The organism is Paenibacillus sp. J22P143 (assembly GCF_059692035.1).
Genome location: NZ_JCAUAQ010000022.1, coordinates 1 through 95,001 on the forward strand (window position 1 = coordinate 1; position 95,001 = coordinate 95,001).

Annotated in this window: 58 protein-coding genes and 3 pseudogenes; 3 read left to right on the forward strand and 58 right to left on the reverse strand. The window is 43.4% G+C overall.

Going from position 1 to position 95,001, the window contains the following annotated elements:
* Positions 1-101 precede the first annotated feature (101 nt).
* From AC58PQ_RS22800 to AC58PQ_RS22865, 14 genes are all read right to left on the reverse strand, one after another.
* The gene (locus AC58PQ_RS22800; RefSeq protein ID WP_497245642.1) at positions 102-1,085 is read right to left on the reverse strand and encodes a carbohydrate ABC transporter permease; all 984 of its coding nucleotides are present in this window, start codon (positions 1,083-1,085) and stop codon (positions 102-104) included.
* 72 nt (positions 1,086-1,157) lie between these two features.
* A complete protein-coding gene (locus tag AC58PQ_RS22805; RefSeq protein ID WP_497245644.1) occupies positions 1,158-2,483 on the reverse strand; it encodes an ABC transporter substrate-binding protein in 1,326 nt (441 codons plus the stop codon).
* 258 nt (positions 2,484-2,741) lie between these two features.
* Positions 2,742-3,200, reverse strand: coding sequence for a hypothetical protein (locus AC58PQ_RS22810; protein WP_497245646.1), 459 nt, complete (start codon positions 3,198-3,200; stop codon positions 2,742-2,744).
* An 18-nt stretch (positions 3,201-3,218) separates the two neighbouring features.
* A complete protein-coding gene (locus tag AC58PQ_RS22815) occupies positions 3,219-4,073 on the reverse strand; it encodes an ABC transporter substrate-binding protein (protein ID WP_497245648.1) in 855 nt (284 codons plus the stop codon).
* 2 nt (positions 4,074-4,075) lie between these two features.
* Positions 4,076-5,767, reverse strand: a complete 1,692-nt coding sequence (locus AC58PQ_RS22820; protein ID WP_497245650.1) for a sensor histidine kinase — start codon at positions 5,765-5,767, stop codon at positions 4,076-4,078.
* Positions 5,768-5,904: 137 nt separating this feature from the next.
* Entirely contained in the window at positions 5,905-6,678 is a 774-nt protein-coding gene (locus AC58PQ_RS22825; protein WP_497245652.1) for a response regulator transcription factor, read from the reverse strand.
* Between the two features lie 122 nt (positions 6,679-6,800).
* Positions 6,801-9,566: an immunoglobulin-like domain-containing protein gene (locus AC58PQ_RS22830; protein ID WP_497245654.1), complete on the reverse strand. Its 2,766-nt coding sequence runs from the start codon at positions 9,564-9,566 to the stop codon at positions 6,801-6,803.
* A 66-nt stretch (positions 9,567-9,632) separates the two neighbouring features.
* Positions 9,633-13,394, reverse strand: a complete 3,762-nt coding sequence (locus tag AC58PQ_RS22835; RefSeq protein WP_497245656.1) for a GH92 family glycosyl hydrolase — start codon at positions 13,392-13,394, stop codon at positions 9,633-9,635.
* Positions 13,395-13,764: 370 nt separating this feature from the next.
* The gene (locus tag AC58PQ_RS22840) at positions 13,765-14,208 is read right to left on the reverse strand and encodes a helix-turn-helix domain-containing protein (protein WP_497245658.1); all 444 of its coding nucleotides are present in this window, start codon (positions 14,206-14,208) and stop codon (positions 13,765-13,767) included.
* A 14-nt stretch (positions 14,209-14,222) separates the two neighbouring features.
* Positions 14,223-14,549 (reverse strand): response regulator, encoded by a 327-nt coding sequence (locus AC58PQ_RS22845; protein WP_497245660.1) that lies wholly within the window; start codon positions 14,547-14,549, stop codon positions 14,223-14,225.
* Between the two features lie 611 nt (positions 14,550-15,160).
* A complete protein-coding gene (locus AC58PQ_RS22850) occupies positions 15,161-15,724 on the reverse strand; it encodes a methyl-accepting chemotaxis protein (RefSeq protein ID WP_497245662.1) in 564 nt (187 codons plus the stop codon).
* A 195-nt stretch (positions 15,725-15,919) separates the two neighbouring features.
* Positions 15,920-16,936 (reverse strand): S-layer homology domain-containing protein, encoded by a 1,017-nt coding sequence (locus AC58PQ_RS22855; protein WP_497245664.1) that lies wholly within the window; start codon positions 16,934-16,936, stop codon positions 15,920-15,922.
* Positions 16,937-17,184: 248 nt separating this feature from the next.
* Positions 17,185-17,559: a hypothetical protein gene (locus AC58PQ_RS22860; protein ID WP_497245666.1), complete on the reverse strand. Its 375-nt coding sequence runs from the start codon at positions 17,557-17,559 to the stop codon at positions 17,185-17,187.
* A 177-nt stretch (positions 17,560-17,736) separates the two neighbouring features.
* On the reverse strand, positions 17,737-19,296 hold the full coding sequence (locus AC58PQ_RS22865) for an ABC transporter substrate-binding protein (protein ID WP_497245668.1): 1,560 nt from the start codon (positions 19,294-19,296) through the stop codon (positions 17,737-17,739).
* 226 nt (positions 19,297-19,522) lie between these two features.
* Here AC58PQ_RS22865 and AC58PQ_RS22870 point away from each other — a divergent pair, with 226 nt between their 5' ends.
* Positions 19,523-21,877, forward strand: a complete 2,355-nt coding sequence (locus tag AC58PQ_RS22870) for a helix-turn-helix domain-containing protein (protein ID WP_497245670.1) — start codon at positions 19,523-19,525, stop codon at positions 21,875-21,877.
* A gap of 73 nt (positions 21,878-21,950) precedes the next feature.
* On the opposite strand, the gene AC58PQ_RS22875 is transcribed toward AC58PQ_RS22870, so the two are convergent.
* From AC58PQ_RS22875 to AC58PQ_RS22910, 8 genes and pseudogenes are all read right to left on the reverse strand, one after another.
* A complete protein-coding gene (locus AC58PQ_RS22875) occupies positions 21,951-22,127 on the reverse strand; it encodes a Ger(x)C family spore germination C-terminal domain-containing protein (protein WP_497245672.1) in 177 nt (58 codons plus the stop codon).
* Positions 22,063-22,632 (reverse strand): Ger(x)C family spore germination protein, encoded by a 570-nt coding sequence (locus AC58PQ_RS22880; RefSeq protein ID WP_497245674.1) that lies wholly within the window; start codon positions 22,630-22,632, stop codon positions 22,063-22,065. The genes AC58PQ_RS22875 and AC58PQ_RS22880 overlap by 65 nt, the downstream gene beginning before the upstream one ends.
* Positions 22,619-24,751: pseudogene (locus AC58PQ_RS22885) on the reverse strand (GerAB/ArcD/ProY family transporter). The gene AC58PQ_RS22880 and the pseudogene AC58PQ_RS22885 overlap by 14 nt, the downstream one beginning before the upstream one ends.
* A gap of 147 nt (positions 24,752-24,898) precedes the next feature.
* Entirely contained in the window at positions 24,899-26,536 is a 1,638-nt protein-coding gene (locus tag AC58PQ_RS22890; RefSeq protein ID WP_497245676.1) for a GMC oxidoreductase, read from the reverse strand.
* A 112-nt stretch (positions 26,537-26,648) separates the two neighbouring features.
* Entirely contained in the window at positions 26,649-27,749 is a 1,101-nt protein-coding gene (locus tag AC58PQ_RS22895; RefSeq protein ID WP_497245678.1) for a GerAB/ArcD/ProY family transporter, read from the reverse strand.
* A 28-nt stretch (positions 27,750-27,777) separates the two neighbouring features.
* Complete coding sequence (locus tag AC58PQ_RS22900) at positions 27,778-28,020, reverse strand: hypothetical protein (RefSeq protein WP_497245680.1); 243 nt, start codon at positions 28,018-28,020, stop codon at positions 27,778-27,780.
* 31 nt (positions 28,021-28,051) lie between these two features.
* Positions 28,052-29,218 (reverse strand): Ger(x)C family spore germination protein, encoded by a 1,167-nt coding sequence (locus AC58PQ_RS22905; protein ID WP_497245682.1) that lies wholly within the window; start codon positions 29,216-29,218, stop codon positions 28,052-28,054.
* Positions 29,215-30,705, reverse strand: coding sequence for a spore germination protein (locus AC58PQ_RS22910; protein WP_497245684.1), 1,491 nt, complete (start codon positions 30,703-30,705; stop codon positions 29,215-29,217). Before AC58PQ_RS22910 ends, AC58PQ_RS22905 begins: the two co-directional genes overlap by 4 nt.
* Before the next feature lie 275 nt (positions 30,706-30,980).
* On the opposite strand from AC58PQ_RS22910, the pseudogene AC58PQ_RS22915 reads away from it, so the two are divergent.
* Positions 30,981-31,712: pseudogene (locus tag AC58PQ_RS22915) on the forward strand (ThuA domain-containing protein).
* Positions 31,713-31,755: 43 nt separating this feature from the next.
* Here the strand turns inward: AC58PQ_RS22915 and AC58PQ_RS22920 are convergent.
* The 20 genes from AC58PQ_RS22920 to AC58PQ_RS23015 all read right to left on the reverse strand — a co-directional run bounded on the left by AC58PQ_RS22920 (position 31,756) and on the right by AC58PQ_RS23015 (position 55,247).
* Positions 31,756-32,445, reverse strand: a complete 690-nt coding sequence (locus AC58PQ_RS22920; RefSeq protein ID WP_497245686.1) for a GMC family oxidoreductase — start codon at positions 32,443-32,445, stop codon at positions 31,756-31,758.
* Between the two features lie 55 nt (positions 32,446-32,500).
* Complete coding sequence (locus AC58PQ_RS22925; RefSeq protein ID WP_497245688.1) at positions 32,501-32,908, reverse strand: GMC family oxidoreductase; 408 nt, start codon at positions 32,906-32,908, stop codon at positions 32,501-32,503.
* The gene (locus AC58PQ_RS22930) at positions 32,830-33,015 is read right to left on the reverse strand and encodes a hypothetical protein (RefSeq protein ID WP_497245756.1); all 186 of its coding nucleotides are present in this window, start codon (positions 33,013-33,015) and stop codon (positions 32,830-32,832) included. Before AC58PQ_RS22930 ends, AC58PQ_RS22925 begins: the two co-directional genes overlap by 79 nt.
* A gap of 69 nt (positions 33,016-33,084) precedes the next feature.
* Entirely contained in the window at positions 33,085-33,261 is a 177-nt protein-coding gene (locus AC58PQ_RS22935; RefSeq protein WP_497245690.1) for a hypothetical protein, read from the reverse strand.
* Entirely contained in the window at positions 33,258-33,425 is a 168-nt protein-coding gene (locus AC58PQ_RS22940; RefSeq protein ID WP_497245692.1) for a hypothetical protein, read from the reverse strand. The genes AC58PQ_RS22935 and AC58PQ_RS22940 overlap by 4 nt, the downstream gene beginning before the upstream one ends.
* Before the next feature lie 47 nt (positions 33,426-33,472).
* Complete coding sequence (locus AC58PQ_RS22945) at positions 33,473-33,913, reverse strand: hypothetical protein (protein ID WP_497245694.1); 441 nt, start codon at positions 33,911-33,913, stop codon at positions 33,473-33,475.
* Positions 33,897-35,534 carry a GMC oxidoreductase gene (locus AC58PQ_RS22950; protein WP_497245696.1) on the reverse strand — a complete coding sequence of 546 codons (1,638 nt, stop codon included), beginning with the start codon at positions 35,532-35,534 and terminating at the stop codon, positions 33,897-33,899. The genes AC58PQ_RS22945 and AC58PQ_RS22950 overlap by 17 nt, the downstream gene beginning before the upstream one ends.
* Positions 35,535-35,553: 19 nt before the next feature.
* Complete coding sequence (locus AC58PQ_RS22955) at positions 35,554-36,018, reverse strand: response regulator transcription factor (protein ID WP_497245698.1); 465 nt, start codon at positions 36,016-36,018, stop codon at positions 35,554-35,556.
* Between the two features lie 66 nt (positions 36,019-36,084).
* Positions 36,085-37,194, reverse strand: a complete 1,110-nt coding sequence (locus AC58PQ_RS22960) for a GerAB/ArcD/ProY family transporter (RefSeq protein WP_497245700.1) — start codon at positions 37,192-37,194, stop codon at positions 36,085-36,087.
* 28 nt (positions 37,195-37,222) lie between these two features.
* A complete protein-coding gene (locus AC58PQ_RS22965; RefSeq protein ID WP_497245702.1) occupies positions 37,223-37,459 on the reverse strand; it encodes a hypothetical protein in 237 nt (78 codons plus the stop codon).
* Between the two features lie 35 nt (positions 37,460-37,494).
* On the reverse strand, positions 37,495-38,661 hold the full coding sequence (locus AC58PQ_RS22970) for a Ger(x)C family spore germination protein (RefSeq protein ID WP_497245704.1): 1,167 nt from the start codon (positions 38,659-38,661) through the stop codon (positions 37,495-37,497).
* Positions 38,658-40,148: a spore germination protein gene (locus tag AC58PQ_RS22975; RefSeq protein WP_497245706.1), complete on the reverse strand. Its 1,491-nt coding sequence runs from the start codon at positions 40,146-40,148 to the stop codon at positions 38,658-38,660. Before AC58PQ_RS22975 ends, AC58PQ_RS22970 begins: the two co-directional genes overlap by 4 nt.
* 49 nt (positions 40,149-40,197) lie before the next feature.
* Entirely contained in the window at positions 40,198-40,719 is a 522-nt protein-coding gene (locus AC58PQ_RS22980) for a helix-turn-helix domain-containing protein (protein ID WP_497245708.1), read from the reverse strand.
* 249 nt (positions 40,720-40,968) lie between these two features.
* Positions 40,969-42,072, reverse strand: coding sequence for an ATP-binding protein (locus AC58PQ_RS22985; protein ID WP_497245710.1), 1,104 nt, complete (start codon positions 42,070-42,072; stop codon positions 40,969-40,971).
* 238 nt (positions 42,073-42,310) lie between these two features.
* On the reverse strand, positions 42,311-47,470 hold the full coding sequence (locus AC58PQ_RS22990) for a discoidin domain-containing protein (protein ID WP_497245712.1): 5,160 nt from the start codon (positions 47,468-47,470) through the stop codon (positions 42,311-42,313).
* A gap of 57 nt (positions 47,471-47,527) precedes the next feature.
* Positions 47,528-48,376 (reverse strand): carbohydrate ABC transporter permease, encoded by an 849-nt coding sequence (locus AC58PQ_RS22995; RefSeq protein WP_497245714.1) that lies wholly within the window; start codon positions 48,374-48,376, stop codon positions 47,528-47,530.
* 15 nt (positions 48,377-48,391) lie between these two features.
* On the reverse strand, positions 48,392-49,345 hold the full coding sequence (locus AC58PQ_RS23000) for a carbohydrate ABC transporter permease (protein ID WP_497245716.1): 954 nt from the start codon (positions 49,343-49,345) through the stop codon (positions 48,392-48,394).
* Positions 49,346-49,427: 82 nt separating this feature from the next.
* Positions 49,428-50,801: an ABC transporter substrate-binding protein gene (locus AC58PQ_RS23005; RefSeq protein WP_497245718.1), complete on the reverse strand. Its 1,374-nt coding sequence runs from the start codon at positions 50,799-50,801 to the stop codon at positions 49,428-49,430.
* A gap of 207 nt (positions 50,802-51,008) precedes the next feature.
* The gene (locus AC58PQ_RS23010; RefSeq protein ID WP_497245720.1) at positions 51,009-52,340 is read right to left on the reverse strand and encodes a cohesin domain-containing protein; all 1,332 of its coding nucleotides are present in this window, start codon (positions 52,338-52,340) and stop codon (positions 51,009-51,011) included.
* Positions 52,341-52,397: 57 nt separating this feature from the next.
* Positions 52,398-55,247 (reverse strand): cohesin domain-containing protein, encoded by a 2,850-nt coding sequence (locus AC58PQ_RS23015; RefSeq protein WP_497245722.1) that lies wholly within the window; start codon positions 55,245-55,247, stop codon positions 52,398-52,400.
* 594 nt (positions 55,248-55,841) lie between these two features.
* Here AC58PQ_RS23015 and AC58PQ_RS23020 point away from each other — a divergent pair.
* Positions 55,842-55,979 (forward strand): annotated as a pseudogene (locus tag AC58PQ_RS23020) (transposase); the annotation flags it as partial.
* Positions 55,980-56,288: 309 nt separating this feature from the next.
* Here the strand turns inward: AC58PQ_RS23020 and AC58PQ_RS23025 are convergent.
* The 16 genes from AC58PQ_RS23025 to AC58PQ_RS23100 all read right to left on the reverse strand — a co-directional run.
* Positions 56,289-60,776 (reverse strand): discoidin domain-containing protein, encoded by a 4,488-nt coding sequence (locus tag AC58PQ_RS23025; protein ID WP_497245724.1) that lies wholly within the window; start codon positions 60,774-60,776, stop codon positions 56,289-56,291.
* Between the two features lie 302 nt (positions 60,777-61,078).
* Complete coding sequence (locus tag AC58PQ_RS23030) at positions 61,079-66,535, reverse strand: endo-alpha-N-acetylgalactosaminidase family protein (protein ID WP_497245726.1); 5,457 nt, start codon at positions 66,533-66,535, stop codon at positions 61,079-61,081.
* 154 nt (positions 66,536-66,689) lie between these two features.
* Positions 66,690-67,052: a helix-turn-helix transcriptional regulator gene (locus tag AC58PQ_RS23035; protein WP_497245728.1), complete on the reverse strand. Its 363-nt coding sequence runs from the start codon at positions 67,050-67,052 to the stop codon at positions 66,690-66,692.
* A gap of 378 nt (positions 67,053-67,430) precedes the next feature.
* A complete protein-coding gene (locus tag AC58PQ_RS23040; RefSeq protein WP_497245752.1) occupies positions 67,431-72,746 on the reverse strand; it encodes an endo-alpha-N-acetylgalactosaminidase family protein in 5,316 nt (1,771 codons plus the stop codon).
* A gap of 205 nt (positions 72,747-72,951) precedes the next feature.
* Positions 72,952-74,523 (reverse strand): extracellular solute-binding protein, encoded by a 1,572-nt coding sequence (locus AC58PQ_RS23045; protein WP_497245730.1) that lies wholly within the window; start codon positions 74,521-74,523, stop codon positions 72,952-72,954.
* Positions 74,524-74,636: 113 nt separating this feature from the next.
* Positions 74,637-75,491, reverse strand: coding sequence for a carbohydrate ABC transporter permease (locus AC58PQ_RS23050; RefSeq protein WP_497245732.1), 855 nt, complete (start codon positions 75,489-75,491; stop codon positions 74,637-74,639).
* A gap of 1 nt (position 75,492) precedes the next feature.
* Positions 75,493-76,410, reverse strand: coding sequence for an ABC transporter permease (locus tag AC58PQ_RS23055; protein WP_497245734.1), 918 nt, complete (start codon positions 76,408-76,410; stop codon positions 75,493-75,495).
* Between the two features lie 341 nt (positions 76,411-76,751).
* A complete protein-coding gene (locus AC58PQ_RS23060) occupies positions 76,752-79,049 on the reverse strand; it encodes an AraC family transcriptional regulator (RefSeq protein ID WP_497245754.1) in 2,298 nt (765 codons plus the stop codon).
* Positions 79,050-80,336: 1,287 nt separating this feature from the next.
* A complete protein-coding gene (locus AC58PQ_RS23065) occupies positions 80,337-85,025 on the reverse strand; it encodes a discoidin domain-containing protein (RefSeq protein ID WP_497245736.1) in 4,689 nt (1,562 codons plus the stop codon).
* 438 nt (positions 85,026-85,463) lie between these two features.
* Complete coding sequence (locus AC58PQ_RS23070) at positions 85,464-86,738, reverse strand: ABC transporter substrate-binding protein (RefSeq protein WP_497245738.1); 1,275 nt, start codon at positions 86,736-86,738, stop codon at positions 85,464-85,466.
* A gap of 27 nt (positions 86,739-86,765) precedes the next feature.
* The gene (locus AC58PQ_RS23075) at positions 86,766-87,752 is read right to left on the reverse strand and encodes a substrate-binding domain-containing protein (protein WP_497245740.1); all 987 of its coding nucleotides are present in this window, start codon (positions 87,750-87,752) and stop codon (positions 86,766-86,768) included.
* Positions 87,742-89,538: a cache domain-containing sensor histidine kinase gene (locus AC58PQ_RS23080; protein WP_497245742.1), complete on the reverse strand. Its 1,797-nt coding sequence runs from the start codon at positions 89,536-89,538 to the stop codon at positions 87,742-87,744. The genes AC58PQ_RS23075 and AC58PQ_RS23080 overlap by 11 nt, the downstream gene beginning before the upstream one ends.
* A complete protein-coding gene (locus tag AC58PQ_RS23085; protein ID WP_497245744.1) occupies positions 89,535-91,163 on the reverse strand; it encodes a response regulator in 1,629 nt (542 codons plus the stop codon). The genes AC58PQ_RS23080 and AC58PQ_RS23085 overlap by 4 nt, the downstream gene beginning before the upstream one ends.
* A gap of 259 nt (positions 91,164-91,422) precedes the next feature.
* Positions 91,423-92,598 (reverse strand): S-layer homology domain-containing protein, encoded by a 1,176-nt coding sequence (locus AC58PQ_RS23090; RefSeq protein ID WP_497245746.1) that lies wholly within the window; start codon positions 92,596-92,598, stop codon positions 91,423-91,425.
* Positions 92,599-92,882: 284 nt separating this feature from the next.
* Positions 92,883-93,263, reverse strand: a complete 381-nt coding sequence (locus AC58PQ_RS23095; RefSeq protein WP_497245748.1) for a hypothetical protein — start codon at positions 93,261-93,263, stop codon at positions 92,883-92,885.
* Between the two features lie 267 nt (positions 93,264-93,530).
* Positions 93,531-95,001: cohesin domain-containing protein (locus tag AC58PQ_RS23100; RefSeq protein WP_497245750.1), on the reverse strand; the 1,471-nt coding region annotated here is incomplete at its 5' end.

Below are 95,001 nucleotides of genomic sequence, written 5' to 3' on the forward strand. Positions count from 1 at the left end.
ACGATTAGCACATAGATCGGAGCTAGATACATAATTGCCGTTGCAATTAAAGCGCAATATAGGAGCGTACGCATGATTCTGGAGGATGATGTGCCTGCCATCTACGACTCCTCCTTTCTGGATTGTGAAACTAAGTAGGGAACAATTAGCAGAGATACCATGATCAGCATAATCATCGCAATCGCTGCCCCTTGGGCGTAATGATTGCCTCTGAATGTCGTCTCAAACATATATACACCGGGCATATCCGTTACAAACATGGCACCGGGACCTGTCATTGCATAGATCAAATCAAATATTTTCAGAGAGACGTGACCCAAAATAATCGTCATACTGATAGTCACGGGTTTCAACATCGGTAATATGATTTGAAAAAAGACTTGACGTTCCGTTGCACCGTCAACCCGAGCCGCTTCTCGCAGCTCCTCCGGGATTGCACGTAATCCGGCCAGATACATGGCCATTGAAAAACCAGACTGCTGCCATACCGCAGCAAAAACGACGGCAATAATTGCAAGCGGAAGTCCGAATTCAATTTGTCCCCATGAGAAATGAGGAAGCACGTCTGTACTGATATACCACTCAGGCCCTTCCTTGATGCCAAGACCTTTAAGTAGTAAATTGACGCCAGTTGTAGGGTTAAGAATCCATTGCCAGACAACACCAGTGACAACAAAGGAAAGTGCTAACGGGAACATGAAAATATTGCGAAACAATGCTTCTGCACGAATCTTTTGATCAATAAGCATTGCCAAAAAGATACCTATAAACATACTGAACCCAATAAACAGTACGGTAAACATCAATGTATTTCGAAGGTCCGACTGAAAACGGAAGTCGCTAAATAAAAACTTAAAATTAGCGAGTCCAGCGAACGAAAGGTCTTGTTTAAGCGTATTCCAGTTACTGAGTGAAACGTAACCAGTCCAACTAATAAAACCGTATACGAAAATGGCTATCGCGATCAGGGAAGGCGCTAGCATTAAAATCGGAGAAAGGCTCTCCATTTTCCAAGTTCTTTTTTTCTCTCTATGATGAACTTTTGATGCAATATCAGTAGGATTTATTTGTCTGACTGAGTTCATGTCCTCTCCATCCTCTCCGAATATAAGGAAGAAGGCTGAAAAATCAGCCCCCAACCTCAATTCAGTTTTATCTTATTTGGAAATGCCGTTTGACGAAGCAGCTTGCTTGAAAGCTGCAGCCGCTTGATTCACATCACCCTTCGTTACAAAGACTGTGATGGCTTGATTCACTTGCGTCGAGAAGCCTTCGGATGCCGCAGAGCCGTGTGCGAGGCTAGGCGCCAGCTTCGCTTTCTTAAAGTCCTCAATGGTTTGTTTGCCGTAAACGTCGTACTTAGACACATCCGCATCCACGCGTGCAGGGATGGAGCCTTTCAATGGATTAAAAGCGTCTTGACCTTGAACGGAGCCGAGTACCTTCAAGAATTCTTTGACCGTATTCGGATCTTTCACGTCTTTAGGCAATGCAAACGTATCCGTAACGACCATAAAGCTGCCTTCGGAATTCGGAGTTGGTGTCCAACCGAATTCTTCGTTCGGCTTTAATTTCAGGTCAGTCGTGAAGTAACCTTTCTCCCAGTCGCCCATGACATTCATGGCAGCCTCGCCTTTGGCGACCAGTTGCGCAGCGTCCTGCCAGTTTCTTGCCGCATGATCTTTGTTCGCGTAGGTTAGCATCTTTTTGAAAATCTCCAGTGATTCTTTAACTTTCTGATCGTCAAAGCTCACTTTGCCTGTGAATAAGTCCTTGTAGCCATCAGCTCCCATATGGCCAAGCAGCACGTTCTCAAACAGCATCGTAGCCGCCCATGGCTCTTTGTCACCAAGTGCTAACGGCGTAATACCTTTGGCTTTAAGCACGTCCGCAACTTTGAAAAATTCGTCAAACGTTTTTGGCGGCTGCAAACCATTCGATTCGAATACTTTTTTGTTATAGAACGTTACATTACCGCGATGGATATTAACAGGTACGGAATAAATTTTGTCACCGTTGCTGACTAACTCAATCAAATCCTTCGGAAACTTGTCTTTCCAACCCTCTTGCTCATACAGATCATTCAGCGGTTGAACTTTATCAGCTGCCACCCAACCGGAATTCAATTCTGCGCCTCCATGTACCTGGAATGTACCTGGTGGATCTCCACCCTGCATACGGCTGGCCAGAACAGCCTTGGCATTCGTTCCCGCGCCGCCTGCAACCGCAGCATTGATTACCTCTATATCCGGATTCTTCATCTTGAACAGCCTTACCAGTTCTTTTAGCCCCGCCTCTTCGCCTGCACCAGTCCACCAGCTAAAGATTTCGACTTCCTTTTTTGCAGGCTGCTGTGTTGCAACAGGCGTATTATCTGTGTTTGGCTGTTTGGAAGCTTCTGGAGTTTTCGTCGTGCTGCAAGCCGTAAGCAGAAGTCCCGCAGCTGTCAAGACAGAGAAAGTTACTTTGAGATTGTGTTTCATTGTTAATCCCCTTCCCATTTCTATAAAGTTTGTAAACGCTTTTACAATTCTTATTTTAAATAATTTTGATCAGAAAGATAACGTATGAAATCTATCATTTATTCCATTATGAAGCACAAGTACAGCTTAACAATCTATTAAAAGTTTCTAACACAAAAAATAAACCTGTAATCGACAGTTCCAACTGGGACTACAGGTCAAGTGTATAATCATTCATGAAAGCGGCCACATGCATGGCCGTATTCCTCTGGTTTACACTCAGTTTCTTACCTTCTCAACCAGATTCCGAAGTTTACTGGCAGCATCAAGCAGTATGCTTCTCGGGTCTTCGTGCAAGGTCAGTATTTTGGCTAACGCATCATTCTCAATTTCGACCATAGCCGGATAATAGGTCAGGGAAGGCTCAGGTTTTGCGGTCTTCATGCTTTCCAGAATCAGAGCGAAATCAGGCCTCTTACTGGAAAATGAAGGGTCGGATAAAATGGACCGCCTTGCAGGAACTCCGCCAAATTGGGCGTATATGCTCCCGCCACGCTTTCCTGTGGCAAACTTGATAAATTCCCACGCATCAACTGGATGCTTCGCGTTCGCCGTCAACGCCAGCATCCAACCGTGCTGAAACGGCGTTCGATAGATGCCTCCGAATTGATCGTGGATTCCCGGAATCAAGGCGATCTTAATTTCGTTTTTGTAAAGAGAATCACTCTGATGAATCATATCGATTGCTGAATTCCATTACGGTGCGGCCATTGCGATTTCACCCGAAAGAAGCGCATCTCTCGTTCTGGAAAAATCCCATGTAATCATATCTGAGGGAACTATGCGCTCTTGAACAAGACGATTCAAAAATGAACCAGCTGAAATTGAACTTGCCTGGTCAAAAAGCACTTGTCCCGTATTCTCCTCAATCACATCTCCTCCATAAGTCCAAAGTAATGAGGAGAATATTTTAGATCGTTCCTCAGGTACGACGGCAGGCATGGCAAGCCCCCAGCGAGTTGGCGAGTCTTCATTACCCTGCTTCGTAAATTTTGCCGCGACGGCGTAAAGCTCATCCCATGTTTCCGGCGGTTTCGGAATTAAATCCGATCGATAATAAAGAAAATGTGTACTGATATCCGTCGGAAGCGCGAAAGTAACTCCTTTATACGGATAAGTCGAAAGAAAATCATTGACATCAAACAATTGACGATCCGTATACCGAGAATCATTAATAAAAGGATCTAGCGGTTGCAGCGCTTTCGTGTCGGCAAACTGCGCGATCGAGGTATTCGGCAAAAAAACAACGTCAAACGCATTCGTTCCGGCAAAGAGCTGCGTTCCTACCGATGTAAAGTAAACATCGCGACCCAGCTCTATGAATTCCACCTGGATGCCGGATTCCTTCTCAAACACTTTAGCGATTTGGCGCAAGCCTGCTGATTCGGAACCGGTTCGGATAAGTACTTTAACCGTTCGTTTCGCGCTGATCGCCTCAGACGGTTCAATATCTACCCGATTCATTAACACGACTCCGCTTACTGCCCAGACGATCAGAAGCATGAAAGAAACGAAAGAAACATAAACGATTCGGTTCAGCCTAAATTTCATGGTCAGACCTCCATCGGTTTTGCTGCGAACAGATCTTGGTGAGGCAAAGTAACGATAACAACGGTTCCATCTATAGAATTGACAGAAAACTGCAATCCGTAATCTTTGCCAAACGCAAGTTGAATGCGTTGCTGAACATTACGCAAGCCAACATGTTCACTGGCGTGATCGGATTTTAATATTTGCTTGACATGTTCCATATCCAGTCGCCCTCCTGTGTTCGCAATAGAGATGCACACCTTTTCGCCGATCTTATTCGCTACGATCGAAATCGTCCCCTTCTCGCTCGACTTCGAAATTCCGTGTTCAATGGCGTTTTCAACCAACGGCTGCAAAATTAGCGGCATGATCCTATTATTACGAATCGCTTCCTCTATCGAAAGTTGATAGCTGAATTTATCCTGGTATCGATACGATTGAATGATCAAATAATTTTGAATATGTTCCATTTCCTGTTGAAGCGATATCCATTCTCTGTCTGAGTTCAAGGTGAATCTGAAAAACCTTCCAAGCGCCGTAACCAGCTTACTGACAGTCTCTGCTTTATATTTGACAGACATCCAATACATGGTATCCAATGTGTTATACAAAAAATGAGGATGAATTTGCATTTGCAAAGCTTTTAACAAAGCCTCCCGCTTCTCTCGCTCTTGAACTTCATTTTGCTTGATAAGCTCGCGAGTGCGTAAGATTAATTGATTAAAATTCCTATTTAGAATACGTATTTCCCATATGGGACTGTGTTCTTCTACCAAATGGTGCAATGAAGCCGAGGACATATGACGGGCCAGCTGTATGACCGGTTTAGAGATCGAAGTCGCTAACAAAAAAGAAATAATAATGGAGACGCATGCACCCATTAAAGTCATCAAAAGCAAATAGCTTAATATCTGTTGATTCGTTCCAATCAATTCATTCATGGGAACGATAGCTGTCATTTTCCAGCCGCTAACTTCGGAGCTATTGAAGGCTAACAGCCATTCGTTGTCGACAATCTGATATCCATGCTCTTTATTGGTTACGGAGATTATGGCATCAGTAAGCTTGATGTTGTCCATCAATTGCCTTTCTTGCTGGTAAACTCGATCACCAGAACGATCGGACACAAAGATAGCCCCGATCTGAACACTTTGCAAATTCTCCTGTATAAACCTGTCGTTAAATTGTATAAATAAATACCCTTTCACTTTACCTGAATTACTGTCAATTAAACGGCGAGCCGCTGATACCGATTCCTTGATTGGCGTGTCAAAACTTTCCTTCGGATGAAAGACTTCCCTTGATTTACTAAACCAATGAAGCTGAAGCGGTTCTTTGTCAATTAGGTTGACGATATATTGAAAATTTACAAGATCTAACTGACTCTTTGATCTGAAAGTGTTATCTGTTGAAAGGATGTTCATCTCTGGAGTAATAAAATGAACAGCCTGAATATACTCCAGCCTGCCTCTAAACAAATCGGTGTAAAATTTTTCTTTAAAATGTTGACCTGCCTCAAATATTTGATAGGCGGAACCGAAAGAGCCGTTAAGAAAATCCAGGTCTGACGATTGGTCATAAAGTAAAGACCATGTCAAGCGGTCAATTTCCGCTAAGTTGGCATCCATTGCGCGCTGCGCCTGTTCAACGGTTTGAAGAAGAAAATGGCTTGTTTGCTTCTGAATAATTTGATTTTCCTTATGATAAGTAATCAAAGCAATAACCAAAAAAAGGAATCAGCATCAGTGTAAGAAAAGCGCCCAGTAATAGTGTACGAATAGAAACGGAATGGATTGGTTTTATGATGGCGTTCACTTTGCTTTCTGCGTTGGTTTAAAATCGTAACGAACGCCTATGAATAACGTCGGCGATAGTCACCCGGGGAGATTCCTTTCAGCTTTTGAAATTTATCATTAAAATGCCGTGCTGTTGAAAATCCGCTTTGCTCTCCAACTTCATATATCTTAAGCACGCTGGTTGTAAGCAATTTGCAAGCATGATCGATTCGCATGCTACCGATGTAATCCTGAAAGGGCATTCCCATTTCCTTGCGAAAAAGCCGGCTTAAGTAATTAGGCGAGATGAACAGAGCATCTGCTACATCCGTTAGTTGCAATTCTTCCGTAAATCGTTCGTGGATGATATCCAAGGCATTAATAATCTGAACCGACTTGGGCATTTCGTTATTGTCATTCGTCAGCGCAGGCTGATTGTGACGGTTGGTTTCAACCCAGTGATCCCATTCGCTTTTCCCCTTTTGTAGCACCCTTGTCAGTTCCTCGACTCCTACTGGTTTCATTAAGTAATCGATAGCGCCAAGTCGTATGGCCTCCTGGGCGTATTTAAAATCGTCGTAGCCGCTTACAAAAATGACTTTAACGGGATAGGGCCGGGGAAGGGCGGTCAGCTTAGTTGCCAGCTCTAATCCGGACATTTGGGGCATACGGATATCTGAAATGATGGTTTGAACATCATGCTTTTCTATATACGCCCATGCATCCAATCCGTTCTCAAATACACCAACCAATTGAACATTCAAAGATGACCAATCCAAGTTATTTTGAATGCCTTCGCGAATCCAAACTTCATCATCGACAACTATCGCTCGGCAAATATCCAGATTCATCGAAATCCCCCTTGTTTCAACATCCTATAAAAGAAGCCCCTCTGAAGGTCATAAATAGTAGCTTTCTCGTTGAAGGCGTATTGTTAAAAGAGGATGGCTATTAAGCCATCCTCCATAAAGGGTTAATTCAGAATCATTCTAGCTATTGCCGCAAGGTCGACAATGTCAATCTTTCCATCGTTATTGATATCCGCGAGTTTATACTGTTCCCAGTTCAGGTCGCCTACCTTTTTACTGTACAAGGAAGCAACGATGGCCAGATCGCCGATGCTGACTCCGCCCTCTCCGTTCAGATCACCTGGAGCCCGGTTGATGATCGACGATATAAAGGCTTGCATAGCTGCATTCAATTCGACCGTCGCTTGCTCTACTTGTTGCAGGTTAGCTGCCGCATTGTCCGCTACCACTTTGGCTTTGTCAATCGCTGCCTGAAGGGCAGCTTTCGACCCAATCGGGTACTGTCCTACTTTCGTTCCTTCTACTGCCGCTTCATGCTTGGATTGAGCATCGGCAATCAATGCATGCAAGGCTGCTTTATCGATAACGATGATTTGTACATTGTGAGAAGTTCCTTCCACGTCCGTCTCTGGGCCATCAGCTCCTGCAACAACGAGGTTGAACAGCGTTATCGTTCCAGTAGTCGGCTGTATGATATCTTTAGCCTTAAAGAACAGCTTCAGCAAATCCCCATCCGCCTTAACTTCCTGTCCGGATCCTAAACTTGCCATAAGAATCCGAAGCTCTCCCGGCGTTTTCTCCTTCGTTTCCACGACAGCAATCCCGGTCTTAAGCGAATCTGCGGAAACAAATTCAAACTGCGCCGGATTGTAGGTTACAGTCAAATCCTGAGCATAGACGGCTTGAGTAACATTACGCAGGCCATAGGTCATGTCGAACGACTGGCCGGTGGCGACAATGCTTGCACCGGATAAGGCGGCTTTCAGGTTTCTCGGAACCGATGTCAGAAGGAAGTTAATCTTGTAGGTTCGTTTTGCGATGCCGTCAACCGCTGTAACCTCAATCGTTGTCGTACCCGGAAGACGATCCGCAGCGCTTATTTCAACGGTTGCGTTCGGATCCGTTGTCGCTGCGGTAACCGTCGGTACGACCTTTGTAGCCTCAGACAGTTGAACATCGTAAACGAGCTTATCCATACTGAAATCAGCCAGTGGCGTGGCACCAATCCCGATACTGCTTAGCGTAGCATCGCTGCTTAAAACTGGGTTCGTCGGGTCATCCAAACTGCGCGCTTTCACAATAATATCGAACGTTTTGGTGCGGCTTGCCGTTCCTTTGCTTACGGTTGCAGTCAATATGACCGCAGCATCCGGTTGATTTACCGCCGGCCGGATCACTTTCCCGTTCTCGCCAACGACGTTTGGCTGCGAACTATTCCAAGCAATCGTTACGCCATGCAAACCTGTTTTTGGCAGCGCCAAATCTTTTTTTACAGTCTGAGGATCGACACTCAGTTGTAGCAACCCTATCGCTTCGTCCACCAGCTTCTGATCGGTGGATTCTACGGTCTCGGCTTTCACCGTTACGTATAACAATTTAATGTCCGATGCATTGCCTTTTCTTACTTCTGCAGTCAACACGACGGTTACATCCGAGTCTCCAACACATGGACGAAATACTTGACCCATATAATTGAGGATCTGCGGATCCGAACTATTCCACGAAATGGACGTTCCTTGCGAGCTGAGTGTTGGCAATGTCAAATCCCCTGTAACCGCGCTTGTATTACCGAGATCAATCGCTGCGACAGCCGATTGAACCGCAATTTCATCCGCAGTAATCGCCTTCACCGTCACGGTAAACGCCTTTTCGTCGTTAAGGGCTCCCCTGCTGAGCTTGGCAGTCAAAGTCAACGTAACGTCAGGCTGTCCGATCCCCGGTTTCTTGATAATATGACCACTATTGTCCATGAACTCGGGATTGGAACTTATCCAAGTTATTTCAGTATCCCTTATGGACGTAATAGGCAAGATCAAATCCCGAGTTACCGTGCTTGTGTCTCCCAGTTTAAGGGCCGCTTTAGCCTCCGCCAAAGCCTCGGCTTCAGTTAATACTTTAACCGTTGCGGTAAATGGTTTCGTCATACTGAATGTGCCTCTGGAGGCTTTCGCCGTCAGAATGACATTTGCGTCTCCCTGCCCCGGATTCGGGCGCGTTACGTGTCCGCTTGTATCAACGATGGCTTTATTCGAACTCTCCCATTCAATTTTAGTCATTTCAACTCCAGTTGTTGGTAAGTTCAAATCGCTTACTACGGAGCTGACATCCCCGAGACTAAGCGCATTCATCGTTTGCGTTACTACGGCTTGATCATCGAGAGCAGTAAACAACTCAATTTCAGCAAGCTGTATCATGGAATCCCCGCTATTAGCGGTGACATTCAATTTGTAATATTCGTATGCGGTATCGTTATTAAACTGATACAACTTTGTTAGAAAGCGTGAAGGGAATGTTTCATTCGTTCTGGCATCCACCTGTGTCCACGAGTTTCCGTCATTAGAACCCAACAATTCCCAATTTTTCGGATCTCTTGACGCAGCGTCATTTGCCGATGTCAGGGTATATGCCCTTACTGCGTACTTAGCATGATCCTTTAATTGCATGCTAACCCAGCCGGTTGTTTGCTTTGTAAGCCATTTCGTTTTCGTATCGCTATCGAACAATTTCTCAACGGTTTCGTTTGGGGGGTTATTCCCGCTTGCAGTCACGATGATACCGTTATCGGTCAAATCCGGCCATAGCCTAGGCGGCATATTCCCCGCTGCATGAGCCGTTTGTAACCCTAATGGGGCAACGTACAACATTAGCCCCATTAGCAGCATCATACAAGTAACAAAAGTGGATGGTTTCCTGAAATCGCTTCTTTTCATATTATACCTCCGTAAGATTCCTTAAATTACAGGCTCCGTATGTCATAGTCGGTCGTTACCTTGAGATCAATTTGCGATTTCAACTAACTTCCATAATTGAGCATTACTGCCATTCCAATCGTATATTTGAACTTTGGTCCCATCCGCAGTTCCAGAACTGGCTACATCTATCGCTTTACCGCTATTCGTGTTTATCAATTGATAAATATCGCCGTTGCCGAGATTCGACACCTTCCAGTTCTGAGAGACTGAAGTGCTGTTTGTCGCGATGACTAAGCCTGTAGAGTTATTCACTCCTCCGTTTAATGTATCGAGCGCCTTGCCCGTGGCCGGATTAATCAGCTTATACATCCCATCGTTATTCGTGGTTATTGTCCATTTTTGATTATCCGTGCCTAGGTCAGTCCCGATTTGCACATTTCCGGTAGCTGCATCTATTTGCAGCGCCTTATTGCTGTTTATATTAATCAGCTTGTACGTGATGTTCGCTTTAACAGATTTGGTGAACTTCCATTTCTGCGAATCACCACCGTCATCCGTCTGCATGATGGTTGTATTGCCTGCAACAGCCGCCAAAACTTTACCGTTCTTCTTATTCTTTATTTTATAGTAGCCGAATTCGACAGGTAGAATATCCCAAGTCTGCTCGATGCTGCCGTCAATCGAATTGATAATCGAATCGTTGCTTGAAGCATCCATATCCAGCGCCTTGTTGCTCCCTTCTTGAACGATCGCAACCGACGAGCAGGACGGTCCTTTCAGCACCCATTTCTGACTTGAACTTTCCACATTCGTACCGACTTGTGTTTTGGTTCCATTCTCCGAGGCTGAAGCGGGAGTTTCCAACACTTGATTAGTTGCCTTATTGGTTAATTGATACGTCGCGCCAGGAGTCAATTGCGTACCTAGCTCTTGGTAAGACGGCGGTGCATCATCAGGTGATGTTCCCCAATTTACATTAGGCTGATCACTCAACCAGAATTCCAACGTTCCGCCATTGGCCACCTGCTCATAAGGCACCCAGGTGTTTGTCGTTTCCACACCGTTCAATTTCATTTTTTGAATGTACTTGGCAGCGTCAGATGCGCCATGTCCTATAATTTTGATCGAGTTGCAGTTAGGCAAGTTGATCGTAATTTCCGGGAACAACGGAGCATTCACGGTAAAGCCCCCTACGCCCGGGATAAAAGGATAAATGCCCATTGCGGCAAAAACATACCATGATGAAGTGGCGCCGGCATCATCGTTTCCAACAATTCCACCCGGACCGTTATAGAAGAGCGTGTGCATCACTCTACGTACAACATCCTGTGTCTTATAAGGAGCACCGGCAAAATTATAAGTCCAAGGGCCGCCAAAACCCGGTTCATTTCCCATAAAGGCATGCGGCGAATTAGAGCCTGCATTGAGTTCTTGGAAAAAGAAATCGAGTCGCTTAATGGCTTCTTCATTGCCTCCCATTCTTGTAATTAGCTCTTTGATGTTGTGAGGAATCATCCATGTGTATTGAGCCGAGTTTCCTTCATGAAAGCCTCTACCGCTAGTAGGATTAAATGAGGTCTCAAAATTGCCGTTGCTTAATTTCGGTTGAATATATCCGGTTTGCGGGTTAAAAAGACGAGTCCAGCTTTGTGAACGGTTCAAGTACGTATTGTATTTGTCCATGTCGCCCAGGGATTTGGCGAACTGGGCAATCGCAAAGTCAGATGAATTAAATTCCATCGTAATGCTCGCGGCTTGTCCGCTTCTCTCGATAGGAATATATCCATAAGACAGGTAATCCATCAGACGTTCACGTGGATTGAGAGGCGATGGAACCGTTCCTGTCTTATCCAAAACCGCTAATGCATCCTTCGTATTGAAATTCCTCGCTCCGAAAGCATAAAGGCTCGGTATCATGGCCGAAACAGGGTCTCCGGACATGACGTAGGTTTCCGTATTGGCTATTTGCCATAACGGCACATAACCATCGCGTTGAATCGCGTTATTCACGAGCGATTGCGCCATATCCCCCGCTTCAGTTGGAGCCAGCAAGGCAAGAAGCTGCATCTGAGAACGATAAGTATCCCATCCTGAAAACAATGAATAGTGCGTATAGCCTTCCGCCCGGTGTACCTGTTGGTCGGTGCCCAAATAGTCTCCGTTCACGTCACTGAACGTACTTGGATGCAGCATGGAGTGATACAAAGCAGAATAAAAGACTTTTTTCTGTTCCTCCGTGCCTCCTTGTACTTGAATGGTGTTTAATTTTTGCTCCCATTTGGATTTCGCTTCATGCTTGATGGTGTCAAAATTCCATCCTGAATTTTCGGTTTTCAAGTTTAATTTTGCGTTTTCCACACTGGTATAGGAAATACCAATCTTGACAAGCACTTCTTTTTTGTTAGTTGTATCGAATTGCACAAATGCCCCGGCATTCGTTGTATTTTTACGCTGCTTTACGGATGTTGAAACGTCTGATCCTGCCCAAGTGCCTGAATTTGCAAACGGCTGGCTAAATTCCGCAGCAAAATAAACATTATACTTTTTATTTTCCGCCAAGTTTGGGCCGTAACCAATTTCGCAAAATCCGCCCGTTCTGGTATATCCGGTCACAACGTTATTGCCTTCAATATTGACTTCTCCGCCATAGACGTCGCCGCCGGCTACTCCGGTATTGATCAATACCATTGCGTTATTCGTTGCCGGGTAAGTGAGTCTGCCAAAGCCCGTTCGTAACGTAGACGTCAGTTCGGTTTGAATAGCGGAACCATCCAGACGCACGCTGTAATATCCAGGGCTTGCCTGCTCGTTAGCATGGTTGAAAGTGGAAGCGTAATCCCCGAAATTTGTTCCTGGCGACCTGCCAATTTGTCCTACAACAGGCATGATCGGCAAGGCTTGTCCGATCCTGCATCCAGGTCCGTCAACATGAGTCATACTAAATCCTTGTATCACATTTTTGTTATAATCGTACCCGCCGCCACTAGGTGCATTACCGCTATAACCGTTATCCGGACTCCATTGAACCATTCCGAAAGGCAGGGTAGCACCCGGGAACGTATTCCCGATGTTTCCGCCAAATCCGTCGTCAAAGCCAGTATCAACTTCCTTCGTACCGACAAAAGGATTGACATATTCCGTTAAACTACGATCAGCGCCTCTGAGTTGAATATTATCGAGGAACCCCCGAAATGTGCCTGGAGAATCCGATTGTTTGTATGAAATCAGAATACGCTTGATCGTTTTGCCGGCAGCAACGGAACCGATGTCGGACATGATAAAGTTCCACGAATCCAGTGCCAGTTTCCCGCCTGCCCCTTGATATTGCGGATCCAGCTTAATGCCGTACTGATCTACAGATCCGGCGTCGTGCAAGTAAGAGCCATCATCGAACGCAAGATCCACGGCGACATAAGTGCTGTTCTTCCCATTGTCTACTACATTCCCATTCATACTTGATTTTCCTTGCGGATAAATCCAATACGATAAGGAAGTGTCAGACTCTACAGGAATATTGACATCGAACACTTTATTGTAGGCGAAAGACTTGCCTGTACCTGCGCTTTTACCAGAATATACAAGTGCCTTTTGACCAGATTGGTGAATCTCGCCAGAAGTGTCCGTCTCCATCCCGTTTAGTTGACAACATATTCCTTCAACATTCAGACTGCTTTCCGATTCATTTCTCCATGTCGGTTGAATATCTTGATCTTCGAGACCGGAATGGAAATTTGCGGCTTTCGCTTCGGCTTTTGGAACGGGGGCAAACGGCAAGTTTAGAACCCCTGACAATAGAACAAAACAAAACATGAAATGAAACCATCTTCGTATGGTCCTTTTCTTCATCTAATGAATCCTCCTCGGTTTTTCTGTTCCTACTTCTTATTGTTGTTCGATAACGTGTTTGCTGTCGCCCATTCAAGATCGACTTAAACACTGCATAATCCAACCATCCTCCCGCAACATTTGCGATGACGGATATAAAAGCGAGTAAATGAATCATGATCTAGCACAGCAATGCGCTTCAACTGCGGTTCTTAGCGGCACATTAAGCTTGCTGACGACGAAATACCAGTGCTCTTTTTATTCCCCATTGAATCCCCCCTGATGAAGTTATGAAAGCGTTTTACATTCTTTATCTTAAGGGTATAAAACAATGGATAAAACGTAGCGAATCTATCATTTATTCCGATTTACATCCAATATCGAAAACGATTTAAGTATGTTTTCTGCGATATTCAACCGGAGACATACCTGTATTTTTCTGAAACCACTCTCTGAAACAACGAGGGTTAGTATAAGCAAGCATATCTCCAATTTGGTAAATTTTCATGTTGCTTTCCACAATCAAGTTGCAAACTCTATTTATACGAATCTGTGAGATGTAATCGCTGAAGGACTGTCCAGTTTCCTGACGGAATAATCTACTCAGATAGTTAGGCGTAATTAATAGATCATTAGCAATATCTACCAATAAAACCTCTTCGGCACAATGATCGTGAATATAATTCAGCGCCTTTTTAATTAGATAGGAACTCGGCTCTTCAGATGGCTCTGAACGATTTAATTGTTTAAATGGTCGGACTCCGTCCGAAGTACAGAGAGTCTTAGCCATTAATAGCGCATTTTCAATCTCTACCAATTCCGAGGGCTTAAGCAAATAATCGACTGCCCCTAAGCGCAGGGCTTCCTGAGCGAATTTGAAACACTGTAACCGCTTAAAAATATAACCTTAATGCGGGACAAATCGTCCGCCGCATTCTCGCTTGCGCTATCGCGAAGCTTGGCCAGCATTTCAAGCCCTGTCATATTGGGCATACGGATATCGGAAAGAATAATATCCACCGGATCTTCTTTCAGATAGGCAAACGCATCGGCCCCATCATGAAAAACTTTAACGAGAGCGATCCCGAGCTTCTTCCATTCGATATTTTCGCTTAGCCCTTCCCGAATCCAGGCTTCGTCGTCTATAATTACCGCTCTACACTCCGCATTAGTCATTATGCATACCTCACATTCAGCTTGTAGTCAGTTGAAAGATGTTCCGCGATTCGACGAAATCTTACTTAATTTCCTTGCTTTCTACACATCGATATAACCCTATTTTAGTTTCCCGTCCTAACACAAAGAACAACAAATAATACAGTTTTCTCTAAAAAAAGAATAAGTCCCCCGATTTTTTATAGAGGCGACTTAACAAGTGATACCACAAATAAAGGATTCGTTTTCGCATATAGTCCCCCTAACGGATGGTTTCTTCCGGAATATAAATGAAACGCTTTCACAATATCTCTTCAGGTGCTTTCTTGGCGATTGGCAAAGTGAAAGCATGAATTTCAATGTTGAATTGCACTAAAACATACTTTAACCCCAGCATAAAGGTTGCTTTTATGTCGGGGTTAAAGTTTATGTTCGTAAAAATTTACGATTTACATGTTATTTATTGATTTAATATTAAATTTTCAGTTTTGCATTGAATATCCTAAAAATACGTACAATTATCACTAATATTGAACTTTTACGATATATACAATATTTTCAAAAATTCAAACCACCAAATTTGAATGAGAGTGCCCCAAAAGTGATTTTCATCAATTTGGGGCACCCTCATCCTACAAGATATTTTGATTTATCATCCTAAACTTTTGCACCGAACCTTGTAGTTCAGCAGCCATCACTGACAGTTTGCGAATTGCGTCTGTAATTGCCTGAATGGAAGCACTCTGCTCCTGTGCTGCCGCAGCGACCTCCTCATAACCTGCAGATTGCTCCTCGGTGATCCGTGAGATTTTCTGCATCGCATTCGAAATGAGTTCAAACGAGTTGACAGCTCGCTCAAGTGTATACATTAGGCGATCTGTCCGATCAGAAAACAAGGATATTCCATTGAAAATCACTTTAAATTTTTCATAAGTATCATGAATCCATGTTTGTCCTTGCTCCACTGCTTGCTTTCCTTGTGCAATACTAGCCATCATGATAAGGCTTTCATTCTGTGTGCTAGATACAAGTTCCGTAATTGAGCTTGCAGCTTTTGCTAATGAAGTAGGTAACGCCGCAAACATACCTAGTATGCCGGGAATGGAGGCCATCGGTAAAATATTAGTCAAAAAATATTTGCTATGATACGGATGAGCATGCAGCAGCTTTAACACCTCTGAACTCACTTCATCCATGGGAACGCTATCCCTGGGTATTGAGCTTTTTCGTATTAGATTATTGTAAAAGCTCCCAAACCTATTCTTCTCGCCGTAAATTGGTTTTCTCCACTTTTCACAAAATAAAAATAAGGGATTGTCCCTTCCCCATAAACCATGGATTTAGGTCAATCCCATTACTTTTGCACACTTATAATTCGACAAATCCATTATTTATTTTTTAATGGCCGCTAGAATTAATGTAACAGCTTCCGCTCTCGTGGATTGCTCAAGTGGAGCGAATTGATTACCGTCTCTTCCTTGAATAAAGCCTGCCTTGTACGCCGCCGCAACGTAGGTGGCAGCCCAATCCGGAATTTGGGAAACATCGGAGAATGTGGAAGCAGTAGTTGAATTCACGTCTAATTTCAATGCTCGAACTACCAAAGTCGTCATCTCAGCACGGTTAATTCGGTTATCCGCGCGGAAGGTATTGTCTTCATATCCGTTCACAATGCCTGCCGACACGGCTGCCGATATGCCCGGCCTTGCCCATTGCGGGATGCTTTCGTCATCTGCAAAGTCCGTCACTGCATCCTCAAGGCCAGGGAGTTGAAGCGCTCGAGTCAGCATAGCCGTAAATTCCGCGCGGGTAACAAGTCCTTGAGGGCGGAACGTATGGTCTTCAAATCCGTTCACGAAACCTATTTTTACCGCTTGCTCAATCGCTTCTTTCGCCCAATGATCGGCAATATCCGTGAATGTTTCAACCGTGTCGCCCTGGATCTTGGTTGTGATTCGAGCGTCGCCCTTTTGTGTAACTGAAGCCAATTGACTGTTTACCAACATCACCTCGTTCAGTTCTACTGTAGTCTCGCCATTGCCAATTGCATCAAATGCAAATGTACCTATGAGCACATCTCCATTCTTCCCGGCTTTATCTCCGATCATGGTGTTAGCAAATTGAATACTGCCGTTCTTCACGATTGGCGTTATGGACATGCCAGGAATGTCACTCTTGGCCTTCTTGAAACGTAATCGTTCGGGATCATACCCCAAGTTGACCTCATAAGCGTATAAGTCCTTAAGATCATGCCCTTTTACGCTGACTATGACCTCTTGGCCAGCTTCCGGTCTTTCGTTTGATATCGTTAAAGTAAATGAGGCGCTGTCTGCCGCAAAAGCTGCAAATGGAATCAGGAAGCTGATCAGCAACAGGGTCAGGCTAGTCGAAAGAAGTTTTCTTTTCATTTCATTTATCCTCTCTAATTTTTGATCAAAACGCTAGGATGATTAGTTAAGTTTCAGGAGTCCACCTCCTCCTTTGAATAGGATTGAAATGATACCTATGCTAATATTGCCTCTGACTAATCATCTAGTTGCCCTCTCAGATTATCGTATTACTATCATAAGCAAAGTGAGCATATATGCTGAACAACAAAAATACATGAATTCTTCAAGTTTTGAAGAAAATGCGTCTACTTCTTTTAAACATTTCTCTAACTTCTGCGGCTGGCAGGAGGATATAAACTTTCAATAATTCTTCTGTTACTATCATCCAATTGAATAATACCTGCCATTGGACTAGGCCATCGTGGGATGACTAAAAATGGACTTAACGTGGTTCTATTCTCGTAAATCGCATAGTACATTAGCCTACCCTTATCAACTTTGGTCTCATAGCTGCTAATGAATCCTCTTTCAACGATTATCCCTTTTTTAATTAAATATAAGTAATACAAAACACCACCGTTTTCAATGTCTTGTCTCAAAATGTCACAACTTGGTGCGCTGCTATTAAAAACATATCCATCTTCTCGATCTGGAAAGTATTCATTGTTTTTTCCACGACTTCTAAACAAGTATGTTTTCATAAAGTTCCCTTCATGTTTGTGATACATAGTTATCTTATAAAAATGCCTTCGGTGAAACTATCCTAAAAAACGATACAACTATCCGAAATAATGAACACACTCTAAGTACGGACAGTCCAAGCGACCTCCAGAAAATGAAAAAGTCTCCAAAACCCAAATGGGCTTGAAGACTTTTTGCTATTTCCCGTTAGCTTTACGCCATTCGTCCAGCTGCTTCTGTTTCTCGGCGATAACCTTATCGACACCCGATTTCTTTAGCTTGCCAATAAATTCCGGCTGAAGTTTGTCAGGATCGCCGGTTCCTGTCGTCAGTACAGATAAATATTGATCGATTATGGCCTGGCACTGGGCAATTTCAGATTTGACAGCTTCCGTATCAAAAGTAAAACCGAGGATAGGTGATAGATCGGAATTTTCATTCAATTGATTCCATATTTCAGATGTTTCAGATGTATCGTTCTCCGTTTTCCATAGGATCAAATTATTCCCGAATACCCATGGAAAGTTCGGATCATATCCGCTATCCTTGATCCGCTCTATACGAGTATCGGATATCTTTTTATATTGTTTGCCCTCAATACCAAAGTTTAATAAATTGGCAACTTGCGGATCGCTGTTCATCAGTTCAAGAAACATCATAGCCCGCTCCGGGTTCTTGGACGTTCTGGAGATAGCTGTGATTGTTGCCGCCGCACGGTCAGTCGTTATGATTGGCTTGGTAAAACGCTTTCTGTACCATTCCACACCTGTTATTGACTTCAACACCCCGCCAATGAAAGGATCTTCAGTCGAATCCAGCGTTTGGTATGCTGGTATCGCCATTGCATATCTCGCAGCTTTTCGGTCAGCTGCTATCTCTTTCGTTGTGGCAGCATCTTTTCGAAAATACCCTTTTTCGTACCACTTTCTGGATTGCGCAATGAGTTTCTTAAACTCTGGAGTGTCGTATTGGTCAATTACTTTCAAGTCTCGATCGTTCAACCGAACCCAGCCGGGCATTTTTTGATCGCCGATAATATCGAAACCATAGAAGGGGGCGGCACCTACAAAAATGTCTCCAGTCGTCGAATATTCCAGCGGAATCTTGTTAGTCTCCCCTTTTTTCACAGCATTCAGAATAGGTTCTAAATCTTCAAAGGTTTTTGCATGCTTCCAATCAAAGTGATATTTATCAGCGAGTTCTTTCTGTACATCGAATCCATAGCTGGTAGCCATAACCTGGTAGTTGATCACACCGTACAACTTGCCATTCACTTTGGCAGCGTTCCATATATTAGCGGGTACACCTGCTTTTGTTTGGGGGCCATACTTATCAAGCAATTCGTCAATCGCTATAAATGCTCCTTTGGATGCATTTTGAAAGTAATTGTTGATCCACGTCGATGTAAACGCCAGATCAAATGGTTCACCTGAAGAGATCATCAAGTTCATCTTCTGGTCATAATTCCCAAGGTCAATCATATTTAACTTAACTGTGGCATTTATTTTGGGTTTAATTAATCTGTTCAACTCTTCATTAATAGCTTGCAAATCCTTTTGCGGTGGAGAAGGGAAATAATAAACCAATTCTACCTGCTGCAGATCTTTCTGACTTGGACGATCAATCGCCAGGGCTTGCTCAGTTGTTCCAGGCCTATCTTTGGCTGGTTCTTTGGAATCACATCCTGAAATCAATGATGCCGTCGCAAACAGGATTGCCAAAATAAATTTAGAACGCTTAGACAGCCTTCGTCTCATCAAGTTTTTTCCTCCAATGGAAATAGTAAGGATCTATGTGCCAGTATTCTACATTTTTTAGTCCAAGTACGCAAGACATAAAACTGTCTAGAACATTCACCAAAAAATGCATTTTTCTACAAATTGTATTGTTTTTCACATATCCAGAAAACTCCTTGAAGGATAAAAGTACTGTCTTGGAGAAGTGAGAAGTATAAAAAACTATCTTAAGGAGGTTAACTCCCTCATGGCTTTCCAGCTAAAATCTCCTCGCAAGACCTTATTTGCAAAAATATTGTTTACTCTTACGGTAACGGTTACTTTATTGATTATAGGACTATCCTCGCTGCTCTATCGAAATTTTTTTACTTCTTCTTTGGATAATATTAATCGAATGAATACTTCTATCCTGTCTCAAACCAGTTACAGTATGAAGTACATGGATACTTTGGTTAGCAAATTTACAAATACCGTTATGTTGAGTCCCTATACATCCGTTCTGCTGCATAATCAGGAAAACGATATGGTTATGCTCGGAGAAGCATTGCGCAACCTAAATAACCTTTCACTTCCGCACGATTATGTGCACTCGGTATATACGATCAATCTAACTTTGAATCGTATCATATCCACAGAGACGGGCAGTTTTTATACAAAAGAAAATTTCTACGATCAAGACATTTTATCATTGCTGCAAACGGTGAACAAAGATTCTCTTGCCGAAATGCCTTTTTCCAGAAAAGTTCCAATGCCCCAAGCCGCAACAGATTCTGAACTTGCTAATGTGTACACCTATATCATGCTCGACAGCCTGGGAACGAATCCAACCTCGAGCATTGCGACTGTCATCAATATCAAAGCAAGTGTGCTTCGCGATCTGATCGCTTCATTGAATGCCAAAATAGCAGGATCAGGCAACGAAATTATCGTGATCGATTCAAAAGGAACCATTGTGAATCATACCTCAGAAAGCATGTTTCTGCATAGCGCGAAACAAGAGTCGTATATCCAAACTTTACTTGCATCTGATCAAGAATCGGGAAGCTTTAAGACGAACCTAAACGGTCAAGATTATCAAGTTACCTTTGTTTCTTCAGATAAACCAAAATGGAAATTTATTAGTTTGACTTCATACGCAACATTTATCGGCGCAGCTGATTCATTCAAAACCTCAACACTTTGGATATGTCTAACGATACTGGGTCTTGGTTTATTCTTCTCGTTCATCCTGTCAAGATCGCTTTATATTCCTGTCGGCCGACTTGTAGAAACTGTTAAAGGACATGTTAAAAGCACTCATCATAAGGATCATCCGACAAATGACATCTATTTTCTGCAAAACGTATTCAAAGAAATGATTACGAAAAATAATGAATGGGAACACAAACAAAGAGAACAACTCGCTCCCCTAAAAAACAAATGGCTGCAAGATATACTGTTTGGGACCAGATATGTTGATCAAGAAGAGTTGCGAGTTTCTCAAAAAGAATTTGGCATACATTTGAATCTAAATGGCCCACTAAGGCTGTTAATACTACGTCTAGACAACTATCGCGATTTCCTCGACAAATACGATGAGAAAGACCGTTGGCTCTTAAAATTCGGCATTGCAAACATCGTTAATGAGATCCTATCAGAGGAATATAAACTGGAGACCATTTACCTGGAAAACGATCAGCTCCTGTTGTTGTTGGAAATCAGCCCATCCGAAAATGTTGAAACTGCAGAAAGTACCTTAAAGGGGCTTATTGAATTAGCGAATACCGCTGTAAATCAGTACTTAAAGCTCTCTTTTTCCGCAACCCTAAGCAGCCCAGTCTATTCCTACTTGCAGCTCAATGAGTCTTATTCCGACACATTGGCACTATCTTCCTATCGGATCATCGAAGGTCACGGCAGCTTCCTAACTCCAACTTTTCGAAGCTCGATCAAGGAAACACCAATTTCCTTTCCCGAGAGTAAAGCCAAATTGTTGCTGGACTCCTTGAAATTGGGGCATTTGGACAAAACCATGGAAGCATACGCCGACTTTATTAGCCAACTCTCCGGAACGACTTATGAAAACTTGCTTTCGTCCTTTATGCAGCTCAGCTTCATGTTGAAGACAACTTTTAATATTATTTTGGAAAATAATGAGTTCAAAAGGCCGGAATTATTTCAGCTTGTTTCCAGGAACATTGAGCAATTTGAAACCATTGACGAAATTCATGAAACCTTTTCATCCCTATTTTCTGAAATCATTCGGGCCATGGAACAAAATAAACATAATAAACACAATACGATTATTTCAAGAATTATGCAGGTAATTGAGGAGCAATACCGTGATAATAATTTAAATCTACGTCTCATTTCCGACGAATTTCAAATGTCTAATGTTTATTTAGGGAAATTATTTAAAGACGCTACAGGTAAATCCGTTTCAGAGTATATTACTGAAGTGCGTATGAATCATGTCAAACAACTGCTGGATAACAGCAATCTTTCAACCAAGCAAATCTTAGATCGATGCGGATTAGAAGAGACAAACTATTTTTATACCATTTTCAAAAAACGCTTCGGCGTATCGTTGTCTCAATACAAGATTGAGAAAAACAAAACATGAGCTTTGCCTACTCCAGAGGACAATATCCTAACTAACAAAAAGGTATACTCCTCGAAACATGAGGAAGTATACCTTACTTTTTCTCACGTCTTATGCCATAGTCGTTTATTTTCAGTTTCACGCGGTACGTAACAGGGATCTTGCTGAACTCATTATCCCAATCTTGTTTCACATTTTGCCACACTTTAGGATAATGGATTCTTAGCTGCGTGCCAAACCCGGCAACATCCACGCAATACTTGTTTTGCATGGATTTCCGAACCTTCTGACTCCAGCGTATCTTTCGCAAATCCCCTGGCGACGAGCACAAGACTGCTTTCTCTAGTCCTGTTATCTCGAGATCGCTGATCGAGCAGCGTCTGCAAATCCATGCTGCGCACTAGTTTTTCTCCAAATACAAACATTTTTTGATGTTGGTTAAATATAGGTTTGGACTCAAGCGAAAATTCAAGCGAAACTTGGTGAATCATATCCCCTGTAAGGGATTTATTTTTGTAAGGTTTCTGGTCCGATCTGCTCCTAGACGCGGCAATCTTGGGAATGATGATCTGCCAGGTGATCGTAATCAAGTCTTGTTTATGATATCCTCTGCCTTTTTCTTGTATTTTCTTCTCCACCGGTGACGGATCGCCTTGATCGATGGCTTCGCCTATCACAATCGAATATTCCGTTATGCTTTTGCTGTCCCAGCAACCAGTCAAAAAAAGTAGCGACAGCATGAGTAGATTGGCTGAGATTATTTTAATTTTGCACATGGGAAATCTTCCTTAACAAAGTAATAACAAGAAGGATTGGCGCTATTAGACCAACGATTCCCAAAAAGACAATACCGATAAAGTCTCCGAGTGCTTTAACTTGGTTCATGCTTTTCGGATACATGGCTATGATGAAAATCACTGGAAGTACGGCATACACATAGCGAGAATACTCTTTCTTACATGTATGCGAAAATCCCAGAGAAACGATGTAATGGTAAATGACAAATCCAGTAAATACTTGTACGACTCGAACCACGATGAGCAAAGATTCGTACCGTTCGAGGAAGAAGCCGGTAAGTTCATAAGAACGGACGATGGAAATCGAGGGCCATGTCAAAGTAGACACTTGTTCGAACGGAATGCTCCCCAATACGACGATGACGGTTACCAAATAAATGCACACGGAAATCCCGATACCTGTCAGAAGCGCTTTGTCTGCTTTTTCAGGTCTGCTCATAAAAGCTGTAATGAATAACATCGTTTCAATTCCTATAAAAGATCTCCAGGTTTCAGGAAGTCCTCTGAATACAGGACCAATCCCCAGCCCTAGCACCGGTCGCAAATTTCCAAGTTCGAAAAGCTTAAAGCTTAACAAATAGCTAATGAAAATTAAGATGATGGTGATGGGTAAAGTTATTTCGAGCAGACGAGCGATGGAGTTGATCCCTCCCGCTGTCAGATATACGCCTACGCACATGAAGACGAGGATGATAAACTCTTTCGGTGTTCTTTCAAGAAAGTGAAAGTTAATCAACTCTGACATGTCGCGGATTTCAAATCCGGCATAGAGAGCATAATAAACGATCAGAACAAGGTTTAGCGCCTTCCCGAACCATTTGCCTGTAATGATTTGACTGTATTCAAAAAATGTTTTTCCCGGAAACCGCTGACTGAGTTTGACCACAATCAACCCGAAACCAAATGCGATGATACCCCCGACGATCACCGTAATCCATCCGTCAGGGGTCTTCATCGTGGCCGGTCCGAGTAATGCGACGAACGCTGCGAAAAAACGCAATAATCGCACTAGAGAGGATGGGATCCAGTGAACATAATAATCTTCCGGTGATTGCAACAGCATGCTGAACGTCACGGGAACGATGGACACAAAGGAAGATCCATCTGTCAGAATGGCTACTCTGCCTTCCAACAGCTAACCTATGACACGATCCGGGCGTTCTGTACTTTGTACTTGAGGGAATGGAGACATGAAGTTATCATCAATTAGCTGTTCAATATATCCTGATTCAAGCGGGTCATCGATCTTGATTTTCTCAATTCTTCGCTTCACCTCATCCACCAATTTCGGATCGGCGATTCCATCTACATAGGAGATGACTAAGTTTTTCTTGTTTCTCTCCCCCACCTGGTAATTCAGCATTCGCAAATTGGGATCGGATGCCCTTGAACGCAGCAGAGAAATATTCTCATCCACTGAATTGGCAAACCCAATCCTGGGACCCCGCACTAGCGATTCCGAAGATGGTTCTTCAAAATTTTGTTGCACAGAGGATCCCGTTCCGAGGATCAAACTGCCTGATATACCGTCGATAATCAAAGCTGTTGACCCTGTTAACACTTTTTCAATAACTTGAAATACATGCTCTGCTTCGTCTATTTTGGTAATCGGCAGTACGTCCTCTTTAATAAAAGCTTTGAAATCTTCGTTGTCATACAGTTCTATCACATTCGTTTTCGAAAGATCCATCATTAATGGTTTCAAAACATACTCTTGAATAATCGTAGAATCTGTTATTTGGTTTATATTGACGATAGCCGCGCGAATATGGGTCCCTCCGATATTAAATTCGCGTATGCCAAAGTCCGAGTTGTCACCTAAACACTCGGATAACATGTATAAATTCGCTTGTAAATTAGTAGTCAGCTTGTCGGCAGGCGGCCAATCCTTCCACTGCTTTCGTGGCGAATTATTTGCAGTTGGAAGGGCATCCCCTGAATCTATTGGCTTGTTCTCTTCGTTCCATCCTCGATTGACCCGTTCCTTATGATGAAACCACCGAAATAATCTAGTGGTAATGTATGGGATAAGAAAAGTGAGAGATGCCCATATGAGCATTTTCCAATCGGGGAGAACATCTGCTATCGTGCGCCACATTTATAACACCTCCGGTTATAGCATGGTTAATTAACATAATTTTCATGTGTTGGATTTGAAATCCCATAAAACAAAAAAATACCGTGATTTACGCGGTATTTACTAAGATATTGGTATACAACTTAATCACGAATTATGTTATTCTCATTAACGTAATTGTTCAATTATATGATCCGCTGAACGAATAGCCAGTGCAATCGTAGAAAGCGTCGGATTCGCGGCGCCCATGGATGGAAAAACGCTATTGTCCGCAATATACAGATTAGGTACGCCATGAATTTGACAATACCGATTGGTCGCAGATAGGGCGGGATCATCTCCCATACGGCATGTTCCCGCGTCATGAGCGGATCCAGGAGGTTTAAGACAAACCGCAGGTTGGCCGTCTAACCCCGCCAAACGAATGCCAGTAACGTGTGCGATCTGTTTAACAGCCGCACTCATTTGCCCTATGACGGCTTGATCCCTCCCGCTTCGAGTAAAGTGAATGTTTATTTCCGGCACACCGTAGTCGTCCCGCCGATTCAGATCCAGTGTCACTCTGTTTTCAAACCTGGGTTCGACTATACCCAGACAAAGAAATGCGATCACCCAGTCTCCATTAATTAGCTTATGCTTGTAGTTTAGCCCTACCAAATCATTCGGTCCGTGGATCTCAATCTGATAAGGTTTCCCCTTCGTCTGGGCAAGCAAAATACTGATTGTGCCTAGAGCATCCGAAATATTGCCGCCATTCATGATTCCAGTAGCAGTCACCAAAGAATGATCCATTAAATAATGGCCGATAGCTTCGCCTTGAATCTCTGAATTAAGCAAGATACGCGGCGTTTCTAGCGTACTTGCAGACAGAACGATCGTTTTCGCTTTTAAATAATGGGACTTTTTATCGGGAGACATCACTTCCACGCCGACTGCTCTCCCTTTCTCAGTGAGCACGCGTACAGCGCGTGCATTCGCGGCCAAATCAAATGGACGCTGATTTAAGGAATTTCCCAGCATTACGATCGAGCTAAAAAACACGTTGGAATGAATTTCTCCATCCGTAGACATTTTCAGATCGGCCGCCAGAGGCAGTACGGTAGCTTCAGGATATCCGTAAGCGTGCAGCCGCTGCAGCATCGCATGGGTAACTGAGGTCCTATACGTGTAGTCTTGGGTAACGCTCATCATTTTTTCAGCAATGCCGTAATAGTAGGCCATTTCCTGCTGTGTTATCGGCCATTTTGCAATTTCAGAAGGCGTCATCCGTGGACACTCAGTGGCCCAGAACAAAGTCCTCCCCCCTAGAGCAAACACTTGTTCCGAACCGAGGAATTGAGGATAAACACCTCGTCTTGATATTTTGGGATTATAGAAATATTGATCGAACCGGTCATAATCCAATGTGGAAATGTTACGAGCATGGGTCGGGACGAGCAGATCCCCCCGCTCAACCATGCCGATCCGTTTACCGCTTCTCCTCCACTGTTCGCATAACCTCCACAGAACGGCTCCTCCGCCCGCACCGCTTCCGATAATGAGGACGTCGTAATCCGTTTGTGCCATTTGCTCTATAGGGACTAACGGAATCCAATTATCGATAAAGCGAGTCGGGATAGTGGGGGCACAACTCGGAAGCTCAGTGTCTGAATCAACCGGCTCTGGAATATGTACGTGCACACCGTCAATATCTCGAACGGAATCGATAATATGTGGATTGTGGGCAATCATCGTTTCCAACAAGATGTGGAACTTGATCGCAATCATCCCGAGTGTTTCTCCGCTCCCCGCGACATAAATCTTCAATATCGTCCCCGCCCTTCTAAAGCTCTACCAATTAACAAAATGGACGCCGAACGGTTATTCCCCTCTTTTCATCCTATGAACTTTTAATAAAGCTTATGAAGAAAAAAATCCTTTATCCTGATTTCGATATTACTTTTAGCAATGTCACACCTGTTAGAATCATGATTGGCAACCCGCCCCCTAAGAAAACGATTAACGGCCAGACCATCATCACCATATCCAAGAATTCCATTTCATCGTTGAATAAGGTTAAGGTTAGAAGGAAACAAATCATAGTTAGAGGAAAAAACAGAATTCTGTCATCCTTCAATTTCAGCAGCTGTGACAAGCTGAGATTAAGAACGAACAGAGCGATAGTGGTTTTCATATAGGAACCAACGATAAGAGCTAAACTAATAACAGATTCAATCCTTTCGATAAAATCCTGCACGTTGACCATTCGGGCAATTACATAAACAGAAAATTTCAATTCGCCGGAAAGCGGTCCCAGAGCCATTATCGAACATAAAGTAACGAGAAATATGCAGAGGCCATTTACGAGAAGTGCAATTATCATGTTTTTCGCCAATGCAGCTTCTTTTTCTTGCCGAACAAACGGTAAAAGCATAGCCATGATAACCAATTCTCCATAAGGAAACCCATATAGGAAAAATGCACTGTGTAAAATCGGTTTTATTCCGCTCGGCATTACCGGAAGCAAATATTCCAGGTGGAATCTCGGACTTGCGAAAAGTAAGACCGTGAATGTTGATCCAAACATAACATAAAGCAGAAAAGGAAACATCCGAGCCATTACCTCAATCCCAGCACGCGCAGTGAGGGTAGCAGTAAGCAGGATGAGTACATAAAAGACAAATGACGGGGTTTCTCTAAACATGGTTGTGGTAAAAAATCCGCCAATATCGATGACGATAAAAGCTACTAACAATGTTGCAAAAATTAAGAACGGGATGGCAATGGTTATCGTAAGCCCATTTCCAATTGCTTTCCGACTGTAATCGATAAAGGTTAGACCCGGATACTGCTTGTTTAAATAAAGCACGCAAACAAGAAGCAAGAAACCAGCCGAGATGGATATAAAAATAGATATCCAGGCTCCATTTTTCGCAAGCCCCAAAATGGGGGAGGGAATATTAATAATGGCTGAGCCAGTCATGAAAGCCAGAAATAATATAGCCATCTGTTGTGAACTAATCGTTTCCATCTTCTTCATCGCGTGTCCCTCCCCTCCACAATCATGCCTAGGATCCCACATGCAGCAAATCAAAGATGCTCTTCGCCGGATTTTCTAACAGTGCATTGACCAAGTTAGACAAGTTCGGCCAATCCATCCCTAACACATAATCAAGTCCCAGATATATCGAGACAAGCATACATAAACCGTATGAAATACGCTCAGAAAGGTTATTTCTTTTCATTTTCGGAACATCATATACCAGTATCGCCGTGTATAATATCAACACTACAACTATTTTTTCCATCATATACAGTCCACTCCTGCCAATTGGGCGGAACTTACGGCGATTTTAAGGAAGGTTGCTTGCCAATGGTCACACCAAAGCTTTTAATGGTCACATTCACATCGATGTCAAAATGACTTTCCTCAAATCGATCATCCCAATTCTTTTTCCACTTTTCCCATACATCTGGGTGATGCCTATATATTTGATTTCCGATCCCGATCACATCCGCTTTTTTCTTCTGGAGCACTTCAATTGTTTTCTGTACGTTCTCCTTAATCGCAGTCCCCACTTTTTCGGAAAATACCTTCGCTTCTTCACTATTCATGATGGAAGAACAATGGAGTTCACCAGCAAATCCATCTACTTTAATGGACACTTGAACGTTTAGCGAATCTCCTTCAATGATAGGTTTAACTTTGGTCTTTACAGAACTGACCTCTAACGTTTCTTTCAGCTTCTTCCTTCCATTTCCCTTGTTAGTGCAAGGAATTTCAATTATGCCTCCCTCAAATTTATCGATGAGCATAATCAAGAATTTGACATTTGCCGTCGAAATGTCGTCCACCATTTTTCCGTTTTTCAAAACAGCTGCTCCATCAATTGTAATATGTGGTGAAGTGCCTCGGTTTAGATGGATAATTGGTATAAATAAGGTATTCACTTCGCTTTTGGTTTTAACAGCCACATCCAATAACGTGACGTCAATACTCTTTGACGTATTTCGGGCAGCCGCTATTTCTACTCTTCTTAATTGCTGGCCCAACGTATGTTCAATATACGGTTGAACTTCTAAATATTCACTAGCTTTGCCTTGCGTAATCAAAATTGAGATTGTTTGTCTCGGTTCGTGATCGCGCATAAAGAAATCGGTAAGATCGTTTACATTCATCTTCCTGGCCGTTTGTTCACTGATCAGAATAATTCTTGTGTGGCTCCATTGAGCTTTGCGTCCCAGATGAAGGGGGATATCGCGAATGGCTTCAAAAACGGAATCCGCTTCTGTAGTGACATTAATGTAGGCAGTTTTCCCATTATGCTCCATTGATACTCCTCCACCCGGTTTATAGATATGCGTTTTCAGCGTGATATTCCCTTCATCGGTAAGATCAATGGCTACCGCTTGGACAACTCCCCACTCGGTCAACTCGGATTTATTCCAGCAACCGGACAGAACGATAAGAGAAAGCATAGCGAGTACGATCATGATGGGTCTGCTCATGGATTGTATCTCTTGGCCAGCTGCTTCTGGCGGTTTCGCGGAGAACGAAACAGGGTTTTCAACGGAATCCGGAAGAAGAGTAACAGTGTGTCCCGCAGATTAATTGGTGCCAATGTTGACAAATAAGGCTGGCCGAGCGACCGCAAACAAGTCAGATGCAGATAAGTCAACAAGAATCCGATCATTAACCCAAACCCTCCCAATGTCGTAGCGAGCATCATAAAAGGAAATCGCAGAATCCGTAAACTGACTCCAAAGTTATATTGCGGAACAGCGAAGGAAGCAATCGCGGTTGTGGCCACTACAATGACCATGGCTGGAGAAGCGATATGTGCTTGTATGGCCGCTTGGCCGATAACTAACCCGCCAACGATGCTAACTGCAGGACCGATAGGCTTCGGCAGACGGACACCCGCTTCCCTTAGAAGTTCCAGGAAAAACTCCATTAACAGTGCTTCAACAAAAGTGGGAAAGGGAATACCTTCACGAGCATCCAGTATCGGCAGTAAGAGAATGGAAGGCAATAATTCTACATGGAATGTGGAAAAAGCAATATATACACTAGGCATTCCAACCGATATTGCAAATGCACTGATCCTTAAAAATCGAATCAAATTGGAGTGAAGCGTTCTTTGATAGTAATCTTCTGTTGTAGTAAAAAACTCAACAAACAAGCCTGGGCAAATTAAAATGGAAGGAGATCCTTGCGTCAACACGATAATTTTCCCATCTAACAAAGCGGACACCGCTGTATCCGTCCTTTCCGTATATCGATATTGAGGGAATGGAGAATAAGTTGAATCTTCAATCAGTGCTTCAATATAGGATGAGTCCAGAATTTCCAGACTATCATCCATATTTAAGATTCGATCAATAAATTCTTCTAATGTAACCGGATCAACTGCACCTTCCAAATATCCGAAAATAACTTGGGTTCTGCATTCTTTTCCGGCGGTGAGCATTTCAGTCTTGAAGTGGGGGCTTCTGATCCTTAACCGGATCAACCCGATATTTTTATCCAAATCTTCAACGGTTCCTTCGCGAGGACCTTGCACCGACGATTCAACAGGTTCACTGACTTGTCTTGTTTCCAAACCTTTCGCAGCATAGCTGAGGGCACAATCCCATCCGTCCACAAAAATGACAATATTGCCGTCCAGTATTTGCTGCACAGCTATGCCAAAATCATCAAGCAGTATGGCTGATTTCGAAGATACCCCCTGGCTGCTGAAAAACACCATCAACTCTTCCTGAGTAATCATCGTTGCAGGCCCCACCACATGCGTAACAAGATCCTGAAGTGACTCTTTCATGTAATTGAACTGTTTGTTTCCGATAATTGTTTGGAAATACACTGAGAAAGCTTTGTGCTTAAACTCAGGGCCAAAGCTCCATGGAAGAATAGTGATATCGCAGCAATCAGCAAAGATCTTTTCAATATGCTGTCGGTTCACTGTTAATAGCGTTGAAATGGTATCAATTGCCATTGTTAGATCTTCCTCCATCAAGTTTGCTTCTTCAAGATTTAGTATTTGTTAGGATTACTCAATCGTTGGATAAATATGCAAACTATTACGGCTCAATCTCAAAATCTGGTGTCCTGCAAAAAATGAATTCATAAAAATCCTGCCAAATCTATATGATTTAGATAAAGCACATAAGGAGATTGCTTAAGGACAGAAATCATCATGCATACTGGAAGCGGGGGCAATTCTCAATGATACGTGCAAGAATAGGAAGTCGCATATTTTGCGAAGTGCCATTGATCAAAGTAACGGTTTGGAATGAAAATGTTCATGAAACTACCCATGGACCTAAATCAGATCAGGTTAGGAAAATTTATCCCAAAGGCATTCATGGCGCGATTGCAGATGGCTTGCTACCCTACGGCTTCCAAGTCCGGACAGCCGTTTTCCAGCAGCCTTAGAACGGCTTGTCAGAAGCTGTGCTAAACGATACGGATGTGTTGATCTACTGGGGGCATCTTGCCCATGAGCAAATATCGGATGAGATCGTCGACCGCCTTCAGCGCAGAGTGCTGGAAGGAATGGGGCTCATTCTTCTGCATGCTGCACAAAGTTCCAAAATATTTAAAAGATTGATGGGTACCTCTGGCCTAGAAAAATGGCGTGAATATGGAGAGAAAGAAAGGCTTTGGATCGTCAATCCCGCTCATCCGATTACGGAAGGAATCGGGCCCTATTTTGAATTAGAGAAATAGGAAATGTACGGTGAGCTTTTCGATATTCCTACCCCCGACAGCCTCATTCTGATCGGCTAGTTTCAAGGCGGGGAAGTGTTTCGCAGTGGATGTACGTTTTACCGAGGAATAGGCAAGGTGTTTTATTTCCAGCCTGGCCATGAAACGTTCCCAACCTATCACAATCCGACAGTACAAAGAGTTATGGCTAATGCCGTACGATGGGCGGTCTCTCCACATGGGGAGGTTGTTTATGGAAATACATTGCCATTGGAAAATATCGGAAAGTTCTGAGCTGCAGAAGAACCCTTCGATTCTCGAAGGGTTCTTCTTTACTTTATTTTACTTGCTCTGCCACATAATCTGCTGTTCGCAGTGCCAAAGCCATGATGGACAGTGACGGATTAGCCGACCCGCTGCTTGGAAGGACGCTGCCGTCCGCTACATAAAGCCCTAACACTCCATGGATTTGGCCGTAACGGTTTGTAGCCGAAGTCATCGGGTCGTCTCCCATGCGGCAGGTTCCCATCTCATGGAGCTCCGCACCCGGATCGGCCGTATTCATGGAGGTCAGGGACACCCCCATCGCCGTAGCGGCCCTCTCGATCCCGACTTTTATTTCCTGAATCGTCATCATATCTTGCTGGCTGTAGGAGAAATTGATGTGTAGCTTTGGCACTCGCGACTCTATTGCCTGCTCTCGAATAGCCGAACGATCAGGCCAGTGCAGCCCGACTGTTGTGCTGTTCCACAATTCCTGCAAGCGATCAAATGTATAAGTAGGCATATTCATGAGATGGGTGGGAGCAAGAGGGTAACCCGCTTCAATGACCCCAATCCGCTTGCCGCTTTTGGCCCATTGCTGCGCCAATCTCCACAACACCGCACCTCCGCCAGCCCCCGTGCCTACAATGATGGCATCGTAATCCCTCATCCCCATTTGTTCGATCGGCGTTAGCGGGATCCATTCATACGGATTTTGTGCAGGAGCAGGAGTCGAACACACTGGAATCGGTAAAGTCCACATCGCCAAACCTCCCTAAGACATGATTATGCCGCATATTCCGTCATGACCTGGTCTTTCAATTCTTCGTTTGGCTAACGATATGATCGGCTGTCCGCATCGCCAAAGCAACGGTCGTCAACATCGGATTTGCCGGTCCAGAAAGACGGACAACGCTGGTATCGGCGACGAACAGGTTTGCAATGCCATGGATTTGACCATAGGGATTCGTTGCAGACGTTTCCGGATCAAGCCCCATTCGGCAGGTGCCGCATTCATGATTGTCTTCCCCAGGCTTGATCATCCAAGGCTCTTTTTCTAAATCCAATTGCATACTGCCAACCGCGCTTCGCATCACATGGAATAATTCAGGAATCCTCGCCCTATCCTGATTGCTGTGTGAGAAATTTACTTGCAAGCGCGGAACTCCGTATTCGTCCTGAGTGCCTGGTTCAAGGAATACTCGGTTTTCATATCGCGGTTCCACCGTCCCTGAAGAAACAAATCGAAATTCTTGTCCCAGGTCATGACTTGGACGCCTGCGGCTTTCCCTTTATCTGTCAGTACTTGCACCACACGCGTATTGACGGTCAAATCGAAAGGTCTCCGATTCAGCGCATAAGATAAAAAGTTAATCGAACTAAAAAATACATTCGAATGGACCTATCCGTACTTGGTAGTCTCGAGATCGACGGCCAAAGGTGTATCGGTTGCAGCGGGAAACCCGTTCGAGCGAAGACGTTGAAGCAGCGTTTCCTGAATCGATGACCCGGCGGTATATCTGGTGGTTACATTCATGAATTGTTCGGCGATCGAATAATGGGGGCCTGATTCGATCATGCCGATCCGTTTGCCGTTTTTTCCCCACAGCTGGCATAGTCTCGAGAGTGCGGCTCCGCCTCCGGCCCGCTACCGACGATGATCACATCATATTCGGTCTGCGACATCTTCTCGATCGGTGTTAAAGGAATCCAATGATCCATGTTATCAGTTTCTTTGCTCATTGACGGTTCACATCCTTTTTACAAATGATAAAAGAAGTTCTACTGTCTCATTTTTTTAGCTGGGAAATCTCCTTTTTCAGCCGCGTAATCTCTTCAGCTTGACTTTTTAACTCTTCTCCCAAGGCAGCCATCTTCAGACTGGACTCAACAAGCTGTATATCGCGTAAAATAATTGTATTGGTTCTTTCAACGATTTGAATATCACGTAATGATATAACGGTAGTCAGCGAAGCGATTTGCTCATCTCGAACGGAGAGGGTAACACTTCGTTCCGCAATTTGCTCATCTCGCACTGCAATGATGACATTACGTTCCGCCATTTGTGTGTCCTTTAAAACAATTTGAGCTTGCAGCCTTTCAATTTCTTTCCGGGCCGCTTCAAGTTCCGACTGACACGTTTCTAGTTTCTTACTGCATTCTCCTAATTTCTGGGCACAATTGTTAGAATTATTCAGCTTCCCGCTCTGCTTCTTAACGTAATTGTTCAATGATATAATCCGCTGTCCGAATAGACAGTGCAATCGTTGAAAGTGTTGGATTTGAAGCGCCCATGAATGGAATGACGCTATTGTCCGCAATATAAAGATTCGGTATGCCATGAATTTGGCCATAACGATTGGTCACCGAAGAAGCGGGGTCATCTCCCATACGGCATGTCCCCGCGTCATGAGCAGATCCGGGAGGTTTAAGACAAACGGCAGGTTGGCCCTCTACCCCCGCCAATCGAATTCCTAGATCCTGTGCGACCTGTTCAACAGCCGCATGCATTTGCCCAATGACTGCTTGATCCCTGACGCTTCGAGTGAATTGGATTGTTATTTCCGGCACACCATAGTCGTCCCGCCGCTTCAGATCCAGTGTCAATCTGTTTTCTCTCCTGGGTTCGACTACACCTAAACAAAGGAATGCGATCAACCAGTCTCCGTTTATTCGATTATGTTTGTAGTTTAGTCCAACCAAATCATTCGGTCCGTGGATTTCAATCTGATAAGGCTTCCCCTTCGTCTGGGCAAGCAAAATACTGATTGTGCCTAAAGCGTCTGGAATTTTACCACCGTTCATGATTCCTGTAGCAGACACAAAAGAATGATCCAATAAATAATGGCCTATCGCTTCACCCTGTATCTCTGAATTTAGCAAGATACGTGGCGTTTCTAGCGTACTTGCAGAAAGAACGATCATTTTCGCTTTTAAATAATGAGACTTTTTATCGGGAGACATCACTTCTACGCCAACTGCCCTCCCTTTATCAGTAAGTACACGTACAGCCCGTGCATTAGTAGCCAAATCAAATGGATGTTGATTTAAGGCTTTTCCCATCATTGCGATTGAGCTAAAAAACACGTTGGAATGAATTTCTCCAGCATTAGCCTTTTTTAGATCTGCTGCCAAAGGGATTACAATAGACTCCGGATATCCATAAAAGTGCAATCGCTGCAGCATCTCATGAGTAACTGAATTTCTATATGTGTAGGATTGGTTAACATTCATTAGTTTTTCGGCAATGCTGTAATAGAATGACATTTCCTGCTGTTTTATTGGCCATTGTGCAATTACAGACGGTGCCATCCGAGGACACTCCGTGGCCCAAAACAAAGTCCTTCCGCCTAAAGCGAACACTTGTTCCAATCCAGGGAATTGAGGATAAGCGCCTCGTCTTGATATTTTGGGATTATAGAAATATTGATCAAACCGGTCATAATCCAATGTAGCAATGTTACGAGCATGTGTTGGGACGAGCAGATCCCCTCGCTCAACCATGCCGATCCGTTTACCGTTTCTTCTCCACTGTTCGCATAATCTCCAAAGAACGGCTCCTCCTCCCGCACCGCTTCCGATAATAAGAACGTCGTAATCCGTTTGTTCCATTTGCTCTAAAGGAGTTAATGGAATCCAATTATCGATATAGCGAGATGGGATATTGGGGGCACAACTCGGTAGTTCAGTGTCTGGGATAACCTGCTCTGGAAGTTGTACGTGAATCCCGTTAATATCTTGATCGGAATCCGTAATCTTCGGATTGTAGGCAATAATCGTTTCCATTGAGATCCGGAACTTGCTCGCAATGATCCCAAGTGTTTCTCCACTCCCCGCGACATAAATCCTCAATAGCGTTCCCCCATTCTTGTTATAAGCCCTGTTTACTGGACTTCATAAATCTTGTCGGGCTTGTGCCTGTATATTTTTTGAACACATAGTAAAAGTACTTATATTCACTGAAGCCCGTCATACTTGCTATTTCATATATTCGGGATTTACCTGTGGCCAGCAGTTCTACAGCTTTTTGAATCCTGTTGCGATTGAGGTTCTCAATAATTTCCCTAAGTTTTATTTCGTCCACAGGCATTAACATGCTTTGAAACGAATATATTTTCGAAGCCTGCTCCAACATTTCTATCCCATTCATAATAGGTATCCTAATCTCTGTAATCACTAAGTCTGGCCGAAGCTGCTGAATCAATTGAAGTCCTTTCAGTCCGTCATCCGTATCTGCTACAACCATACAGTTCATTGACAGCCAATCAATGGTGTGAACAAGCCTTTTTCTAATAATCTTCTCGCCTTCAACGATGATTACCCTCAGTATGCTCACTACCTCCTCTATCAACCGACAAAATGATCCTAATGTTTGTTCTCCCAGGATGCTCGCTTGGTATATCTAATCCAAACTTTTCGATTTTAAAGTTCTCTTTAGCATAGTCACACCTGTTAAAATCATGATTGGCAACCCTCCCGCTAAAAAGACGATTAACGGCCAGACCGTCATCACCATATCCATGAACTCTATTTCATTGTTGAATAAGGTTAAGGTTAGAAGGAAACAAATCATTGTCAGTGGAAAAAAAAGGATTCTATTATCCTTCAATTTCAATATTTGTGACAAGCTGAGATTAAGAACAAAAAGAGCGATAGTGGCTTTCATATAAGAACCCACGATAAGCGTTAATCCAATAACAGACTCAATCCTTTCGATAAAATCCTGCACATTGACAATACGGGCAATGTCATAAACAGAAAATTTCAATTCGCCGGAAAGCGGCCCCAGAGTCAATACGGAACATAAAGTAACGAGCAATATACTGAGGCCATTTATTAGAAGTGCAATTATCATGTTTTTCGCCAATACAACTTCTTTAGCTTGTCGAACAAATGGTAAAAGCATTGCCATAACAACCAATTCTCCATAAGGAAACCCATATAAGAATAATGCACCATGTAAAATCGGTTTTATCCCGCTCGGTATTGTCGGGAGCAAATTTGCCATTTGAAATTTCGGACTTGCTAAAAGCAAGACTGTGAGTGTCGAACCAAACATAACGTAAAGCAACAAAGGAAACATCCGAGCCATTACCTCAATCCCAGCACGCGCAGTAAGGGTCGCAGTAAGCAGGATGAGTGCATAAAAGATAAATGACGGGGTTTCCCTAAACATGGTTGTGGTTAAAAATCCGCCAATATCGATAACGATTAATGCTACTAACAATGCTGCAAAAATGATGAACGGGATGGCCAAGGCTATCGTTATCCCATTTCCAATTGCTTTACGACTGTAATCGATAAAGGTTAGACCTGGGTACTGCTTGTTTAAATAAAGCACGCAGACAAGAAGCAAGAAACCAGCCAAGTTGGATATAAGAATAGATATCCACGCTCCGTTCTGCGCCAGCCCCAATATTGGGGCTGGAATATTGATTATGGCTGAGCCGGTCATAAAAGCCAGAAATAGTATGGCCATCTGTTGTGAACTGATCATTTCCATCTTCTTCATAGCGTGTCCCTTCCATCCATAATCAAGACTAGGATCTCACATGCAGCCAATCAAAGATGCTCTTCGCCGGCTTTTCTAATAAAGCATTAACTAAGTCAGACAAGTTCGGCCAGTCCATCTCTAACACATAATCAAGTCCGAGATATATCGAGATAAACATGCATATACCGTATGAAATACGCTCAGAAAGGTTATTTTTTTTCATTTTCGGAACATCATATACCAGTATCACCGTGTATAAAATCAACACTACTATTTTTCCCATCATATACAGCCCCCTTGCTGCCAATTGGGCAAGAATTACGGTGATTTTATGGAAGGTGCCTTGCCAATGGTCAAACCAAAGCTTTTAATGGCCACATCCACAGCGATGTCAAAATGAATTTCCTCAAATCGATCCTCCCAATTACCTTTCCAATTTCTCCATACATCTGGGTGATGTGCGTATATTTGATTTCCGATCCCGATAACATCCGCTCTTTCCTTCTGGAGCAATTCAATGGCTTTCTGCACGTTTTCCTTAATCTCTGTTCCCACCTTTTTGGAATATGCCCTCGCTTCATCACTATTCGTTACGGAAGAACAGTGGAGTTCACCAACAAATCCATCGACTTTGATGGACACTTGAACATGAAGCGAATCTCCTTCAAGGATAGGTTTAACTTTTGTCTTTAGCGAACTAACCTCTAGCGTTTCACTCATCATTTGCTTACCATTTCCTTTGTTAGCACAGGGAATTTCAACTATGCCTCGCTCAAATTTATCGACGAGCATTAGCAAGGCTTTGACGTTCTCTGTCGGAATGTCATCCACCATTTTCCCGTTTTTTAATACAGCAACTCCATCAAAACTAATAAAAGGCGAAGGGCCGCGCTCTAAACGCGCATATGGAATAAAAAAAGCATTCACTTCTCTTTTGGATTGAACAGCCAAATCCAATAGTGTGGCATCAATGCTCTTTGACGTATAACGGGCAGCCCCTTTCTCCATCCTATTTATTTGCTGGCCCATCGTATGCTCAATATAAGGTTGAATTTTCAAATATTCACTAGCTTCGCCTTGTGTAATTAGCACAGAGACTGTCAATCTCGGTTCGTGATCGCGCAAGAAAAAATCGGTCAGATCATTTACATTCATCTTCCTAGCCGTTTGTTCACCGATCAGAATAACTCTATTGTGGCTCCATTGCGCTTTGCGTCCCAATTCAAGGGGGATATCACGAATGGCTTCAAAAATGGAATCCGCTTCTGTATGGATGTTAATGTAGGAATTTTTCCCATTTTGATCCAATGAAATTCCTCCACCTGGTTTATAGATATGCGTTGTCAACGCGATCTTGCCTTCATCGGTAAGATCAATGGCTACCGCTTGAACGACTCCCCACTCAGGCAGCTCGGATCTATTCCAACAACCGGACAGAAAGATAAGAGAAAGTATAGCAAGTACGAATATGATAGGTCTGCTCATGGATTGTCTCTCTCTTCCCGCTGTTTCTGGTAATATCGCTGAGAACGAAGCAGGGTTTTCAAGGGCTTCCGAAAGAAGATTGACAGTGTGTCCCTCAGATTAAATGGCGCTAATGTAGCCAAATAGGGCTGGCCAAGCGACCGTAAACAATTCAGGTGCAGATAGATCAACAAAAATCCGATCATTAACCCAAATCCACCCAATGTCGTAGCAAGTATCATTAAAGGAAACCGCAGAATCCGTAAACTGACTCCGAAGTTATATTGTGGAACAGCGAAGGAAGCAATCGCGGTCGTGGCCACTACAATGACCATAGCAGGAGAAGCAATATGTGCTTGTATGGCCGCTTGGCCGATGACTAACCCGCCAACGATGCTAACTGCAGGACCAATCGGCTTCGGCAGTCGGATACCTGCTTCCCTTAGAAGTTCTAGGAAAAACTCCATTAACAACGCTTCAACAAAAGCGGGAAAGGGGATACCCTCTCGAGCATCTAATATCGGCAGCAAGAGAATGGAAGGCAATAATTCGATATGGAATGTAGAAAAAGCAATATACACACTAGGAAGCCCAAGTGATATTGCAAATGCATTAATTCTTAATAAGCGAATCATATTGGAGTGAATCGTTCTTTGATAGTAATCTTCTGTCGTAGAAAAAAATTCAACAAACAAGCCTGGGCAAATCAAAATGGATGGAGATCCTTGCGTCAAAACGATAATTTTCCCATCTAACAAAGCGGACACCGCCGTATCCGTCCTTTCGGTATATCGATATTGAGGGAATGGAGAATAAGTTGAATCTTCAATCATCGCTTCAATGTAGGAGGGATCCAGAATTTCCAAACTATCATCTAAATTTGCAATTCTGTCATAAAACTCTTCTAATGTATCCGAATCAACTGCACCTTCCAAATATCCGAATATCATTTTGGTTTTGCATTCTTTTCCGGCGGTGAGCATTTCAGTCTTGAAGTGGGGGCTTCTGATCCTTAACCGGATCAATCCAATATTTTTATCCAAATCTTCGACGGTTCCTTCGCGAGGCCCTTGCACCGATGACTCAATAGGTTCACTGACTTGTCTTGTTTCCAAACCTTTCGCAATATAGCTGAGTGCATAATCCCATCCGTCCACAAAAATGACAATATGACCGTCCAGTATTTGCTGCACGGCTAGAGCAAAATCATCAAGCAGTATCGCTGATTGAGAAGATACCCCCTGGTTGCTGAAAAAAACCATCAACTCTTCCTGAGTAATTCTCGTTGCAGGTCCTACCACATGCGTAACAAGATCCTGAAGTGACTCCTTCATGTAATTGAATTTTTTATTTCCGACAATGGTTTGGAAATACACGGAGAAAGCTTTATGCTTAAATTCTGGGCCAAAACTCCATGGAAGAATAGTGATATCGCAGCAATCGGCAAAAATGTTTTCAATCTGCTGTCGGTTCTCTGGTAATAGCGTTGAAATGGTTTCATTTGCCATTGGAAGATCTTCCTCCATAAAGTGTGACTAGTTTTACTTTTATATTTACTCAAATGATATGATTCTTCTTGCGATATTCTCCAGGTGACATTCCCATCTGCTTCTGGAACCATTCACTAAAGTAACGGGAATTCGGATAGCCTACCGATTCGCCGATTTGATAGACTTTCAATGTGCTTGACTTCAGCAGCTCAGTAGCCTTCTCCATCCGCATATCGGAAAGATTATCGCTGAAGGACCTCCCCGTGACCTGCCGAAATAATCGGCTTAAATAGCTCGGAGAGACACTTACGTACTTGGCGATTTCGGAGAGTGTGATATTCGTCATGTATCTGAAGCTCATGATGTCGAGTGCCTTCTTGATAAGGTATGAGCCCTGATCGATCTTGCCCTCGCTACGTTCATCGAAGTTAACTTGATATTTGTATTTTTCTTCAAGGAACGAAACTTCGATTCTCAATTTCCTCCGATAAATTTCATGTATGATTTTATTAATGAATTGCGTATCTAATTTTAGTGTCGTGGCAATATTCAGAAAATTTAGCAACTCGTCATCCTTTAAAGATCGCATAATTTGACACCCCAAATAGTAATAGCCTTTTAAACTTGATAGGTAGAGGGAAGAAATTACATTACCTTTCGCTCATTCAATTCTGAAATGGGTTCACTACTTATTTTAAACGAAAGGATAAGCGCTTTTAATGTGGTGAATTTATCTTTTATTTCGTTTTAAGACACAACTTTCTTCTTCCTTCACACTTTTTCACATTTTACTAAAGTAGTTGACTTCTATATTGATTGCTAAAGTATCGCTGCAGCTTTAGATTATGGGAAAAGTGATGCTAACGGTAGTACCTTTACCTTGCTCACTTTCAATATAAATAGAACCTTTGTGTGCTTCAATAATATTGTAACACACCATTAATCCCAAGCCCGTCCCCTTCTCCTTAGTAGTAAAAAAAGGTTGACCAAGTTTAAGGATTTGACCATGGGGAATACCATCCCCCTGATCGATGAAACGGAGTAGAACTCTATCACTAGCTACTTCACTCTGAATAATTATATTTCCTCCGTTAGGCATTGCTTCAAATGCATTTCTTATAATATTAATAAATACCTGTTTTAGTTGATTCCCATCACAAAAAATGGGAGGAATGCTATCTTCAAGTTCATAAATGATTTGTACATTGATAAATATTGCTTGTGGTTCTAAAAGAAAAATAACATTATCCACTAGCATTTTTAAATTATTTTTTTTCATATTTGCAATTTGAGGTTTTGACAGCAACATGAACTCATTTACAATTAAGTTTATGCGTTCAATTTCCTCCAACATGATTGTACAATAGGAATCACAATACTTACTTTTTAGTAATTGTGTAAATCCCTTAAGAGTAGTTAGAGGATTTCGTATTTCATGGGCAACTCCTGCAGCTAATTGCCCGATAGTAGAAAGTTTATCTGTTCTTTCTAAAAAGTCTTCGTTTCTTTTCCTAGCAGAGGTATCTCTTATCACACTTTGTATAACTGCCCTCCCCAAGAAATTAAACGCCTCTACACTAGAGATTTCAGTTTCAATTTCTTCTCCATCGATACGAATTAATTCAATCGGTATGAAATCAAGGTAATTATCTTCAACTCCAACTTCGAGAAGACGACGCTTCACTATTCCATGGTAATCAAATAGAATAAAGTCAAAAATTGATCTACCAATTATTTCTTTTTGAGATTCCGCACCAATCAGTTTTAAGGCTGCTCTATTTAAAAAGATAAGAATTCCCTCGCTATGCACGATTATTGGTTCTGGAGAGATTTCAACCATGCGTCGATAACGGTTATCACTCACTTGTAACATAGATTGCTTCGAAGTAAGATTTTGACTCCTTCTAACATGTTGGTATCGATGTCCATGGTTGATTCTCATAATTTATTTCCTTCTTATCCTTCAATTTTAGTATTTAGAATTCAAAGCGTTGCATAGAAGCTACTTGACTATATAACCAAATTTATGTGTTTATAGTGAATCGTTCCCACCTACATACCGGACTATGTAGAGTTTCCATATAATAGCCGGCATTTTTTATTTCATTTTGCCATATCCACTCGTGTTACTCGAAAATTAGAGGAGACCCCTGAACTTAAGGGTCTCTCTGATTTTGTTACTATTCCATAATTTTCCTTGCAATGAATGCCAGATCTGTGATGTCAATTTGTCCGTCATTGTTCGTATCAGCGTCTTTCACGCTTTCCCAATCAGGGCTTGTGGACGTTTTGCCGTAATTTGCAGCCATCTTGCCCAGATCGCCAATCGAAATTTTCCCATCATGGTTCAAATCGCCAGGGATAGCGATAGGAAGTGGTGTTACTTGAACGTTTAAAGTGGAATTTAATACTTTAAACTCATTCCCTCGCTCATTACCAAGCGTAGTATCTGTTACAGCGATTGTCGTTGTAGTAACTGCATGAGTCAGCTTCGATCGAAATGAAAGTAATATCAGCTGAGCATCACCAGTGACAGAGTGACCAGCACCTTGACTTGCGGCAAGTAAGCGCAGATTTCCTGGAACATCTTTTACGGTCTTCACAATGCTGAAGTTTGGCAGCAATGCTTCGGCCGATACGAATTCCATCACATTCGGATCGTAAGTTAATGTAATGTCCTCGGCATACACCTGCTGCGTCACACTGCTCAAACCATAAGTGATGCTAATCGGCTGTCCGCTTTGTATGCTGCTGCTTCCCGTTAACGTCGTGTACGGGCCTTGGGGAGTAACAACCTTCACCACTACCGCAGCAGTTGCTTGCTTCCCACCGTACGTTGCCGTTACAACAGTTTCACCTGGGGATACACCCGTGATCGTACTGTTTACTAGCGAGGCAAGAAGCGTATTACCTATCTCCAACACGGATACAGTGCTCACATCTTGCTTGGTTCCGTCCGAATACTGAGCCGTCACTTTAACCGGTGTAGATTGCCCTTGACCCATTTCATAGCTCGCCGCATCAAACGCAATGGTTTGTAGTGTAGGAGCTTCGACGATCTTATAAACATTTAGTTCAGATGCGGAAGCAAAGTTGCCTGCACCCGCAGTTGCTTCAAGCTTGATGAAAGCGGCTTTCACCGGAACAAAGTTCACTTCTTTCACGGCATTGCTTTGCAGCCATGCTCCGCTCGCTACTTTCGTATACTGGACACCGTCCTCACTGACGTATACGTTGTAAGCGGTAATCGTTCCGTTTCCAGCATCCGGACGAGGCGTGTAATCCAACTTGCTAATTTGGTAAGTCCCACCCACATTCAAAATAATGGATTGTGGCAGCGGATCAACATTGAACCATTTGATGTGCCACCATGTACTTGGATCTCCATCAATCGCAAATCGCGGTTCATTACCCGCCTGTGAGCTTGCAGCGGTCGCCGTCATTTGCGTTTGCGGGATTTTCACCAAACCGGTTTGCCCAGTTACGGTAACATCCACAGTCGCTCTAAAACCGCCATCCGCTGTTGTTACTGTAATCGTTGCCGTACCTGCCCCTTTCGGGGATACAAAGCCATTACTATCCACCATCGCAATAGCTGGATTGCTTGTGCTCCAACTAACTGAAGTGTTCGCTGCATTCAAAGGCATGACCGTTGCTTCGAGTGCAACTGGCGCATCTAATACATTCAACGTGATCGCCGAACGATCCAAGGTTACACCCGCTGCCTGCGCTGTACCGACGATAGGCAAGCCGATCACCTTCACGTTGGAGATGCTGGCTTTCGTATTCGCATCAGGCAGTCCGGTTATTGTAATTCGCACATAGCGCCCTTGGCTGCCGAATGTATCTTTCAGTACTTGGGCAGCTTCGGTATTGTTCATGCGATTTAACACTTGAATCCAGTTGCTGCTGCCCGCTTCGCGGACTTCCAGCTTGTATTTGTATACTTTATCGCTCTGTCCAAACGAAATCTCTAATCCTTGAATCGAGTACATTTTCCCCAAATCGGCGGACCAAACATGACCCGGATTGGCATCATTCGCCGACCACATCGTAGCCGCATTCCCGTCGTTGGCATTACTTGCCGGAAACGCGGGATCCGTGCTGTCCGCCGTTGCCGGTTTGCCTTGCACAATATCGCCTAACGTAGGAGGAGCTACAGGAGTTTCATACACGTCGATTTCGGCAGCGGACGCGAAGCCTCCAACTGCAACTATCGCTTCCAACTTCACATAACGTGCATCAACAGCCGTTAATGGAACATATTTCTTCACATTATTTCGTGCCCAGTCACCCGTACTTACCTGCGTATAGTTCGTTCCATTCGTACTTACATACAATTTGTAAGTCGTAATTGTGCCATTGCCAGCATCGGAACGAGGCGCGTAACGGAATTGGCTAATATTCTTCACTTTGCCAAGATCGATAATAATGGATTGCGGCAATTTAGCAGAGCCGTCCCATTTGGTATGCCACATGGAACTGGAATTACCATCAATGGCTTTGGACGCATCTTCGCCCGACTGGAAGCTCAATGCTGAAGCTGTCATCTGATTTTTCGGAATCGCTTGAGGTATCAGCACGGAACCGTCCCGGTACACGTTCAGTTCAGCAGCAGACGCCAAACCATTCACACCGGCAGTCGCTTCCAATTTCACATACTGCGCTTCCACGGTTGTGAACGTCGCTGTTTTTTCCAGCTTATCCGCATTCCATGTGCCAGTAGCCACTTTTGTAAAATTAGTTCCATCTGTACTCACGTAGACGTTATAGGCTGTAATAATACCGTCCGTCCCCAAATATTGCCTAGGCAAATATTTTAATTTATTTACGGAGTACTTCATACCGAGATTAAGCGTGATCGACTGTGGCAATGGTGTACTGCCATCCAGCTTGGTGCTCCAGATCGTTTCCGTACTGCCATCTAGCGCATTGGCAACAGGAGCAGTCGTGTCGACACTTGAAGCCGTTCCCAAGATGTCACCTTGCACAATTTTGGTCGGATCGTTATCTGGGTCAGGCAGTGGTATAACTGTCGCGTCTGTAAGCGGTGTCATATCTGCCTCAAAACCGGCTACTTTCAATTCAAATCCTTGATCTGCTCTCATATCCGGTGTTTTCACATACAGGATGCCGCCTTTATCCGTTGGATCGAAGTACCAACCGTTTGCGGATGACGTCCATGCAGTTTTAGTTGCCAATTCCGTATAAGCCGAGCCGTCAACAGTAACGCTCGCCGGTTTCGCATGCATATGAATTTGGAATTGATTTGTACGTGCTGCCAATTTGCCGTTGTATTCGCCAACGCTCGCGCCTACTTGAACTTTCAGGTCACCCGCTCCTATTTCAGGCGCAATCGATGTAATGACTGTTTTCGCAAATTTACCAGTGCGGTGTTCCCTAGTCACGCCGTCATCTTCGTACATGGTAAAGCTGGAAGTTTTGTACGGATAGATGTCGTATGTAATGGGATTCGGTGGCACTTGCCCGTCATATAACGCTTCCGGGTACATCGGGATGATGGCTCCTGCCTTAACAAGAAGCGGCAGCACATTCAACGGTGCATTGTATTCATCAAGCATTTTAGAGCCGTAATGTTCCGTGCCTGTCCAGTAGTCAATCCATTTACCTTTCGGAAGGTAAATACCATTCCTGATCGACGTATCTTTGTAAACAGGTGCAACCAGCAAAGACGAGCCAGACATGAATTGATATTGCGTTAGCGTATTCTTCGTATTCGGGTCATTCGGGAATTCGTAAACCATCCCTCTCGTAAACGGTGCTCCCGATTCATAAGTTTCGTTCAAATTGGTGTAGAAGTAAGGCGTTAAGCGCTGTCTAAGCTTTAAAATATCGCGATTATAGCTTGTATAAGGCTCTCCATAGCGCCACGGTTGCTTATCTACGGATGCCCAACCTGACATACTCATAAGGATCGGCGTGAAAGCTTTCCACTGCAAATCGCGTACATACGTCTTTGCGCTACCGCCGAAAATCCCGTCCACGTCACCTGTCGCGTACGGCATGCCTGACAGTCCCGCTCCAATCATCGATGGAATATGAAAGCGGATATACTCCCAGTTCCCGGATTGGTCGCCTGACCAAACGGTTGAATAACGCTGTGTCCCCGCCCATCCGCCAACGGACCATACGAATCCACGAGAATTAGAGTTGTTCTCAACGCCTTGATGAGCCTGCTTCGTAGCATCCAGCGCAAAGTCGTACCCAGGTCCGACCCAAGCAACGTCCAGTTTGTTCAAACGCGTACCGGCCACACCTACTTCTGTTGCAATATTAGCAAGGCCATTCTGCGTCCACAATCCGGTGTAAAAACCTAAATCATGAAGCTGCGCAACAGTGCTTGGCAGCTGGACATACCCACAACCATATCCGTCGTTCGGCAGCAGCCAACCGCCAGGCATGTCATTGTCGCGAAAGCCTTGAGCCACCTTCAATACATCCGGCGTCGTCAGTTTATTCGTTTTGTTAGCGCCAGTGTTGCTTGTGTTATAACAATCCGCATCACCCATGCTCATTCCCCATCTGGGAATAAGGCTAGGCTTGCCGGTTAAATCCGTATAACCGTTCAAAATATCTTTGAACGTATCGCCGTAAAAATAGTACGCATCAAAGCGGTTCTCATTGTGTGTCAGCTGAGCGGGGCTGCCGAAATCGTAAGTTCCGACTTGGAACGTGTTTCGGAGTACCCCATAGCCAGCTGTGCTCAGATAAAACGGAGACGGATTGGACACGGTGCCACTGCCCCAGTCTCCGTAATTATTAGCGATCTTAATCGTCTTATCGCGGTGAGAGAAGAAGCCATTCTGCATCCCTCCGCCATAATAATACTCGTCGGTACCTCTGACAAGCTTCTGAGTTGTCGAAGATGAGCTGTAGTTTAGCGGTGATTCCTCTTGCCATACAACTGTGGTGTTGTCGCTTTTATACATCGCGAATTTGAGAGGGCTTTTATAAGCACGCATAACAAATTTGCCCGTTGTGATTTTGTAGTAGGTCCCCTCATCCGACCAATTCAGACTAACCGGTCCGAAATCCTCCTTGATCACGATGGGCTCTTTCGGAGTTGCTGAGCTTTTACCAGCCAGCGTTTGGAAATTCCCGCCTACCCCGAGCCAAATACGAACCATGTCATTGCGATTAAAAATCACCTTTACCTGATCCGAACCCGATGTGATCGTAAACGTCTTCGCATCCGTTTTTTCAAAATTCGTGATGTCGCCAACCGTCGCCGCATAAGTCGTGTTCCCAGCGATGAATAAGATCACGATGAGGAACATCAGACCACCAACAAAACCAAATGCATTTTTAAGAATCCTCACTTCGTACATACCCCTCCCTCATTCTCAACCTCATTTGGCCAATCATTTGAGGACTTTCTAACCTTTTAATGCGCCAGCTGTCATCCCTCCTGTAATTTGTTTTTGGAAAATACTATAAAATATAATCGTCGGACCCATAGAAATGATTAGGGCAGCGAAGAGAGGTCCCCATTCTGTTCTGTACTGCATTTCACCCTGCATGACTGCAATCGCAACCGGTAACGTATATTTACTTGGATCATTAATAAGCACTAGGGCAAAAACATACTCATTCCAAATATTCAGCACGGTAATAATAGCAACCGACATCATTCCTGGCTTAGCCAGTGGAAGCATGATCCGGAAAAAGATGCCGTAATGGGAAGCGCCGTCTAAGGCAGCTGATTCTTCTAATTCGCCGGGCAATGATTTGAAAAAACTAACTAATACAAATACAGCAAAAGGTACTGCCGTTACCGTATAAACTAAAGTGAGGCCTAACAAACTGTTTGTTAAATGAAGATCATTCAACAGAAAGAATAAGGGAATAATGCCAAGAAAGGCAGGAATCATCATATAGGATAAATAGGAATAATAGAGCAAACCGTTTCCTCTGAATGTAAACCGGGCAATCACATAAGCTGTCGTAGCTGATAGTAGAACGCCAATTATCGTGCTTACAAGCGTAACAACGAGTGAGTTCACAAAATTGTGCCCAAAATTATATTTTTCCCAAACAAACGAAAAATTGGACCAAAGCAGCGGAAGCTTGGGCAGATCCCATGGTTTGCCTAAGAAAAACTGTTTATTATCTTTCAGTGCGCTAAGGATCGTCCAGATCAGGGGATACAGAACACATAAGGACCATGCGATAAGGCTGAGTTTGAAAAAAAACTGAAATACTGGATTGACTACTCGTTGATTCATAAGAATAAAACTCCTCTACGTTAATTCGATGGTATCCTTTTTCATTAGCCTCTGAAGACCTGCTGTGGTAATTAAGGAGAGCACCAAAATGAGGACGCCAATCGCAGACGCATAACTGAATTTGCCGAACTTGAATGCGTTCAAATACAAATAGGAACCCATAACCTGTGTAGCATTATCTACTCCGCCATCAAAGGTCATAATCGTGACGATGATGAAGGATCCATTGAGTGTCGTCATGACAATCCAGAGAACGGATGTCTTGATTTGCTCCCACGATAGTGGAAGTGTAATCATCCAAAATTGATGCCACTGTGACGCTCCATCAATCTCCGCCGATTCATATAACGACGACGGAATGCTTAGAATACCTGCAATCAGTAAAAGGATCGTAAAGCCTACACCTGCCCATATGGATGGCGGTATCAGCGCGAATATCGACCACTTGTCGCCTAACCAAGCGAAACTATACGGTTTATCTGTAAATAAGGAAATAAAGGAATTCAAGAACCCAAGGTTAGGGTTATACACGTAGCGCCATAGGACACCGACTACAACAACCGAGAGCACATTAGGTATAAAGAAAATGATTCGATAAAAACCGGAACCTTTGAGGTTGAAACGAGTTAGTGCAACTGCGAAGAACATGGACATGAACATGAAACCAACTACTTTACCGATGAGTAAAATATAATCGTTACGGATTGACTTCAAGATGACACTGTCCTGAATCATTTCCTTGAAGTTACCAAGTCCTATAAAGTTATAGGTTTCGGAACCGCCCGACCAATCGAATAAACTCAGATAAATCCCTTTGAACAACGGGTAGACGGTAAACACGAGATAAAGAAGTAAAGTTGGAAGTATAAAGGAAAGAATGAACATATTACGCTTCATCTTCGCTGAGCCGGTTCTAACACTTATTTTCTGATCGATCATGCCAGTTGCGGCATTCTTACTCACATTCATACCTTCCTCCAATCTAAATTATTGAATGATAATAAGGGAGTCTGCCTTTTTCCCTTATTATCATCCAAAACCTAATCATTGCTTATTTTTTTTCTTTTGAACGAATCTTATCCGTCGCTTCTTCCATACGGTCTGCCCACTGCTGAGGTGTAATCTCACCTTTCGTAAGCGCAAGCGTCGCGTTATTTCTCGCTGTTACCAGCTCCTCAGGGATAACGATTTCAGGCGCAACTACGGTGTTCGGTGAGTTATAGAATTTAGCTGCTTCTTTCGTTAGAGCAGGTGCATTCGTTCCTTCTAGATCCGCTTTGATGTTCGAAGGTGCTTTAGAAAGCTCAGCCCAAGCCTTGCTCTGTTTTTCTGTGAAAATATATTGCATGAACGCTTTAGCCGCTTCTGGGTTCTTGGCTTTTTTAGCGATTCCTACAGTAGCCGTGTACGGATTAGCAACGAACTTTCCGCCTTTGTCTTGGCCGATGGAAGGTAAGAATCCAAATTCGAATCCTGCTGGAATATCTTTGGCCATTTCACTTTCAACCCAAATGCCGGTCGGTATGAATGCTGCTTTGTGCTGTAGCCATTGCGTTTGGGAATCCGTGTGATTCAGCGCCGGTGCCCCTTTATCGATGAGACCCTTGTCTCTCATTTCCACAATTTTGGCAAGTGATTTCATAACCGGCTCGCTCTTCCAAACGCCTTTTTCAAGGGTATTGATTTTCTTAGAGATGGAAGTGTCATAGTTGTTCATGGCAACAATCGTTGGGTCTAACAAGCCCCCGTTGATGTAGTACGGATAAACCCCCGTATGAATGTAATCGCTCATTGTACCATCAGCTTTAATTTTTCCTCCTAAAGCCATGAAGCTTTCAAAGTCGACAGGTGCTTCCCACCCTTTGCTTTTGAATAATGCTTTATCATAGAACGTCCCCCAGGAACCGAAGACTAACGGAACTGCAAATGCTTTCCCTGGTTTATACTCCTCCGGTTGTGCGATCAGAAGGTCGAGGATCCTCTTCCCATCTATGTTCTTAGCATCTTTCAACCAGTCTGTAATATCCATCAACTGATCATCCGTTACCATTTGCCTTGTGTTGGCTCCGGCTCCGTCAATATAAACAAAGTCAGGCGGGTTACCTTGAATCCAACGAGGTTTCATTTGATCATTAATTTTAGCGCCGGCAGATTCTTTGATCTTCAGGTCAGGATTCAGCTTCTGGAACTCACCAATAGCTTGTTTCCACCATGCATCGCCATACCCACCGATAAAGTATTGAATTTCAAAATCCCCGGAAAGCTTTGTTCCCGCAGGACTTGTACTAACTGCCGGTTTGACACTCTCCACAGGTTTTGTGCTTTCAGCGGATTTACTTCCAGTATTACTGCCACAACCCGTCAGTGAAAGTATAACAGTCGACAGCACCATACCCATTGCCACTGTTTTTTTTGAATTTCTCATGTTAATAACCTCCTAGTTTGTTTGCGTTGCTACTCTTTTATCATAGTTATGTCGACAGATTACTACCATTGAAATTAGTACTGTAAATAGTTGAAAAACTACTGTCTTTTGGGGCCATCTTTTGGGAAACATTACAAAGAGGAGACACTAGGTGTCCCCTCGCACTTCTTTACTGATCCAATTAATCCATAATCATTCGAAGCTGTTTCAGTGAATGATCGCAAACGCTACGATTGCCAGGTCATCAATGTCAACCTTGCCGTCATGATTTACATCCACTTTCTCATTCCAGCCTTCTTGGCCTGGAGTTAGACCATAAGCTCCCGCAACAATAGCCAAGTCTCCAATTGAGACACCGTTTCCATTGATATCTGCGGTTATTAGCTTGCTTTCAAACAACTGAACTGCTGCTTCCAATGCGGCTTTCGCATTATCCACCTGCTGCTGAGTCGCGTTCGAATTATTCGCTATTGCAGTAGCCGTATTGATAGCCGACTGCAATTGCGTTTTGGAACCAACCACATACAGACGATCTCTATTGCCCTCTGCTGCTGCATCGTACTTCGCCTGAGCGCTTGTGATCGCCCCGTTCAAGATCGACTTCACTACAGGTATAGGTACAGTTATTTGAATCTCACGGGAGGAACCGCCCAGCTGAAGCTCATTCCCCTCACCATTAGCAATAGCAACATTGCCAACAGAAATTGTCGTATTGGACGTCTGTGCTATAGATTTGGCCGTAAATTTGATTGCAAACATATCGCCTTGGGCAGGCACGTTTGCACCCACGCTAGCAGCCAGAATATGGATTTGTCCCGGAGCTGTTTCCTTTTTATCAATGACTTGAAACCCTTCTTTTAGCGATGTAACTGAATCGAATTGCAAACTTGCAGGGTCATACTGAAGATTAAAATCATGGGCATACACTTGCTGGTATACGCTTTCCGTAACGCCTGTCAGCCCCATCGTCAGATTGAACGTTTGGCCAGAAGTTACCTGCTGTACACCAGTCAATAAAGAAGTTAGTTTTGGTTCCGGGGTCAATTTAATATAATCAATAGGTATAATATAGCCCGTGCTCGATGGATTCTTACCAACGATCGTAAACCTGACTTTTTTCGTGCCAGGCGTGCTGAAGTACACTGTACCTAGATCAAGTTCTTGATATAGAGAGCCGAGATAAATGTCTTGAACCCCGCCTACATTTACTCCGTCTATGGACAATTGGTACTTGCCGCGACTTCCACCTTGTTTGTGCCGTGTTTTTAAGTTATAACCCCCCGGAACTGGTACATCAACGGAAAACTCCAACTGGTCACCGATTGCATTCGCTTCAAATGAAATAGCTTGTCCATTGCTATAGTTGGTGTCGGAAATGGTTTTATACAAGTCATTGGTAGGCGAGGATACGGTCAAAGCTTCTGCTTCATTCAGAATCGGAACAGTTGATGCTGCCAATGTTTGATTGGGAAACGATATCGCTGAAAGCATAATACTCGAAGCTATTGTAATAGCCAACACTTTCCACTTCTTCTTCATTTATAACACTACCCTTCATTATGGTTGTAATCTAATCCAAAATCATTCCTAGCTATTTTATTTAAGAATCTCAAATGCTACGATTACCAAATCTTCAATGTCAACCTTGCCGTCATGATTTACATCCACTTTCTCATCCCAGCCTACTTGACCTCGATTTTGACCATAAGCTTTTGCAACTAAAGCCAAGTCTCCAACAGAGACACCATTTCCATTGATATCTGCGGTTATTAGCTTGCTTTCAAATAACTGAACTGCCGCTTCCAATGCGGTTATCGCATTATCCACCTGCTGCTGAGTCGCGTTCGAATTATTCGCTATTGCACTAGCCGTATTGATAGCCAACTGCAATTGCTCTTTGGAGCCAACCGTATACATACCATCCTTATTGCCTTCTACTGCTGAAGCGAACTTCGCCTGAGCGCTTGCGATCGCTGCGTTCAAGAGCGCCTTATCTTCAGGTGTACCTGGTACAGTTATTTGTATCTCGCGGGAAGCACCGCCAACCTGCAGTTCATTCCCCTGTTTATTGGCAATCACAACATGATCAACAGAAATTGTCGTATTCGTTGCCTGGGCTACAGATTTGGACGTAAATTTGATTTCAAACACATCGCCTTGGGCAGGCACGTATGCACCCACGCCGGCAGCCACAATATGGATTTGTCCCGGAGCTGCCTCATAATTATCAATGACTTGAAACCCTTCTTTTAGCGATGTAACCGAATCGAATTGCAAACTTGCAGGGTCATACTGCAGTTTAAAATCTTGGGCATACACTTGCTGGTACACGCTTCGCGCAACGCCTGTCAGCCCCATCGTCAGATTGAACGTTTGGCCAGAATTTACCTGCTGTACACCTGTCAATGTAGACTTAAGAGGGAACAGAGCATTCAATCCGTTCAGTGCCGTTTGCAAACTGGCCGACGCAGCATCGATTTCTGCCTGGGTTGCAAATGCACTCGCAGACACGCTTGTCGCCGTTGTTATAGCTGTTTGAAGTGCAGCATAACTGTCAGCCGTATACTGGATAGCGTTAATCGCTGCCGCTTCGTTCAACAACTGCGTGAGCAAATCCTTGTCAATAAACGGCTTATTAAGCATTATTTCTCCAACGTTAGCAAATCCGTTAGGCGTGTAATAGCGGAAATAACGGAAAGGTGTCTTGTCGGCTGTCGCCACCGTATACACTTGATAAGAGCTGAGGCTGCCTACTGTATAAAGATTGACGAAGTTCGTTCCATCGTTGGAGCCTTGGAATATCGCTCCGTTCATCCGGCCTATATTACCCGATCTAGGATAAAACATGATGGTGTCGATCACTTGCTTGTTGTTTTCGCCAAAGTCTACAAGCACCCAGGCTGAACCCGACAACGTATCGGGCGATGTGCCTAAGTCGCCATCGAACGCACGCCAGCCGTTCTGCTGCGTTGTCCCTGTGCCAGGATATTGATTCGTGGAAGCATTGACCATCGATTGCGTAACTGGAATAGCGGTCTTGGATGACCCGATAGTCAGAGGCGAGTAAGTGTCGTTACTCGTTGTGAATTTCCCTGATTTCTTAACCCATTTGGCTATCCAAGCCCATGCCGCATGATAAGCAATCGATTCTTCTCTACCCTCGTAAACATTTTCCCCTGCCGTAATATACGTATGACCATCTGTAGTTCGATTCTGCATATCCAATACTTTTTGCGCATGGAAAGGCTCCCAATAGGCTCCTTTTCTTGAAGCGAGCCCGTCCAACCCAAACGCGTCGACAAACGCATCCATTGTTGCGAAATGCAATTTCATTCCTGGTCCCCAGTCATTTCCTTGCGGATAGTACAAGTCTCCACTTCCAGGAATATAGATCGTTCCTCCTGGCGCGTTATAAGGAGGGGCTGAGAAGTCACGATCTACTAGTGCGTCATAAATCTTATCAGAGTTGAAGAATGTCGCACTTGGCGTTGGTTTACCAGCAAGGGTAAGCTGAAGCGCCGCAGTATCATTCAAAACAAAGGACTCAAAGTAGTCCGGATGAACCCTGTCGTGGTTAATTAACGTTCCGTCGTCGTTCAAGTTCGTCCCCTTTAACCAATCACTCACTTTCTTTCCGTTATACACGGTCGTATTCGTTAAATCCGACGGCGTACCAACAGAACTGATCATCAACTCCGTAAGTTTGTACATCCAGATCGAATAGTTTGGATGATTCGGCATCATGCTGACGGCAAGTTGGAGAATTTGACTGTTCCAAGCATTTTCCTCCGCCTTCGTATCGCCGGCATAATTGACAGTACCATCCACATTTTTCCAGTATGGAACATTGTACGTATTGAAGCGGTTTGCTTCGTATTCTACCATCTTGCGCACATACTCCTGATCCGTCGAGCTCAAGTCCGACCAGATCAGCCATGCGGCGAATCCCCCAAAATGGGCCCAATGCGCGCTTTGCCAAGCGTCTCCCCACCCACCGGTGGTGTTGGCTTTATGCAGCTTGGCCACTGAGTTGACCAGTTTAATCGTGGTATTCTTGGCATCGGATAAAGTTACGCCTGTCTTCGATTCATCATATAAGCCAAATGCGATCGAAGTTGCGAGTCCAAGTGCCATCCCTGCCGGATGTCGTATGTTATGTTCACCAGTTCCGCCAAGGTTTAAATATGGTTCTGTCTGTGCGTCATAGTTTTTCACCGTATTATACCAATTTGTCAAAGCAAATTTGTTTGTGTTAAGTAATATGGTTTTGAGACGCTCAGAATTAGCATCTGTAGGGTTACCTGCAGTAAATGCAGACCAATTAATCGGAACGACAGCAGTTGATGCCGCAGTTGATGCCGCCAATGTTTTATTGGGAATCGATACCGATGAAAGCATAATACTTGAAGCTATTGCGATAGATAATATTTTCCATTTCTTCTTCATTTTTAACATTACCCCTCATTATGGTTATAATCGCAGCATTTATTTCACATTATTTACCTCAAATCAACAAAGTTGACACTGCATATACTCTGATGGATATGAGGCGGTAAACACTTTCATCTATTTTTCAAGATTTGTACAAACCAAGTCATGACTAAACTCACCCCCTTCAAATATCATTATCGTTACTAAAGTAACTCATCCCTAAACGCTTTCCGTATATTCCCATTATTCGGGTTGAAGTTTAATCATTCGATTTTTCATAACTAGTTCAATTTTTCAAATTTGTCTCGATAATCAATACATTTTTTCAGGCAATCTGGTAACTTTTACATTGCTTCGCCTTATCATAGTGATTTTCACGATTTACAACCATTGAAATTACTACTGTAAACAGTTAAAAAACTACTGTCTTTCTTTCCATAATTCAGAAAACAAAACAAAGGCCAGGAATCCATCCCTGACCTTAGTCTCTCAGTTCCTTCGTCTGAATCCGATCCCGTTCTCTTAGTGGATCTAATCCATAATCATTCGAAGCTGTTCCCGTATTGAATTTCCTCAGTTCCTTATGAAACTGCTCAACTGTCAGATTACATTTCCGACTTGTCCCATGTCGACATTGTCGATCGCTCTCGGTACGACATGTCCTTTAAGTACTTTCTAGGGATGGCCCCGGAAGACCTTGTCATGGATTCCAGTTCCTTGACCAAATTCCGAAAACTTCGTCTAAAAACGGCACTCGGTTTCATGTAAAACAAATCTGGCATGTCATTAGCTGCAAAGGCGATCTTCAAATATTGTTCTTTATTATCCCTCCATGTTGGATAAATACTAGGCTGTCTTCAACCTGGTCTCATCTCATACCTTTTGTAAGCGTAAACAAATGATCGAATTCGTTATAAACATGATCTATTATGTCCTTTCCTATTCCGTATCTTGGAGATTATTCATCCCTATAACAGAAAGCCCTCTCTCAAGCAGCTATTTTAGCGTGCGTGACGAGAGGGCTAATTCAGTGCTTACATCTTAAGTCAATTATTATTATTGTAGGATCAGACGGGCGATACCCGCTAAATCGATAATATCGATCTTGCCGTCATTGTTAATGTCAGCAATTTTTGCCTTATTCCAATCCGCGCTAGCCGACGTTTTTCCATAATTCGCTGCTACAATAGCCAAGTCACCTACACTTACATGACCATCACCATTGATATCTCCTGGCAAGGCAGTGATAATCAACTGATTAAAGGCTTGCAACGCTTGGTTTAACGTGTTAGCTGCGCTATCGATCTGCTGCTGGGTAGCCGCTGGATCCGAGTTGGTTGTTTTAGCTGCGTTAATAGCAGACAACAACACAGCTTTGGAACCTACCGGATATTGACCGGTTAGAGAACCCTCTACCGCTGTATCGTATTTGGACTGCGCTGTGTTAATGACCGCTTGTAAGGATGTACGATCAACAGGGATAACCGATACCAATAATGAAGTCAATGCGGCTCCTGTCTCTTGACCCAAGGCATTGGAAAGGACAGCACCGGTCAGGTTCAAATTGACTTGCGCCACCTGTGAGAGCGACTTCGCTCTCCAATTGATTTTGAATACATCTCCGCTTGTCGTTAACGCTCCCATTGCCCCTTGAGCCGCTGCTATAATTCGAACTTGTCCTGCCGCGTCAGTCTTGTTCTCAACCGCTGCGAATCCGGGCTTTAACGGTTCCACCGATACAAAATCAATGCCATTTGTTCCAAAGTTTAACGTGATATCCGCAGCATATACCGAGGAATTGACACTGTTTGCCAGATTGCCAAAGCCTACATTCGTGCTGAATAATGCTCCACTCTGAACCGAGGTTGGACCCGTTAGCGTTGCAGCTACTTTGGGCGAGCCAATTGTAAAACTAAGATTCTTAGGTTGCTCAACAAGTCCCGCTTGATCGGTTGAACGAACCATAACCATATACTGGCCTTCCTCTACGAAAGTAACAGGCGCTGTATACGCTACCCATGCATTCCCGTTATCCAGACTGTACTCCGTCTTCTTCACACCTGACAAATTATCATAGACACTTGCTGTCACCGTGACTGGAGTGATGTATTCGCCATTTGTTCCGTCCGGCCCGGCTGGTGACAGGGTCACTGTTGAGACTGGCGCTGTTTTGTCGATTTTAACGGTTACCGTATGCCCAGCTTCTGTGTTGCCCGCGTCTACGCTCCAGTAGTTGATTGTATGAACGCCCTCCGTTGTCAGCACGACCGAGGATCCGGTTTGCTGAGTTCCACCATCGACGATGTAATATGTCGTCAAAACGCCAGATACGCTACCCGTTGCGTTTAAGTTTACCGTGGTGTTCTGATTAACCCAGCCACTTGGCGCATTGTCCGTTGTCGTTAATTTCACACTGGTAGATGGGCTTCTATAGACCTTAATTTCTGCTGCGGATGCAAAACCGCCATTGCCGGCCGTTGCCTCCAGCTTCACATACTTTGCCGTCACTGGCGCGAATTGAACGTTCTTCTCTGAAGTGTCATTGGTCCAACTGCCAGTTGCAACCTTCGTAAAATTCGTTCCATCGCTGCTGACATAAATATTGTAGCCTGTTATAGTGCCGTTCGTGCCTCCGCTCTGCCTTGGCAAATATGTGAGATTCGTCATATTATTATAAGTGCCGCCAAGATTCAAGGTGATCGATTGTGGAAGCGGATTGCTTAAGTTCCATTTGGTATGCCAGATTGTCGAATTGTTTCCATCCAATACATTAGCAGCTGAATTATTAGTACTTGCCGTTTCCTCACTCGTTGCCGTTGCTGTCATTTGCGATTGTGGAATGATGACCGGCAGATCGTAGATCACATTCAATTCTGCTGCGGATGCCCAGCCGCCATTGTCGGACGTTGCTTCCAGCTTCACATACCTTGCCGTCGTTGCAGATGCGATTTGAGCGTTTTTCTCCGTCGCATCATTAGCCCAGCTGCCAGTTGCGACCTTTGTAAAATTCGTTCCATCATTGCTGACATAAATGTTGTATCCTGTTATATTGCCGTCCGAGCTTCCGTCCTGCCTTGGCAAATATTTGAGATTCGTCACATAATAAGCGCCGCCAAGATTCAAGGTGACCGATTGTGGAAGCGGATTGCTCAGATCCCCTTTAGTTTGCCAAAATGTTGCATTATTTCCATCCAACAAATTGGAAGCTGAATGATTCGCGGATGTCGTTTCCTGGCTGGTCGCTGTTGCCGTCATTTGCGATTGCTGTATAATAGCTTCTTTTGTAGCCGCACTAACCGGGGAACTCCATGCGCTGGTTCCTACCGAATTCTTGGCCCTTACCCTATAAGTATGTGTTGAGTTTGAAGCAAGTCCGAGATTAGGATATGGACTACTCAACGTGTTTACTACCGTTCCATCAACTTCAAGATCATAATCGAACGCTACAGGGGAAGCATCCCAATTTACATTTATTTGTGAAAAGTTTACAGCTGATGCTGTTAAGTTAGTTGGTACTTGAGGGATAGACAAGTTTGAATCAAATCTGAACCAGTTCATATTAAACAGATACCCCGAGCCGCCTGTAAAAACAAGGTATACCTTCTGCTTGCCTGTAGCCGCTGCATTGCTAATATTGCAGGATTGGGACTTCCATGTCTGCAAACCGCCAGTAGGAGCAACTGCACAGGTACCTACTAAAGTGCCTGTCGGACTGTTGAGCCTGATTTCTATATTGCCGCCACTCACTGCCGCTGCAACCCTTGCGCTGAACGTCGTCGCTCCATTTCCGAAGTCAATTTGATCGAATTTCAACCAAGAACCATTAACGATCCAGCCTACATACTGGTCTTTTCCATTGATGATCTGATCATTGACCCAATCAAGTTTGACGCCAGATTTGTCGTCATAACGCTCGGCTTCAATGGTTTGACCTATTGTAAACAAGTTTCCGGAGGTCTCGCTCGTCGTAATATGAAACCAGTCAACATCCACGTATCCACCTGTTGCAATCGTCGCATACGTAAATATACCGAACCTCGCACCTACGTACCCGGATTTAATAATGGGTATCGATCCGCCGAGTTGTTTAAAATTAATCCCATCTGTGCTGAAAGAATAGTTTACCATTGCAGACAACTTCGGAGATTCCGCTTTAAACCAAATTTGGTTTCCTGAGAACGGGGCGTTGGCTACCTCTGTCCCTAAATTCTTTACGACAATTCTTTTAATTCCATTAACGTTGTTTACTGCGATAAAGCTATTATCTTTATTGAATATACTCAATCCAGCAAAATCGCCGTTTGCCATATTGGTAATATCCATCTTGATCACACCTGTGGAATCCGGTCCGAGAAGCCTTTGAGTTAGCGTATTTCTTGAATAAGTTAGGTTGGACGTCACATTAGCTGCCTTTAATCTCATGAAGCCTGGTCTTTCTGTCAGAGACCATTTGGTATCATCCGGATTATGATTCCATTGCCAAATAAGTCCAAGTTTCGTGCTGTCGAACTCATCCGAAGTCACAGGTTCCTTGATCGTAGTCGTCACGGACCCACCCACATTCGGTTTTGGGTAAGTGACTACAGCTTCTTTATTGATTCCCATAATCGGGTAGTCGCCAACCCATGTAACCGGTTGCAATGTAGGTACACGTCCATAAGGATATCTATCTTGGAAAATGATCGACCACCATTCTCCTGTCGGCGTATCAACGATCGCACCTTGGTGTACCCCGCCTCCGGCCCAGTTCGAGAAGCTGGTCATAATATCGACATCTTGTCCATAAGGCCCATAAATGTTCGTGGCTGTGTGAACAACTTCTTTCTTGGAGCCTTGACTCCAAGTCGGTGTATTCAATACAATATAAACCCCGTTTCTCTTATAAACCCTGGAGCCTTCGCAATAACTACCGGTATTACACGTATAAAGCATCTGTTGAGGTGTCTTTACAGCCTTTCCATCTGCAGTCAATTCCGTCACATATAAGGTGCCTTGACCATGTACAACATAAACTTTACCATCATCGTCAAAGAACATGCCTGGGTCATATAACTTTACGCCTGTGGACTTACCGTCTACAGTCAAAATCTTATTCAACGTCCAAGGTCCTGCCGCATCGGTAGCTGTAGCAAGATAAGCTCCTTCCCGATTGGAATTAAACAGGACATAAAACGTTCCGTTATTATACCTCAAGCTAGTTGCCCAAGGCCCTTCATTGTATTCATCTCCACCAACGAAGCTGTAGGTTGGACTGTCCATCTTTTGAACGGCATAACTACTAAACTCCCAATTCACCAAATCTTTGGATTTCATTATGGGTACACCTGGAATCATGTTCATACTTGAGGAAACCATATAATAATCTGTCCCCACCCGAATGACGTCATTATCTGGATAGTCCCCCCACAAAACCGGGTTGGTGAATGTACCGTTTCCATTATCAGATACCCATGCATATGCTGGCTTAACAGTCCCTAGGATCATCACAATGCCAAAAATGAATGCAAAAATTAGCGTTGCTTTTAAATTTGTATACTTTCTCATCGTATGTCTCCCTCGTTAAAAAATGCGATCGGTTTAGCTCACTTCAACATTGGGAGAAGAGCGGACGCAGCCCCCTTCTCTCTGATTAATTCATTAATTCCAAGGTTTCGTGTTCTTGATCGTATCTTCAATATTTGTCTTTTCTACTACAATCGTGCCCGTGTCAACAAATTTCTCAGGAGTTCCACCATTAACAGCCTTATTCAACTGTATATGCTCTCAAACATGGTTTTCTAATATACCGTTATTTCCATGTATAGAGAGGGAAGGCTCTTGAGCCGTCCCTCTCTATTACTACTTCATTACTCTAAAATCAATTTGGCGATTGCCGCAAGATCGATAATATCAACCTTGTTGTCATGGTTATAATCAGCCAATAGATATTGATTCCAATCCGGATTGGAAGAATTCTTTCCATAGGCTGCCGCTACTTTGGCTAAATCTCCTATGCTGATACGACCATCTCCGTTTAAGTCACCCGGAATGTGGGTTACAACCAGCGCTTCGAATGCCAGTACTGCTGCATGCAAGGCCGTTGCTGCTTGATCGACTTGCTGCTGCGTTGCTGCAGGGTTGATGTCTATGGATAATGCCGAGTTGATCGCATTCTGCAGAACCGCTTTCGAGCCTACAGGATATTGACCTGGTTTCGTTCCTTCCATCGCAGCATCGTGTGTAGACTGGGCGGAAGTAATCGATGCATGTAATACCGCTTTATCTGCCTGTGCAGTGACCAGCACATCACGGGAAGCCCCGTTAACTTGCAATTCGTCACCCACGTTATTCCCGATACCAACACGAGTCACGGAGACAGTTGTATTCGTATCTTGGGTCAATGATTTGGCAGTGAACGAGAATTTCAAAGAGTTTTCATTGGGATTGATCGCATGATCTGCCCCTTGGCTGGCGGCCAGAATTCGAACACGACCTGGCGATTCTTCTTTTTGGGTTACGATCGCAAATCCAGGCTTCATGGATGTGATCGCATTCAGGTCAAACTTAGTAGGATCATAATTGAGTGTAAGATCTTGTGCATAGACGCTCTGATACACGCTATCCGTCACATTGCTCAGTCCAAACATGAAATCGAACGACAGACCTGAAATAACGGTATTGGCGCCACTCAATTGGGCAGTTGGAGACAAAGCCTGGCGATTCACGGTCAAGGTATAGGTTTTCGTTGTCGAGTCTTGTGCCGTTACCACTACGGTAATCGTATTGGTGCCTACATTCAGGCCGATCGGTCCGCTTGCCTGACCACTGGTCGCCGGTTGTCCGCCTACCTTTACCGTCGAAGTGCTATCGTCGACCGATGCCGTTACGGTAATACTGCTCACATCGCCCGCCACATTCGCCGTGTACGATGTCGTCTCCGCTGCAAATGCTGGATTCAACTGGCCGCTCGACAGGCTCAGCCCTTTCAGATTTGCGTTTGCATTTAATGGTACTGTCAGTTCGAGTACCGGATGGTTACTGACCGTCGTATTCTCGAACGTTCCGTAACTCACATCGGATGTACCGCTCGTAATCTGCGCCGCATGAATTCTCACTGATAATTTCTTGCCTGCAGCCAGTGCACTCTGAACCTGACTCGTTACGTCGATTGTATTAACGCCTAAGACAGGGGTAAAAGTTGCAATTACCGTAGATGAGGCTGGTTTGTTATTCCAATTGATCGTGGTCTCACTCCACGTATTGTCACTGACTAGCTCCACCACTTGATTTGGTGCCGAGCTGCCTTTCATGATGGCATTCAGCTTGATTTGGGCCGCAGATACGGAGGTAGTTACCCCGGACAGATCAAATTTCAGATACGATTCGCGGGAATAGCCTATTCCGTCCATTTTGACAACGAGTGATGGATCCTTACCGAAGTTCGTTGTCGCAGATCCACCATCTCTTACATACGCATCATCTATGGTGTCAAGCACAATCTTGCCTGGCGTCGATTGCGAGTTCGCCGGCGTAGGCACAATTGGTGTTGATCCCGACGATGCACCCAGATTCTTAAGTGTTATGTTGTCGAAGTATACGAGAGACTTGTTTCTAACCGAAAAGCCGGTGCGTCCTGCCGTCGTTTTCAATGCAGGAATGTCGCCATCATAGCTCAAGATATTGTCGACATAAAGCGTGTAATGTGTTCCTGTATAGGTCAGCTTGACTTTATGCGGAACTCCTGTCGTCAGTTCGACTCCAGGCATATTGATAATACCTGTATTTCCTTGCGGGTCCCAATATCTCCATCCATTAGCCGCCGAATCGAAACCTATGCGTGTATAGCTGTTCGGCGATGTATAACGGATGATCGCTCCTGCCACATTGTTGTTCTGCGGCGTAACCGTGAAGGTTAGCTCTCCGTCCGCAATATCTGGCGTATTTTGATCGAGCGCTACGGTTTCATTTCGATCTGTACTCAACGCCAGTTGCTGGCTGGCCGCCTGAACAGAACCATTCCCATAAGCGTCAATCCAACCGCCGACTTGCCCGGTGTCGAAAGTCTGTTCCGCTGTCTCGATTGGAGGAGCTACAGTTCCCAAATCCACTGTGAAATCGTCGATGATGAAATTATCCCATCCGCCGATGTTATTGAAGAATCGAATGCTATAATCGTTTGAACTTCCAGTTGTGAATGTCTTACTATAGAAATATTTAGAGTTATCGATCGTTTCATTGAATAGGTCGACCGCACCGCTGCCGTAGCCGCTGGTCACTGCAATGTTATAGCTGTTCTGCAGCGACATACGGTATGGGAAACTTATCGTGTAGGTCGTGTTTGGCAGCAACCTTACTGTGGAAGGAATAGTTCTCATTATTTCGCCTGTGATGCTAGTAGGAGTCGTGCTATTAGCACGCATTTTCAACGAATTATTTCCATTAATCGTATCGTTCGTAAATCCTGCATGCAGTTCCGAAATATGAGCTTTATTCGTATTAATTGGAATAAACGGTCCAAGTCCTTCATTATTGCTTTCGAAATCATCGAAGAAATAATGGTTTCCTTGTGGTGCTGGATTCGTAAGTTCCACCACGCGAACATCGTCAAAATCAACTTCCGCCGAAGAAGATCCCGCTACCTGAGCTGCTTTCATATAAATCGTTGCGCTTGAATTACCGGTCGGCACCGTGAAATTAACACTTAGCCGTTGCATATTATTCGTTCCAAGGTTATTCGCATTGATCGCTTCCCGCATCGTATTGTAGTATTTGTTCGGTATGTTGGATTGGGACATCGTATTGGTTACTTCTGTTCCACTGTAGTTCTTCACACCGACCGTGGCTGTCTGACCGTTCTTGACCTCTGTCCAAACAGACATTTGATACGTTTTGCCGGCCGTCAGACCAGTTATCGTTTGGGAAATCGTTGCGTCAGCCCCGTTATTTCCTTTCACTTGCAGGTACGGGTCCCCTGCCTCATTCGTTCGGATCGAAACGTGGTTCGTGCTGCCGTTTGTGGAGGTTACACTCCAATTGTTCAGTGCTCGGCTGTCAAAACCTGGATCCTTAACGAATCCGCCTGTACCGAAATCTAATGATGATACTGGCGTGATCGCGTCGGTTTGACCGCCTTTATAGATGACATACGGCTTATTGGCTGTCGCATTGATCGTAACTTGACCTGAGGTTACCGGCAAGCTAGTCACCAAGGTTTTGCCTGTGTCGGACAGTGTATACAGATCTACATTGGTTACACCTGCCCAGCTGGCGGGAAGTGTCCATGTCGTATTGCCGCCCACCGAGTTCCAGTGATACAGTTTGGTCTCATTCTGAGGATCCCATGGAAGCAAATATTGCGTCAATTGCGAATCCACAGTCTTAGTGTGATAACCAGCTGACTCTGGAGCAACAATCTTTTTCTTAAATGATTTTTGGTAAGTTGCAAGCAGTACACCGTTCTTTTTCAATTCAACCTTGGGATTGTTCGTGACATACGTACCGTCGTTCGTGACTGTACCCGGGTCTACGACTTGACCAACCAATCCGTTGTCAAACGTGACGCTTGTTGATTGATTCAGTGTCGAATTGACATTCATTTTCATGATATTGTAATTTTGCATGTACTTGAACAGCAGGGTTTGAGTAAAAAAGATGTTCATCTGATCATTAACAGTCGAACCAATCGTTCCTTGATCTGAGTCTTTATCGTTCCCGTATCCCATCGCACTGGCATGGCGAGTTGTCAGCAAAATCGGGTCGTACATAAATTGGTCAGTGACATTATTTTTGATGAAACGTTCCACCTTGCTCTCGTTCTCGTTCACATGGCTCCAGACGCTATAGCGATTCAATGCTCCGCTAAATTCCGAGCCGATCATCCAGCCGTTATTGTTCAACTCATGTGCCAGTTTCCACTGGTTATAGCCAAGGCCGGTATAGACGTCTACATAAATCCATTTCAAGTTCGGAACATTCTGTTTTAATTCTCCTAATCTCGCTGCCAAACCCTCCGGCCCAGGGTCGATAGAATCCGCATGGCGTTTCAGATAATACCCTGTATCCATGGTTTGCCATGAAATATTACCAATTTTATCATAGGAATAATGCTGTGCTTCCGGGTAAGCATCATTCAAATTTAAATGGACGCCGACATATGTATTATACTTGCTTGCTTCGTTGACTAACGTATTCAGATCGGTTACGCCGCCTAATCTTTCGTTGATAACGTTTCCGTAATCATTAAAACCGTCATCATGCCCTTCATGTTGATGGCCTTTGTACTCAAGCAATTGGCCGAAGCCATCCGTATACAGATAAAACTTCTTGACCATATCCAGCGTCCGCAAAAACGGCCACTGGCTCAAGCTCTGTCGTGAATAAGCGATTTCCGGCATCACTTTAGGCATGACATCAGAACCCTTAGGCAAAGGCATGATTTTGCGGTAAGCAATCCCCCCATCCTGCCAATTGATGGCTCCGTCTCCATTCGCATCGTCGGTAATAGCGACCTTAGCGTAGGGAAGCTCAACAATCTCCTGATTGCTGCCATCCGTTTCCCGATACGTCCAAGGATAATTCCAGACTCCCAGCTTCTTGTAGCCGGTCTTTGCCACAGTCTGATAATAGTACCGTTTCTCTGGGCCTTGGTTGCTCACATCGCTATCTTTGTTCTGCAGAATCTCGAATGCATTATTGTAGATGGTCGCTGCCAACTCATTCGTATTTAATATCACATACGTTTTGGCAACGGGCGCCGCATCTACCGCTTTATTCGCAAGTAAGTTGTACTCTTCCTTAGATGAATTCCAAGATCCAACATCTACACCCGTTTCTTGCGCGCCTGCTTGCGTGTCACGGATGGACACCAGACTTTGGTTCGGAAATTCTACGGTTTGCACCAAAGTAGAACCGTTCTCTTGAATATTCTTCACTCTAAACTCCAGCACATTATCGACAACATTGATCACGACTGTCATGACAACATTAATCGTTGGGAAGGTCAACGTGTACGTCGCATTATCAATCCCATCCTGCACGAACGAAACTGTTGGCGTATACGCCACTCCATTGATATTGACTGTGGTCAGCGTATCCTCTTGCCCATACATAACTTTCCCGCTGCTTAACCATTGATACTGAATTACCCGCGGAAATTTATCGTCAATCGTTACCTGCATTTTGGCAGACTGGATCATCGTTGAAGCAGCGTAAGCCGTGCTTGCTCCCCCGAAGAATGCCGGGACGCCTAAAATTTGTGTGATCATAAAGCCTGTAGTCATTAATGAAACCAGTTTACTTGAACGTACCGAACGCTTAACTTTCAAAACAATCATCTCCTTATGATTTTTCAAAGCGCTTACATCAATTAATAACAGCACCTCCTTTCATTTTTTCTATTTGTTGGCATATAACAAACGGTTGGTGGGATCTGCTGTATTTCAAGCATGATCCACCCGTCGAATAGCCCTTATCGAGTACCTAACCGTTTGAAAAGGAAAAATAAGCTGCATCGTTAAATCCTGTCATTTCCGCTATTTGATAAGTTTTCAACTCGGGCTGTTTAAGCATTTTTTTAGCTGCATCCAGCCGAATTTCAGTAAGAAACTCAATATTACTTTGGCCCGTTTTCTTCTTAAACATCACACTGAAATACGATGGATTCATATATATGTGCTCCGAGATCGCAGACAAGGTCAAATTTCGATTGAAATTTTCTCTCATGAACTGTGAGGTTTGTTCAATTGTTTGCCTTGGGATTGGCCCAGATTCCATTAATAATCTGGTCGGTAAAGCGGCCGACTCCTTCCATACATTCTGCAAGGACCAAGGAAACCAATACAATCCTACGTTCCTCGTATTTGTTCTGAAATCGGACAACATTTCCATTTCTTGAATATTGCAAGTAATCTACAGCCGTCATTGCAGGCCACGTAAAGTGCAGGTAAGTTTCCCCTCTGGAAATCCAATATTTTCGAGTTAGATCAGGAAGAGATTCCCATATTACCCTTTTTTCAATCTTCGGATACGGATGATAGTTTGGAAAAGGGGGGATCAGTGCCAATATATCATTTGCATAGCGATCCATTAGCATGCAATCACTTCTCCTACTTAAGTATAAATAATTCTAGCTGCTACGGAAATCGCCGCCCTGCCTGTTATACCCTTCAATATGTTTAGAGAAGGAAGGCTCTTGAGCCTTCCCTTCTTCGTACTACTTCATTACTCTAAAATCAATTTGGCGATTGCCGCAAGATCGATAATATCAACCTTGTTGTCATGGTTATAATCAGCCAATAGATATTGATTCCAATCCGGATTGGAAGAATTCTTTCCATAGGCTGCTGCTACTTTGGCTAAATCTCCTATGCTGATACGACCATCTCCGTTTAAGTCACCCGGAATGTGGGTTACAACCAGCGCTTCGAATGCCAGTACTGCTGCATGCAAGGCCGTTGCTGCTTGATCGACTTGCTGCTGCGTTGCTGCAGGGTTGGTGTCTATGGATAATGCCGAGTTGATCGCATTCTGCAGAACCGCTTTCGAGCCTACAGGATATTGACCTGGTTTCGTTCCTTCCATCGCAGCATCGTGTGTAGACTGGGCGGAAGTAATCGATGCATGTAATACCGCTTTATCTGCCTGTGCAGTGACCAGCACATCACGGGAAGCCCCGTTAACTTGCAATTCGTCACCCACGTTATTCCCGATACCAACACGAGTCACGGAGACAGTTGTATTCGTATCTTGGGTCAATGATTTGGCAGTGAACGAGAATTTCAAAGAGTTTTCATTGGGATTGATTGCATGATCTGCCCCTTGGCTGGCGGCCAGAATTCGAACACGACCTGGCGCTTCTTCTTTTTGGGTTACGATCGCAAATCCAGGCTTCATGGATGTGATCGCATTCAGGTCAAACTTAGCAGGATCATAATTGAGTGTAAGATCTTGTGCATAGACGCTCTGATACACGCTATCCGTCACATTGCTCAGTCCAAACATGAGATCGAACGACAGACATGAAATAACGGTATTGGCGCCACTCAATTGGGCTGTTGGAGGCAATGTCTGGCGATTCACGGTCAAGGTATAAGTTTTCGTTGTCGAGTCTTGTGCCGTTACTACTACGGTAATCGTATTGCTGCCTACATTCAGGCCGATCGGTCCGCTTGCCTGACCACTGGTCGCCGGATGTCCGCCTACCTTTACTGTCGAAGTGCTATCGTCGACTGATGCTGTCACCGTAATACTGCTCACATCGCCCGCCACATTCGCCGTGTACGATGTCGTCCCCGCTGCAAATGCCGGATTCAACTGTCCGCTGGACAGGCTCAACCCTTTCAGATCTGCGTTGTTAGACGGTTTCGGTGGTGTAAGTGTCATATCAATGATCGATACATCCCCCATTGGTACGCTCACATTCGAGCGTGACGCGTCACTGTATCCCGCTTTACTTGCCGTTACGGTATAACCAGAACCTGACGGTATGTTTGTGATGGTATATGTTCCATCCGCTGCTGTAGAGACTGAAACATTCACTGCACTGGAGTCAGATACTGTCACAGTTGCGCCAGATACCGGCGTGTTACTGCTGTCTACAATCTTGCCTTTAATACTTCCCGGAGCCGTATATTCCACCACCGGCCAGTATTGCGAAATACTATTTTCCTTCGTCGCAAATTGACTATCTGCTGATCCGCCTCTTAGGAGTGCATTCGTTACTTTTATGGAGATATTTTTATCTTGGCTAGCAAGTGCACTCTTTGCAATATTGGTCACATCAATGACTAACGCCGTGTTAAGCACAGGCATGATAGGACTTGCATTCAATTTGGTTCCTATTACCGAAGGCTTGTTGTTCCAGTTTAGTGTAGACTCGCTCCACGTATTCTGAACAAGCTCAACATTAACCCCTGGCGATGTTGCGCCAGCTATCGTTGGATATAACCTAATCTTTGCACTGGTCATATTTGCTGGTATACTGCCCAAGTTAAATTTGTAGAAGGCTTCACGGCTATAGCCTACTGCATCCCACTTAACCGCAGTAGTTGGCTCAGATCCATAGTTCGTCGTTGCTGACCCACCGTCTCGTACATATGCATCCGCTGTTGCAACGATTGAAATCGCATTCGTTGACGCAACGCTTACTGGCGCGCTCCAATCCGTTGTTTCTGCAGCATTCTTTGCCCTTACCCTGTAGGTATGCGTAGAATTTACAGCCAACCCGGAATGAATGTAAGGGGAGATAGCAGATGTTACTACTTGGCCATCTACTTCCAAGTCAAATCCAGTTGCTAAATCCGTCTCGCCCCAGCTTACGCTTATCTGGGATGGGCTTAATGCAGTCGCTATTATACCTGTAGGTACTGTCAGCGGAGGCGGTGTGGGGACAACGTCAATCGCAAAGTCATCGATGACAAAGTCAAGCTTTCCTCCCCCGTTCTTACTAAATGAAACGTAAGTATCATTATAGTTACCAGTTAAAAATGTCTTTGTAAATGTTGAATATGCGGAGCCGCTAACTGATGATGGAATTGACACATTGGACAAAGTAATTAAACCGTTGTTTCCTTTGACACCAACAGAATAGGCTCCACTGTTTGTCGGATCAAGCAGATAATTAAAGCTCATCCTATACATCGTATTGGGCTGCAACTTGACGTTGTAAGGCACAGTCCTCATGTATTCTCCTGTTTCAGTTGAAGTAGTCTCTCTCATCTTCAATGAGTAATTACCGTTGATCGTATCGGTCGTAAAACCGCTATGAAGCTCCGATCTGTGAATGCGTGAAACAAGCTTGGTCTGTACAAAAGGTCCTAAGCCTTCGTCGTTGCTCTCAAAGTCTTCGAAGAAGTAGTGGCTTCCAAATGGCGTAGTATTCATTTCTACAATACGCACGTCATCAAGGTACATATACGATGAACCAGTCCCTGCATTTGCCTTGAAGTAAATGTTTGCGCTTGTCTGATTGGCTGGCACCGTAAATTCCAGTTTGATTCTCTGCATTTTATTGTTAGATGTATATCTTAAGGTGTTATACATTTGATTGTCGAGCTCTGATTTAGCCATGGTATTCGTAACTTCAGCCCCACCATAGTTATTGACGCCGATTGTCCCAGTCCTTCCATTGACTTCCATCCACGCAGAGAGCTGATAGGTCTTACCTGGGGTCAGCCCTGTGATGGTCTGGCTCAATACCGCATCAGCGCCGTTGTTTCCGTTCACATTCACATAGGTCTCACCAAGACTGCTGTTCACTATGTTTATATGGCTTGTGCTGCCGCCAGTAGACGATAGGGACCATGCCGAGGTTGCAGGCGATAGGTCATGGCTGTCGAAACCCGGGTCCTTCACATATCCGCCTGCTCCCCAATTCATAACAGGATTGGTTTGCTCACCTTTGTAGACAATATACGGGGTATTGGCCGTTGCTTGAATCGTTACCTTTCCGTTAGTTACCGTGAGGTCTGTTACAAAAGTTTTGCCTATATCAGATAACTGGTAAAGCTTCACGGTGCTCAGACCTGACCAACTGTTAGGAAGATCCCAGGTTGTACTTCCTCCGTTCGTGTTGTAGTGGTAGATTTTAGTCTCATTCTGAGGGTCCCACGGGATGAACAATTGGGTACTTACGTTAGTTACGTTAAAGGTTGAAGGATCATAATTGTTCTGATACGTGGCAAGCTTTTTATTGTCCTTGTATAACTCAACTACCGGGTTAGGCTCAGATGTAGTTTGTTGCACATAGACATTGTTAGTAAAATCAATTTTGTTATTTGTCCACTTCATAATGTCAAAGTTCTGCATGTACTTCATCAGCAAATTGTTGGTGTAGAATATCTTCATTTGGTCAGTTAAGCTGACAGAAAAAGACTGATCGTCGTTTCTATCGTTACCGTACCCCATGGAACCTGCATGCCTTGATTTCAGAAGCATAGGGTTAAAACCATAGGAATCTGCAACCCCGTTCTTCATAAACCTTACTACCTGGCTCTTCATCTGTGGAACATGGTTCCATACCGCATAATCTTCAAGTGCGCCTTGGAATTCCGTACCCACAATCCAACCGTTCTTGTTTAATTCTGTCCCTAGCTTCCACTCCGGATATCCCTGAAAATAATACACATCAACATAAACCCACTTCAGGCCAGGCACATTTGCTCTCAACTCTGCGAGCCTGTCAGCCAAGCCGTGAGTCCCCAAATTGGTCGCATCCTTGTACTGGTCAATAAGGTATGACTGGTCCAGTGAATTCCAACCGCCCACGTGCGGCTGTCTAAGAATATCTTCACTATAGTATTGCGCTTCCGGATAAGCCTCGGTAGCGTTGATATGTACACCAACATTCGTGTTATATTGAGCCGCCTGATTGACAAAATAATTAAGATCAGTCAGCCCCCCTGCTCGCTTATTAATGTTGATCCCGTAGTCAGGGTGGTTTGAATCATGACCTTCAGCCTGATGTCCCTTATACTCAAGGAACTGTCCGAATCCGTCCGTATAGAGGTATGTCTTCTTGACCATATCCAGTGTTCTCAAGAAGGGCCACTGGGCAAGGCTTCCACGGGTATATGCTATACTGGCAAAGCTCTTTTTAATTGTGTCTGCACCATATGGAATTTTCATGATCTGCCTGTATGCAATGGCACCATCCTGCCAGTCTACAGTACCGTCAGTGTTTGCATCGGGTGTAATGGCAATTTTCGCATATGGCAATTCCATAATCTCCGTCGCTAATTCCCTGTAAGTCCAAGCATTGTTCCATGCCCCCATCCTCTTATACCCGGTCTTATTCACCGTCTGGTAAAAGTATCTGGTTTCATACTTGTCGCCGAGAATTTTGCTCCCCGTAGTCGGCGTCGTATTAATGGCATTATTATACAGAGTTGCCGCAAGCTTATCGGTATTCAAAATAAGATAAGATTTTGCTACCGGGTTTGCGTCAACTGCTTTGGTAGTTAATGTGTTGTATTCTTCCTTGGAATTGTCTGTATAACTAACAGACCCCTTGACGTCAACCCCTGTTTCCATGGCATTGCTCTGATTATCACGGATGGCTATCAGGTTTTGGTTGGGAATTTCAAACGTCATTACCTTCGTTGCGCCGCTTTCGGCAATATCGCTTACCTTGAATTCGACAATGTTGTCAGTAACCTTGAAATACATCTTCATGGTTACCCCTATACTTGAAATGGCAAGTGTATAGGTTATCGTATCCCCTGTAATAACATTAGTTACAACTGGTGTGTACGTCGTACCGTTGATCTTTACCTGACTCAGCGTGTCTTCATTTCCGTAAAATACAGCACCGTTAGACGCTCCTGCCCCCATCCATTGGTATTGGATAATTCTTGGAAAAGCGTCATCCACTGTCACGCTCAAATTTGTTGACTGAATGTTTGTCTGATTTGCTGCAAGAACTGCCGTCTCACCAAAAAACGATAGATTACCGACTGAGAAGAACTGTGCCAAAAGAAACAGAAGCGATAACGTGATCTTAAATTTTCTTCCTAAAGTCTTTTGAATTAATCTACTCATTCTTGACAAGATAAAATGCCCCCTTGCATCTCATTATTTTTAAAAACGCTTACAAATTCAATCAATGAAATCGGATTTCCCCATCTTGATCGCCTAGTTAAAGGCAGCTCTAATAGCATATGAACGGCTGGGTGATCAGCTTACTTGCAGCTTATCACCCACCGTAAAGACCAATCTATATGCTCGTCAGTTTGAAAATGCTTTCTTATTTACCACTTTTGGCTTTATAGGCATCGTTCACTTCTTTAATTAACTTTTGGAAAGAAGCGTCATCCTGCATGGATTTGACGAACTTATCCCAATCGTCCAAGCTGCTTTTGCCTACAAGCGTATTGATTTCATTGTCATAAATTTTCTTGAGGAAATCGCCTCCCTTTTCTCCATTTGTAGGTGTATTGATGCCTGTAGCCGGATCCAAAATGGATTGGCTGCTGATCGAATCAATCAGATCGTGGTCATACTTGAGAACCTCTGGTGACATGTCTCCATTTTCGGCTCTTGCATATTTGTTAAAGAAGGTCGGTATCCATTGACCTGGGTTCGGTAACATATTCTGCTTTTTGGCGGCATCCGTCTGTACGACAATGGTCGGAAGGTTAGTATCTGTATAGTCTTTATCCTTCACACCGTAATTGATCAGCTTCCAACCTTCAAGTGTATTGCCATAATCCATGAGTTCCAAAATTTTCTTCATTTTATCTTCTGACACTTTCTTACTGATCATCAATTGACCGAAATTTCCTGAACCTTTTTCATAGTAACGCTTGCCATCTGGAGCTGCAGGCAGTTCATAAGCAACTGCATCCGCTTTCGGATTCACCTTTTGAAGTTCTTTGATCACATTCGGCGCATTGTAAATATCCACGACATTACCGATATACATCCCGATTTTCCCTTGGATGAACATATCCTTCAACTGTTGGGCCTTCATAACTGGATAATCTGGTACGACCAATCCATCATTGAACGCTTTGCTCCAGTAAGTTAGCGCAGTCTTCATCTGCGGAGAAGCGAATGCCGGAGTTAATTGACCAGCGTTGTTTGCCCAGCCTTGCATAAGAACGCCAGCTGTAGAAGAACCGAACATCGAGAATAAGTAGGTTTGAGGCGAAGGCGTAGCGTAGGCCGCAAATCCATAAGTATCAGGCTTTCCGTTGCCGTCTGGATCGTTTTTCGTAAACGCCTCCATGACTTTATAGAATTCGTCTGTCGTCTTCGGCGCCTGTAACCCCAGTTTGTCCAACCAGTCTTTGCGAATAATGAGCGATTCATGGCCATCCTGCGGTCTAACCCGCGGTACTCCAAAGGATTTCCCATTAAACGATAATGCGCTATACACGCCAGAATCGATCTTGGATAAATTCGGATAGTTCTTGATGTATGGGGTTAAATCCCAAAATGCGCCTTGCGAAAGCGCTTGAGTCCAATTTTGCTTCGTAATATCCCACACAACTGTCAAATCAGGCAAGTCATTCGACGCCAGCATAACGTTAACTTTATCATCGTAATTGTTGGAAGGAACATAGGAAGCATTGATTTTAACATTCAACTTCTGATTGACTTGTTGAAGGTTTTCCAAATCGTTAGTAGGTGCATCATTGTAAGTAGGTGCGATAATCGAGATTTCCGTAGGCGCTTTGGGCGCTGCTGAAGGTGCAGGTGTAGCTGGAGATGTCGATGACTGAGTTTCAGCCGGTTTATTGTTACCGCACGCTGTCGAAATCAGCATAAGGGCTGCTGCTGCCGTAAGACCACTCATTTTTAATACCTTTTTCATTGTGTGTTGCCTCCTCAAATTTTTTTTTTAGATGTTGCTGCCCGCCTTTTGAAAACATGTTTACATTATTGCCATTCCAAAACGCAGTATCACCCCTCTCAAGAAAGTTTTACTTAACCCTTCACAGAACCAAGTGTTAAACCCTTGACAAAATATTTTTGCAAGAAAGGATACACCATGACGATCGGAACTGCTGCAAGCACGACAGCTGCCATTTTCACCGTTTCCGCTGGAATCACTATTCCTGAAGCTTCATCAGGGGGAGCAGCGCTTGCGGCTAGCATTTGCTGCAAAACGACTTGCAACGGACGCAGCGTGTCCTTATTGATGTAAAGTACGCCATTGAAATACGTGTTCCAATACGCAACTCCGTAAAACAAACTGAATGCGGCTATGACCGGTAAGGATATCGGGAGAATAATCCGAAAAAAGATGCCGATATCCGAGCAGCCGTCCATTTTACCTGATTCCTCCAGTTCTGCAGGCACGTCTTGGAAAAAGCTTTTCATGAGCAGCACGTAAAATGCAGTCGCTAACCCCGGCAACACCAATGCCCAGAAACTGTTCAACAATCCTAAATTTCGAATCAATAAATAGTTAGGCATAATGCCAGGGTTGAACAGCATCGTGAACAAAATTGAGGTCAGGATGAAATTTCGCCCTTTCAATCTCTTGCGCGATAATCCATATGCCAACCCTGACGTCACGAGCAAAGCACCAACCGTACCGACGATCGTCAGTAGCGTTGTAATAAAGAAGGAATTCATAAATTGATTGGATGACATGATGTATCGGTACGAAGCTAAACTCCATGACTTCGGAAACAGCAAGACAGGCGTTGTTATAAATTCATGCGGATCTGTGAAGGACACGATCGTGATGTAGATGAACGGCAATAAGGTAGAGAGTGAAAATATGAACAGTGCTATATAGATGAAGCCATCTAACCATTTGGAAGAACGATCCATCCTAATACACTCCCTCCTCGCCCATTTTCTTTGCGATACGGTTCGCTGCGATGACCATAATGAAGCCAACAATCGATTTGAACATACCTGCGGCCACGGCAAAGCTGAATCTCCCTTGCTGAACACCGACGCGATATGCATACGTGTCGAATACGTCCCCAATGCTTTCAACAGGAGCGCTACTCATCAGATAGACTTGCTCGAAACCGACATCCATCACCGTTCCTAACCGAAGGATAAGCAGAACAACGATCGTGGACTTTATTCCTGGCAGCGTTATATGAATCAGTTGATTCCATCGGCTAGCCCCATCGATCTGAGCTGCCTCGTACTGCTCGGGATTGATACTAGTCAGCGCCGCAAGGAAAATGATCGTCCCATATCCGGCATCCTTCCAAATACTTTGCGACGTTAATAATAGCCAGAATGTATTCGCATTCGTTAGAAAATCAATTTTCGTTCCGCCAGCATCTACAATCAGTCCATTAACGATCCCAGAAGATTTGCTAAGCAAAATAAAGCAAATACCTGCAATGACGACCCATGAGACAAAGTGAGGTAAATAAATGGCGGTTTGCACAAATTTCTTAAACCGTGCTCGACGCACTTCGTTAAGCATTAACGCCAAGATGATCGGCGCCGGGAAAAAGAACAGAATGTTCAAGAAACTAATCGCTAGCGTATTCCTCAGAAGCTTGAAAAAATCAGGATTCGTTAAGAAATCACTGAAATATTTGAAGCCAACCCATTCGCTCTTCCAGAACCCAAGGAATGGGGAGTAGTTCTGGAATGCTAGCGACAAGCCCCACATGGGCCCATATTTGAAGATGAGAAAAAAGAGCAAGCCGGGCGTCATTAATAAGTACAAATACTTGTCTCGTTTCAGGGCTGCGCTCCAGCCCCCAAACCATAATGCCATACTTCGTCACCTCTCGTAGCTGCAAGTGCAGATTTTATACTTGCAATATACGATTCATACTTTGTCGCCTGCAAGGCGCAATTAAGGCGTAATTGGTATGCAGTCAAAAACCTCGCCAAATCAATGTTTTGAGAGGGTTGTCGCATTCCAGGCAGCAATGGTATCACTTGAAACAAAATTACGACATACGGCAGATTTCACACGAAATAAACGGCTACGCCGTCCTCTTAGGACGGTAGCGTTTATCTAGAAATATAGCCGACTTATTATGTGAAACATATAAATTCTTATATTTAAATAAAGCTTGCAGGATTGATCCCGCAAGCTTTATGGTTGCTGTACTATGCTTTTACTGATTCCCTGTATTGACCAGGAGTTATACCGACCTGTTTCTTAAAGACGCGCATGAAATTTTGACGCTGGTACCCGACGAGATGAGATATTTCGCTAACCGTCAAATCGGTTTCATCCAATATTTGCTTCGCTTTCTCAATGCGATACTCCGTCAAATAATCTGTGAAGGCAGTCTGCTTTATTTTCCTAAACCATTTGCTTATCTGAGACGCACTGGCACCGCAATAATCTGCGCATTCTTCAAGAGAGATATCAAGGTGATAATGTTCATGTATGTAAGTTACGGCTGACATCACCATTCGTTCATACTCGCCATGTCGATTGCTCTGAACGGCCGTAATAATTGGTGAAATAAGTGCTGTCACAAACCATCTTTTAATATCCTCAATACTCTTCAATTTACGTAAATGCGTATAAGGATCGTATTGTTCGAACAGTTGCTTCGGTTCCACCTTCAAGCTATAAGCCGTTCTCATCGTTGCGGCAAGCAGCTGATTACAGTAGAGCAGCACACCTTCCAGAGATCTTGCCTGCCTGCTGACCGTCTCCATGAAATCATTCAACATTCGTTCTGCTTCCTCTTGATTGCCAAGCTTCAGAGAGATCTCATAGTGTTGCTCTAGCTCAACGGGATAGCTGCTCTCGCTGGCGAGGCTGCCTTCGTCTAGCAGCACCATATTCCTTCCCGTAATGATGCGCGACTCCAATGCAAGCATAGCTTGGCGGTACAATCCCGGCACTTCCTTCGCCTCATATCCGATTACGCTTAACCCAACCGTCACTGGGAGCTGTAAAAAATTCGAGAGCGTATGTCGCATATTTTCGGCAAAAGCAAAGAAATCAGGCTCCTCCTTGTCTGCTTCCGGCGTCTCAGGCGCACTCCAAATCCAAGTCGCTAAGCTATCATTGAATACATTTACCGTTACGCCTCGCCAATTACTCAGTGGAATAAATTCGTCAATAATATTTTTCATGGAAAAGAGCATAAGCTCTTTATCACTGTCGCGAAATTTCCCCTGTCGGTCTGTATCCATATCAAACGCAATCGCAAACACGGCGAACTCGGCCAGATAAGGAAGATGATGCCGACTCAACAATTCGTTCAATTGGTGAGTCGTATATACGGAGAAATGACCCTGTAGCAATTGCAGAACGAAAGACTCGCGTATGATCGGCAACTGATATGTTAGTTCATTCTTGAGTTGGGATGCCCTATGCTTGAGCTCCACCCAATTTCTATGGACAAAGCCCATCTCATCGGAATCAATCTCCGTACCAGAATCGTTTCTAATATTGGCCAGCAATCGTTCAACAGGCCGGTAAATTTTTCGATTGCCGTAGAATGAACCGCCAACGCTAACTAGAATGAAAAAGAAGACGATGCCCATCGACATAGACGCTATTCCTCTTGATTTGACATTCAATTCTCTCACCGGAATCACATCGATATATTTCCACCCATTGTAGTTCGACGATATGCTTGTAACCAAATAGACGGTGCCCTTCCAAGTAAAATTATATTTGGACTTCCCTTCGCCTGCCCGCAAAATACTCTCATAGAAATTGCTTGACTGAAGCTCGTCCGATGTAGTGGTGACTAACTTTCCAAATTCGCTTACAACGAACATGAATTGTCCTTTATAGACTGTCGAATCCCCGATAGTTTCACGGAATTGATTAGAACTTACTGACGCAAGGACGAGTCCAATCGGTTCATTACTACCGAGAGGAAACTTATTGATCAGCGTCACGTCTTTGTCCGTATCCATATTTGGCGTCACAGGGAATGTCTCATTCAACCAACGCAGCCGATAATTAGCTTTCAACTCATGATCGAATTTATTCCGAACAGCCAAGCTTATAACATCTGGTCGGATCGTACCGTTCGTCGGAGAGATATATGCGATGTCCCGTATATAGAGTGCGAGTTCATGCAAATCCTTGTTGGTATTTTGAAAAGCCCCGAGTATTTTATATACTTTGCCAAAGAAGTCGATCTGATCCACTTTCAGATCCACATTATAATCCGTAAGAAAATAAGGCGAGTTCAATATTTGCAATAGATTAATCTGAATCGCCTGCAGCTTTTTATCCACATTTTCGGATGCAGACTTCAAAATCTGATAATTAGCTTTGTTGACTTCGGTTTCTACAACGGACGATGCATAAAGATAACTACACAATCCTGTAATTACCGTCGGCACAATCGAAATAAATAGCGAGACAATGATCATTTTCCTCAGCATCGATTCCTTTCGCTTGGAAAATACATCTAAAATTTTCATTTTCACTTAAATGGCTCACCTCCCTATGATGTAATAGTGCGTAACCGCTAACTTTTACATTGCTTCGCCTTTATCATAGTGATTTTCACGATTTACAACCATTGAAATTAGTACTGTAAATAGTTAAAAAATCTACTGTCTTTCTTTCCATATTTCAGAAAACAAAACAAAGGCCAGGAATCCATCCCTGACCTTTGTCTCTCAGTTCCTTCGTCTGAATCCAATCCCGTTCTCTTAGTGGATCTAATCCATAATCATTCGAAGCTGTTCCCGTATTGACAATTTCCTCAGTTCCTTATGAAACTGTTCAACTGTCAGATTACATCGCCTGTACTACTATATCAAATCGGAATGTAAGCATGCATTATTTATAAGTATCCCTTTTTCTTACTAATCTTATGAACTTATAGGACTGCCAACACCCCGGTTTCTTATAGAAGCGACTTAACATGTGAAACAACAAATATAGGATTCGTTTAAGCATAAGCCCCCCTTATATTGGACCTAATTCCGAACTCCCGAGCAATAACTTGTCATACCTTCGATCCAAGATACCCGGAACCTCATAAGAACAACCCGTTCCTGTCTATTATCATATAAGCAATAATTCAATGGATAAGCTCCTTTTTCCCCTTTATTTCTTTATGGTCGCTATTATCAAATATCCCCATTGATATACTTCAAATGGCTGGTATCAAAAGATAAATTGACCTCATATGCGTACAAGTCACTTACTTGCTTTCCACTCATCGTGACTTGGAAGTTATCACCTGCCGCTATGCTGTCATCCGAGATGGATAGCAAAAAGGCGGGGCCGGAGTTTGCTTGTATACCGATTGTTGGAAGTACAGGACTGTTATAAGAAACATCAGACTAAATGCGTGTATTTTTTTATCATCGAAGAAATTCTCCCTTTCATATAACATGGTGTGGGTTAGTTTATTGCAAATCACTTTGGCTACCATTATCGAAAACGCTTTCCAATCCTGGCAGATGCCGAATCCTTTTAGTGGACCATGCAACAATCCAAGGCAATTTTGAAATACTAAGGATCAATGTCACTCAAAACCAATTTCGGTACAAGGTACTCTTCGCAATCTTTATGTTGACGCCTAACGACTTCTGGAAATTTTCGTTTTCCGGTTTCATTCCTATCCCGGATGATATCGGAAGCCTAACTCAATCGGGAATTTTATTTGTCAGCACGTGGAAATGAAAAGGGGGAGACATTGGATCTCCCCTGCATTTCTTTACCGATCCATCTAATCCATAATCTTTCGAAGCTGTTTATTTCAAGATCGCAAACGCTACTATGGCTAGGTCTTCAATATCAATCTTGCCGTCATGGTTTACATCCGCGTTCTCATTCCAGCCCGCTTGACCTGGTTCTTTACCGTAAGTTCTTGCAACTAAAGCCAAGTCTCCAATTGAGACACCGTTTCCATTGATATCTGCGGTTATTAGCTTGCTTTCAAACAACTGAACTGCTGCTTCCAATGCGGCTTTCGCATTATCCACCTGCTGCTGAGTCGCGTTCGAATTATTCGCTATTGCAGTAGCCGTATTGATAGCCGACTGCAATTGCGTTTTGGAGCCAACCGCATACAGTCCGTCCCTATTGCCTTCTACTGCTGCAGCGAACTTCGCCTGAGCGCTTGTGATCGTCCCGTTCAAGGACGCCTTATCTACAGGTATCGTAGGTACAGTAATTGGGATCTCACGGGAGGCTCCGCCAACCTGCAACTCATTCCCCGGTGCATTAGCAATCACAACATGGTCTACAGAAATTGTCGTATTGGTTGCCTGAGCTACAGACTTGGCCTTAAATTGGATTGCGAGCATTTCACCTTGGACAGGCACGTTCACGCCCAAGCTTGCAGCCACAATTCGGATATGTCCTGGAGCTGTTTCTTTAGGCTCGAAGACTCGGAATCCTTCTATCAGGGATGTCACCGAATCGAATTGTACACTTGCAGGGTCATACTGTATTGTGAAATCTAGACCATACACCGACTGGAACACACTTTGCGTAACATTGCTTAAGCCAAACTTCATAGCGAGCGGTTGACCTGCCACAACAGTACTCGCGCCGCCCAATACGGCCACTGGGGTTACAGGAGCAGTAACATTCACGTTAGCTCTAGCCGTCTGAACTTGGTATGTGGCCGTAATGACTGTAGTTCCGGCTGAAATACCCGTGATAATACCGGTCGTAGGATGAACTGTTGCAATAGTGGGATCCGCAGAGATATAGGTTACCCCACTGGTCAACGTTGGAGTCGTTAGGTCAGAATAGGTTGCATTCACGATCGTACTCACTGTCGATCCCGTCACTACACTATAGTCTGACGGATTGAAGCCGATGCTTGTCAATGTTGTTTGATTTACTGGTACATAGTTCTCTATAGTAATCTTTAATGGATTACTTAAAATCCCTGCTGCATTTTTTACTACGATATAAATATCCTTTGCTCCTGCTGTTAAGCCTACAGGATTGGTTAATGTTGTTTCACCAGCATTGATAACAGTTCCTGATCCGAACGTATTTATAGCTGGTGCTGCCTGTCCAGCATTTACAACATCGTAGTAATATTGTCCACCTTGATTTGAGGTAAACTTAACTGTTGCCTCTGTGTCTGAAGTTCTGTTTACTTCCCCTAAAGTTAATGTTGGTGGTGTTAAATCTTTATATTCAAATACTTTAAAATCAAAGATTGAATATCCATAACTATTCGCCCTTGTAATTCCTTGCATTTTTACATATCTTCCTGTTACAGGCGCAAATGTTAACCTTTCTTCTCCTACTGGAGAATTTGACTTTTGAATGACATCTGTCCAAGTAAGATTGTCATTTGAAACTTGAATTTTGTAACTTGAAGCTCGAGCCGTTTCCCATTTAATTAATACTGAATCAAAGGTTTTATTTGCACCTAAATCTACTTTAAGCCACTCGTTGTTAGTATAACCTGATGCCCATCTAGTTGATGAGTTTCCATCCACTGCATTTGCTGCAGGTAAGCTTGCTGCTTCTACTGATGAGGCTGTTGCTGTTTTACCAAGTGCTAAGTCATTTTGAGTAAATACGCCTACTTCATTTGCTATCTCTGAACTTGATAGTGCTCTATTAATCACCTTAACTTTACCTAAATCCCCTACAAACCCCCCGATTTTTTCCAGAGGCATTACAAAAGTAGACATCGAAATTCTTTTGAAACCTGGACCGTTTTTGTTTGGATCTACTTCAGAGTTATTATCAAAACTCGAATTCGAACCAACCCTCTGTAAAGTTTGATTGAGTACTCCATTAACATAAAGCTTAGTATCCTGGTTTGTACCTACGATTGTAAGATCTGTCCATGTGTCAGTAGGTACGACGTAATCAAATTTAAAATTATAATTTTCTCTTGAGAAGCCTAATTTACCTGTATCCTTTTGTCTTAGCTTGAATACCCCGTCTTCTCCAGAAAAAATCGTTGTATCATCTGCATTTCCAGCCTTTGGGTTAATATCAAAGCTCACGGTCCATGGAAAACCAATTGATTTTAAATTCGTATTTATGAATTGATTATTGTCAGTAAATTCGATTCTATTACTTTGATTTTTCACTCCAGGTGTTAGCTGCCCATTGTAGATATTCGGTGAGCTATCTAATAACGTATTTCCTTCAACTTTAGAATTATAGTTTAATACTACATCTCCAGTTGACTTGATACTTCTTAATAAATTTGAGTCTGGACCTTCATTTACTTTGCCCAGAAGGTTTGTAAACTGCGTATACGTTTGATTTACATTCTTACCATACCAAGTTTTCTCCGCAATAACCTGTGTAGAAGTTTTCAATCGATCAAAGGTATCAAAGATGGAAATTCCATTGTTTACTTTGTCATTCCAAACTGCAAAAATTCCACCTAAAATATTTGGATTCCCATTACCAGCGTTAGTGGAGCCAAACTTATACGGTTCCCAATTGTTATATAAATTTTGATTATTCAGGTAGTCGTAATAATATCCTGCAGCCGGAACAATATACGTGTCTCCATCGTTAATATTAACAATTTGATAACCATCTTTTAATGCTTTAACGGGGTCCGAAAAACCTGTATTCCATACTTGCATTACGGTACCCTCTTTTGTTATTGGTGTATTGCCAGGATATGATGATAATCCTGCCCAAGCATGTGGCGTTTTACCATAACCTTTTATTAAATTCAGGTAATGATCTATATAAGTTCTAAATATTTCATTGATATTCGTACCTGAATACTCATCAGATCCAATATGAACATTTTTTGCAACAAACACTGGGTTTGGTCCATCAAGATATTCCTTAAATACACTATCTATAAATGGATAAGTACCCGGATTACTGAGATCAAGATGATCCTTAGAATTTCCATAGGCTAAATCAGGTCTAGCCTTAACAAACGCTAATGAGTGTGCTGGAGAATCAATCTCTGGAATGATATTTACTCCAAAGCTTGTAGCTTCATTTTGAAAATCTCTAAATTCATTCTTGGAGTATGATCCGTCTGTAGACGTTAAACCTGGTATATTGGATTCTAATCTAAAAGCCGAATAAGTGTCTTCCCAAGGTAATGTTATAGTTACTTTAGGCGTTACTGCGACGCCATTGCTATCTAATTTATCAATTTTAGTGAAACCGTTATCATTTAAGTGAATTTGAAATGTATTCATCTTGTAAAATGACATATATTTTACATATTCCTTTAAAAAGCTCATAGGGTAGAATTTTCTTCCTACATCTAAGGATAAACCTCTAAATTTATACTTTGGATAGTCCATAGCTGTTCCCTTTGGAACATTGGATTTTCCAGGGTCTTGCATGAGTATTTGAAGCAAGGTTCTTGTTCCATAAAATGCTCCAGTCTTAGATGTTGCTTTGATTGCAATGTAATTATTGACATCAAACACATATCCTTCATCACCTAATCTTGAAACTCCGCCACTATAAGTTAGGAATATATCCCCTTGATTTGGGGTGCCTACTACTACATTCAGTTCCTTCCCTGTAATTGTTTGTACATCTGTCTTAAGTAAATCTCCAAGACTTTTCAAATCTGCTTCATTGGCTGGATCAATAACAATCCTTGAATTACTAGAGATTTGAGTTTGCCCAATGTCTCCATGCCATTCTCGTAATGATGGAATTACGGTTGGAACTACATTTGTACCCGGTTGATTTTGATATGTTCCTGGTACAGTTACAATAGTATCAGGTATAATTGCCACCTGCCCAGTAGCTGAGTCTTTTAACTGAAAAGATAGGGTTACATTCGTATCTACTAAAGGCTCCTGAATTTGTCTATTACTTGTTATAATTTGCTGATTCTCAGAGCCTACTAATACATATTCATAACCTTGAGGTGCTGTTGGTACTGGAAGAGTCGTTATTCCCTTTGTTAACGTGATGGATAGTTGTTGTTGATTTGCTATTTCCTGCAACGTTAATGGCACTGCGCCATTGTAAACTTCCATTTCATACAAAGAAATTGAACTCCAAATCGTAGGGTTGTTTTTTGTTGCATACATTCTAACATATCGCGCATTTTCTGCTGGGAATTGGTAAACTTGAATACCACCTGAAGTAGCACCTGTTACCGTTTTCACCGTTTTCCATTGACTATTATCACTGGAAACTTGAATTTGATAATCAACAGCATAGGAATTTTCCCAGTATATCCTAACGCGATCAAATGTTTGAACCTGCCCTAAATCAACTGAAATCCATTGCGGAGTAGGAAAACCTCCACTAGACCACCTTGATGAACGACTTGTTGTGTCTCCATCAAATACTAGATTTGGTGTTAAGCTGCTAGCTTCATTGGCAGAAGAACTGGCTGTTTTATTAAGTGCTAAGTTCGATACAGCAGCACTTGCCGTCAATGAAAGGGGTGTTATCAACATTGAAGCAGAAAGTAGTAGCGAAATAATTCCTGAAATGAGCCTATTTTTCATTAAAAATCCTCCAATAAAGTAATGTTTCTCCTGTTTTTCGCCAAAGGGCTGGTTACCGATTCTTGCTCCTGTACGGGGTTATTGCCCTTATGGCATGTTATTCGTCGGCTTCTCCGGTGCTTCTAATGTCATTGCCTAATACATGTGAATAACTCAAATGACTACATTACAGGAATGACTCTTTTTTAATAAAATCATTCAGATTGCAAACTATTGAATGTCAAAGAAAGTCGTTCTGTTAACTCTCGAAATGACGCACCTCCTTTCCGCCTCGAAATTCCACCAAGTATCCATCGAATTAAAACTTCTTCATCTACGCCTTTATCATAGTGATATTCACGATTTACAACCATTGAAATTAGTACTGAAAATAGTTGAAAATCTACTGTCTTTTGCCCACTTTTGGGCTTCAAATCCATCCCTGATCTTTTGTCTCGTTTAGCGGCTTTTATCCATCGCGATCTGCTGCAGCCGATCAAGTGCTTGTTTCGGAGTTGTCTGACCGAGCAAAACAGTCTGGCCCATATTCCTGGTTGCATTAAGCACTGCAGACCATGCTGGATGATTGATCGGGTGGAACCTTGCGTTTTTTATGGAGTCAAGATTTTGTTTCATGAATGTATCATTCGCCGCTAATTTACCGCCTACTGTACGAATGGTTGGAAGAAACCCTTCCCTGAGGACAAACTCTTCATAGCGGGAATCTTCATAGATAAAATCAAGAAATTTACGCAATGCCGCCTTGTTTGTATGATCTGTCTTGAAGGACATCAACACATCCTGTACACCAAATACGAATGGAGTTTGCCCCTCTTTTACCGGGATGGGCCCTTTCGCCCATTTTAATCCAGGAAACTCCTGCGGGACGACAGTCTCAAAGTAGTTGCCGGAAATGAGCATCCCTAACTTGCCGTTCCCAAGAATACGTTGTTTCTCATCACGTGTCGTGACCGCCGGCTCGGGGTCAGTCAACCCCTTTTCATAAAGCGTCTTTAGAAAAGTTATTCCTTCCACATTCTCTGGAGAATTTATCGCCCATTCACCATTCTTCATCCAACCTCCTCCGGCTCCGTAGAAAAAGTAAGAGAGATACGACCAAATTTCGTTGTCCGTCAAATCCACACCGAAACCATCTATCTGTTTTCTCTCCTTGATTTTACGCGCAATTTCCTCCAGATCGTTCCATGTCTTTGGCGTTTCTGTAAGGCCCACTTCATTGAAAATATCTTTGTTATAATATAGTTCTCTTATCGTAGAAACATAAGGAACCGTATATTGAATGCCCTGCATTGTACTGCTATCCATAAGAAAAGGGTAAAATTTATCATTCAATTCAGGAGAAAGAAGGTCCTGCATACTGTTCAGCAAGCCATCCTTTGCAAAATGCGCGTAAATGTTCGATAGCAGTAAATCCGGGGGTTGATTGCGGCTAATCATTGTATTGTAAGCGCTATCCAGATTATCCCAATTAATGACCTGCAGTTCGACCTCGATATTCGGGTATTTCGACTCGAATTCTTTTACCGCATTTTCAAAAAAAGGCCTTGTAGACGAGCTATACTCAGGAGCCACAAAGGTGATTTTCGCAATCGCCTCATCATCACCTACAACCGAATGTGGCACGTTCCTCCACACGCACCCAGTTAGAAGAATTAACGGAAGTTGGAGAACTGCAAGCAAAGATCCCCTTTTATTTTTATCTAATATTCCCATCAAATCGACCACCCTTCCGTCATACCACTACTTCTCAACCAAAGGGAAAAGCAACTCTTGGTTTTCCTGCGTATACATATTTTCTTTGGTAATAACTACAGCATCTATGTTTACCTGTGGGTTCACTTTAATCCCGTTTAGTGCCTGTACTGTCGTTTCAATGGACATATAACCTAAATTGAACGGCTTTTGTACAATAGATGCCTGTAATATTCCTTCTTCCAATAATTTGATCCCATAAATGGAACTGTCAACGCCTACAATCTTCATTTTATCTGTCATTCTTTTTTCCTTAACAGCTCTTGCTGCACCTAAAGCAGAAGTTTCATTCAATCCGGCAATGCCTTGGATATCCGGATAAAAGAACAGCAAATTCTTCACCAGATCGTATGCTGAATCCTCTGTTCCGTCGAACTCGTAATTTCCTGCATATTCAACTCCAGGGAATTCAGCAATCGCTTCCTTAAATCCGTCCTTACGTTCCTGCTCCGCTATCGATCCTTTGCTGCTGAGCGTCATAACTCTGAATAATTTGCCTTTCTGCTCGTCAGCCAGTATCAAGCCAGCTTTTCTCCCCGCTTGGTTGTTGTTAGTTGTAATTAGGCTAGTCGCGTCCGAGTCATGGATCGATGAGCCGATCAAGATAAGCTTAATGCCGGACTCCTTTATTTTTTGAGCTGCTGGCGTAAGCCGATCGTAATCGGTTGCTGCAAGAACGATAGCATCAGGCTTTTTCAGTAGAACTTCGTCTATATTGCGAATTTGTCCAACCGTATCCGTTTCTGTTATCGGGCCTGTGATCTCGATATTTACAGCATATTCCTTCGCAGCCGCTTTCACACCTTCACTAACCATTTGCCAATAGTCTGATCGAATATTGTTCGTTTTTAAAACAACTGCTATTTCAAACTTTCTTTGATTCGTGATGTGCAGCATTTCCACACTGAAGACCACAATAAATCCGATAGCAATTATAAGCAGCACTGCCAAAAAAACCGGCTTTTTAAGGGCCATCTATAACTCCTTTCTGGGCACATTTGGGTAATATGATCGTAACCTCAGTACCTTCCCACTTTTCGCTCTTAAAAGAAAGACCAAACTCATTCCCGAAAAGTTTGATTCGCTCATTTACATTTATAACCCCAATCCCCCCCATGATGCCTTCTTTCACCTTCAAAATGTGATTTAGCTTTTCCGTTTCCATGCCTACCCCATCATCTGCAACAACAAAAACGATCGTTTCCCCGTCATCTCTGCCCGTTATTTTAACTAGACCGGTTTCTAACTTATTTTTGATACCATGATAAATGGCGTTTTCAACAATAGGCTGCAAAATAATTTTAGGAATATGCACGTCAAGAATACTAGGGTCAACGTCAATATGAAAATCCAGCTTATCCTTATATCTCAATCTTTGAATCAACAAATAACTGGTAATATGCTCAAGTTCTACCCGAATGGGGACCGTTTCATTATTTTTATTAATAATCGAGCGAAACAGCTTGGCTAGAGAAGAAGTCATCAGAACAACCTCATCGTACTTCTTACGTTCCGCCATCCAAATAATCGAATCTAGCGTATTATACAGGAAATGGGGATTAATCTGTGCTTCAAGCAGCTTCATTTCATTCTTTCGTTTACTTTCTTCATTCTGAATAATTTGATTCATTAAATCTTTGATTCGGCCAACCATGATATTGAAGGTATGACCCAGCTGTCCAATTTCGTTTTCGCTCCGAAATTCAGATCGGATACTGAAGTCACCTTTTTCCACTTGCTTCATGTTGCTCTGTAGCATCTTGATGGGGTGCGAGAGATGGCGGGAAAGGAAGAAAGATAGGTACAATGCGATAACTATAGCTACAATTGTCCATAAAAAATAAGACAAATTGATTTGATACTGGTTAGCGATCAACTCGCTTGCATAAGCGACACCAACTATTTTCCAACCGAAGTGAGTCTCTTGTGTGGTGTAGATCCTTTTTTTGTTTCCCTCACCAGTTATGAAGCTTCCGCTGCTGGATTGCTTGACTTCATCTATCATTTCCTCTTTCAGCTTGCTGTTAATCAGCTTTTGCTGCGGGTGATAAACGATGTTTCCATTCTTATCTACAATGAATACATATCCTCTTTTGCCCAGGTTAATATGGTTGCAAATTTCGTTAATCGCGCTCAAATTCAAATCAACCAAAAAAATGCCTTCACTTGTAATGCCGTCTGCACTCTTCAACTCCCGGCTTAATGAAACCACCCACCTGTACTCATTCTGAATAATGTTTTGCACATGCGGGGCAGAGATCACCGACTTACCGCCCTCCGCTTTCGCATTTTTGTACCAAGGCTGTTCCTCCATGTTGGCGTTTACATTCAAACTTGTAATTCTGCGATCTGAGACAAAGCGATTATTATATCCAAAAACCATAATCGAGGCAATATCTTTACGGGTAATTAATATCGATTGAAATAAATCGGATATTCTTTTCTCATACGGCCTGCGTTCCTCATCGCTAATAAAGCTCGTTTCCGTAATGTAATATTTCACATCTTTATTCGTCGATGCCAGTATAGAGATATCTTCCATGTTGGTTATGTAGGATTGGATATTGATATTTACCTGCTGAATAATTTTTGATATGTAGTGCTTGGAATTCATTTCTACGGCGTCAGCCGAGAGAAAGTAGGAAATAAAGCTCGTGATAACAATTAGAAATAAAATTAAGCAAGAAAAGACGACAGAAATACTGGACTGGATGCTTCTAAATTTAAAAAGAAACAATCCTACGTCTCTTTCTTTTCTCATTGGACTTTCTCCCTCAACAACTTTTCTCGGAACCCGGTAGGCGTCACTCCCGTTTGTTTCTTAAACAGTACACTAAAGTATTGGGGATCGCTGTAGCCTACTTTGGATGCTACTTCATAAGATTTCAACGGCGTATACTGTAGTAAATTCTTTGCTTTTTCAATTCGAACCCCTGTCACATATTCCATAATCGTATATTCTTTATGCTGCTTAAATACAGTACTGAAGTAGCTTTTGCTTAAGTGGACGTGGCGGCATATTTCATCGACTGAAAGGTTCTCCTTCATATAGTGCTTCTCAATATAGGCAATCACACTCTGAACCTGTATCTTGGATTGATCTTGTCTTTGCTCCGAAATATAGGAAATGACTTCTTTACAAATCTTGATGAGACTGGTTTCAATTTCATCCAATGTTTTGAAGCGATTGATATCTTGGAGTACCATGTCATGTCCTTTAAAATGAACAATGTCGTTCCCAGCTACTTCGTGAATCGTATTGACAATAGCGATAATGATCGATTGAATTTGCAAATAACAGCCACTCATTGGCATCAAGGAAGCCTTCAGGCTATTTATTAATTGTCCAATTAGTACTTTGGCTTCTTCGAATGTCCCTGTTTTTATCAGAGTAGAAAACTTGCGGTTCCATTCGATGTTAAGCTGCTGCTCGGGTTTATTCGCCCATTCCATGTCCAGAATGCTAATAACCCTATTTTCACCAAGAAGGAATCTGTAATCCAAGGCGGAAATTGCACCTTTGTAAGAATGCGAGAGTTCGTTCATCGTTCTACATAGGATACCCACACCAATGGTAACCGTGAACTTTAAATATTTCTCCACACAGAAACGAATCACTTCCGTTACATTGAGAGCGGTCTCATAAGGCTCACCTTCCGACTCTCCAGAAAAGATAACGATCATTCTTTCTTCCCTCGTTCGAAAGAGGACCGCTTCTTTTCCCTCCATAACTTCTTGAATAATATTGAAGGCTGCGGACCGGAAAAGCTCTGGATCGTTATGCCAGTCCCACTTTCCTTTAATATGTTCGTCTAACTCGTCAATCTCTATGGCTACGACAAGATAAGGTGGTGACATCAACGGAATACCGAAATATTGCATCCTATCGTGAATGGTGTCACCCCTTAATGTCCCGTTGATTAACTGTTCTAAAAACCGTTCCTTTAATAATGGCAAGCTTTGGTGGAGTTGCATCTTGAGATGAGAAAGATTTTCCCGATTCTCTGTTTCCATATCCATATCAGCTTTTACTTTATCTAGCAAACTTCGAAGCTCGTTAGCCGTAATTGGTTTTACAATAAAATCATGTACTTTCAAACGAAGTGCTTTCTGAGCATAGTCGAACTCATCATGACCTGTAAGGATAATCACCTTGATAAATGGAAATTTTAAATGTATTTGTCTAGTCAGTTCAATGCCGTCCATAATTGGCATACAGATATCAGACAAAACAAGATCTGGTCTTAGTTCCGATATGGCTTCCAAAGCTTCACTGCCATTCCTATAAACACCAATACACTCAAAACCGTGTTGCTCCCACTCTATGGTCTCTTTAATACCTTCCCTTACTTCAACTTCGTCATCTACGATCACGATTCTATACAATATGTTCACCTCTTGTGCTGCTCTAATCTTTTGTATAAGTGATTGGGGAATACCCCAAAAAATTTATTTTCCACTATTTTACAAGTCGTTGCACTCAATTGGACATAGAGCATTTATATATGTTTTATGAGTTTATTGAAATCGAGGCAATCACAATAGCCTGCCTCGGCAGGTGAAAAGGGTATTGTAGTACCCTTCTCAGCTCCTTAATTAAAAGCAGACCTATGCGAATATCACAGATCTGCTTAAAGACGAATGATTAGTCCAAGCTTTCCAATAATGTTTTTATTTGAGGGTTAAGGTTCAATGCATTCAGAACAACCGTAAGCGCCTCTGAACGTGAGGCGTTGCCATGCGGATCAAATATGCCATCGTTCTTGCCGCTGATGAGGCCTGCTTCAGCCGCATCTTTAATTTCGTTCACTGCAAAGGAGCTTGCACTTGCCAAATCTGTCAAGTTGCCCTTGGAAGGATCTTTACCCAGTTTACTCAAGTTGAGAACACGGGATAAAATGACAACCATTTCCTCACGGCTGATCGTTTGGTCCGGCTTAAATGTTCCGTCTTCGTAACCGGCAATCACCCCTGCACTAGCGAGTTTCTCAATAACGCCTTTACCCCAGTGACTGTCGATATCGTTTAGTTGGGCGGAATGATTAGCGCCGCTGCTGATATCAAATACGCGCGCAATGATCGCTGCAAACTCAGCACGTGTAATTTGGCCATCCGGTTGGAACGATCCATCCTCATACCCATCGATAACGCCCAGTTTCACAAACGTATCGACGGTTTTTTCGGCCCAGTGTCCTTTAATGTCAGCCAGTTCAATCTTCGTATTAGATGTCTTGGCTTCCTCTACCTTAGCCTGGATGGCTTGAACCAAATCTTTTACACTAACAATGTCGCTATTAAACACATCGCTATTTAACACATCATTTGTAGGTTTGGTCGAGATCCTGTTGTCAATATTAGCCGATACCTTACTGTTGCTAGAAACAACAGTAGACGCTAACTGCGAATTCACCAGTTTCAAGCTGTCCAGTGTAATTTCGGCCGATCCTTGACTCTCCGCTTGAAATGTCAGCGTTGCCAGTGTCACATCCCCGTTCTTTCCTGAAACATTGCCTGTTTGTGTATGCGCAATTTGAATTTTGTTCCCTTTCACAAGAGGCCCCACTGTAAATCCGCTGCTATCACCTGAACCATTGATATACTTCAAATGGCTGGTATCAAAAGATAAATTGACCTCATATGCGTACAAGTCGCTTACTTGCTTTCCACTCACCGTCACTTGGAAGTTATCGCCTGCCGATATGCTGTCATCCGAGATAGAAAGCAAAAAGGCCGGGCCGGAGTTTGCTTGTATACCGAGTGGTGGAAGTACAATCATTGTTAAGAGAAATATCAGACTAAATACGTGTATTTTTTTTATCATCGAAGAAATTCTCCCTTTCGTATAACATAGTGTGGGTTGGTTTATTGCAAGATCGTTTTGGCAGCCCTAGCAACATCAATAATGTAAACTTTGCCGGCTTTCTTCACAGTGCCAACTAGTCTCAGATTTCCGCATCTATACAATGAATTTTATACGTCGTCTAGGTCTGTTCCAACATTTTATCCATTTACCATTTTGGTCATCTCGATAAAAACGAATCCCGATTAGTTCAAGTGGCGTCCATAACTGCTCGAAATAGTATACAGGCATGTGATTATATCCTCCTAATTACTCATCGTTACTTCGTCCGAAAACTTCGTACTACAGATGCCTATTTCGATATTCCTTCGGAGTAAGGCCCACTTATTTCTTAAATAGGTTGGAAAAATAAGTCGCATCGTTAAATCCTGCCCGACAGCTGATTCAAATATCGATCTGAGCATGTATTTCGATAGCGGCAGGTAGCGGCAGGCGGCTTGATAAGTCATAACCATACCTTCATCTGATATCATGCGGTACTTCATCGCCTGCTTCGATTCGAAATTGCCATCTGTGATGTATGGCAAAGCATGCGATTGCGAAATACCGACGGAGATCGAAAGCTTCAAATATTCCCGAAATTTCACCTGTAAATCATGACAAATCCCAATCATAGTAACTTTCACGATTTACAACCATTGAATTTAGTACTGTAAATAGTTAAAAATCCACTGTCTCCCCCCCTTCTTTTAGTCAATAAAACAAAGGTCAGGAATCCATTCCTGACCTTTGTTTTTCTAGCGTTTAATGGCTTTATCCACCGTGACATGTTGCAGCCGATCAAATGCTTGTAAACGGAGTCATCTGGCCTAGTAAACAGTCTGTTATGACCCACCAGCAGCTTAACATACTGGCGGATCATCTACTTTCTTCAATTTCTGCTACCGATAACCTTATTGCTGCAATATCTTCTGTGCGACTCCAGCAAGGTCAGTGATGTCGACCTTATTGTCGTGATTGATATCAGCCTTCTTCGCGTTTTCCCAATCTGGACTGCTAGAAGTCTTGCCATAATTCTTCGCTATGATCGCAAGATCGCCGATGCTCACTTTGCCATCGTTGTTTAAATCTTCCGCGCTTCTTGTAATAATGGAGGCCTTAAAGGCATCGAACGCCTGCTGCAATGCTACAACAGCAACATCCACTTGTTCTTGCGTTGTGTTCGAATGATCAGCCACCACATGAGCCGCATTGATAGCCGCTTGAAGCAGTTGCTTCGCACCAACGGAGTACTGGCCGATTTGCGTTCCTTCCGCTGCAGCATCGTGCGCCGTTTGTGCTTCACCAATAAGTTCATTCAGAGCCGATTTATTAACTGGTGGAAGTGTGATTTGAATACCCTTCGAAGTTGAGGGCAACTGCGTTTCCGTTCCCTGATAATCGGCCAAAGTCAAATCGGATACCGTGATGACCCCTTCCGTCGCTTGCGGCACATTTTTCGCTTGGAACGTCAGCTTCAGCAGCTGCGCGCTGCCAGTGACAGCATTTTCGGCACCCTCGCTCGCCATAATCAGACGAAGTTCGCCAGGTGTATTCATCGGTGTCGTGAACAGGCTAATACCGTCCTTCAGCGTATCTGCCGACACGAACTCCATCAGATTGGAATCGTAATTCATGGAAACGTCCAGCGCATACACACTTTTCGTCACATTTTCTATACCAAGCTGAATCGTGAACTCTTTGCCGGATTGAACCGTATCTTCGCCCCCTAATACGATTGCAGGGTCCTTTGGTATCTCGACAGGAGCTCCTGCACCGAAATAGAGTTCGTTTAACCGCAGACCAGAATTCGCTTCCCATTTCAATTTAAATTCGCTAACAGGCCCATACGCTTGCAGCTCAATGATTTGATGCAGACCCGTAAATGTTCCGACGTCGATCCATTCCGCATTCGGCGCGGCTTTTTTGACTTGCAGTTTCACAGCCGATCCCTCGTTTTTCAACAGGATCAACTTGGTCGCGCCGGGGGTGTCGATGTTGTTGTACGTCAGTTCTCCCGCCGAGTTGCCGACTTCAACATTGCTGAAAATATCATTATCGAGCAGCAGCATCTCTTTGCCGCTCAGATTACCTGAGAGAGGGATGGCGTCCTCCTTGACGGTTGTATTGATCTTGACTTCGTTGACCTTGATCCATTGGTTCTGTACGCTATCGGTGAGCCTTACATAACGGCCCAATTTACCTCCGCAGTTGACGATATTGATATTTCCCGCGTTGATGAAGGTGATCGGTTCACGCCAGTTCGTTCCATCGGAACTGAATTCAATCTTACCGGAAGTTACCACGTCCGTAATGGAGTCGATAAGCATGTCATAAATCGGGATCTCGCTACCTAGATCGAATATAAAATTCCGATTTGAGGAT

What these genes read in the sequence shown, in the direction of transcription:
- AC58PQ_RS22975 (WP_497245706.1), bottom strand. Translation starts at nt 40,148, where the DNA reads ATGGCAAATGAAACCATTTCAACGCTATTACCAGAGAACCGACAGCAG.
- AC58PQ_RS23000 (WP_497245716.1), bottom strand. Translation starts at nt 49,345, where the DNA reads ATGAATGTGAGTAAGAATGCCGCAACTGGCATGATCGATCAGAAAATA.
- AC58PQ_RS23050 (WP_497245732.1), bottom strand. Translation starts at nt 75,491, where the DNA reads ATGGATCGTTCTTCCAAATGGTTAGATGGCTTCATCTATATAGCACTG.
- AC58PQ_RS22880 (WP_497245674.1), bottom strand. Translation starts at nt 22,632, where the DNA reads ATGTGCAAAATTAAAATAATCTCAGCCAATCTACTCATGCTGTCGCTA.
- AC58PQ_RS22810 (WP_497245646.1), bottom strand. Translation starts at nt 3,200, where the DNA reads ATGATTCATCAGAGTGATTCTCTTTACAAAAACGAAATTAAGATCGCC.
- AC58PQ_RS23015 (WP_497245722.1), bottom strand. Translation starts at nt 55,247, where the DNA reads ATGAAGAAGAAATGGAAAATATTATCTATCGCAATAGCTTCAAGTATT.
- AC58PQ_RS22905 (WP_497245682.1), bottom strand. Translation starts at nt 29,218, where the DNA reads ATGAGCAGACCCATCATGATCGTACTCGCTATGCTTTCTCTTATCGTT.
- AC58PQ_RS23010 (WP_497245720.1), bottom strand. Translation starts at nt 52,340, where the DNA reads ATGAAGAAGAAGTGGAAAGTGTTGGCTATTACAATAGCTTCGAGTATT.
- AC58PQ_RS23025 (WP_497245724.1), bottom strand. Translation starts at nt 60,776, where the DNA reads ATGAGAAAGTATACAAATTTAAAAGCAACGCTAATTTTTGCATTCATT.
- AC58PQ_RS23045 (WP_497245730.1), bottom strand. Translation starts at nt 74,523, where the DNA reads ATGAAAAAGGTATTAAAAATGAGTGGTCTTACGGCAGCAGCAGCCCTT.
- AC58PQ_RS22855 (WP_497245664.1), bottom strand. Translation starts at nt 16,936, where the DNA reads ATGAAAAGAAAACTTCTTTCGACTAGCCTGACCCTGTTGCTGATCAGC.
- AC58PQ_RS22985 (WP_497245710.1), bottom strand. Translation starts at nt 42,072, where the DNA reads ATGAGAATCAACCATGGACATCGATACCAACATGTTAGAAGGAGTCAA.
- AC58PQ_RS22980 (WP_497245708.1), bottom strand. Translation starts at nt 40,719, where the DNA reads ATGCGATCTTTAAAGGATGACGAGTTGCTAAATTTTCTGAATATTGCC.
- AC58PQ_RS22865 (WP_497245668.1), bottom strand. Translation starts at nt 19,296, where the DNA reads ATGAGACGAAGGCTGTCTAAGCGTTCTAAATTTATTTTGGCAATCCTG.
- AC58PQ_RS22920 (WP_497245686.1), bottom strand. Translation starts at nt 32,445, where the DNA reads ATGTGGACTTTACCGATTCCAGTGTGTTCGACTCCTGCTCCTGCACAA.
- AC58PQ_RS22805 (WP_497245644.1), bottom strand. Translation starts at nt 2,483, where the DNA reads ATGAAACACAATCTCAAAGTAACTTTCTCTGTCTTGACAGCTGCGGGA.
- AC58PQ_RS23040 (WP_497245752.1), bottom strand. Translation starts at nt 72,746, where the DNA reads ATGAGTAGATTAATTCAAAAGACTTTAGGAAGAAAATTTAAGATCACG.
- AC58PQ_RS23080 (WP_497245742.1), bottom strand. Translation starts at nt 89,538, where the DNA reads ATGAGAAAAGAAAGAGACGTAGGATTGTTTCTTTTTAAATTTAGAAGC.
- AC58PQ_RS22835 (WP_497245656.1), bottom strand. Translation starts at nt 13,394, where the DNA reads ATGAAGAAAAGGACCATACGAAGATGGTTTCATTTCATGTTTTGTTTT.
- AC58PQ_RS23090 (WP_497245746.1), bottom strand. Translation starts at nt 92,598, where the DNA reads ATGATAAAAAAAATACACGTATTTAGTCTGATATTTCTCTTAACAATG.
- AC58PQ_RS23070 (WP_497245738.1), bottom strand. Translation starts at nt 86,738, where the DNA reads ATGGGAATATTAGATAAAAATAAAAGGGGATCTTTGCTTGCAGTTCTC.
- AC58PQ_RS22970 (WP_497245704.1), bottom strand. Translation starts at nt 38,661, where the DNA reads ATGAGCAGACCTATCATATTCGTACTTGCTATACTTTCTCTTATCTTT.
- AC58PQ_RS22850 (WP_497245662.1), bottom strand. Translation starts at nt 15,724, where the DNA reads ATGGATGAAGTGAGTTCAGAGGTGTTAAAGCTGCTGCATGCTCATCCG.
- AC58PQ_RS23075 (WP_497245740.1), bottom strand. Translation starts at nt 87,752, where the DNA reads ATGGCCCTTAAAAAGCCGGTTTTTTTGGCAGTGCTGCTTATAATTGCT.
- AC58PQ_RS22800 (WP_497245642.1), bottom strand. Translation starts at nt 1,085, where the DNA reads ATGAACTCAGTCAGACAAATAAATCCTACTGATATTGCATCAAAAGTT.
- AC58PQ_RS22870 (WP_497245670.1), top strand. Translation starts at nt 19,523, where the DNA reads ATGGCTTTCCAGCTAAAATCTCCTCGCAAGACCTTATTTGCAAAAATA.
- AC58PQ_RS22860 (WP_497245666.1), bottom strand. Translation starts at nt 17,559, where the DNA reads ATGAAAACATACTTGTTTAGAAGTCGTGGAAAAAACAATGAATACTTT.
- AC58PQ_RS23005 (WP_497245718.1), bottom strand. Translation starts at nt 50,801, where the DNA reads ATGAGAAATTCAAAAAAAACAGTGGCAATGGGTATGGTGCTGTCGACT.
- AC58PQ_RS23055 (WP_497245734.1), bottom strand. Translation starts at nt 76,410, where the DNA reads ATGGCATTATGGTTTGGGGGCTGGAGCGCAGCCCTGAAACGAGACAAG.
- AC58PQ_RS22935 (WP_497245690.1), bottom strand. Translation starts at nt 33,261, where the DNA reads ATGATCGAATCAGGCCCCCATTATTCGATCGCCGAACAATTCATGAAT.
- AC58PQ_RS22875 (WP_497245672.1), bottom strand. Translation starts at nt 22,127, where the DNA reads ATGCAAAACAAGTATTGCGTGGATGTTGCCGGGTTTGGCACGCAGCTA.
- AC58PQ_RS23060 (WP_497245754.1), bottom strand. Translation starts at nt 79,049, where the DNA reads ATGAAAATTTTAGATGTATTTTCCAAGCGAAAGGAATCGATGCTGAGG.
- AC58PQ_RS22910 (WP_497245684.1), bottom strand. Translation starts at nt 30,705, where the DNA reads ATGGCAATTGATACCATTTCAACGCTATTAACAGTGAACCGACAGCAT.
- AC58PQ_RS23065 (WP_497245736.1), bottom strand. Translation starts at nt 85,025, where the DNA reads ATGAAAAATAGGCTCATTTCAGGAATTATTTCGCTACTACTTTCTGCT.
- AC58PQ_RS22825 (WP_497245652.1), bottom strand. Translation starts at nt 6,678, where the DNA reads ATGAATCTGGATATTTGCCGAGCGATAGTTGTCGATGATGAAGTTTGG.
- AC58PQ_RS22960 (WP_497245700.1), bottom strand. Translation starts at nt 37,194, where the DNA reads ATGAAGAAGATGGAAATGATCAGTTCACAACAGATGGCCATACTATTT.
- AC58PQ_RS22815 (WP_497245648.1), bottom strand. Translation starts at nt 4,073, where the DNA reads ATGAAATTTAGGCTGAACCGAATCGTTTATGTTTCTTTCGTTTCTTTC.
- AC58PQ_RS22900 (WP_497245680.1), bottom strand. Translation starts at nt 28,020, where the DNA reads ATGATGGAAAAAATAGTTGTAGTGTTGATATTATACACGGCGATACTG.
- AC58PQ_RS22895 (WP_497245678.1), bottom strand. Translation starts at nt 27,749, where the DNA reads ATGAAGAAGATGGAAACGATTAGTTCACAACAGATGGCTATATTATTT.
- AC58PQ_RS22995 (WP_497245714.1), bottom strand. Translation starts at nt 48,376, where the DNA reads ATGAATCAACGAGTAGTCAATCCAGTATTTCAGTTTTTTTTCAAACTC.
- AC58PQ_RS22965 (WP_497245702.1), bottom strand. Translation starts at nt 37,459, where the DNA reads ATGGGAAAAATAGTAGTGTTGATTTTATACACGGTGATACTGGTATAT.
- AC58PQ_RS22830 (WP_497245654.1), bottom strand. Translation starts at nt 9,566, where the DNA reads ATGAAAAGAAGCGATTTCAGGAAACCATCCACTTTTGTTACTTGTATG.
- AC58PQ_RS22940 (WP_497245692.1), bottom strand. Translation starts at nt 33,425, where the DNA reads ATGAGCAAAGAAACTGATAACATGGATCATTGGATTCCTTTAACACCG.
- AC58PQ_RS22845 (WP_497245660.1), bottom strand. Translation starts at nt 14,549, where the DNA reads ATGACTAATGCGGAGTGTAGAGCGGTAATTATAGACGACGAAGCCTGG.